This window comes from Desulfofustis glycolicus DSM 9705 (assembly GCF_900130015.1).
GTDB classification, from domain to species: domain Bacteria; phylum Desulfobacterota; class Desulfobulbia; order Desulfobulbales; family Desulfocapsaceae; genus Desulfofustis; species Desulfofustis glycolicus.
The window spans coordinates 1-115,343 of the sequence record NZ_FQXS01000013.1; the positions used below are offsets into that span (position 1 = coordinate 1).

General features: G+C 53.9%; 101 protein-coding genes and 4 tRNA genes (1 of these 105 running past the window's edge). 45 read left to right on the forward strand and 60 right to left on the reverse strand.

Going from position 1 to position 115,343, the window contains the following annotated elements; genetic code table 11:
* Together BUC26_RS11430 and BUC26_RS11435 are read left to right on the forward strand one after the other, a co-directional pair.
* Positions 1–328 (forward strand): transposase (locus BUC26_RS11430; RefSeq protein WP_143165987.1); only part of this gene is annotated, 328 nt, incomplete at its 5' end.
* Positions 329–353: 25 nt separating this feature from the next.
* Positions 354–1,241, forward strand: a complete 888-nt coding sequence (locus BUC26_RS11435) for a sulfotransferase domain-containing protein (RefSeq protein WP_084540610.1) — start codon at positions 354–356, stop codon at positions 1,239–1,241.
* Between the two features lie 294 nt (positions 1,242–1,535).
* On the opposite strand, the gene BUC26_RS11440 is transcribed toward BUC26_RS11435, so the two are convergent.
* The 19 genes from BUC26_RS11440 to BUC26_RS11535 form a co-directional block, all read right to left on the reverse strand.
* Positions 1,536–2,414, reverse strand: a complete 879-nt coding sequence (locus tag BUC26_RS11440; RefSeq protein WP_073376142.1) for a glycosyltransferase — start codon at positions 2,412–2,414, stop codon at positions 1,536–1,538.
* Positions 2,405–3,268 (reverse strand): sulfotransferase domain-containing protein, encoded by an 864-nt coding sequence (locus BUC26_RS11445; RefSeq protein WP_073376143.1) that lies wholly within the window; start codon positions 3,266–3,268, stop codon positions 2,405–2,407. Before BUC26_RS11445 ends, BUC26_RS11440 begins: the two co-directional genes overlap by 10 nt.
* A 258-nt stretch (positions 3,269–3,526) precedes the next feature.
* The gene (locus BUC26_RS24410) at positions 3,527–4,198 is read right to left on the reverse strand and encodes a DapH/DapD/GlmU-related protein (protein WP_084540611.1); all 672 of its coding nucleotides are present in this window, start codon (positions 4,196–4,198) and stop codon (positions 3,527–3,529) included.
* 48 nt (positions 4,199–4,246) lie between these two features.
* Positions 4,247–5,623, reverse strand: coding sequence for a phenylacetate--CoA ligase family protein (locus BUC26_RS11455; protein ID WP_143165988.1), 1,377 nt, complete (start codon positions 5,621–5,623; stop codon positions 4,247–4,249).
* 398 nt (positions 5,624–6,021) lie between these two features.
* Positions 6,022–6,864: a methyltransferase gene (locus tag BUC26_RS11465; protein ID WP_073376149.1), complete on the reverse strand. Its 843-nt coding sequence runs from the start codon at positions 6,862–6,864 to the stop codon at positions 6,022–6,024.
* A 198-nt stretch (positions 6,865–7,062) separates the two neighbouring features.
* Positions 7,063–8,880 (reverse strand): ABC transporter ATP-binding protein, encoded by a 1,818-nt coding sequence (locus BUC26_RS11470; protein WP_073376150.1) that lies wholly within the window; start codon positions 8,878–8,880, stop codon positions 7,063–7,065.
* A gap of 28 nt (positions 8,881–8,908) precedes the next feature.
* On the reverse strand, positions 8,909–10,051 hold the full coding sequence (locus tag BUC26_RS11475) for a glycosyltransferase family 4 protein (protein WP_084540612.1): 1,143 nt from the start codon (positions 10,049–10,051) through the stop codon (positions 8,909–8,911).
* A 903-nt stretch (positions 10,052–10,954) separates the two neighbouring features.
* Positions 10,955–12,091, reverse strand: a complete 1,137-nt coding sequence (locus tag BUC26_RS11480) for a glycosyltransferase (protein ID WP_143165989.1) — start codon at positions 12,089–12,091, stop codon at positions 10,955–10,957.
* A 37-nt stretch (positions 12,092–12,128) separates the two neighbouring features.
* A complete protein-coding gene (locus BUC26_RS11485; protein ID WP_073376156.1) occupies positions 12,129–13,073 on the reverse strand; it encodes a glycosyltransferase family 2 protein in 945 nt (314 codons plus the stop codon).
* Complete coding sequence (locus BUC26_RS11490) at positions 13,070–15,079, reverse strand: hypothetical protein (RefSeq protein WP_143165990.1); 2,010 nt, start codon at positions 15,077–15,079, stop codon at positions 13,070–13,072. The genes BUC26_RS11485 and BUC26_RS11490 overlap by 4 nt, the downstream gene beginning before the upstream one ends.
* Before the next feature lie 104 nt (positions 15,080–15,183).
* On the reverse strand, positions 15,184–17,712 hold the full coding sequence (locus tag BUC26_RS11495) for a glycosyltransferase (protein ID WP_073376160.1): 2,529 nt from the start codon (positions 17,710–17,712) through the stop codon (positions 15,184–15,186).
* A 4-nt stretch (positions 17,713–17,716) separates the two neighbouring features.
* Positions 17,717–19,234, reverse strand: coding sequence for a glycosyltransferase family 4 protein (locus tag BUC26_RS11500; protein ID WP_073376162.1), 1,518 nt, complete (start codon positions 19,232–19,234; stop codon positions 17,717–17,719).
* Positions 19,231–20,598, reverse strand: coding sequence for an ABC transporter ATP-binding protein (locus BUC26_RS11505; protein WP_073376164.1), 1,368 nt, complete (start codon positions 20,596–20,598; stop codon positions 19,231–19,233). Before BUC26_RS11505 ends, BUC26_RS11500 begins: the two co-directional genes overlap by 4 nt.
* A gap of 8 nt (positions 20,599–20,606) precedes the next feature.
* A complete protein-coding gene (locus tag BUC26_RS11510) occupies positions 20,607–21,347 on the reverse strand; it encodes an ABC transporter permease (RefSeq protein WP_244155840.1) in 741 nt (246 codons plus the stop codon).
* A 237-nt stretch (positions 21,348–21,584) separates the two neighbouring features.
* Positions 21,585–22,532, reverse strand: a complete 948-nt coding sequence (locus BUC26_RS11515; protein ID WP_073376168.1) for a UDP-glucuronic acid decarboxylase family protein — start codon at positions 22,530–22,532, stop codon at positions 21,585–21,587.
* A 236-nt stretch (positions 22,533–22,768) separates the two neighbouring features.
* Positions 22,769–24,871 (reverse strand): lysylphosphatidylglycerol synthase domain-containing protein, encoded by a 2,103-nt coding sequence (locus BUC26_RS11520; RefSeq protein WP_073376170.1) that lies wholly within the window; start codon positions 24,869–24,871, stop codon positions 22,769–22,771.
* 24 nt (positions 24,872–24,895) lie between these two features.
* Positions 24,896–25,501, reverse strand: coding sequence for an OmpA family protein (locus BUC26_RS11525; protein ID WP_084540613.1), 606 nt, complete (start codon positions 25,499–25,501; stop codon positions 24,896–24,898).
* 13 nt (positions 25,502–25,514) lie between these two features.
* Positions 25,515–25,880: a hypothetical protein gene (locus tag BUC26_RS11530; protein WP_143165991.1), complete on the reverse strand. Its 366-nt coding sequence runs from the start codon at positions 25,878–25,880 to the stop codon at positions 25,515–25,517.
* An 8-nt stretch (positions 25,881–25,888) separates the two neighbouring features.
* Positions 25,889–26,245 carry a hypothetical protein gene (locus BUC26_RS11535; protein ID WP_073376174.1) on the reverse strand — a complete coding sequence of 119 codons (357 nt, stop codon included), beginning with the start codon at positions 26,243–26,245 and terminating at the stop codon, positions 25,889–25,891.
* Between the two features lie 310 nt (positions 26,246–26,555).
* Between BUC26_RS11535 and BUC26_RS11540 the strand changes: the two genes are divergently transcribed.
* From BUC26_RS11540 to BUC26_RS11555, 4 genes are all read left to right on the forward strand, one after another.
* Positions 26,556–27,425: a TRAP transporter TatT component family protein gene (locus tag BUC26_RS11540; RefSeq protein WP_073376175.1), complete on the forward strand. Its 870-nt coding sequence runs from the start codon at positions 26,556–26,558 to the stop codon at positions 27,423–27,425.
* Positions 27,426–27,685: 260 nt separating this feature from the next.
* The gene (locus tag BUC26_RS11545) at positions 27,686–28,711 is read left to right on the forward strand and encodes a TRAP transporter substrate-binding protein (protein ID WP_073376176.1); all 1,026 of its coding nucleotides are present in this window, start codon (positions 27,686–27,688) and stop codon (positions 28,709–28,711) included.
* Positions 28,698–29,228: a TRAP transporter small permease gene (locus BUC26_RS11550; protein WP_073376178.1), complete on the forward strand. Its 531-nt coding sequence runs from the start codon at positions 28,698–28,700 to the stop codon at positions 29,226–29,228. The genes BUC26_RS11545 and BUC26_RS11550 overlap by 14 nt, the downstream gene beginning before the upstream one ends.
* Positions 29,221–30,480 carry a TRAP transporter large permease gene (locus BUC26_RS11555; RefSeq protein WP_073376179.1) on the forward strand — a complete coding sequence of 420 codons (1,260 nt, stop codon included), beginning with the start codon at positions 29,221–29,223 and terminating at the stop codon, positions 30,478–30,480. Before BUC26_RS11550 ends, BUC26_RS11555 begins: the two co-directional genes overlap by 8 nt.
* Here the strand turns inward: BUC26_RS11555 and BUC26_RS11560 are convergent.
* Positions 30,449–31,000: a gamma carbonic anhydrase family protein gene (locus BUC26_RS11560; RefSeq protein WP_073376181.1), complete on the reverse strand. Its 552-nt coding sequence runs from the start codon at positions 30,998–31,000 to the stop codon at positions 30,449–30,451. The two genes, BUC26_RS11555 and BUC26_RS11560, sit on opposite strands and share 32 nt — an antisense overlap.
* A 123-nt stretch (positions 31,001–31,123) precedes the next feature.
* Here BUC26_RS11560 and BUC26_RS11565 point away from each other — a divergent pair, with 123 nt between their 5' ends.
* A complete protein-coding gene (locus tag BUC26_RS11565; RefSeq protein WP_073376182.1) occupies positions 31,124–31,492 on the forward strand; it encodes a DUF423 domain-containing protein in 369 nt (122 codons plus the stop codon).
* 26 nt (positions 31,493–31,518) lie between these two features.
* Here the strand turns inward: BUC26_RS11565 and hpt are convergent, their stop codons facing one another.
* Positions 31,519–32,070: a hypoxanthine phosphoribosyltransferase gene (hpt, locus tag BUC26_RS11570; RefSeq protein ID WP_073376321.1), complete on the reverse strand. Its 552-nt coding sequence runs from the start codon at positions 32,068–32,070 to the stop codon at positions 31,519–31,521.
* 407 nt (positions 32,071–32,477) lie between these two features.
* Here hpt and BUC26_RS11575 point away from each other — a divergent pair, with 407 nt between their 5' ends.
* The 7 genes from BUC26_RS11575 to BUC26_RS11605 are packed head-to-tail and all read left to right on the forward strand — an operon-like array spanning position 32,478 to position 40,695.
* Positions 32,478–33,521: an AAA family ATPase gene (locus BUC26_RS11575; protein ID WP_084540614.1), complete on the forward strand. Its 1,044-nt coding sequence runs from the start codon at positions 32,478–32,480 to the stop codon at positions 33,519–33,521.
* A gap of 1 nt (position 33,522) precedes the next feature.
* Complete coding sequence (locus BUC26_RS11580) at positions 33,523–34,455, forward strand: DUF58 domain-containing protein (RefSeq protein WP_073376184.1); 933 nt, start codon at positions 33,523–33,525, stop codon at positions 34,453–34,455.
* Positions 34,452–35,144: a DUF4381 family protein gene (locus tag BUC26_RS11585; RefSeq protein WP_073376186.1), complete on the forward strand. Its 693-nt coding sequence runs from the start codon at positions 34,452–34,454 to the stop codon at positions 35,142–35,144. The genes BUC26_RS11580 and BUC26_RS11585 overlap by 4 nt, the downstream gene beginning before the upstream one ends.
* Before the next feature lie 4 nt (positions 35,145–35,148).
* Positions 35,149–36,135 (forward strand): VWA domain-containing protein, encoded by a 987-nt coding sequence (locus BUC26_RS11590; RefSeq protein WP_073376187.1) that lies wholly within the window; start codon positions 35,149–35,151, stop codon positions 36,133–36,135.
* Positions 36,136–36,146: 11 nt separating this feature from the next.
* A complete protein-coding gene (locus BUC26_RS11595) occupies positions 36,147–38,105 on the forward strand; it encodes a VWA domain-containing protein (RefSeq protein WP_161949844.1) in 1,959 nt (652 codons plus the stop codon).
* Positions 38,105–39,964, forward strand: a complete 1,860-nt coding sequence (locus BUC26_RS11600) for a BatD family protein (RefSeq protein ID WP_073376190.1) — start codon at positions 38,105–38,107, stop codon at positions 39,962–39,964. The genes BUC26_RS11595 and BUC26_RS11600 overlap by 1 nt, the downstream gene beginning before the upstream one ends.
* Positions 39,961–40,695, forward strand: a complete 735-nt coding sequence (locus tag BUC26_RS11605) for a tetratricopeptide repeat protein (RefSeq protein WP_073376192.1) — start codon at positions 39,961–39,963, stop codon at positions 40,693–40,695. Before BUC26_RS11600 ends, BUC26_RS11605 begins: the two co-directional genes overlap by 4 nt.
* A gap of 72 nt (positions 40,696–40,767) precedes the next feature.
* Here the strand turns inward: BUC26_RS11605 and BUC26_RS11610 are convergent, their stop codons facing one another.
* Positions 40,768–41,508, reverse strand: a complete 741-nt coding sequence (locus BUC26_RS11610; RefSeq protein ID WP_161949845.1) for a 16S rRNA (uracil(1498)-N(3))-methyltransferase — start codon at positions 41,506–41,508, stop codon at positions 40,768–40,770.
* Positions 41,509–41,727: 219 nt separating this feature from the next.
* Between BUC26_RS11610 and BUC26_RS11615 the strand changes: the two genes are divergently transcribed.
* On the forward strand, positions 41,728–42,120 hold the full coding sequence (locus BUC26_RS11615; RefSeq protein ID WP_073376196.1) for a PilZ domain-containing protein: 393 nt from the start codon (positions 41,728–41,730) through the stop codon (positions 42,118–42,120).
* Positions 42,121–42,124: 4 nt separating this feature from the next.
* Here BUC26_RS11615 and BUC26_RS11620 read toward each other — a convergent pair whose 3' ends face one another.
* Positions 42,125–43,018 (reverse strand): 50S ribosomal protein L11 methyltransferase, encoded by an 894-nt coding sequence (locus tag BUC26_RS11620; protein ID WP_073376198.1) that lies wholly within the window; start codon positions 43,016–43,018, stop codon positions 42,125–42,127.
* 551 nt (positions 43,019–43,569) lie between these two features.
* Here BUC26_RS11620 and BUC26_RS11625 point away from each other — a divergent pair.
* From BUC26_RS11625 to BUC26_RS11635, 3 genes are all read left to right on the forward strand, one after another.
* Positions 43,570–44,118: a type I restriction enzyme HsdR N-terminal domain-containing protein gene (locus tag BUC26_RS11625; protein WP_073376200.1), complete on the forward strand. Its 549-nt coding sequence runs from the start codon at positions 43,570–43,572 to the stop codon at positions 44,116–44,118.
* Between the two features lie 37 nt (positions 44,119–44,155).
* Positions 44,156–45,502 (forward strand): class II 3-deoxy-7-phosphoheptulonate synthase, encoded by a 1,347-nt coding sequence (locus tag BUC26_RS11630; RefSeq protein WP_073376202.1) that lies wholly within the window; start codon positions 44,156–44,158, stop codon positions 45,500–45,502.
* Positions 45,503–45,688: 186 nt separating this feature from the next.
* The gene (locus BUC26_RS11635; protein ID WP_073376204.1) at positions 45,689–47,137 is read left to right on the forward strand and encodes a DegQ family serine endoprotease; all 1,449 of its coding nucleotides are present in this window, start codon (positions 45,689–45,691) and stop codon (positions 47,135–47,137) included.
* 30 nt (positions 47,138–47,167) lie between these two features.
* Here the strand turns inward: BUC26_RS11635 and BUC26_RS11640 are convergent, their stop codons facing one another.
* From BUC26_RS11640 to radA, 5 genes are all read right to left on the reverse strand, one after another.
* Positions 47,168–48,436, reverse strand: coding sequence for a cyclic nucleotide-binding domain-containing protein (locus tag BUC26_RS11640; protein ID WP_073376206.1), 1,269 nt, complete (start codon positions 48,434–48,436; stop codon positions 47,168–47,170).
* 282 nt (positions 48,437–48,718) lie between these two features.
* Positions 48,719–51,175 carry an endopeptidase La gene (lon, locus tag BUC26_RS11645; RefSeq protein WP_073376208.1) on the reverse strand — a complete coding sequence of 819 codons (2,457 nt, stop codon included), beginning with the start codon at positions 51,173–51,175 and terminating at the stop codon, positions 48,719–48,721.
* A 116-nt stretch (positions 51,176–51,291) separates the two neighbouring features.
* Positions 51,292–51,414 carry a hypothetical protein gene (locus BUC26_RS24415; protein WP_279626289.1) on the reverse strand — a complete coding sequence of 41 codons (123 nt, stop codon included), beginning with the start codon at positions 51,412–51,414 and terminating at the stop codon, positions 51,292–51,294.
* Positions 51,401–52,075: a hypothetical protein gene (locus tag BUC26_RS11650; protein WP_073376210.1), complete on the reverse strand. Its 675-nt coding sequence runs from the start codon at positions 52,073–52,075 to the stop codon at positions 51,401–51,403. The genes BUC26_RS24415 and BUC26_RS11650 overlap by 14 nt, the downstream gene beginning before the upstream one ends.
* A gap of 24 nt (positions 52,076–52,099) precedes the next feature.
* Entirely contained in the window at positions 52,100–53,476 is a 1,377-nt protein-coding gene (gene radA / locus BUC26_RS11655) for a DNA repair protein RadA (RefSeq protein WP_073376211.1), read from the reverse strand.
* A 288-nt stretch (positions 53,477–53,764) separates the two neighbouring features.
* Here radA and BUC26_RS11660 point away from each other — a divergent pair, with 288 nt between their 5' ends.
* Positions 53,765–54,574, forward strand: coding sequence for an EI24 domain-containing protein (locus BUC26_RS11660; protein WP_073376213.1), 810 nt, complete (start codon positions 53,765–53,767; stop codon positions 54,572–54,574).
* Here BUC26_RS11660 and hemW read toward each other — a convergent pair.
* The 5 genes from hemW to rdgC all read right to left on the reverse strand — a co-directional run bounded on the left by hemW (position 54,555) and on the right by rdgC (position 59,366).
* Positions 54,555–55,679 (reverse strand): radical SAM family heme chaperone HemW, encoded by a 1,125-nt coding sequence (hemW, locus tag BUC26_RS11665; RefSeq protein ID WP_073376215.1) that lies wholly within the window; start codon positions 55,677–55,679, stop codon positions 54,555–54,557. The genes BUC26_RS11660 and hemW overlap by 20 nt on opposite strands.
* On the reverse strand, positions 55,676–56,422 hold the full coding sequence (radC, locus tag BUC26_RS11670; protein WP_073376217.1) for a RadC family protein: 747 nt from the start codon (positions 56,420–56,422) through the stop codon (positions 55,676–55,678). Before radC ends, hemW begins: the two co-directional genes overlap by 4 nt.
* Positions 56,423–56,426: 4 nt before the next feature.
* Positions 56,427–57,851: an Asp-tRNA(Asn)/Glu-tRNA(Gln) amidotransferase subunit GatB gene (gatB, locus tag BUC26_RS11675; protein ID WP_073376219.1), complete on the reverse strand. Its 1,425-nt coding sequence runs from the start codon at positions 57,849–57,851 to the stop codon at positions 56,427–56,429.
* A 246-nt stretch (positions 57,852–58,097) separates the two neighbouring features.
* Positions 58,098–58,646, reverse strand: coding sequence for a hypothetical protein (locus BUC26_RS11680; RefSeq protein ID WP_073376221.1), 549 nt, complete (start codon positions 58,644–58,646; stop codon positions 58,098–58,100).
* Between the two features lie 114 nt (positions 58,647–58,760).
* Entirely contained in the window at positions 58,761–59,366 is a 606-nt protein-coding gene (gene rdgC, locus BUC26_RS11685) for a recombination-associated protein RdgC (protein WP_073376223.1), read from the reverse strand.
* 254 nt (positions 59,367–59,620) lie between these two features.
* Here rdgC and BUC26_RS11690 point away from each other — a divergent pair.
* Both BUC26_RS11690 and BUC26_RS11695 read left to right on the forward strand, forming a co-directional pair.
* Positions 59,621–59,696, forward strand: a tRNA-Lys gene (locus BUC26_RS11690).
* Positions 59,697–59,706: 10 nt separating this feature from the next.
* Positions 59,707–59,784: transfer RNA gene (locus BUC26_RS11695), tRNA-Glu, on the forward strand.
* Positions 59,785–59,840: 56 nt separating this feature from the next.
* On the opposite strand, the gene nadB is transcribed toward BUC26_RS11695, so the two are convergent.
* The gene (nadB, locus tag BUC26_RS11700) at positions 59,841–61,490 is read right to left on the reverse strand and encodes an L-aspartate oxidase (RefSeq protein WP_073376225.1); all 1,650 of its coding nucleotides are present in this window, start codon (positions 61,488–61,490) and stop codon (positions 59,841–59,843) included.
* 1,307 nt (positions 61,491–62,797) lie between these two features.
* On the opposite strand from nadB, the gene BUC26_RS11705 reads away from it, so the two are divergent.
* Genes BUC26_RS11705 through BUC26_RS11715 form a run of 3 tightly spaced genes read left to right on the forward strand, consistent with a single transcriptional unit; the run spans position 62,798 to position 64,970 of the window.
* A complete protein-coding gene (locus tag BUC26_RS11705) occupies positions 62,798–63,571 on the forward strand; it encodes a ParA family protein (RefSeq protein ID WP_143165995.1) in 774 nt (257 codons plus the stop codon).
* An 8-nt stretch (positions 63,572–63,579) separates the two neighbouring features.
* The gene (locus BUC26_RS11710; RefSeq protein WP_073376227.1) at positions 63,580–64,455 is read left to right on the forward strand and encodes a ParB/RepB/Spo0J family partition protein; all 876 of its coding nucleotides are present in this window, start codon (positions 63,580–63,582) and stop codon (positions 64,453–64,455) included.
* Positions 64,455–64,970 (forward strand): SH3 domain-containing protein, encoded by a 516-nt coding sequence (locus tag BUC26_RS11715; RefSeq protein ID WP_244155841.1) that lies wholly within the window; start codon positions 64,455–64,457, stop codon positions 64,968–64,970. Before BUC26_RS11710 ends, BUC26_RS11715 begins: the two co-directional genes overlap by 1 nt.
* A 78-nt stretch (positions 64,971–65,048) precedes the next feature.
* On the opposite strand, the gene BUC26_RS11720 is transcribed toward BUC26_RS11715, so the two are convergent.
* Positions 65,049–65,141: transfer RNA gene (locus tag BUC26_RS11720), tRNA-Ser, on the reverse strand.
* Positions 65,142–65,150: 9 nt separating this feature from the next.
* A tRNA-Ser gene (locus BUC26_RS11725) sits at positions 65,151–65,236 on the reverse strand.
* 142 nt (positions 65,237–65,378) lie between these two features.
* Here BUC26_RS11725 and BUC26_RS11730 point away from each other — a divergent pair.
* The 3 genes from BUC26_RS11730 (at position 65,379) to BUC26_RS11740 (ending at position 68,428) form a co-directional block, all read left to right on the forward strand.
* Complete coding sequence (locus tag BUC26_RS11730; RefSeq protein WP_073376229.1) at positions 65,379–66,932, forward strand: sigma-54 interaction domain-containing protein; 1,554 nt, start codon at positions 65,379–65,381, stop codon at positions 66,930–66,932.
* 262 nt (positions 66,933–67,194) lie between these two features.
* Complete coding sequence (locus BUC26_RS11735) at positions 67,195–67,824, forward strand: epoxyqueuosine reductase QueH (RefSeq protein ID WP_073376231.1); 630 nt, start codon at positions 67,195–67,197, stop codon at positions 67,822–67,824.
* On the forward strand, positions 67,757–68,428 hold the full coding sequence (locus tag BUC26_RS11740) for an XTP/dITP diphosphatase (protein WP_073376233.1): 672 nt from the start codon (positions 67,757–67,759) through the stop codon (positions 68,426–68,428). Before BUC26_RS11735 ends, BUC26_RS11740 begins: the two co-directional genes overlap by 68 nt.
* Positions 68,429–68,815: 387 nt before the next feature.
* Here BUC26_RS11740 and BUC26_RS11745 read toward each other — a convergent pair whose 3' ends face one another.
* The 4 genes from BUC26_RS11745 to dnaN all read right to left on the reverse strand — a co-directional run bounded on the left by BUC26_RS11745 (position 68,816) and on the right by dnaN (position 76,212).
* Complete coding sequence (locus BUC26_RS11745) at positions 68,816–69,850, reverse strand: NAD(P)H-dependent glycerol-3-phosphate dehydrogenase (protein ID WP_073376329.1); 1,035 nt, start codon at positions 69,848–69,850, stop codon at positions 68,816–68,818.
* Positions 69,834–72,317: a DNA gyrase subunit A gene (gene gyrA, locus BUC26_RS11750; RefSeq protein ID WP_073376235.1), complete on the reverse strand. Its 2,484-nt coding sequence runs from the start codon at positions 72,315–72,317 to the stop codon at positions 69,834–69,836. The genes BUC26_RS11745 and gyrA overlap by 17 nt, the downstream gene beginning before the upstream one ends.
* A gap of 68 nt (positions 72,318–72,385) precedes the next feature.
* Positions 72,386–74,806 carry a DNA topoisomerase (ATP-hydrolyzing) subunit B gene (gyrB, locus tag BUC26_RS11755; RefSeq protein WP_425267079.1) on the reverse strand — a complete coding sequence of 807 codons (2,421 nt, stop codon included), beginning with the start codon at positions 74,804–74,806 and terminating at the stop codon, positions 72,386–72,388.
* Between the two features lie 275 nt (positions 74,807–75,081).
* Positions 75,082–76,212: a DNA polymerase III subunit beta gene (dnaN, locus tag BUC26_RS11760; RefSeq protein ID WP_073376237.1), complete on the reverse strand. Its 1,131-nt coding sequence runs from the start codon at positions 76,210–76,212 to the stop codon at positions 75,082–75,084.
* Between the two features lie 315 nt (positions 76,213–76,527).
* Here dnaN and BUC26_RS11765 point away from each other — a divergent pair, with 315 nt between their 5' ends.
* Positions 76,528–77,685, forward strand: coding sequence for a serine hydrolase domain-containing protein (locus BUC26_RS11765; RefSeq protein ID WP_143165992.1), 1,158 nt, complete (start codon positions 76,528–76,530; stop codon positions 77,683–77,685).
* Positions 77,686–77,718: 33 nt separating this feature from the next.
* Here the strand turns inward: BUC26_RS11765 and BUC26_RS23750 are convergent, their stop codons facing one another.
* From BUC26_RS23750 to BUC26_RS11780, 4 genes are all read right to left on the reverse strand, one after another.
* Entirely contained in the window at positions 77,719–77,892 is a 174-nt protein-coding gene (locus BUC26_RS23750; RefSeq protein WP_167369261.1) for a hypothetical protein, read from the reverse strand.
* Between the two features lie 12 nt (positions 77,893–77,904).
* Complete coding sequence (locus tag BUC26_RS11770) at positions 77,905–78,207, reverse strand: hypothetical protein (RefSeq protein ID WP_073376241.1); 303 nt, start codon at positions 78,205–78,207, stop codon at positions 77,905–77,907.
* Positions 78,208–78,215: 8 nt separating this feature from the next.
* Positions 78,216–78,530 carry a peroxiredoxin gene (locus BUC26_RS11775; protein WP_073376243.1) on the reverse strand — a complete coding sequence of 105 codons (315 nt, stop codon included), beginning with the start codon at positions 78,528–78,530 and terminating at the stop codon, positions 78,216–78,218.
* A gap of 115 nt (positions 78,531–78,645) precedes the next feature.
* Positions 78,646–78,903 carry a sulfurtransferase TusA family protein gene (locus BUC26_RS11780; RefSeq protein WP_073376245.1) on the reverse strand — a complete coding sequence of 86 codons (258 nt, stop codon included), beginning with the start codon at positions 78,901–78,903 and terminating at the stop codon, positions 78,646–78,648.
* Between the two features lie 279 nt (positions 78,904–79,182).
* Here BUC26_RS11780 and BUC26_RS11785 point away from each other — a divergent pair, with 279 nt between their 5' ends.
* From BUC26_RS11785 to cmk, 6 genes are all read left to right on the forward strand, one after another.
* Complete coding sequence (locus BUC26_RS11785) at positions 79,183–80,427, forward strand: YeeE/YedE thiosulfate transporter family protein (RefSeq protein WP_073376247.1); 1,245 nt, start codon at positions 79,183–79,185, stop codon at positions 80,425–80,427.
* A 268-nt stretch (positions 80,428–80,695) separates the two neighbouring features.
* Positions 80,696–81,802, forward strand: coding sequence for an HD domain-containing phosphohydrolase (locus BUC26_RS11790; protein ID WP_073376249.1), 1,107 nt, complete (start codon positions 80,696–80,698; stop codon positions 81,800–81,802).
* 10 nt (positions 81,803–81,812) lie between these two features.
* On the forward strand, positions 81,813–82,097 hold the full coding sequence (gene gatC / locus BUC26_RS11795; protein ID WP_073376251.1) for an Asp-tRNA(Asn)/Glu-tRNA(Gln) amidotransferase subunit GatC: 285 nt from the start codon (positions 81,813–81,815) through the stop codon (positions 82,095–82,097).
* A gap of 67 nt (positions 82,098–82,164) precedes the next feature.
* Entirely contained in the window at positions 82,165–83,631 is a 1,467-nt protein-coding gene (gene gatA, locus BUC26_RS11800; RefSeq protein WP_073376253.1) for an Asp-tRNA(Asn)/Glu-tRNA(Gln) amidotransferase subunit GatA, read from the forward strand.
* A 49-nt stretch (positions 83,632–83,680) separates the two neighbouring features.
* A complete protein-coding gene (hisC, locus tag BUC26_RS11805) occupies positions 83,681–84,793 on the forward strand; it encodes a histidinol-phosphate transaminase (RefSeq protein WP_073376255.1) in 1,113 nt (370 codons plus the stop codon).
* On the forward strand, positions 84,786–85,472 hold the full coding sequence (cmk, locus tag BUC26_RS11810) for a (d)CMP kinase (RefSeq protein WP_073376257.1): 687 nt from the start codon (positions 84,786–84,788) through the stop codon (positions 85,470–85,472). Before hisC ends, cmk begins: the two co-directional genes overlap by 8 nt.
* A gap of 47 nt (positions 85,473–85,519) precedes the next feature.
* On the opposite strand, the gene BUC26_RS23890 is transcribed toward cmk, so the two are convergent.
* Complete coding sequence (locus BUC26_RS23890; RefSeq protein ID WP_073376259.1) at positions 85,520–86,143, reverse strand: OmpA family protein; 624 nt, start codon at positions 86,141–86,143, stop codon at positions 85,520–85,522.
* A 235-nt stretch (positions 86,144–86,378) separates the two neighbouring features.
* On the opposite strand from BUC26_RS23890, the gene rlmKL reads away from it, so the two are divergent.
* The 6 genes from rlmKL (at position 86,379) to BUC26_RS11845 (ending at position 93,530) form a co-directional block, all read left to right on the forward strand.
* A complete protein-coding gene (gene rlmKL / locus BUC26_RS11820; protein ID WP_073376261.1) occupies positions 86,379–88,529 on the forward strand; it encodes a bifunctional 23S rRNA (guanine(2069)-N(7))-methyltransferase RlmK/23S rRNA (guanine(2445)-N(2))-methyltransferase RlmL in 2,151 nt (716 codons plus the stop codon).
* 283 nt (positions 88,530–88,812) lie between these two features.
* Positions 88,813–90,447, forward strand: a complete 1,635-nt coding sequence (locus BUC26_RS11825; protein ID WP_073376263.1) for a response regulator — start codon at positions 88,813–88,815, stop codon at positions 90,445–90,447.
* Between the two features lie 259 nt (positions 90,448–90,706).
* Positions 90,707–91,750: a 3-oxoacyl-ACP synthase III gene (locus BUC26_RS11830; RefSeq protein ID WP_073376333.1), complete on the forward strand. Its 1,044-nt coding sequence runs from the start codon at positions 90,707–90,709 to the stop codon at positions 91,748–91,750.
* A 15-nt stretch (positions 91,751–91,765) separates the two neighbouring features.
* Positions 91,766–92,338 (forward strand): AmmeMemoRadiSam system protein A, encoded by a 573-nt coding sequence (gene amrA, locus BUC26_RS11835; RefSeq protein WP_073376264.1) that lies wholly within the window; start codon positions 91,766–91,768, stop codon positions 92,336–92,338.
* Positions 92,335–92,937 (forward strand): hypothetical protein, encoded by a 603-nt coding sequence (locus BUC26_RS11840; RefSeq protein ID WP_073376266.1) that lies wholly within the window; start codon positions 92,335–92,337, stop codon positions 92,935–92,937. The genes amrA and BUC26_RS11840 overlap by 4 nt, the downstream gene beginning before the upstream one ends.
* A 71-nt stretch (positions 92,938–93,008) precedes the next feature.
* Positions 93,009–93,530 carry a PaaI family thioesterase gene (locus BUC26_RS11845; protein WP_073376268.1) on the forward strand — a complete coding sequence of 174 codons (522 nt, stop codon included), beginning with the start codon at positions 93,009–93,011 and terminating at the stop codon, positions 93,528–93,530.
* On the opposite strand, the gene BUC26_RS11850 is transcribed toward BUC26_RS11845, so the two are convergent.
* The 3 genes from BUC26_RS11850 to nikR all read right to left on the reverse strand — a co-directional run bounded on the left by BUC26_RS11850 (position 93,454) and on the right by nikR (position 100,344).
* Positions 93,454–98,709, reverse strand: a complete 5,256-nt coding sequence (locus tag BUC26_RS11850) for a trifunctional serine/threonine-protein kinase/ATP-binding protein/sensor histidine kinase (RefSeq protein ID WP_073376270.1) — start codon at positions 98,707–98,709, stop codon at positions 93,454–93,456. The genes BUC26_RS11845 and BUC26_RS11850 overlap by 77 nt on opposite strands.
* Positions 98,710–98,778: 69 nt before the next feature.
* The gene (locus BUC26_RS11855) at positions 98,779–99,849 is read right to left on the reverse strand and encodes a hypothetical protein (protein ID WP_073376272.1); all 1,071 of its coding nucleotides are present in this window, start codon (positions 99,847–99,849) and stop codon (positions 98,779–98,781) included.
* A gap of 84 nt (positions 99,850–99,933) precedes the next feature.
* A complete protein-coding gene (gene nikR / locus BUC26_RS11860) occupies positions 99,934–100,344 on the reverse strand; it encodes a nickel-responsive transcriptional regulator NikR (RefSeq protein WP_073376274.1) in 411 nt (136 codons plus the stop codon).
* A gap of 86 nt (positions 100,345–100,430) precedes the next feature.
* Between nikR and tsaA the strand changes: the two genes are divergently transcribed.
* Positions 100,431–101,183 carry a tRNA (N6-threonylcarbamoyladenosine(37)-N6)-methyltransferase TrmO gene (gene tsaA / locus BUC26_RS11865; RefSeq protein WP_208609776.1) on the forward strand — a complete coding sequence of 251 codons (753 nt, stop codon included), beginning with the start codon at positions 100,431–100,433 and terminating at the stop codon, positions 101,181–101,183.
* Here tsaA and lptC read toward each other — a convergent pair.
* The 4 genes from lptC to BUC26_RS11885 are packed head-to-tail and all read right to left on the reverse strand — an operon-like array spanning position 101,175 to position 104,899.
* A complete protein-coding gene (gene lptC, locus BUC26_RS11870) occupies positions 101,175–101,756 on the reverse strand; it encodes an LPS export ABC transporter periplasmic protein LptC (RefSeq protein WP_073376276.1) in 582 nt (193 codons plus the stop codon). The two genes, tsaA and lptC, sit on opposite strands and share 9 nt — an antisense overlap.
* Entirely contained in the window at positions 101,753–102,394 is a 642-nt protein-coding gene (locus tag BUC26_RS11875) for a KdsC family phosphatase (RefSeq protein WP_084540618.1), read from the reverse strand. The genes lptC and BUC26_RS11875 overlap by 4 nt, the downstream gene beginning before the upstream one ends.
* A 7-nt stretch (positions 102,395–102,401) precedes the next feature.
* Positions 102,402–103,241: a 3-deoxy-8-phosphooctulonate synthase gene (gene kdsA / locus BUC26_RS11880; protein ID WP_073376278.1), complete on the reverse strand. Its 840-nt coding sequence runs from the start codon at positions 103,239–103,241 to the stop codon at positions 102,402–102,404.
* Positions 103,238–104,899, reverse strand: a complete 1,662-nt coding sequence (locus tag BUC26_RS11885) for a CTP synthase (protein ID WP_073376279.1) — start codon at positions 104,897–104,899, stop codon at positions 103,238–103,240. The genes kdsA and BUC26_RS11885 overlap by 4 nt, the downstream gene beginning before the upstream one ends.
* A gap of 177 nt (positions 104,900–105,076) precedes the next feature.
* On the opposite strand from BUC26_RS11885, the gene msrB reads away from it, so the two are divergent.
* Positions 105,077–106,132 (forward strand): peptide-methionine (R)-S-oxide reductase MsrB, encoded by a 1,056-nt coding sequence (gene msrB / locus BUC26_RS11890; protein WP_143165993.1) that lies wholly within the window; start codon positions 105,077–105,079, stop codon positions 106,130–106,132.
* A 163-nt stretch (positions 106,133–106,295) separates the two neighbouring features.
* The gene (locus BUC26_RS11895; RefSeq protein ID WP_073376281.1) at positions 106,296–106,706 is read left to right on the forward strand and encodes a DUF3617 domain-containing protein; all 411 of its coding nucleotides are present in this window, start codon (positions 106,296–106,298) and stop codon (positions 106,704–106,706) included.
* Positions 106,707–106,721: 15 nt separating this feature from the next.
* Here the strand turns inward: BUC26_RS11895 and BUC26_RS11900 are convergent, their stop codons facing one another.
* Complete coding sequence (locus BUC26_RS11900; protein WP_073376283.1) at positions 106,722–107,474, reverse strand: YkgJ family cysteine cluster protein; 753 nt, start codon at positions 107,472–107,474, stop codon at positions 106,722–106,724.
* Positions 107,471–107,896, reverse strand: a complete 426-nt coding sequence (locus tag BUC26_RS11905) for a hypothetical protein (RefSeq protein WP_073376292.1) — start codon at positions 107,894–107,896, stop codon at positions 107,471–107,473. The genes BUC26_RS11900 and BUC26_RS11905 overlap by 4 nt, the downstream gene beginning before the upstream one ends.
* A 465-nt stretch (positions 107,897–108,361) precedes the next feature.
* Between BUC26_RS11905 and BUC26_RS11910 the strand changes: the two genes are divergently transcribed.
* Positions 108,362–109,159 (forward strand): enoyl-ACP reductase FabI, encoded by a 798-nt coding sequence (locus tag BUC26_RS11910; protein ID WP_425267080.1) that lies wholly within the window; start codon positions 108,362–108,364, stop codon positions 109,157–109,159.
* A gap of 211 nt (positions 109,160–109,370) precedes the next feature.
* Here BUC26_RS11910 and BUC26_RS11915 read toward each other — a convergent pair whose 3' ends face one another.
* The 5 genes from BUC26_RS11915 to BUC26_RS11935 form a co-directional block, all read right to left on the reverse strand.
* Positions 109,371–109,682 carry a hypothetical protein gene (locus tag BUC26_RS11915; RefSeq protein ID WP_073376295.1) on the reverse strand — a complete coding sequence of 104 codons (312 nt, stop codon included), beginning with the start codon at positions 109,680–109,682 and terminating at the stop codon, positions 109,371–109,373.
* A 140-nt stretch (positions 109,683–109,822) separates the two neighbouring features.
* Positions 109,823–110,941, reverse strand: coding sequence for a sodium ion-translocating decarboxylase subunit beta (locus BUC26_RS11920; protein WP_425267081.1), 1,119 nt, complete (start codon positions 110,939–110,941; stop codon positions 109,823–109,825).
* 476 nt (positions 110,942–111,417) lie between these two features.
* Positions 111,418–113,220: a biotin/lipoyl-containing protein gene (locus tag BUC26_RS11925; protein WP_073376296.1), complete on the reverse strand. Its 1,803-nt coding sequence runs from the start codon at positions 113,218–113,220 to the stop codon at positions 111,418–111,420.
* A 71-nt stretch (positions 113,221–113,291) separates the two neighbouring features.
* Positions 113,292–113,564 carry an OadG family protein gene (locus BUC26_RS11930; protein ID WP_073376298.1) on the reverse strand — a complete coding sequence of 91 codons (273 nt, stop codon included), beginning with the start codon at positions 113,562–113,564 and terminating at the stop codon, positions 113,292–113,294.
* Between the two features lie 47 nt (positions 113,565–113,611).
* Positions 113,612–113,896, reverse strand: a complete 285-nt coding sequence (locus BUC26_RS11935) for an antibiotic biosynthesis monooxygenase family protein (protein WP_073376300.1) — start codon at positions 113,894–113,896, stop codon at positions 113,612–113,614.
* A gap of 710 nt (positions 113,897–114,606) precedes the next feature.
* On the opposite strand from BUC26_RS11935, the gene BUC26_RS11940 reads away from it, so the two are divergent.
* Positions 114,607–115,074, forward strand: a complete 468-nt coding sequence (locus BUC26_RS11940; protein ID WP_073376302.1) for a GtrA family protein — start codon at positions 114,607–114,609, stop codon at positions 115,072–115,074.
* A 7-nt stretch (positions 115,075–115,081) separates the two neighbouring features.
* Here BUC26_RS11940 and BUC26_RS11945 read toward each other — a convergent pair whose 3' ends face one another.
* Positions 115,082–115,343, reverse strand: the final stretch of a protein-coding gene (locus tag BUC26_RS11945) for a serine hydrolase domain-containing protein (protein ID WP_073376304.1). The gene runs 935 nt beyond the window's last position; the window shows 262 of its 1,197 coding nt (coding positions 936–1,197); the start codon falls outside the window, past its right edge; its stop codon occupies positions 115,082–115,084.

Genomic DNA, 115,343 nt, shown 5'->3' on the forward strand with positions numbered 1-115,343 from the left:
AGAGCGGTTGCGTTGGGTCCGAAAAGCAGCAACCCCGCAGGCAGCCAAGTGGCGCTTGAGCAATTTTCTACTGTGCATGGCAGAGACCGATTTGACCAGATCACCGGTGTTAAAGCCGATCATCTCCGCAATCGAAACAGTGATCAGGCACCGCCAGGCGATTGAATCACGGTGGCAGTCGGGCCACAGCAATGCTCGCCTGGAAGGCTTGAATAGCATTTTCCAGGCAGCCAAAGCACGGGCCAGAGGGTATCGGAACCCACAGACATTTATCAGCATGATTTACCTGATCGCCTCACCGGTTGGTAATCTGCTCAAATCCACTTGAAACGACGAAGAGCCGATTATTTATCATGAATTTACTAAAAAGGATCAATTGGCGTCAAAAGTGGATGAGAAAACTCACTGAACCGCCGATGGGAAGAGCTTTCAGGTTAGAAGACTTGACCCCTCTACCGGAAGGTTGGAAGGTAGTTCCCCCTTCCTTTATCGGGGTGGGCGTTCCCAAGGCTGGAACCACGTGGTGGTACGACCTGATGATCAGCCACCCGGATATCGTGGACAACCGGTTACGAGTGAAACAAGTCGCTTTCGGCGGGTTCAGTAAAGAACTGATGTATTTTCTACACATGCCCATGCGGGGAATGGCGCAGCAAGAAATCGATACCTATCTGCAGGCATTCGCCGCCCCAGAAGGATCGATTTGCGGGGAATTTTCAACCATGTACTTGAGCTACCCGACGTGTCTTTCTCATATCGCACGAACAACATCGGCGGCCAAGATTATCGTCATATTGCGTAATCCAATTGACCGCACCTTGTCACACATGAATCACCTTGTCAGGAACAGGGGCAAGCTGTTAAGAGTTGCTAAAAATGCAGAAAAACTGTTTTTGACATTCCAGGTAATGACTGAAGCCGCCTTGCACAGTCGTTACGCTCCTGGACTGAAACAACTGCTCAAATACTATCGAAGAGACCAGATACTGGTCCTCCTATATGAAAAAAACAAGACAAGTTATAGGGACGAGATACGAAAGACCTTTGCTTTTCTCGGCGTGGACCCCGATTTTGTGCCGGAGGGCGGAGCCTCTCTAGTGGTTAACAAGAAAGACTATGTTCTGCCGAAATTTGAAAAAGAAGAGCGTCTCCGTCTGGTGGAATATTTCCGAGATGACGTCACAGAAACAATGGATCTTTTTCCTGAATTAGAAATTGCTTATTGGCCTGATTTTCATTAGTTGCTTTACTACGAAACTGGAAAAAGTCCTATGTAATTGGGAAATAAGAGGTGATGAAACCGCTCTTGCACGAGGATAGCAGCAAAGATCGTCACCTGATATCCTGATGCTGATTTGTTGCCATAACATCAAAATAAATGAATACCCACCCAGCGGCCAAGAATGCTCGCGACAAGGTAAGCATGGGAAATCTTAATCGCCTCTTGGTTGACACCTGTTAAAATTCCCCCCAGTCACTAGCAGACGACAGAACTACCTATGTTTCGGTGAAATAGCAAACGGGAGGGCACCCCATCATAAATACCGTGATTTCAACGCTTCAATCAGCGAAGGAGCTGCAAATGTCGCATTCTTGTCGATGCCGGATCCGTTACAGATCATTTCGTTCCACAAGTGGATAGCATAACTTTCAGGGAAAAATTTCTCCACATCACGATACGTGGAATCAAAAATAGCGTCCCAGCACTTGGGATGAATGGGGTAAAATGCTGTATACGGCAAGGCAAGCTGTTGTAATCCGAGAAAATTAATTGCTTTTGTAATACCTCTCGGACCATTCTCGCCTCTTTTGATATTGTTTCTCCTGTTCCTCTGCAAGTACTTCCTTATCCATTTTATTCGCCGTTCCTTTATATCGTCATAGGGGAGCCGGGTATTCGGGGATTCCGCTTGCCGGGCCATAATCCTGAAAAGCTCTTCTCCCGGTTGCCCGCCCAGGACAGCGTTGTTGATCATATAAGTATCCTGCCTGCCGAACACGAGCCGCTGCTGAAAATCGAACGGCTTGAGGCAAATCACATCGGTATCAACCCACATGCCTCCCTCCTGCAAAAGAAGCACATAGCGGAACCAGTTGGCAAATCCGGATACCCCCCCCCCTCTTTTGTGCCGGAAGACCAGTGATTCATCCAGGATCTCCCCGGCATCGCGCAGGCGTACTCCCGAAGGGACATTTTTGACATTCTGGTAGACGAAAAGTTCCACAGTATGGCCACAGGAGAGAAAGGATCGCAGAGACAACTGTTCGAGGACAGACAACTCCTGCCCTATCCAGAGTGTCTTTATGACACAGCGACGAGACCCGCACATACCTTTCCCTTCAGCACTTTCTCCGGCCTTTGGAGATATCGGTTTGTTTGCCACCGTATCGACCAGATTCTCAATCAAGACCATGTTGACAGATCGATTCCGAATTCAGCAGCGAGTTTTTCATTGCTTTCCTTGTAGTCCTCCTTGAGTTCCAGCAAAACCCGATCATCATCTTTAGAATGACGTGCCAGCTGCTCATCATGCGCGAAAAACCGATCGAACATCCCTAAAATAATTGATTTTTTTCTCGGTTTTGTCACATTAAGAATGTTGAATTGAAAGTTTCGATAAAATTCCGGATCTATATTTAAGTATGTCGCCAATTCTCGCATGTGGAGTGCAGGATTGGCGGTAAAGTTTTCCAGGACCAGCACCTTGAAATTTTCACCGAAGCTAGAGGCCCAGGGGCGAAGATACTTTACGTAATGGCTTCGATCTAGCTGCCGGGCGAAGATATAAGCAGCCGTACCTTTTATTCTGCCGCGAAACGCCGTCTCGTCTCTGAGCCTGGCATACTGCACATACTCGGAAAACGAGAGATTTGGATCAATCGTTTCACGTGTATATTTGGCAAATCGAAACGCCGAGTAAACCCTGTCCTCAGGTTTGCGCAGAACAACAATGACGTACGGAAGAGGGGTCTGCTGGGAAAGCGCCCTGAGGGCTGTGTTTTGAAAAATATAGTGGGTACTGGCATCCAGTAGCAGTCGAATAGGTGCGGCTATTCTCTCAGTATCCCAGCACTGGCGATATCCCGGCATCCCCTGGCGCACATAGTTACGCAATCCATCCCTGAAAGGATAGTCCTTGTCCATCAGGTAAGACGGTTCTTTGACCTTGGCGCCGAGAATTTCAGGATGAGCGACTAGCCAGCCGTGCAAACTCGTGGTACCGCACTTCGGGAACCCGGGTATTACCAAATACCGCACTGTGTTCATCGACAGAGCACTTTTGAATAGGTTTGGTATTTGTCAGGCGATGTATCAAGGGCGACTCAAGGGTAAGTCGTCAGGTGTCGGTAGCCCTTGCGTTCTTATAAACGACAGTATCTATTCGCTCTCCGGCAAAGAATCAAGATGTTTCCAATTATATTCTCGTGCCACGACCGTGAATCTTTCCATGAAAAAACTCTTTTGAACGCTTTCACACTGGCTACCAGAGACCGTAGATGTGTAACAGTTGACGGGACACCGCAATCAATGCCGCTGTTTCGCCCCGACACTGTAGCCGTGTGTACCATCCAGCTCATCTGCCATCTTCATGGCATTTTGTGGGGATATCCACTTGCCATGGTATTCAGGATAGGGGTAGTGGGGGTGCGCCTGATCCGCATCCCGGTGCCGTTCCAGGAATTCGTCGATTCGGGAGACTACGTGTACCGGATTCCCGACGGCAACACTGTTGGCCGGCACGTCTCTAGAAACGACAGAGCCGGCTCCGACGATCGAGTTGGGGCCGATACTGACGCCGGGAAGAATAATGGTACCGGCGCCAATAAAGCAATTGTCAAAAATTTTCACTTTCCCGATACGCGTCTTTTTCAGGAAAAGCTCCATTGACGCATCGTGGGTAAGAATATGACACCGCGGCGCAAAGGTTACGTTGTTTCCGATCTCAATGAGAAAAGGCCTGGACGAATCGAGAATAGTTCCGTGAAGTATCTGGACATTATTCCCGATTTTCATTCCATTTCGTTTTAGATTTTCCACGTTCGAATAGTAATGCCCGGGATCATTTAGAAATTTAGCAATTCTGAGTATCTTTCTGAACGGGCCCAGCAGCTGTTTTATCATGGCGCTTTTCTGCTCTCGATGGCTTTTATCAGGAACCAAAACGAATTTGAACCCGGTGATCAGGAACACTGCCATTGCCTGTCAATCAGAGATATCTCCAGACAATGCCAGGACCAAAGGTCCTCAGGCTGAAGCTCTGGTAATCAGTGACTGCGTATAAAAATATTTTCCCGACACACTCTCGGGTATCTCTTCGACAAAAGCGAAATCAACCGAACAATCCGACTCCATGACCAACTTGATCTTGTCCCTGAGCTCAGACAGCCTGTTGGCATACTCTCCGGCGGGATTCGATACCGTATCATCGCACACCAGCTTTACGGTAATCAGGTCGTGACTGTTTTGAATTACCTGAAATTTCTCAATCCATCCGTCATTCAGCACCACTCCCACCAGATGAATAAAATATTCAGGTGGCACCACGCCGCCATCTTTACGGTAAAAGCACTCTGTCACTCGCCCGGAAACCTCTGCCAAGAGAGGCCATGATCGACCGCAGGAGCAGGGTTTACCTGTCCATATGCCCATGTCACCAATGCGATATCTGACGAGCGGCATCGCGTAGTTGAAAAATGGTGTCAAGACGATTTCTCCGAGCTCACCGGGTTGAGCCGTTGTTCCATCCGGCCGGAGAATTTCACAATAGACCAATGGAGCAGTGACATGTAATCCCTGATGCGCTTCGCATTCAAACGCCATCGCCTGGATTTCCCTGCTGCCATAACTGTCAAACACCTTTGTCTGAAACACGGTTTCGATTTCTTTCCGCATCAATGGCGTGAGCGTACCGGCCGCGCTGATGATCGACGTGGGCGAATGCACATTAAGACCCATATCGCTGACATATCGGCAAAATTCGAACAGGCAATGGGCATACCCCTTGATATGGCGTGGTCTGCCACTATTTATGATGTCAACGTATTCCCGCATGCGTTCAGGGGTCATGCGAAATGCGTTCAACCATGTGGTGTTGGTCAGATATCGATTCAAGCGAACCAGAGCCGGCTCCCGTCCGAAAAACAAATCCCGCTCGGATCCCCATAACCGCAACTTTGAATCGCCGAATACAATCGAGCACCACTCATTGTGAATATCCCGCACGGCTTCTATCCACCTGGCTCGTTCCGCATCGTGAATCACTTTCAACGGCTGCCCGGTGGAGCCGCCCGTCGTTTTGAAAAACCATCGCCTGCTGGCAAGGTCGGTGCTTTTCAGCCGGTCGAAATGTTCCCGAATCAACGGCTTATCCAGCAGCGGCAGGTCGCTGAAGCGCTCCAGGCAGACACTGCCGTCACGCACCAGCCCCACCTGGAAAAAAAGATCTTGGTAATACGGACAATAGTCTGCTGCGTAAGCGAGAAGATGCGTCAAGCGCTGCTCCTGAATCTCTTGAATCGATTCAGGAGGAAGCCACTGTTGTCTCCGCAGTTCTGCCGTAAGTAATGAGAGCCCCTTACTTTTCTTATAAAATGCGTGCAATACACGACGGAAAGCAATCATCTTTTTTCCAGATTACATGAGCGCATCCTGGCAGATGCCGTTTATGCCAGAAACAACCCGGAAACAGAACTCTTGTGAGCAAACCGGGCCGTTATGCCTAGCAAGTGCGAAGTGCTCCACGGCCTTTTTCCCCGATCCGTTTTTGCGAAGCCAGTGAGCGAAGCGTAGGGCCGGCAGTTCAACCAGAGGGCTGGCCTTGACCGGCTCCAGTTGAGGAAAGCTCAGCCAGCAAGGCCGGATACCCATTATGAGGAATGACCGTTGAGCAATCAGTTCGATTGGTACGCTGCCTCCTAACGGCAAGCGCCAACGCGTTGTACCATATATTTCCATGTCATATCCTGTTTGTATCGAGAATCCGCCGTGATTTTTTCCGTTACTCTTCAAAGAATTATTGATTACCGATTGAACTGGCTTTGCAGAAAGAGCCAGCCGGTGCAATTCGTTCGATGCTCTGCCAGGAGAATCTTTCTTTCATCAAAGGAAAAAGAAGACAGCTCGGGATATTGGTAGATAATCGCCTTTTTATGATCGGAAATGGGTTCTATGGAGTGGATCTGATGGGTGGATCGGAACAGATCTTTCAAATAGTCTGAGACATTTGGCGCATGTCCGTCATGGACTTCAACGAGCAGATCGTGTTCTTTTAGCGTTGATCTGTTTTTATCGGTGAATAGCTCTTTTTCATAGCCTTCGCAATCGGACATGATTAGAGCTTTTCCTGTAAAGGGGAATTCCGCCAATGTCTCCGCCGTACACATTGCTCCCAAGCGCAACCGGTCTGACACGCGATTGATTTCAGCCATTTTCCGACACATTTCCAAGGCTCTCGGCTCGGTGTCAAAAGCATGCACGATAGTATTTGGATGCCGTGTCAACAGCCCCACTGCGTAATACCCTTCAGCGCACCCCACGTCTATGACTTCTGAATAGTCTGTCTTCAACACCGTTCCGCAGATAATCGGATGCAGTTCGGTCTCGTAGCTTCCCAATAGTTTGGGAAACAAGGCACTCCCGACTGCTTGGGAACTGGGGTACTGTACTCCGGCGAAGGGACCATGCCTGACTGTCAGATCAGGTATGGTCGTCTCAAGAGCACTATTGAGCAGATTTTTCCTGAACTGTTTCCAATGATAATAGTCGACGAAGAGCGAAAATTTTATTACCGAATGATTGAGTACAGCCCAACTGGCCGGGTTCCGGGCTGTTATCTCCGCCAGTTTTTTTACCAGTTTCTTCATAAGCTGCTCTTGAACATGATAGTGTTCCGACGACCGAACATCATTTAAAGAGGTGAGGGAGCACCTTTGCGGGTCTATCCGCAATCCAATGCATTGTCGTGGCGTGACTCCCTAACAGAAGACACCACGGCTTCTCCCCTCTTCTGCCGAACCGGTCTCGCTGGCCACCGCCAGATATCCAGGAAATAATTTTTCACTTCAAGATGTTACACCCTGCGTTTGGTGCATGTTCCTGACGATATCACAGTTTTCCAGCAAATCTGTATAGGTGCCGGAAGATACGATCCTGCCGCGGTCCAGTACGTAGATCACATCACACTCCCTGAGTGTCGAAAGACGGTGGGCGATCATCAAAATGGTCTTTTTCCCCGCCAATTCCTGAATAGCCTCCATAACCTGTTTCTCCGTCAGGTTGTCGAGGGCACTTGTTGCTTCGTCAAATACCAGGACCTGCGGTTCATGATACAGTGAGCGGGCCAGGCCGAGACGCTGTCGCTGGCCTCCGCTGAGTCGAACTCCCCTCTCGCCTACCGTGGAATCGTACCCATCGGGAAGATGGGCGACTATAAAATCGTGGATTTTTGCCGTCTTGGCAGCCTGGATGACCCTGTTGTGGTCAATGGCTGAATCATCAATACCAAGTGCAATATTTTTTTTGACAGAATCGTCAACGAGGAAAATATCTTGTGGCACATAGCCGATGTTTCTCTGCCACTTTCTCATATCATTTCGCTCAACTCGGTGTCCGTCAATTTTCAACCACCCGTCTTCAAGACTCAGTAAACCGAGAATGATATCAATCAACGTCGTTTTCCCAGCACCGGTTGAGCCGATAAATCCGACGGTAGTGTTGACACCGATTGTAAGGCTCACGTCCGAGAAAAGTTTCTCTGTCTGTCCCGTATAACGAAAAGAACCAATGTGCACATTGATCGATTCCTTCAATCTGAGCTTTTCGCAATTGTCTTCATGGGCGATCACCCGAAAGCCGCCCTTCTCTTTCAAGTCACTCATGTCATTGAAAACATTGTCGAGCGCCATTGTCGAAAAACGTATATCGGATATGCCGGCAAAAAGACGTTGCATGGCCGGCATTAATCGATACGCCGCAAACGCATACAGAGACATGGTCGGCAACAGGTAGTCAATTTCCTTTTCGGCAACGAGAAAATAAAGAATAATCAGCATAATGGTCCCTAAGATCAGAACTTCGAAAAGATATTTCGGAATCTGGGACACGATGTTTTTATATGCCTGGCTCTTCGACAATTTCAACGAGTGTCTATCAAAAGCGTCTACAAAAAACTGTTCTCTCCCCAATATTTTCAATGATTTTATACTATTGAATGCCTCTTCAGCAACTTTGAATCTCATTCGGTTTGACTTTGATCGCACCTTTCCGGATTTTTTAAGTTTACGGTAGATGATACCAAACAGAACCCCGTAGGCTCCGCCTAAAACCAGGGTAATCGTTAACGCCAAAAGGGGATCGACATAAAAGATCATCAGAACAACGACGACAGAGAAAACGATGTTTTTCGCTACCGTTAACAACTGAAGAAGAACACCGTTAACAACCATCCTGACTTCTTCTATAATATTTTTCCGTAAATCAGACGTATTCCTCATTAAAAAAAATTCATACGGCAAGTATATGTACTTTTCTAGCATTCTTTTGGAAATAGAATAATTTCTCATCCACGAATAGTGATAAATAAGCCATGTTATCAAAGCATTACTTGCATTAGTCACGATAAGAAGGAGGAACACCCCGCACCCGACGAAAATGATAAAATGATTATGACTGGTGAAATTGAAAAATCGGTAGACTGCCTCGAGGTAACTGTTTTCAGCAATGATTTCGGAATTGGTCACGATCGCGATAAAAGGCATTATGGATCCGATTCCCGCGACCTCGATCAACGACGAGAAGGACAGGAGAAGGAAAAGGACCAGTAATTGTTTTTTTTCTTTCCTGTCAAGGAGTAGCAACACTTTTCTGACAATATCGAACATGATTCTCCCGCTTGAGCCTTAAACCAGGCTAGGCATTGAGTCGCCGGTATAAATCCAGATACTGCTGCGTGATGATCTTGAAAGCGTATTTTTGTCTCACTGCGGCCTGACCGTTTTTCCCCAGACGACCGCGCAGTTCTGCATCATCAATAAGCACGTTGACTTGATCAATGAGATGCCGGGCGTCATCGCGATTGAATAATAAACCGTTCCGGCCATCCTCAATCAGATCGACGGTACCACCGATCGCCGACGCGGCAACCGGCACACCGGAGGCCATCGCCTCCAGCAGAACATTGGGAAAGCCTTCCAGCCGCGAAGGGAAAATGAAGACATCGGCACTGGGCACATAGTTCTCCGGGTTGGTGACCTCGCCGAGAAAATGAATATTCCGCAACGAATCCCGTTTGATGACTTCTTTCATTTCCTGCTCGATCGAGTCTTCCTGATTTTCTCCACTGCCGACAATAAGCAAATGCAGATTGTCTCTTCGTGAAAGTCTTGGCCAGCACCGGAGCAACAGATCCAGTCCTTTGCGCCGGACCAGACGACCGACGAACAGCACCAGCACGTCTGTTTGAGCGAACCCCATTCTACTACGAAAATCAATCCGTTGCTGCGTCTCCATTGCGGTGAAACGGGAACAGTCGACTCCATTGGGTATACGGACGATTTTGGCATGGTCGATCGCCATCTGACGCATTTCCTCTTCGATTTCAGTGCTTATGGCGATAATTGCGTGGATCCGGCGAAAGAAGAACAGGACAACAGGGCGGTACCACGCCCCATCAAGTCGGGCACCATGGCCTGCCGTCGCAATTTTGGCAATACCTTTCTTACGCAGGGCAAGAGCAATAAACGATACAACAGCCCCCATTTTCAAAGCACCATGGGAGTGAATGATATCGAACGAGCCCGCCTTTCTGAAAGAGAACATGGCGAGTCCGGCAATGAAGAGTAGTTCAGAAATCCAGCCTCTCCCCGGGACACCGACCCGTCTGACCGACAGGCCGGCAAGAGACTCCTCTTTGCTAAGGTCTGCGGAAAACCTCCTGGTGACAATACTGATTTCGCATCCAGCTGTACTCAACCTGGTGGCCAATTGCTGGAGCTGATTTTCCGCGCCACCCCAAATCGGCAGATAACGCTCTATAACCATTAATATCTTCATGTTGCTCAGGGCTCTAACATTTTGGGGAACCTTGAAAAACTGCCATCTCGCCCAATATTATCGTTAAAAAATCACTTTGTATTCTCGAAATACCATGTATATACCTTCGGCTCAGAGTTCTCGCACGCCTTGATCCTGAACAAAATTTCTGATCTTCCAAACTCCCCGTTATTCTCACGGATCGTTTTATCAGCTCAGGTTGGCGTCAGCAATGCCGCATCGTAACTACCGTTAAAATCGACCCGGGCAAAGGTACAACCAGGTATCTCTCTGGCCGATACGTGTGGAGGCATCAGATCTTCTTGAACGAAGACCGAAACAGTATCAGTTACCTCCCACCCACGTCACAAAATTGTTGACCTCGGGCATGGTATTCCAATTTTGAAAAAAGCTGCTCCGGGGTGCGTTTGGTCTCGCAGCACAATAGGAACAAAAGGGACCTCGGTGGTTATAAGCATAAATGACGATTCTACCGTTCCCGTCGTACCAGCACCGCATTCTTTCGAGAACCGCCTGAACATCGACTATAGCACCGAGCAGGTAGGATACGGCACTATAGTTGAGAACCTCACTCTCGAGGCCCAACACGCTCCAACACGCGGTCGTCGCACAAATAGAACGTTAGGCAGGTCCTCTGACTCTATCAGCACGTCACCTGTTCAAGAATTCTCACCGCCTGTGACACGACACATCAATATCCCTCCTGCAGCCACCCATGATCTACTCGAGAAAGCCCGTAATGCTCACAATCCGTGACACGTGTGTCCAATGCTCGTCTCAAGGATCGGCAAGAATCAGATAGTATTCGTCTTGCAGCACGTGCTGTCACGATATCTTATCTGTGCCTGAAGCTACCATTTTTCTCCCGGATGAAGCACAATTCCTCGACGCCGCACTATTTTATCAACCGGTACCTGTTGCTCGATGGAGATACTTCATCAACTGTCCGCCAACGGCATATGGCGTAATCATCGTTTTAATGCCCTCGAGGCCTGCAGGATCAAAATCGACGCCTCCGGATCGAACTATCGATCTGATCACTTCCGCCAGGCTCTCCGGCGATCCCGGTTTTATGAGATACACGCCGTGTACACGATTTTCGATCAATTCCCTCATTGCCATTGAATCTCTTGTTATCAATGGTTTTCCGCACGACAGGATCTGAAAAACCTTATTTGGTATGACTCTTCCGGCCTTGCCGGATTGGCCAAAAATACCAAGGCACACATCCACGCGATGGATCCATCGGTGCAGTTCATCGTAAGCAACCCATGGCACCCACTCAATCTTTTCCAGGCGATGGCGAACAATGAGTTCCCGTATCTTTTTTTCCTCCTGTCCGTGTCCGATGAGTATCCAGGAAACTGGTTCCGACCGCAATAACGCTGCTGCCTCCACGATGAATTCTATGCCGTGCAACGGAATGAACTGTCCGTAGAAAAGGACGGAAACGGTGCCTGACGTTCGGCCACCCCACTCGGAACGGTCATCTCCGGGAAACACAGCAGGCTCGGCCCCGACAAAAACGACGCCGGTCTTTTCTTCACGTAGGGAATAGAGCTTTACAAAGTGTCGCGCATGTTCCCGGGTATCGAGAAGAACGATGTCAGCAGCACGGCATGCCAGCCACTCCCACAGGTACAACAATCCGGCAAGAGGGTGAAACTTATGTACCAGTTTCCGATCACAGACGACCGTATCATAAAGGGAAAGAAAAGCGTCCCAAACAATCGGCGTCCTTCTCAGTTTGGCAAATAGCCAAATGACGATGACATCCAGATGGCCCAAATACCCCACCAGAATGACGTCGGGACGAGGCATCCTGCAAAAGGCAACAATCAATTTCGGATAACAAAGCAGCCAGCGAAGCAGAAATGAAAGTTTGCTGCTCAACCGTGAAATCTGACTCTTATCCTCGATACCATCCCAGAGAGGATAATGACATTGTTGTATCTCAACACCGTTTTCACGCAATCCTTTGAGCAAAATTCTCGTTCGCGGTTTTCCGGTATCGTATGTGCCCCAAAAAAGAATTTTCACGATATAGTGCTGAAAGATTGAGTGCCGGCAAAATCGTTTAACGACGTCTTTGCTCCAGTTTTTTCAGACGATATTGAATATCTTCCAATAAACGTCGATTGACCGACAACAGATCGGAGATAAAAGCGACAAGGATCACCTGGAATCCTGCTCCCAGAAGAACCGATGCCAGGATGAGCGATTGAATGTGACCATCGCCATTTCCGGATAATAGGTGGAAGAGAAATCTCAAACCGATCAAGACTCCGAGCATGAACACCACCACCCCGATGCTCATAAAAAAACGAAACGATTTGTAGACAACGAATATCCTGACAATGGTGGCAACCGATTTTCGCAGATAAGAAGGAATACTGCTCATGAGGCGGGACGGGCGCAAATAATCGTTCGTTCCGATCGGAATCGAAATAATCGCCAGATTCTTCTGGCCCGCCTGAATTACCGTCTCAAGTGTATAGGTGTATTCATTGAACACATTCATTCTCATGGCAGCATCGCGGCTCATGGCCCGAAAACCGCTGGTTGTGTCCTTCACTTTCGTATTGCTGACGATGCGGACAATTCTACTGCCAACCTTCTGCAAAACCTTCTTTACCAGGGAGAAATGCTCTATTTCATCTATCGGTCTGCTCCCGACAACGATATCGGCGTGTCCTTCGAGAATCGGCTTGACGAGTTTCGGGATATCCTCCGACTTGTATTGGTTGTCTGCGTCAGTGTTGACAATGACATCCGCCCCCAGTTTAAGACACTGATCCAAACCGGCGATGAACCCCTTTGCCAGCCCTCTGTTTTTTCGGAAGTGAACGAAGTGATCGACCCCATGCTCCCGGGCCACCCGTACCGTATTATCCGTGCAACCATCGTCAATCAAAAGCCATTCTACTGAAGTGAAACCTTCCACATGCCGCGGAAGTCCTTGCAAAACAATAGGCAATGTTTTTTCTTCATTGTAACACGGGATTTGTATAATCAGTTTCATCTGAGCCTCTCCTTTGGATGAGACAAGGTGGACAAGAGAAGCGGCAACGTGAGAACGACAGCAGTGAGGAGAATCGAATAATGATATCGGAAAATTGAACTTCTGCTGGCAAAAAACAACACGGGAGCTGAGTTGAAAACGACGGGTACGATGACGAACCAAATCTTGTACGGGTGTCTCGCGCTAAAGATAAACAACGAAAACATAAGGAAATACAGATAAACAGCCGGACGCCACATCCAAAACAGGTACGGGTCGTCTTTCGATCGTTCGAACAGCGAATATATCCACTCAGTCAGAACGGGCACCTTCGGTGATTCGTGGAGATCGTATTTGTTCCCGGTAATATAACGTATCTTGAACTCGTCCTGACGTGCCACTCCCCAGAGGTTCACGTAATCCACCCGGCGGTAATGCCCGTCAAGGGGCTTGATCCTCCAGAGCAATGAGCTTGAATCAAGCCTGAAAAGGACTACTTCCGTGAGCGTGAACTTCGGTCTGTGCTGCTTTGGTTTTTTCGAAGTGACGGTCGGACCTTTCTTATCCGGCTGAACGTCAGATTGAGAGAAAAAACTGTCCACTTTTTTCAGAACACGTTTTTCCAATTTTTCGACGATATAGTCCAGCGGGTTATCACGCTCTACGTCCAGCCAACCATACACCGGTCCTCGGACAAAAAAATGGCTCCCCAGGGCGATCAGGAGGATGACTGTTAGGTTTTTCCATCGTGTTGGAAAGGCGAATAGTAACGCAACGGGCGTAGCAAATGCTGGAAAAATCCCGTTATGCCGGTAGAGAGAAATGAAAAGAATCACCAGAATCATCAAAGCCGCATTTTTCCGCGACTCCAGCCACTTTCCGGAACTGATCGCAATCTCCAACAACAAAATCGACAGGATCATCATTGCCGCGCTGTAAGGGATATCTTTCCAAATCGTTACGGCCATCAATCCATTTACCGGCAAGAGGGCAAAGAAAATACTCGTCACCCACAAGACCGGACGCGTTACCCCGGCCCTCGCCAGTCTTGAGAGCGCCCAGCCGAACGAACATGCCAGTACGATGACCTGAAACACTGCTCCTGCTGCCGGTGACAGCCAAAACCGCGTGACCGCCCAGATATTCAAGGTGTGGAATACCGGATGCCAGTCCTTGAATTTAAGCCTGAGCAGCTGGCCCCATTGGTCGAGCGAGTCGGGGCTCATCGATGCCGGCCAGAACGCAAGTAGATAGACGGTGAAGACGAGCAAGCCTGGCACAGAATAGATGAGCCAGGAAAATCGCCGCCCACCACTCATGGGTTGTTTCACCGGGACGGGTCTGGCAATCAGGTAAGCGGATAGGCCATAAAGCCAGGCAGTCAGGAGAACTACATAGCCAAGCCAGACAAACAGGCGATGCTCCTCCGGCAACGCAACAGGTATCACAACAGTGAGAAAACATGAGGCGAGAAGAGCCCCCACCTGCAAACGACGTTTTATCGTTCCGTTTTTAAAATACTCATAGCGATGACTTCTCAGCACTGATAACAGGAGAAATGCGGTTATCAGGGCGACGCCAAGCACACATAAAAGAACCCCCGCATACCCTTTCCGGAAGAGCGGGATCGTCTTTACCGACAAGATCAGTTGCGGATCATTGCCAGTACTGCCGATCAGCAGGCCCTCTCCAGACGGTTTTTTTTCCAGGTATGCACCAGATTTCTCCTCGAGATGCCGTTGCAAGGCATCGCCGGTATCAAGAAGGAGCACCGGCTTTCCAGCAATGCGATATTCGAGTGATCGGAGCGAGTAGTGCGACGATCGGTCAAAGGGATCGATTCGCAACGAATCATAGCGTGCGTATGAGGGCAGCGTGAACCGGTAGACATTCTTGTTCGGAAAAATCCCTGCCCGAACACTCCGCTCAAGCGAGTAGGACTGATCGCTGTTTTTCCAAAATATCTGTATTACTTCAATATGTTCCGACTCTACTACGAGGAGAAGATCTGTCTTTTGCTGCAGCATATAGCCATGCCCGATCGCGAGACACGCAAGGGTAATCAGTGCGACGAGAAGTCCGCGAGAACCCGTTCGGGATGTGCAGATATCTTTTATTCTTTCCATCACAATTAACGAGTCACACGGCAAAGGGCTCGCCATATCCGCCTCAACGGCTTTTGGGTTGACCGCCAGGCCTGGTAACTGCTGCTTATTTTTTCCATGTCGAGATCCGATGCCTCGTCGTGATACATAGTGACCGAGAGGACCAGGGGCACCTCTCGAGGCAGTTCCGGCAACAGTATCTGCGGATCAGGGCCGTTCGCTTTGATCACGAAGAAATGAGGGTGATCCTGCAACTCAGCGGTACCGGAAACGAGACATTCGGCATAGTTGTTTTTGGCGTCAGCACAAAAAAGCGTTTTCCCGGTTCGCTTGTCTGTCAATCTGATTTCGCGACACAGGACGATTCCGGCCTTGTTGCAGGGATCAATTCGATACATGCCTTCCTGGCCAGCAAACGGGAGGTTGATCCTCAGCCTCAGCCATCTTCGGGTATCGTAATCAACATACACTGAATTGTGTTCCCAGTATCCTCCTCCGATACGTGAATAAACCTGACACCTGGCCCGGGATACCCTCTGTACCTCACCAAACCGATCCGGCCCGTTCACCAGACTGACAATCTGCTGACCAGCATGCTCTGCTTGTATTTCCGCTTCTTTCCAAAGCCTGGCCAGCAGTATTGCCATGTGTGCGGCATACGGTCCGATAGCCTTCTCGTGCTTGATCATCATGTATTGGATCAAGTCGGCACGCTGCCGATTGGCGGTACTGTAGACCATCGAATCAAAATGCCGGCGGTAAAAAAACAATTCCTCCGGCAACACATCGCCTTCCACGCCAAACTCGTCGAGTGTTAGAAGAAAATCCCAGTCTTCATACGAGGTCATTACCTCGTCGTACCACACATCACCGGAAAACAATTCTTTGCGGTACAGATTGCAGCATTTCCCGTGGGTATTGATATACGGCATCAATTCCGGCACGAAGCCAAGTGGGATATAGGTGTTCTGTAACTCCTCAAAGTTTTTCGCATGACAGCTGACATACCCGAGTTCCGGGTTATTCAGCAATGTTTCAACACCTTTCCTGATATAGGTGGCTTCTATCAAATCATCGGCATCAAGAGGCACGATGAAATCTCCCGATGCAGCCCTGATCCCGGCATTCCGCGCCGAGCTCAGCCCGCCATTCGGCTTATCGACTTTCACAACAGCTTTATCGAGGCTATGGAATACATGCCGTGCTGGGTCGCTTGTCGATCCGTCATTGACTACCACGATTTCTATATTGGGATAGTCAGATGCCCGTACCGAGTGGATCGCTTCCTGAAGATAGTGTGGTTGATTGAAATAGGGGATGACAACCGATACCCGCGGTGCTTCTTCGTCGATATTTTTCCAGACTCGATGATTCGGTGAATACGTATAGTTCGACTCAATCTGCGTTGCCGTTTTTTCCGGATCGCAGATCTGCAGACTCCTTTGCCGTGCCTGCCGTGAGAGCTCAGCCAAGAGTTCAGGTTGCTGATAAACGGCCAGAATCTTTTCCGCGATGTCATGGGGGTCGAGCGGGTCAATGATGTACCCGCTTCTCCCGTGCTCAACCATCTCGCTCATGCCGCCTTCCCTGGAAACCAGGACGACACAGCCATACGACATTGCCTCCAGACAAACGTTGGCCCAGTTCTCCCAACGGGACGGGTACACACAGATACAAGAGTCGAGAAACAAAGCAGGAATCTCCCGATAAGGAACCGATCCGGCAAAGACGATGCGATCACGGAGGTCATCGGGAATCAAACGTTGACAGATATCCGTATAACTCGAACCGAACAGAGCTGGGCTGCGATCAGCCCCCCAGATTTCAAAGCGAAATCGCGGCTCACGTCGAATTACCGTGGTGGCAGCACGGATAAATGTGTCGATCCCTTTTCTCACCTGCACCGAACCGATCAGACGGACGGTGAAAATCTGCTTGTCGGTAAACGTTCGATCTCGTCCCGTATCGGGCAGTTCCATCGGGTAGGGGCACTTCCTGATATCTTTTCTGCCGACCCGACGCGCAAAATACTCTCCGAGAGACAAGGATGGGGATGTCACTACGTCGGCGTTTCTGACGCAATAATCCTCCATGTAGTAATCGCAGAGACTGTCCACATGAAGGCGGCGATCCTCATTGATCCGGTAAAGAAGTGAGCTGGGCGTGTGCAGCTTGACAAAAAGCTTGGTGTCCGGAAATTTTCCCAAAAGTCGTTTGGCTCGAATCGTGGCAAAACCCTCGGCACCGAATTCAGCGAACTCGGCGACATCAACCCGTTCACCTGCCGTCAGCTCCTGAAGTGTATCGTAGACCCGGTAGGTGTACTCATGGTGAGGGGAGATGAAATCACCGGTACGGGAATTTCTCGTTTTACACGGTGGGACAAGGATGATGCCAGAAGGCAGCACATCTTTGTTTTTATTTTCAAAGCAGTCAGATATCAAATAAACCCGGTGCCCTCGACCGGACATTGCCAAACAAACGTTATAAATGTACGTGCCGATACCCCCTCCGGTAATCGGGCCGAACTCACGGCATATATAGGCTATATTCATAATATCAAGATGGGCGATTAGACGGCCAACCCTTCAATAATCCGGCTAGTTTGCTCTTGATCACGGCCGGCTTCCAGGGCTTGGAAGCGGGTTGCACACACTTTTTGGCAAGTACCCTGTTCAGTTCTTCTTCAGAGAGATTGCTGCATCTGCTTAACGTGTGAAAATCTTCCGCTACTATCGAGGCAATGTCAGCCATGGCATCAAGGCACGTTTGAAGATCCTTCAGGATCAAAGAATTCAGAGGTGACATATCTCTGCGGGAAACAGGATGTTCAAATAATCGAGTCAGCAAACCATTGCCATTTTTAACAATGGCTGCAGCCCGTTTTGACATCGCGGCACAGAGCTTGTCATAACGATCGGGAGGCATATGCACAAGAGACGAAAACAGATCGAACACGTTATCGCTGTCAACGGAAAAATCGACGACCAGGTTAGGGAATTCATCACCGACAACTTCAGCCAAACCTGTCGATTTTGCTACAGCCACCGGACAACCACCGGCCATCGCCTCCAAACAGACGATGCCGAAAACCTCCCAACGGGAGGGAAAAACGCTCAAGGTCGCCTCCGCTATATAGCGCCGTACTTGGTGCGGTTCTACCTGACCGGTAAAATCCACGAAACCACGCAGATGCTGCGGAATGTGCGGAAGCCAGTATTCAAGAAAACTCGTTTGGTAACTCTTGCAAAAAGAATCTCTTCCGACAAAACGAAGAAATGGAGTGCCCTCGGCGGGAGCATGTCTGTAGCGCTGCAAGAATGCCTGCAACAGGCGGTCGGCCCCTTTATGGAAATCAAGCCGCCCGATAAAGAGGATGGTTTTTGATTTCTGCCGATAACCACTGGTCGCCTCAATGTTGGAAAAATCCGGACCGACTATGTTGGGAATAACCGTCTCTGCCAGTTCGAGATCAAGCCTCTCCCGAGTCGCCTCCCAGACCAGGCGAGTCGGGAAAACCGTTCGATCGGCAAACCTGACGCAGGCGTCTTCCATTGCACAGGTCAGCCTGTTCTGTGGATCGTCAAGTTCACTTGCAAACCGGCCTGTCAGCCCGGACTCATAGGCTTTCAAAGCATCATGGGTCGAGCCCTCGACAAAAATAGTGAACACGGTACCAGTGTAGGATCCCGTCTGTTTTTTCAAGAGGCAATGAAACAATTCCGCTCCGAAATCAGCCCCGATCACATGATCGGGACTGCCCGTCTGATTCACTGCGTCAAAAGCGTTTTGAACTGCTGCCGAATAACAGAATTTTTCGTGAGAGACAAGCCCTCCTGAAGGAGAAAAGTTGACGATCGCGTTCTCCTGCAATTCATCAACAAACAAAATGCAGCATCGTGGATAGTTTTTTGAAAAAACATCGAAATTGAAAAACTGATGTTTTTGCGTAAGAAAGGTGATGTCGTTCCCCTGGTTGCTCAGTAAGCGAGCCATAGCTTGAAACTGGGTGCCGATTCCTCCGTAATGGAAAGGCACAATCTCCCGTGTTACGAAAAGAATGGAACGCTTGTTCATTCCACTATCCGATGTGAAAACGAAAACGGGTGCCAGATAAGATAGTAAATAGGGTGCTGGGGGTCGGGCTTTACCTTAAACACGGCTGCCAGTTCTATCAAATCGAGAATTTCCTGGTTTTCAAGGCTGTAGGTATTGTTGACGGTATAGTGAATCGAGTAGGCGTCGGCTGGTTTAAGAATGTTTTCAAACGATATATCAACGACAAGTCGCGTGCCGCTTTTTATCGTATCAAAGGTGTAACCGTACTCCCGAGTTGTGCAGTGCATGATTTCAACGCCCTGCTTGTTTCTGACGATAACACAACAATTAAGCGCATCGAGTTCTTTTTTTGTTTCGATAAATGCTCGAACGGTTATCTTTTCTTTGAAACCGAACGTATCCAAAGGTTCCCCGTTCATGCCGATCATCTCAAGATAGATGACACGGGCATTGCCGGTGCCGTACCGATAGTCCCTGACCCGTTCGGCAAAACTCTTTTCTTTCCCTTTTGCTTCCTGATATCCAATAAGAGACGATGGTTTCTTGTCGGTGCTCTTCTTTTCCGCTGTTACGTCAACAACGCTTGCATTCTTATCGGCTCCATGGATCGGCTGTCCTGGATCTGCTTCGCCTCTCTGGTACTGGTCGTTGCGTAGGTCGCGAAGGTATCTGTCGACAACTTCTATGGCCGGACCAATCGTTTTTATCCTACCGCATTCCAAGTACAGAGCCCTCTCGCACAACAAGGGGACCGACGTTATGTCATGGGTGACATATAGTATCGTTACTCCCTTATCTATCAAACTGCGCATCAGCTTGGTGCATTTCGCCTGGAAATATGAATCACCGACAGATAAGGCCTCGTCAACGATCAGGATATCAGGCTCCACATTTGCCTGGACGGCAAAGGCCAACCTGACAACCATCCCGCTACTGTACATCTTGATCGGTCGATCAATGAAATCGCCAATATCGGCAAAAGATGCGATTGCATCGAACTTTCGATCTATTTCTTCTTTTTTGAAACCGAGAATGGTTGCGTTGAGATAAACATTCTGTCGACCGGTAAATTCAGGATTGAAGCCGGCTCCGAGTTCCAACAGAGCAGAAACCTTACCGTTGACCGAGATGGTTCCTTTGGTTGGCGGGATAATACCGCATATGAGTTGGAGAAGAGTTGACTTGCCGCTGCCATTTTTCCCTATAATTCCAAGAAACTCCCCCCTTTTCACAGAGAAGGAAATATTGTCGAGAGCCTTGAATGGAGTATGTAATTGCTTTTTGCCCGGGCAAAACACTTCAAAAACTCTATAGGAAGGCTTCCGATACAACCGGTACGTCTTCTCGATGTTGTTAACCGATATTGCTGTCTGTCTCGCCATCTTCTACCCTATAGCACATCGGCAAACTGCGGCTTGAGCTTTCTGAATACATACGCTCCGACGAGAAGAGCCAACAGGGTTACCGTCCAAAAGTACACGGTGTACAAGCCGTGGTGCCAAAAAGGCACAAAATTAAGAAAAGATTCTCGATATCCCTGAACAACGTAGTAAAACGGATTGAATTTCAACCAGAATTGGACATCTGATGGCATCATCTTGATATCCCAAAATATGGGCGTTCCCCAGAAACCGACTTGCAAAATGACAACGACGATCTGGCCAGTGTCTCTGACAAAAACGTTCAAAGATGCCACCATCCACGAAATACCTAGGGCCAGCAGTGAAAAGCAGCATAAATAATAGATAAATTGCAAAGAATACAAAGAAAGAGATATCCCTTGGAAAATCAATAGTCCAAGCAGGATCGAAAGGAACACCGCATGAGTTATCAGCCCGGAAAGTAGCTTGATCACCGGCAGAATCTGCGACGGAAAGAGCGTTTTCTTGACCAGATGGGAATTACCAACGACAACAAACGTCGATGATGTGACAATATCCGCGAAACAAAACCATGGGGCAAGGCCAGCGGCAAGCCAAACAACAAAAGGGACATCCCCCATGGGCATTGATTTAAAACCGACACTGAACACGAACCAGAAAACGCAAATCATCACCAGCGGTTTGATAAATGTCCAGACAAACCCGAGGAACGAACCGACATACTGTGCGGCTATTTCTCTTTTCGCCATCGTCCAGATCAAGTACCGATGATGAATGAGTAATCTAGAAAACTTAATGAATCCTTTGAATACCATTGGTGCCGAGTGAAACCTAATAAGGCGGAGTGATCAGTTCTCTATCAGAACAGGGGAACCGATATAGTGTTTGTCTCGAGCCACGATCATTTGACATTTTACACCGGATCAGCAATATGTGCTGTCGATTGCCCAACTGCTCAGCACAATAGCAGCAACACGAAGAACCTGCTAACGGTCCAGCAAATGCTTGAAATAGGCTATCGTCGGCCTAAGTCCCGTCGCCAGGGATATCTTTGGTTCCCAGCCGAGATTCTCCCGTGCCAAGGATATATCCGGGCGTCGTTGATGCGGGTCATCGGCCGGTAACTCTTTGAATATAACTTTCGATTTTGAACCGGTCTGGCGGACGACCATTTCAGCCAACTCCAAAATAGTAAACTCGTTGGGATTGCCGACATTGACCGGCCCGGTGAAACCGTCCTCGCTCTCCATCAACTGGATGAACGCTTCGATCAAATCGTCTACATAACAGAACGATCGGCTCTGGCTGCCATCCCCATAAACGGTGATCGGCTCTCCTTGCAGGGCCTGAACGATGAAATTCGATACCACCCGGCCGTCGTCGAGGTTCATGCGCGGTCCGTAGGTGTTGAAAATCCGGGCAATCTTGATTTTCAACCGGTGCTGGCGATGATAGTCGAAGAACAGAGTCTCGGCGCAACGTTTCCCCTCGTCGTAACAGGCCCGGATGCCATTCGGGTTGACATGGCCCCAATAGGATTCCGGTTGCGGATGAACCTGCGGGTCACCATAGACCTCGGAGGTGGAGGCCTGGAAGATCTTGGCCTTGATCCGTTTGGCCAACCCGAGCATGTTGATAGCGCCGTGCACCGAGGTCTTGGTGGTCTGCACCGGATCGAACTGGTAATGGATCGGTGAAGCCGGGCAGGCAAGATTGTAAATCTCGTCGACCTCGATGTAGAGAGGAAAAGTTACATCGTGGCGAATCAGCTCAAACAGCGGGTTATTCAGCAAATGCAATATGTTCTGTTTGCTGCCGGTGAAGAAGTTATCGATGCACAATACCTCGTGGCCCTGCTCGAGCAACTTTTCACACAGGTGAGAACCGAGAAACCCGGCCCCGCCGGTCACGGCGATACGTTTTTTTGCTATCATGGACGACGGTTCTCCCGCAACATAATTAATTCAGCATGTTCATCAAAACTGGCAGCACATAAACTGCAAAGCATATACTATTGCTCGGGAAAAGGCAAACTCGCAAAAGTGAGGCATGGGGGGCTCCCCTGGTTCTGCCGTCAACAGGATTCTGTCTGCCTCGAACTAGCGTGTCGCCCCCCTCCTGTCCGGGCGGCGTTAATTCCCGCAACCTCCTCGCCAGCACGGGACTCCTTTCACGGGGCAGGCAGGGTCGCTTGCCGGCGGATAAAGATATCCGGCCAGCAGTCGTTGCCGGTGTGGTAGGATAAACGGATCGTCTCTTCGGTCGGACGGTCGATAAACCAGAGAAAGATTTCATAATCGGCCGTATCATGCTCGTGCCCACCGGCGCTGGCGCCGTAGACCATGACGTCGCCGGTGGCCGCCACCCGCGGAAAATATTCATGGCTGAAGTCGCCGTGCGCGTCGAACCATTGCGAGGCTGTCATGGTCTCGGCATCTATTTTGTGTACGGAGGTACCCATTCGGCCGCTGTCGTCGATTTTGTAAAGGTAACGGTCTCCCGGCCCCCAGCTCAACTGGCACCCCTGGCCGACCCGCTGCACGGAACCGTCCGGCTCAACCACAGCGGTCGCCCGGGTCGCCACGCGAAACGTTGCCGCCAGACGATCGCCGGCACTGCTGATATCCGGCGTCTGCAGTTCGGTCTTCGGCGGCACCTCCACCGTTACCCCCGACTGGTAGAGCAGCTGCTCCTCTCCGGTAGCAAGCGTTACCCCCACCACCTGCGTCGCGCCCCGCTGGAAGAAGACCCGCGTGCCGTCCGCCGACCAGGTCGGCACGTTGCCATGTTGGGCGATACGCCGCTCTCTGCCGGTCTTCAGATCGAGCAGCCAGACATCCCAGGCGTAAACGTTTCGCTGGGATACCCATGGTTCGTGGGAGCGGGCAAAGACGATACGCGTTCCATCAGGCGAAATGCGGGGATAATAGTCGGTGTGCGGATGGCTGGTCAGTCTGCGTATCCCCCCGTCCGGCAGCGAAAAGAGATAGAGGTCGTGGCTGCCCGAACGATTTGAACTCCAGACCACGAAGCCGTCCAGAATCTGCAGCGAGGAGAGGTTCGGCAGCACCTCCAGGGCCACCGAATGCCCCTGCTCCGGTGCCCGTATGGCACCGCGTTTTTCGATCCGGCGATACTCATAGGCTAGAAACAACACGGCGCCGGTGAGCAACACCGCCAGGGCCGCAACGATCATCGACCAGCGAGGCCTGCTTGGACCTTCGGCCTCGCCCACGACGGCGGGCAGCACATTTGATTTGAACATGAACAACAACAGGCCGATCGTGCCAAGCAGGTAATCGATGATCTGGCTGATCAAATGCATGGCCAGCATGACCAGCAGAGAGGTGGCTGTGGTCGCACCAAGCGCCACCAGGGCCAGCATGCCAGCCGCCTCATAGGTACCGAACCCCATAAAGGCCGGTACCGGCAGACTTGCCCCGGCCTCGGCCCCGATCAAGGCCGGCAGCACCATCAGGATTCTGGTGGTCAGGTCCGGAAACTGGGTCTGCACCACGCCGACGAAGAGGCAGTACATACCGAGATATTTGACCAACCGGATACCAAGGGACAGCCCGAGCACCCGGCCAATAATGCCGGCCCGCCGGGTATCGCCGAGCGCCTTCTGAATCCTGGCCAGCAGCCCGCTCAGTTTGTCGATGATCCCGCCGGTCGACAACCGCTGCAAGAACCGGATAACAATCGCCAGCGCTGGATAGAGCAGCACGAGCAACACCATGATCAGCAGCGCGAGCAGCACGAGCGCTCCGAGCAGCCAGAGTTGCAATTCGCCGCCAAGCAGCTGCCCGCCGATCAGCAGAAGAATGAGAAGGCCGAGCGCAATCAGGTCAAAAACGAAACAGATCGCCAAAGACGAGATGCAGGCCTGGCCGCTGACCCGGTAGCCGCGATTGAGCATGGCGATATAGGTCAGCTCGCCAAGCCGGGCCGGCAGCATGTCGATGAACATGTTGCGGCTCAGGGTCACGAGCATCAGGTGGAAAAGCGACGGTACCGAGACCTCAGTGGTAGCCAGCAGCACCTGGTAGCGCTGGGCCTGCAGCACGGTCCTGATCAGCGACAGCAGGACATAGAGAAGGGCAAACCACAACGAAAACGACGACAAGACGCCGAGCAGGCGTGCCCAGACGTCGGGTTCGGCGGATGACAAGCTGAAATGGATAAGAACGCCAAGCAACAGCACGGAAACGGCACACGACAGGACGAGCCGCGGCAGAAATCGCCGAACCCCTCCGGATACGAAAAACGTCATAACAGATACTGACTCGTCAATGCGCTACGGAAGCACCAGGTCTGCCCGCCGGTTCATTGCCCAGGACTGCTCGTCGTTGCCGGGAAACAACGGCCGCTGGGAACCGTAGCTGATGGTCTTGATCCGCGCCTCGGCAACACCGAGGTTGACCAGGTAGCGTTTAACACTCAAGGCCCGTAGTTCGCCCAAGGCCAGGTTATAGTCGGTGGTGCCTCGGACATCGCAATTACCCTCGACGACCAGGCGAAGCTGGTCGTTGACCAGCAGATGGGCGCCGCTGCTGGTGAGCTTGTCGATCTGGTCAGCACCGATGGCGCTGCTGTCGAATTCAAAGAAAACCGGATAGAGTGGCGCCGTCGAACGGCCATAAACGGACCGGTATTCATCCGACGTGGTGTCGGGCAGCAGCGGGTTGACCCCGGTCTGTGCCAGCGGTTCGAGATCGCCGGCCGTCACCGAGCCGGTCGTGTCCTGACTGCTCCCCGGCTCCGCTGAGCCGAGCAGATTGCCCTCGGGCTTCATCGATTCCGACACATGACTGGAATCGACGTCCTTTTTCCCGCAACCGGTCAGCGCGAACAGGCACAGGCCAACGGCCAGTGCCGTTTGCAGCATACGTTTCACATTCATGACATCACCCGGATCACTCCGTATTTTTTATCAGCCGGGGGGTCCAAAAGACCTGCCCCTTCTCGCTCACTTCCCGTTCCAAATCGGCACCGGTCCACTCTTTTTCCTGGTCGAGATAACCGCAGCGCATGACCCGCAGACTTAAGGTGTGTTCATCCTCCAGTCGCTCCTCCGGAATCACTTCGATCGTATCCAGCGGTGTCAAGCCGAGATAGATCCAGGAAAGATTGTCCTGGCGATAGATGACATGGGCCCCTTCCGGCTCGGTGTGTACCCTGAAATTAATCGGCTGCTGTGAGGAGCAACCGGCGAGTACTGCAACCAGAACACCGGTGAGCGACAACAACAGCGGCCTGAGATATCTCCCTCTTTTCATCATATTCCTCGCTAGTTCTGGGATTTTTTCTCGAGTTCGACCTGGATATCGACGGCATTGGCCTCGGCATCCGCCGGCGTCTTGTGCTTCCGGTTGATCCAGAACGACGTGATGCGATCGATATAGCCGGGTTTGCGCAACTGAATAGTGACGAATTCCGCTGTATCGGCCTGGCCGGGAAACGATACCTTGACCGGCGTCATGCCCAAATGGCTTTGATCCTTGAGGTTCACGACCTCGGCACCTTCCGGGATACTGCCGATTTTGGCGGCTCCATATTTGTTTGGCGATGCGCAGCCGGACAGCAGGAGCACTGCCGAAACGGCCAGGATGGCACTGAGGGTCACAACAGGATGTCTTCCGAGCATGCGATCTCTCCTTTCCATGGTGGCTCTGCATAATTTCCCTGATAACCTAGCCTGTTTAGCCGTTTTCGTCCATCTCTATTTACCGGTGAGGCAACCGTCGGAGCCGGACTGCGGCCCGGCGGCACGCCCGGTGAGCGAGTAGTGCTGCCGCGGGCTTTCGCTGTCGCGCGCCTCTGTCGAATAACGTTATTCAGGGTAATTGCCGGTAGCGGTCGACGAGTCTTGACGATATCTTTGGAATCGCACATAGTATCGGCAGATCTCCGGCTCCGGATAGCATAGCCGATCCCCTCCATCGAGGAAACAAACCATGACCCATCGCTGCCCGCTGCGTACCACCCTGTTCTGCCTGCTGATCGTCTACGGCCTGCTGTGCGGCGGCTGCGCCTCCATCCTCACCTCGACGGTTATCAAACCGGCAGTCGGCAACCTCCAGCGGCAACAGGATGTCGGCCTGGTCTGCGAGGGGGCCGCCGCCTATCTGCTGATGATCGATTCACTGATCGAAGCAAATCAAAGCAACCGGGATATGCTGCTGCTCGGCGTGCAATCCTATGGCGGCAGCATCGCCGCGCTCGAATCCTGTGGTGCCCCATCCGAACGGTTACACGCCCTGGCCGACAAGGCCAGAACCTACGGTCACCGGCTGCTGGCTTCGCTGCTGTCGTCAGAGAGTGCTCTCACCTCCGGCAGCGAACTAGACCGTGCCCTGGCCGCCCTGAGTCCGAGGGCTGCCCGCGATCTGTTCTGGGGCGCCTACGGCTGGCTGGCCTGGATCGGTCAACAACAGGGATCACCGGCCGCAATGGCCGACCTGGTCGTTGTCGAACAACTGATGAGACGGGTTCTCGAATTGGACGAAACCGTGGAAGCCGGCAGCGCCCACCTCTTCTTCGGCATCCTCTACGGCGCCAAGCCGGCTCTGGCCGGCGGCAATCCCGAGCGGAGCCGCACCCATTTCCAGCGCGCCCTGGAACTCTCCGGCCGTTCCCTGCTGCCGATCCAGACCGCCTACGCGCAAACCTACGCCCGGATGACGTTCGACCGTGCGCTGCACGACGATCTACTCGAGGAGGTACTCGCCTTTCCGCTCGAATCCGCATCGGAAAACACCCTGGTCAACCAGATCGCCAAGCGCAGGGCCCGCCAGCTGCTGGCCGACGATTATTTCGCCGACTGACAGCTTCCAGGATCACAACAAACCGATCACCAACGTGCTGGTGACAGCAGGGCAAATGTTGTATACGTTTGTCAGTGAGCCATTTGCAAAACAATCTTTTCGCCCAAACTCTGCGTTATGCTCAAAATTTTATCCTCGGAATATCATGTATATGCCTGCGGTAAAATTTTTCGCATGCCTTGATTTTGAACGAAAATCTAAGTTTTGCAAAAGGCTCCAGTGACTTGATTATCCCCATCAGCCGACAGGAGCACCCAGTCATGGCACGCTTTGTCTCGCTCGTTCTGACAGTCGTTTTCCTGCTTACCGTTTTCTCGCCCATCCCAGCGACGGCTCAGCAGCTTTTCAAGATCGCCAGCCTGGCCCCGGAGGGATCGGTCTGGGTCGAGTCCTTCAAGGATTTTGCCGCCGAGGTCACCGAGAATACCGGCGGCGAGGTCGATTTCCGCATCTACCCGGGCGGGGTGATGGGTGATGATCGGGCGATGTATCGCAAGATGCGCGTCGGTCAATTGCACGGCGGCGGCTTTACAATGACCGGTATCGCCGATATCGTTGCCGATTTTCGGGTCATGGCGATCCCCTTTCTGTTCCGCTCCTACGAGGAGGTGGACCAGGTCAGTGCTGATCTGCAGCCGCTCTTCACGGAACGTTTTACCGACAAAGGCCTCCGCTTTGTCGCGATGACCGAGGTCGGTTTCATCTACACCTTCTCCACCCGGCCGCGGACCACCATCGATGACCTGCGCCAGGCCAAGACCTGGGCACCGTCCAATGATCCGCTCAGCTCAGCCTTTTTTGAAAGCCTCGGCATCAGCCCGATTTCGCTGAACATCCCCGATGTCTTGTCATCGCTGCAGACCGGCCTGATCGACACCGCGTTCAATTCACTCTACGGCTCGATCGTGCTGCAATGGTTCACCAAGGCCCCGTTTGTCACCGACCAGCCCTATGGCTATGCCTACGGTGCCTTTATCATGGACGGCAAAGCCTTTGCCCGGCTCTCGCCGGAGCAACAGACCATTATCGATAACGCCGCCGCCAATCATTTCCCGGCGCTGATCAGCAAGACCCGGCAATCCAACGAAGAGTCGCGGGCGGTGCTGATGGAGCGGGGCGTCACCTTTGTGCCCACCTCGGAGCAGACCGTGGCCACCTTGGAAAAGCATCGTGACCTGACCATCGACAACCTCGTAAGCCAAGCGTTTTCCGAAGAAATCTTCGCGGCCGTCACCGCCTCGCTGGGCCGGCTGCGCACCGGTGCCGACAGCAATGACGTCCCCTGAACCGCAGGCAGCCACCACCGCTAACCTGCGCGGGGTGCAGCTGCTGATTCGCCTGGAAGAGGCGGTCCTCGCCGCGCTGCTGACCGTCATCATCGTGCTGGCCTGCTACCAGATCTCGCTGCGCTGGCTGACCCAGGGGGGGTTGCCCTGGATCGATCCGTTGCTGCGCTATCTCGTGTTGTGGGGTGGTCTGATCGGCGCTGCCCTGGCCACCGCCCGGGACAATCATATCTCGATGGACCTGGTCGGCTACCTGCTCGGCGACAAAGCCAAGAACTGGCTCGGTCTGCTGATCAATATCTTCAGCACCGTGGTTGCCGCCTTTCTCGTTCGGGCGACGCTGCTCTTTATCCGGAGCGAATTTGAGTACGGCGGCTCCGGCCTGCTGGGCCTGCCCACCTGGGTCTGGAACCTGATCTTTCCGTTGGCCTTTACCGTCATCTGCCTGCATTTTCTGCTCAACGCGCTGCAATCCGTGCGCATCCTGCTGACCGGACCATCAAGCACCGATGAGTAAACTGCTGATTATCTGCTTTGCCCTGATCGGCACGCCGCTGTTCATCGTCATCGCGGCGCTGGCACTTGTTTCCTTTGCGGCGGTGGACATCGACCCGTCGGTGGTAATTATCGAAATGACCCGGCTCGGCGATACGCCGCTGCTCGTCTCGCTGCCACTCTTTATCTTCGCCGGCACGTTGCTCTCGGAAAGTGGCGCGCCGGGACGGATCCTGACCGTGTCGCGGTTGTTGCTCGGTTGGCTGCCGGGCGGACTGGCGGTGGTATCATTGATCGTCTGTGCAGTGTTCACCGCCTTTACCGGCGCCTCCGGAGTAACCATATTCGCGCTCGGCGGCCTGCTGCTGCCGGCGTTGATCGCTGATGGCTATCGCGAGCGTTTTTCGCTCGGCCTGATCACCTCTTCCGGTAGCCTCGGGTTGCTTTTCCCGCCGAGCCTGCCGCTGATCCTCTATGGCGTCGTCAGCGAGACGAGGATCGACCACCTTTTTCTCGCCGGCCTGCTGCCCGGTCTACTCATGCTGCTGCTGCTCTGCGGTTATGCCATCGCCTCGGGCGCCGCAATCACGGGCGGCAGCACTGCGATTCCATGGCGAGAGGCGGGGCGGGTCCTGCGCGAGACGATCTGGGAGTTGCCGCTGCCGGTGATCATCCTGGGCGGTATCTACGGCGGTTTCCTGGTGGTCGGCGAAGCCGCCGCGGTAACGGCACTCTATGTCCTGATCGTCGAAGTCTTCATCTACCGGGACATTGCACTGTCGCGGGTGCCGGCTATCATGGGCCGGTCGATGATGCTCTTTGGCGGCATCATGGTAATCCTGGCCGCGTCGATGGCCTCGACCAATTTTTTGATCGATCAGCAGGTACCGTCCCGCCTGTTCGCCTTCATTAATGCCTATATCGACAACAAGTACACCTTCCTGCTGCTGCTCAATATCTTCCTGCTGATCGTCGGTTCGATCCTCGATATCTTCTCGGCGCTGGTCCTGGTCGTACCGCTCATCCTGCCGATCGCCGCCGGCTACGACGTCAGCCCGCTCCACCTGGGCATCATCTTCCTGACCAACCTGCAGATCGGCTACTGCACGCCACCCGTCGGCCTCAATCTCTTTCTCGCCTCCTACCGTTTCAAGCGGCCGGTTGTCGAGTTGTACCGGGCCACACTGCCGTTTCTCGGCCTGTTGCTGCTGACCCTGCTGTTGATCACCTATTTCCCCTGGCTCAGCCTGATCCTCGTCGATCGCCTCGGTTGAGATCCGCACCGGAAAACAGTTCGGCCAGGTGATTTTCCTTGGTCGTCAGATAGTGCGTGGCCGCCGAACGGTTCTGCTCTTTTTCCTCTTCACGGACCGCACGCACCGCCGTCGCCGGACTGCCCATGATCAGCGACCCGGCCGGATAGTGTTTGCCGGGCGGCACCAGACTGCCGGCAGCGACGATCGAATCGTCTTCGATGACCACGCCGTCGAGCACTACGGCGCCCATGCCGACCAGCACATTGTTGCCGACGGTGCAGCCGTGCAGCACGACATTGTGGCCGACGGTGACCCCGTCGCCGACCGTCAGGCGATGACTGCTCGTGACATGGAGGGTACAGTTGTCCTGGATATTGGTCCGGCGGCCGATGGTGATCTCGTTGACATCGCCCCTGACCACCGAATTATAGAACACCGAACTGTCCCGGCCGATTCGAACCGCGCCGATGACCCGGGCGCCGGGAGCGACAAAGACCCCTTCTCCGAGACGCGGAATTTTCCCCTGATAACGCATCATTGTTGTTTTCCCTGGTTTCTTTTCCCGTTTATCGCACCGGGCCACTCTGTATCCCGTTTTCAGGCCTATTGACTTTGCCCGTTGCCCTGCCCATTGTAGCAGAAAACCACCGAGGAGCGGATCATGACGCAGCTTTTTTTTCGAACCGGGGCCCTGCTGGCCGCGCTGTCCGTCGCGATGGGGGCCTATGCCGCTCATGGCGGCTCGTTTGATGAAATCCGGTCGCTGTGGCTGGAGAAAGCGGTACGCTACCAGATGTATCACGCGCTGGCCCTGATCCTGACAGCCCTTGTCTGTGGCCGGACGGAACCTGCATCCGGCGCTACGGTCCTGGCCGGCTGGTGTTTTATCGGCGGCATCGCATTGTTCTCGGGCAGTCTTTACGTGATGGCGTTTTCCTCTGTCAGTGCCGGACTAATTACCCCGCTTGGCGGCCTGCTCTTTCTTGCCGGCTGGCTGCTGCTGGGCTGGAATGGGCTCGGCAGCCGGTAAACGGTAAACGGTCGGCGGCATACTGCTCATTGTCCCTTGATCAGCGCCGGTTCAAGGACGCCGACATAGGGGAGATTCCGATATTTCTGGGCGTGATCGAGTCCATAGCCGCAGGCGAACTCGTCGGGTATGGTCAGACCGCAAAAATCGATCGGCACCTCGACCAACCGCCGCGACGGCTTGCTCAAAAAGGTGCAGATCTTCAGGGACCGGGGCCGGCGATGGCGGATCAGGCCGATTATCTTGTTGAAGGTGTGACCAGTATCGATGATATCCTCAACCATCAATATATCCTTGCCCTCGATGGACTGGTCGAGATCCATCACCACCTTGACATTGCCGCTGCTGACCGTTCCTGCGCCGTAGCTGGAGACCGTCAGGAAATCGACGACCATCGGCAGCTTGATCTGCCGGACCAGGTCGGCCATGAACATGAACGATCCCCGCAGCAGACCGACAACGACCAGGTCGAGTTGTTCGACGGATTGATAGGCCGCGGTAATTTCCCGGCCAAGACGTGCCACCACTGCCTCAATTTCCTGCTCGGAAATCAAGACACGCTCTATCCCGTGCTCCATGCCCAACTCCTCGCCAACGTCCTGGGGACCGGGCCGTTTGCCGACGCCACTGCCGGTCTGCCGCCATCCCGCTGTATTCATTTCCCGGCAAGATTACAACATTGTAATGTTTCGGCAAGGTTTTCGTAATAGAGCTGGTTTATGGTAACTGTATCGTGGCCGTTAGGGCTGGTCGGATCTCCCTCCGGCTGCTGCGCTGCGGCCTATTCGGCTGGACTCCGAGGCCGGCAGACAGGCCATCCATGGCCTGGCCGCCGGCGGCGGACGTCCTGTCCGCCGCCCTTCGGGCCTGATTCTCCGTCCTGCCGGGCCTCCGCGATGCAGCCTCCGGGAGAACCAACCAGCCCGGGGAACCCATAACGAGCGGGGACAGGTTTTAACCTGTCCCCCATGAATCGAAATTGAAAATGTTTACAGAACCTGAACAGACCCAGCCGCAGACCGGCAACACCCGAGAAGCCGTCTACCGGACGGTCCAGGAGACCACTGCCCGCATTGCCGCAGCATCATCCTGGCTGGCACCACTGCAGGCGGAATTGCGCAAAGCGGTGATCGGCCAGGACCACCTGATCCAACGCTTGCTCGTCGGCCTGTTGACCGGCGGCCATATCCTGCTCGAAGGGGTGCCGGGACTGGCCAAGACGCTGGCCGTCAAGTCCCTGGCCCGGGCGATCCACACCGACTTCAAACGAATTCAGTTCACGCCGGACCTGCTGCCGGCCGATATCATCGGTACCGAGATCTACAACCCGCGCGATACCGCCTTCGAGGTCAAGCAGGGACCGATCTTTTCATCGCTGATCCTGGCCGACGAAATCAATCGGGCCCCGGCCAAAGTGCAGTCGGCATTGCTCGAAGCGATGCAGGAAAAAGAGGTGACCATCGGCGACACCACCTATCGGCTGCCCGACCTGTTCCTGGTTCTGGCCACCCAGAACCCGATCGAACAGGAAGGCACCTACCCGTTGCCAGAGGCCCAGGTCGACCGCTTCATGCTCAAGGTGACCATCTCCTATCCGACTCCTGCCGAGGAGCGGCGCATTATCGATCTGCGCGATCATGCCGACTCCCGGGTCGAGGTTCGTCCGGTGACGACCTCGGCCGATATCCTGGCGGCCCGGACCGTGGTCGATGCCGTCTACCTGGACGACAAGGTCAAGGACTATATTGTCTCACTGGTCTGCGCCAGCCGTGATCCGGCCGCCTACGGTCTCGAACTGGCACACTATATCGAGTCGGGCGCCTCCCCACGGGCCACCCTGAATCTCAAGGAAGTGTCCCGTAGCCTGGCCTTTCTCGCCGGCCGCGGCTTCGTCACGCCGGACGACGTCAAAGAGGCGGCGTCCGACGTGATGCGCCACCGGATCCGACCCAGCTATGAAGCCGAAGCCGAGTCGATCACCAGTGACGACCTGATCCGCACCATTCTCGACACCGTGCCGGTTCCCTGAGATGTCCGCCGCCCCGACCATCGATCCTCGCAAGACATCGGAAATTCTGAGCAAGGTCAGGCAGATCGAAGTCCGTACCCGCCGCCTGGTGACCGACAGCCTGGCCGGCACCTACCAGTCCGTATTCCGCGGTAGTGGCATGAATTTCGACGAGGTCAGGGCCTACGTGAGCGGCGACGAGATTCGTTCCATCGACTGGAACGTCACCGCCCGGACCGGGACACCGCACGTCAAGAAATTCGTCGAGGAGCGGGAGCTGACCATCATGCTGCTGATCGACATCAGCGGCAGCGGCGACTTCGGTTCGACGAGCTGGTCCAAACGGGAAATGATGGCCGAACTCGGCTCGGTGCTGGCCTTTTCGGCGGTGCGTAACAACGACAAGGTCGGCCTGGTGCTGTTCAGCGACTTCGTCGAACTCTATATCCCGCCGGCCAAAGGCCGCTCCCACATCCTGCGGGTGATCAGAGAGATCCTCTATCACCGGCCCCGCAGTCGGCAGACCAAGTTAACGGCGCCGCTCGATTTCATGGTCGAGGTGCGCAAACGCAAAGCCGTCACCTTTCTGATCTCCGACTTCTGTCTGGACGGCGATTATGAAGAGCGGCTGGCCGAGCTGCGCGCCAAATTGCAGCTGTGCAACCGCCGTCACGACCTGATTGCCGTGGTAGTCAGTGACCCACGCGAGCACGAGCTGACGGATTGCGGCTGTCTGACCATCGAGGATGCGGAAACCGGCCGCCAGGTGGAAATCGATACCGCCGATCCCGCCGTTCGCCGCGGCTGGCGGGAACTGGCCGCCGATCGCGCCGGCAAGCTGTCGCGGATGCTCGGCGGTGCCGGCATCGATACCCTGTCACTGAGTACCGACGGCTCTTACATCGGACCGTTGTTATCATTTTTCGGAGCCCGGAAACGGAGGCTGGCCAGATGATGAACCAATCCGGAACTCATCTCTCTCTCCTTCTCATTTCTGCCGTATCATTCCTCCCTCCGGATCATCATCGGGCCGGCCTTCCCCGGGCTCCGAAAAAGACCGTGTCGGCAATCGGCCTGGCCCTGGCCGCGCCGGCCGAAACGACCGGCTTGGTCGATATCTACCCGCCGCTTCCCCTGGCCGACCAGCCGCCCTATCTGCTGCTCGCCATCCTGCTGCTGGCCGTTATCGTTCTTGCCGCCGTACTGGTTCTGTTCCTGCGCCGCCGGCGATCCTCCCCGCCGCCCAACCCGGACCCGGCCGCCGAAGCACTGGCCGAACTCAGCGACGCCCAGCGACTGCTGACGGGCAGTGAACCCGGCCGTCATGCGACGTATGCGGAGACGGTGTCTTCAATCCTGCGCCGCTATGTCGAGCTCCGCTTCAACCTCAGCGCCACCCGCCGTACCACGGAAGAGTTTCTCGGCAGTCTGGAGGCAGTCCTCGAGCATGGTGATAGCGAGAGAAGACAGGATAGGTTGCCACCAAACAACTATCGTGACGACCTGCACCACTGCCTGCAACTATGCGATCTGGTGAAATTTGCCGGACTTTCGCCGGAGCCGGCCGGCGTCGATCAACTCACCCGGACCGTTCGCTCATTCATCGAAACGACGGGGGACCGGACAACACCAGCGGAGGTCTGAGGCGATGCGCTTTCTCCACCCGGAACTGCTCTGGCTGTTGACCCTGTTGCCCGTGCTGGCGCTGCTGCGCGGCCGCCGAGGAGCGGCTCCGGCGCTGCTCTTCTCCACCACCGCCATCGCCGCGACCCTGGCCAGCGCCCGAAAATACCAGCCGGGCAAACTGCTCGCCAGCCTGAAACTACTGGTGATCGCCTGCCTGATTCTCGCCCTGGCCCGACCGCAACTGGGCAACACCACAACGGAAATCGAGGCCAGCGGCATCGATATCATGCTCGCGGTCGACGTTTCCGGCTCCATGGAGGCCATGGATTTCACGCTCCAGGGAAAAACGGCCAACCGTCTGCAGGTGGTCAAAGCAGTGGTAGCAGACTTCATCGCCGACCGGCCCAACGACCGGATCGGTCTGCTCGCCTTCAGTGTCCGTCCCTACCTTATCAGCCCGCTGACCCTGGATCATCACTGGCTGCAAAAACGACTCGAGGCGCTGACGGTCGGCATGATCGAAGACGGGACGGCCATCGGTTCAGCCATCGGCGTCGGGGTTTCCCGCCTCCATGAACAGGAATCGAAATCGCGCATCCTAATCCTGCTCACCGACGGCATGAACAATGCCGGCAAGGTGCCGCCGGCGGCCGCGGCCGAAGCCGCCCGCACCCTTGAAATCAAGGTCTACACTATCGGCGCCGGTACCCGCGGCGTGGCTCGGACGCCGGTGGTCGACCCGTACGGTCGCAAAGTCCTGGCCAATGTCCGTGTCGATATCGACGAGAGGAGTCTGCAGCAGATCGCCGCGTTGACCGGAGCACGCTATTACCGGGCCACCGATACCGCTTCGCTGGAACGGATCTACCAGGAAATCAATGCGATGGAGACGACGACCCGGACCAGCAAACACTTCGAGCACTACCGGGAACTCTATCCGCTGCTGATCGTCGTCGCCCTGCTGCTGCTCGCTGGCGAACTCCTGCTGCGCCGACGATTTTTGCCCTAGGATCGATGACCATGATATCCTTTGCTTACCCTTGGTGCCTCCCTGTCACCATTCTCGTCTGCCTGCTGCTGTGGCTCTGGTGGCAGCAGACGGAACGGAGGCGGCAACGAATGCTCGCCCGTTTTGCCGCACCATCGCTGCTCAACACGCTCACCGCGTCGATCTGCCCGCTGCGCCGCACGGCGAAAAAGCTGCTGGTAGCCGGCGCCGTCTTCTGCTGCTTCGTGGCGCTGGCCGAACCGCGTTACGGCTCCCGGTGGATCGACGTCAAACACAAGGGTATCGATATCTTGTTTGCGCTGGACAGCTCCCGGAGCATGCTCGCCCCGGACGTTCGCCCCAGCCGTCTGGAACGCAGCAAACTAGCGGTCATTGACTTTGTCGACCACCTCAAGGGCGATCGTATCGGCCTGCTGCCGTTTGCCGGCACCTCCCATCTGCTTTGTCCGCTCACCGCCGATTACCAGGCCTTCAATCAATCGCTGCAGGCGGTCGATAGTACTCTTCTGCCGCTCGGCGGCACCGATATCGGCGGAGCTATCAAGGCCGCCGAAGCGGTGCTGGCCAACGACGCCAACCACAAACTGCTGGTCATCATCACCGACGGCGAAGACCTCGGCACGAATGGGATCGCCGCCGCACAGGCAGCACATTCCCGCGGCATGACCATCTTTACCATCGGTGTCGGCACCGCTGCCGGGGAGTTGATCCCGGACCGAACCAGCGGCGGCTTCGTCAAGGACAACAGCGGCGCCTATGTCAGGAGTCGGCTGGACCGCCAGGCGCTGAAGGCGATCGCAGAGCAGGGCGGCGGCATCTATGCCGACCTCGGCACCCGCGGTGAAGGCCTGGAGACCGTGTACCGGGAACGACTGGCCTTGGTCCCGGCCCGGGAGTTTGCCGAAAAGCGCACAAAAGTACCAATTTCACGCAGCGAATGGCCGCTGGCCCTGGCAATCGCGCTGCTCTGTGGCGATTTCCTGTTATCCGGCAGAAAACGGCAGCGCTCCTTCCACCGAGCCATCGCCCGCCTGGCGCGGTTGCGAAAAGCATCTATCTTGGCGCTGATCCTGGCCGCCGGACCCGGCCTGCTCGGCCCACCATCGGCAGGCGCTTCAGATGGGGAGCGTGCGTTTGCTGCCGGGGATTTCCAACGTGCCGAGACCTTCTATCGCGAGCTGTTGCGCGACGACCCGGGCAACCCGGTCCTGCTCTTTAACACCGGGAGCGCCGCCTACAAGAACGAACGTTTCTCCGAGGCCGTCGACGCTTTTGGCCGCGCCATCCCCGCCGCCGACCCGACCCTCCAGGAAAAGGCCTATTTCAACCAGGGAAACGCCTGGTATCGCATCGGCGAAAAGACCCGCCAGTCCGCGGTGAAACAGACTATCGAGGCCTGGCAGAGCGCTTTGGATGCTTTTACTGCGGTCCTGGCTCTGAATCCGGAGAATCGGAACGCCGCGGTTAACCGCGATTTCGTCAAAGAACAACTTGAGCGACTGCGGCAGGAAACAGAGAATGCCCCGAAATCCCCTGAAAAGGAGGCCCGGGAACCTGCAGACGAGCAAGCGAAGGAACCGCAACAGCCACCGCGGGACCGGCAGGCAACGCCGGATGAATCGGCGGTTCCCGACCAGCCAGGCGACAAGACCGGCGATGCTGGTGATGCCGATGATGTAAACAACGGCGGCCAAAATTCCAAGTCGGAACGGTCAGCCTCCGGTCAAGCCACTGCCCCGGCAGAGCAATCAGATGGGATCACGGATCAGGATCGCCACGACGACGAACACACAACCGGACAGACTACTGAGCAAGGAGACAACCGGCACGATCCCGGAAACACCGACCGGGCAATGACCAAAGAGGAAGCCAAGCGGCTGCTCCAGGCCATCGAAGGAGAGGAAGGACGCCTTGACCTGGTGATGCCGCAGCACCCGACCACAAGCAGCGAAACGATGAACGACTGGTAATGACAGATATCCGTTTTTCGCACACGACCACTGCCCACCATGACCGGACAGCGCACCACCGGCTGCTGCCGGCTGTGCTGCTCGTCGCCGCCCTACTATTGACCGCGCTGCCAGCCAATGCGGCAGTCCAGGTTTCCGCCCGGCTGACGCCGCAGAACTTTTCTACCGACGATGCGGCGACACTGCAAATCCGAATCGAGGGGCAACAATCCGCCGAGATTACACTACCGGAAATTGACGGGTTGAGCTTCCATCACCGTGGTCAGAGCCGGCAATTCCAGATGGTCAACGGCGCCATTACCTCTTCGCTGACCGAAACCTATCTCGTTACCGGCAGTCGCCCCGGAACCTATACCATTGGCCCGGTCACGGTAACCGTTGACGGCGTTGTCCACCGCACCGAACCGCTGACCTGTACCGTCACCGGCGCGTCAACCTCGCCACCCGGATCCTCCGATCCGGGAACCGATGACGCTGTTGATCAACCGCGGGCGGCGTTTATCAAGCTGATCCCGAAAAAACAGCAGGCCTACCTCAATGAGGTGGTACCGGTAACCATCACCGCCTATTTCCGCCAGGGTGTCAAAGTCAACCTCAGCGGACCGCCGGCCGTGCGCGCCGACGGCATCCTGCTCGACATCCCGGATCGCGAACCACAGCAGCACCGAGAGCTGGTGGACGGAACCCAGTATACCGCAGTTACCTGGAACGGCACGCTGACCGGGATCAAAGAAGGGCGCCAGGAGATCTCCGCCGAGGCCGACGCGACATTGCTCGTACCGGTAAAACGCCGGCAGCGCCTGCCCGGTTTCGGCACCGACCTTTTTGACGATTCACTGCTGGACGACCTGCTTGGCGGTTACAAAAATCGCCCGCTAACCCTTACCGCCCCGGCCCTCTCCTTTACCGTCGTGCCGCTGCCGGCCGAAAACCGGCCGCAGGGATTTGCCGGCGCGGTCGGCTCATTCACTCTGGACCTGCAGGCGTCTCCGGATCATATCGAGATCGGCGATCCATTGACGCTGACGATGACCGTTGCCGGCACCGGAAATTTCGACACGGTCACCGCACCCCGCCTCAGCAGCAGCGAAGGGCTGAAAGAGTATCCCCCGACAGCTACGCTGCAATCCGGACAAACCCCGTACCTGGGCAAAAAAATTTTCGAGCAGGCGGTGGTCGTCACCGACCCGGCAGTCCGTCGCCTGCCCCCACTGGCCTTCAGTTTTTTCGACCCGCAGCGCCGTAGCTACCAGACCCTGCTGACCGACCCGGTCGACCTGGTCGTCACCAACCCGGCCGGAGCGGGGACCTCCCCAACAACCGGAACCCGGCCAGGGGCACAACTGCCGGCTCCGGTCGCTCAGGAGAAGAAATCGACCCTGGACGACCTGGCCCCGGCGAAATTGACCCGGTCTCCACCCGGATCGTTTGTCCCGCTCTTCCGCCAACCATGGTTCGTCAACGCTCTCGTCGCCGTCCTGGCTGCGATTGCTGGCGTCAGTGCGCTTCGTCTGCACCGAACGCTGCAGGAACGCCGGCCGGAACGGCAATACGCCCGGGCTAAAGAGCGGTTGCGCCGGGAAACACTGGCGCTGATCGACCAGACCGGCACGGTTCCAGGCGGTGATTATCTGCCGCGTGCCCGTCAGGCGGTCCGCTCCTTTCTCGCCCTGTGCTGGCAAACCAGGGCCGACGCGCTGACCACCGCCGATATTCGCAGCCGACTCGGGGACGAATCGCCGGTCAGCACCTTGTTCCTGATGGCCGACCGGCATGCTTACGGAGCGGCGCAGTTGACAGAGGAGCAGCGCCGAGACCTGCACGAAGCCCTCCGCACCTTGATCAGGGAGTGGTCATGAAGCGTTTACTGCTGCTTATCTCCTGTCTGCTTGTAATCGCCATGCCTTCCGCAGCGCGGGACCTGGCTGCCGCCGATCTCGACAGCTGCAACAAACTCTACTACCAGGCTGAATATGGCCGGGCGATCGAGTGCTACCACCGGCTCGGCGGTGAACGTCCGTCGGCCTCACTACTCTACAATATCGGCAACGCCCATGCCCGTCTCGGCGATGCCGGAGCGGCAACACTCTCCTACCTGCGCAGCCTCTACCTGACACCCGGAGATGCAGACGCCGCCGGGAACCTCGCCCTGCTGAGGAAACACTACGGGGTTTTTCCGCCCGAGCCGACCCTGGGCGAGCTGGTCACCGCCCTGCTGACCATCTCCCAGTGGTCGCTCGTCAGCCTGGCCGGACTCCTTATCTACTGTGGTTTTGCCCTGCTGTCGTTGCAGAAGAAGCCGCGACGGGCCGTCGAAGTTTTGACCCTGCTGTTCTGCCTGCTGCTCTTTGTCGGCGGACTGACTGCGGCGGGTGTTCGGCAGCACCACTGGCAGCGTTCGGTGGTGATGGCCGACGGGCAACTCGTCGTTTCACCGTTTGCCGGCGCCCCCTCGGTCGGCGCCATCCGGCAAGGCCGGCTGGTCTCAACGCACGCCGAGCACCGGGACTTCACCTCGGTCACCGACGAGACGGGGCGTACCGGTTGGCTGCCTACGGCCAGCCTGGAGGTCATTATTCCGCCGCGCTGAGTGTCCCGGGCAGTCGGGGCGGCCGCCCGATCGCTGTCGGCACAGGGCCGTAGGTAGGGGTCCCCCTGACGATCATATCGCTCCCAGGCGGTGTTGAACAATGGCAACCGCTGCGATCGTTGCCGTTTCCGCCCGGAGAATACCGCTGCCGAGGCTGACACTCGTCCAGCCGTGATGCCGAGCCTGCTCGACTTCCCCTTCGGCAAAACCTCCTTCCGGCCCCATCATCACCGCGACCGCTGCCAAGCGATCGGCGGCCGGCCAATCGACAGCCGTCAGTCGACGTGTTTTTTCCTCCTCCCAGAAGAGCAGTTTCAGTGTTGCCGCCGGCAGCTCCTCGGCAAGACAATCACCAATCGGCCGCTGCTGCGCTGTGTCCATCAGGCGTAACCGGCCGCTCTGTTTGCAGGCCGCCCGCACCAGATCGCGCCAGCGCTGCTGTTTGCGTGCCCACCGCTCACCGGCGATCCTCCCCTGGCTGCGACGGCTGGTAAACGGCAGGAACCGCGTTACACCGAGTTCGGTGCAGCGCTGTACCAACTCGTCCATTTTTTTGCCCTTCAGGTCACCCTGAAAGAGCCAGACGGGATGCGCGGGTTCCGGTTCCTGGGCAATTTTTTCCTGCAGCCGGATCGCCACCTGCCGGCCAAGCAGTTCAATGGAGCCGCGGTACAGGCCGCCGATCCCATCGAGCAACTCCACCTCGGCTCCGTGCTGCAACCGCAACACCCGCAAGCAATGATGGGCCTCTTCCCGGTCGAGAACCACCGGGTAGTGGAGATCCGCCACCGGTTCAATAAAAAAACGTCTCATATTTGACTTTCCGAAAACATTCATCTATTGTCAAACATAACAGGGCTCTTCTTCGTACAATCAAACATTTGGGAACCTTGAAAAATTGTCATTCCGCCCAATCTCATCGTTGCACAATCAAATTTTATCCTCGGAATATCATGTATATGCCTGCGGTAAAATTTTCTTGCGCGCCTCGATCTTGAACGAAATTCCTAATTTTTCAAGCTCCCCGTTTTCATGACGACCGGTTCCAAGAATCAGACACTACCGCTCGAGCAACGCCTGCACGAACGGTTTACGATGCACCTGCCCGTTCGCGTGGCCCTGATCAGCGGTGCCAACGTCGAGTCCTTCGGCGAACTGATCACTGCCAATATCAGTTCCGGAGGCGCCTTTATCAGTACCGATCAGCCCCTGCCGATCGCCAGCCGGATCGCCATGGAATTTCTCATCTCATTTGTCGACCTGAAAAAACTGCGCTTTATCCTGTCGCTCGACAGTCTCCGCCGTTGCGCCGGGAAGCCGGCCTGGGTCAAGGCCACCGGAGTCGTCATCCGTCACGAAGGCGACGGGATGGCCGTTATCTTCGACGACGATTATCAGCTCTCACCGATGCAGATCTCCGACTGATCCGTCAACGCTCCATTTTTACCAGGTGCAACGCGCACCACTCACCATCTTGCAGCTGACCGACACACCGAAACGATAGCGTCGCAAAACGATCCAGCAGCGAGGCCACCTGCGCGCCGCAGATCAGACCGGACAGCAGCAGGCTGCCACCGTCGTCGACGACCCGGGCGAGATCGCCGGCGAGGTCGAGCAAGGTATCGTGAACGATATTGGCCACCACGAGCTGATAGCGATCGGCACAATCGATCAGCGAACGTGACGACACCTCAATCTGGTCCTGGAGCGCGTTGCTGCGTACATTCTCGGTGGCCACTCGCACCGCTTCGGGGTCGTTGTCGAGGGCAACCGCGTCGGCCGCACCGAACAGCACCGCCGCCATCGCCAGAATCCCGGTACCGGTACCGACATCGAGCACCCGGGGTTCCGCCAATGTCCCGATCACCTGGCGCAACAGTTCCAGGCACAGTCTGGTTGTTGCATGATGGCCGGTGCCAAACGCCATTCCAGGATCCATGATGATCACCTGTTCGTCATCGCCGGGCCGGTATTCTTCCCAGGTCGGCGCGATCACCAGACCGGGAACGATAGCAAAGGGCCGAAAATGCTCCTGCCAGCTGGTCGCCCAGTCCTGATCGGCAACGATGTCCCGGGTGATTAAGGGCGGCGCCACGCCAAAGATAGCCGCCAGTTCCTCACCGTAGAGGGTCAACCGCCGCTCCGCTTCGCCGCCGTCCACCCCGGTGGCGGAAGATGGCTGCAGGAAGGCGTGCACCTCCGTAACCGGTGCCTCCTCATCCACACCGCACTCCACCGCCGCGCCAAGCACCCCGACCAGGTAATCGCTCAGGGCGTCGACCAACCGGTAGTCGGTCTCAATCGACAATCTGATGATCTCCATATATCCCTCCTTACCTCCATGACTGAGATCTTAACAATGACAAAATCCAACCTCAAAAATTACCACCACGGTCGGCAGGGCTGATCGGATCTCCCGGAGGCTGCATCGTGGAGGCCCGACTGGACGAAGAATCAGGCCCTCCGGCTGCGGACAGGACGGCCGCAGCCGGAGGAAGAGCCGATCAGTCCGTTAGTACAGATTACCACATCCTCCCTATTCGAAGGTCTCAATAGGCACTTGATATCATCGCTGCGTTGATAAGATCAATCAGTCAGCGAAGGGCCGCAGTTAATGGCAGTAGTTTGCGGAGGACAGGTTAAAACCTGTCTCGCCGCAGGTTGAGATTTGTCCCACTGTTGGTTGCAGGCTGTCTTGCCGTTGGTTGAGACAAGGTACTGTATTCCAACAAGGATCGCCACGGTTGTCGGTGGTGAAGGAGACGGAGGATTCCGCTCAGAGCGGCGGCGCAACAGAACTTTTTGCCGTGTGTCCGGTAATTTTTGTTGACAGAGTCGTTGATTCCCAACAGTATTAATCTTTTACAGGAGACCATGGCGGAACATCATTCCCATCACCTGGTTTACGGGACCCTCAACGACTATCTGACCGGCGAGGAACTGGTCGACACGGATGACGAACGCATCCGCCAGGGCCTCAGTAAACTGATGGTCGAGGAGCGCGGCTACCGCAAAGAAGAACTTCAGCCGCGGCTCTCTATCGAAACGCTGTTCACCAGGCATTTTGTCACGTCCGTTATCGACCTGACGGTCCGGCTCGAAGACCGACAGTTCATGATCATCCGCTACGGACCCGGGTCGCTGGTCAGCCGGGAACGCTCCGCGATCGCCGCCGCCCGGGTTCTCAACCCGACGTACCAGATCCCGTTGGCCGTCGTTACCAACGGCCAAGACGCCCTGCTCCTGGATACGGCATCCGGAAAAACCATCGGCGAAGGGCTGGCGGCCATTCCAGATCGTCAAGCGGCCCTGGACATGCTGCCGAGCCTGCTCTTTCTTCCGTTCGTGGATGAAGAGAAACGACAGCGGGAAAAGCGCATTCTCAATGCGTTTGATCTCGAGCGCTGCTGTCTCGGTATTTGACGACAAGCAACAACCGAACTTGAAAGAGAGGACGTTCATGACCACCACAGAACAGTGGACAAAGTCAAGCTGGAAAGCGTTCCCCGCGCTACAGCAACCCAACTGGCCGGACCAGGTCGCCGTCGACAAGGTATTGGCCGAATTATCAACTCTGCCGCCGCTCGTTTTCGCCGGTGAAATCAGATCGCTCAAGGCCCTGCTGGCCAAAGCAGTAAAAGGTGAGGCGTTCCTGCTTCAAGGCGGCGATTGTTCGGAAAATTTTTCGCAGGTCACCGCGCCGAAGATTCGTGAGACCCTGAAAGTACTGCTGCAGATGGCCGTTACCCTGACCTATGCCGGCGGCGTACCGGTCATCAAGGTCGGCCGTATCGCCGGCCAGTTCGCCAAGCCCCGCTCCGCCGATACCGAAACGATCGACGGTTTGACCCTACCGTCCTATCGCGGTGATATGGTCAACAGTCCCGAACCGACGGCGGCGGCACGGCTGCCCAATCCGAAACGGATGCTCAAAGGCTACAATATGGCCGCCGCCACGCTGAATCTGCTGCGCGCCTTTACCCGCGGCGGTTTCGCCGCACTGCACCGGGTCCAGGCCTGGAACCAGGAGTTTGTCGCCCAATCGCCGATGGGCCGGTCTTACGAACGAATGGCGAGTCAGATCGACCGGGCCATCCAGTTTATGGAGACGATCGGTATCTCGATGGATACCCCGCAGATAACCCAGGCCCAACTGTTCACGTCCCACGAGGCCTTGCTGCTCGGCTACGAGGAGGCACTGACTCGGGTCGATTCAACCAGCGGCGGCTGGTACGACTGTTCCGCCCACCTGCTCTGGATCGGTGAACGCACTCGGCAGCTGGACGGCGCCCATGTCGAATTTTTGAGCGGCGTTCTCAACCCGATCGGCGTCAAAGTCGGACCAACGTACGAGTTGGATGACATCAAACGGTTGATCGACAAGCTCAACCCGGACAACGAGCCCGGCCGGTTGACCCTGATCACCCGTTTCGGTCTGAAAAACATCGAACGAGTGCTCCCGCCCCTATTGCGCGAGATGAAACGGGAAGGCCACAACATCGTTTGGAGTTGCGATCCGATGCACGCCAATACCTATACGTCGACTAGTGGCCACAAGACGCGAAACTTCAACGATATCCTGGCCGAGGTTACCTGTTTTTTCGAGACCCACTGGGCGGAAGGTACCATCCCCGGCGGCGTCCACTTCGAACTGACCGGAGATAACGTGACCGAGTGTATCGGCGGTGCACGCGATATTCTCGACGACGATCTCGACCGGAATTACCTGACCACCTGCGATCCTCGGCTCAATGCAGAGCAGAGCCTTGAAGTCGCCTTTCAAATCGCCGAGATGATCCGCAGTTGAATCGACAAAGCGAGCGGGAATGATGACCATGCCCGCTCGCTTAACACTCCTGATTTCATCAAGATTACAATCGTGTAATCTTTCTTGACCACCACTCCGATCCGTTTACTGTTATCTGCAGAAGCTGCCAAGACCGCCCTTTCTGGTCTGGTGCAACATCTTTTCGGTACACGGAGAAAAAACACCATGGAAAACACACGTATCCTTCGCCTGTCAACGACCCCGTTTATTGCCCTGATCTTTCTTCTCGTCGCCTCGCTCATCACTGTTCGCGCGGCCCCTACAGAAGAAGATATCGAAGTGCTCGACCGTTCCGCCAAGGCCTTTGCCCAAGTCGTCAAAGACGTCAAACCGGCGGTCGTCCATATCAAGGTTGAGAGTACCGCCAAACCACCGGCGGAAATGGAAGAGTTTTTCAATCATCCGTTTTTTGAGCGGTTTTTCGGACCGCAATTCCGGTTTCAGGATCCCAATCGACCAAAACGTCGGCAATACGGCGCCGGTTCCGGGTTCATCATCAGCGATGACGGGCACATCCTCACCAACAACCATGTTGTAGAAAACGCTGAAAAAATGACTGTTACTCTGGCCGATAATCGCGAGGTTGAGGCCAAACTGATCGGCACCGACCCTCAATCCGATGTGGCGCTCATCAAAATTGATGTTGACGAAGAGCTGCCGACTCTATCGCTCGGCGATTCCGAAGCCCTCGATGTCGGTGAGTGGGTGATCGCCATCGGTAACCCGTTCGGCCTGAACCAGACCGTCACCGTCGGGGTGGTCAGCGCCAAGGGTCGGAGCAGGGTCGGTATCAATGAATACGAGAACTTCATCCAGACCGATGCCGCAATTAACCCGGGCAATTCCGGTGGCCCGCTGATCAACATTTACGGCGAAGTGGTCGGTATCAATTCTGCACTGTACAGCCGCACCGGCGGCTACATGGGTATCGGTTTCGCGATCCCGATCAACATGGTGAAATCCATCGAAGATCAGCTGCAGAAACACGGTAAGGTGACCAGAGGCTGGCTTGGTGTGGTCATTCAGGACGTCAATGAAGAACTGGCCAAATCATTCGATCTGAAAAAAGCAAAGGGTATCCTCGTCAGCGAGACCCAGCAGGATTCACCTGCCGACAAGGCCGGCATCCAGCAGGGCGATATCCTTACCGGCCTCGACGGTGTTGAACTCAAGGATGTGGCCGATCTGCGCAACCGCATCGCCTTGACCATTCCCGGGACCACCGTAACCCTGCAGGTCGTCAGGGACGGAGAACCACTTGAAATCAAGGTCGAGATCACCGAGCAGCCGGCCGACTTCGGAGTGGCCCGGAGCGGCAGCGACAGTGCGCTTGGCTCGTTCGGTCTGGCCGTGCAGGAACTCACCCCCGAACTGGCAGAACAGCTGGGCTATCAAGACCGTCAGGGAGTCGTCATCAGTGAGGTCGAACCGGGCAGCGTCGCCGAGCAAAGTGGCTTGAAAGCAGGCCAGTTGATCGAAGAAGTAAACAAGGTCAAAATATCAAACATCAGGGAGATGCAGCAGGTGCTGAGTAAATCGTCGCACAGTGATCGCGTGCTGTTGCGCGTCCGCTTCGGTAATTTCAGTCAGTACGTGGTTCTGACCGCTCCGTAACGAACCACTAAAAAGACGGTGCCGCCTCTCTCAGGCGGCACCGTCTCCTTCCGTCTGCCGCTGAGCGGCGATGCGTTTAAAAATTTTCTGGATAACCGGCAGTTTTTCGAAATCGCCGGTCGAAATTTTACGCAGAACCAGGTCACTGGCCGCGACAACCGTGGCGTTTCGCTTTCGTTCCCTGGAAAAATAAGCCATCTCTCCAAAAATATTGCCGGCCCCCAGCGTTACGATAACCCGGTCATTTTCATCGAGAGTCACCACCGAGCCGCTGTTGATATAATAAATACCGTCCGCCTCGTCGTTCATCCTGAAGATCACGTCACCATGCTTGCGCCACTCCAGAGCGAAATAATTCTCCCAGTCGGTGTCGATCACCAGTGCGTTGTAGAATTCTTCATCGATCGCCTTGAGCAGTTCACTGGACAGGTGAAACAACCGTACCCCGAGCTTATCCTGCTTTGAACCAAGCACCTTCATACCCAGTTGCCGGAAATCCTGGGCCGGATACGGGGTATCCCTGATGTATTCCAGGATCCGTTCCGTGGCCATATCCACCGAACCGCAAAGACGGTAGAAGATCTCCTTGGCCCGCTCCAGTCTGCGTTTTACTTCCGGAAAGTCCGGGTCGATGCCGAGCAGCTTGTTGCCGCAAAACAATTCGATCGCCTCGTTTTTCTGAGCAATGAAGTGGTTCAACGCACCAACCTCAACGTCGGCCGGTATATGGTGGAGGCCGGGGCGGTATACGGTCAGAAGGTGGAGTGGGTGGTTGAGGTTCAGCGGGGTAACCCGGCCTATGCAGACCAGCGATGGGTCGTCATCCTGCATCATCGCAATATCCCGATCCATCAGCAAAGGGATATCGAAATAGTCGCAAAGTTCCTCAAGCCGACTGGCGACGGCGAACCCGGCTCCGAATTTCGCCTTTTTCCCGTTTATTTGGGCTTCAACAATATCTCCTTTGAACAAACCGATCCGAGTCTTTGCCACCTCTCCTCTGGTAACGGCATAACCGAGATCGACGGCAGCCGCCAGGGCCCGGCGACCGATAGAAGATACATCGTCATCACCACGCTTGCCAAACAGGATCAGGGCCCCGTCGCCGGCTGACGGCTCGATTTCAACCGGTTCATAGGCATCCCTCCTGATGACCCGCGCTAAGCTCCGGTGGTAGTCAACAACAAAATCACGAACACCATCGGGTGTCATATCGCTGGTCAATCGTGAATAGCCAACCATATCGGTCAGCATGATCACCACTTCCCGCGTTCCCTCGGTCTCCCGGTCGGGCTTCATGGTTTCTCCTGGTCAGGCACAACAGAACTCTTTCAGCGAACCGGTTGGTCGTTCCCCCGCCCCCGTCCATCGCCGTCTGTGGAGCCGAACCGTGTGCACGATCCGGTTCCCTCGTTATTGTATACTTACCGCCATTTCAATGTCAAACGAGATACGCCGTGCCTGTTGCAGAGGCACGGGTCAATCGGGAGGCACGACACCAGATGATAGGAACGACAACACACCGACACCGCTTTTGCAAGCGAGGAGGTGTCGGCGTGTTGTGCAGACCGGTCGGTCGTCTTAATTCTCGGCGGGAAAACAGATGTTCAGTACGTCCTGAAAAGACTGGACAAAGCGGGCAGTCACCCCTTCCCGGATATGGTCCGGCAGCAATTCAAAATCCTCTTTGTTTTCCTCCGGAAGAATCACCTGCTTGAGCTTTGCCCTGGTCGCCGCGATCACCTTTTCCTTGACCCCGCCGATCGGCATGACCATGCCGCTGAGAGTCAACTCGCCGGTCATCGCCGTGTCGGCGACAATCGGTTTGCCGACGGCAAGTGAGTAAAGCGCGCAGGCCATGGTGATACCGGCCGAAGGTCCGTCTTTCGGCGTGGCACCGGCCGGTACATGCAGGTGGATATAGTTCTTCCGGAAAAACTCCATCCGCTCTTCGTTATCGACGAACAGGGACCGGACATAACTATATGCAATTTCAGACGATTCAATCATCACTTGGCCCAATTGCCCGGTCTGCTTAAAACCCGCTGTGCCGGTGGCGACCGAGGCTGCTTCGATATGTAGGGTCGCACCGCCGTTGCTGGTATACGCCAGCCCGGTTACCACGCCGACCCGCGGCTTGCTGAAGATCTTCTCGTCGGAGAAAACCTTGCGGCCGAGCAGGGCCGGAAGATCGGCTATCTTGACCTTTACTGTCTTGTCCGGCTCGGTGACCAAGTCCTTGGCGACCTTGCGGAGGATCTTCTTGATCCGGTTTTCAAGGTTCCGGACCCCGGCTTCACGGGCGTAGCCATCAACGATGGCACTGATTACCGGACGGGAAATGGCCACCTGTTTCTTGTCCAGGCCGTGTAATTTCAATTGTTTCGGCAATAGGTGCCGCCGGGCGATTTCCACTTTTTCCGCCTGGATGTAGCCCGGTAGCCGAATCATCTCCATCCGGTCGATGAGTGGACCGGGGATGGTCTCCATCTGGTTAGCGGTGCAGATGAACAAAACCTTGGAGAGGTCGAAACGGACATCGAGATAATGATCGAGAAAATCCCGGTTCTGTTCCGGATCGAGCACCTCGAGCAAGGCTGAAGCCGGATCCCCGCGGAAGCTTGCACCGATTTTATCGATCTCGTCGAGCATGATCAGCGGATTGGCGGTCTTGCAGGTCTTGATCGCCTGAATAAATTTACCCGGCATGGCGCCGATATAGGTGCGCCGATGACCCTTGATCTCCGCTTCGTCACGCATACCACCCAGGGAGAAGCGATAAAACTGGCGGCCGATGGCCCGGGCGATGGACTGTCCGACCGAGGTCTTGCCGACTCCGGGAGGGCCGACGAGCAAAATGATAGAGCCGGACAGATCACCCTTGACGATGCCCACTGAAATCAATTCGAGAATACGTTCCTTGACCTCCTCCAGACCGTAGTGATCCTGGTTGAGGACCTTTTCCGCCTTGGTGATATCGTAATTATCTTTGGTGTATACCCCCCATGGCAGGATGGTCAGCCAATCCAGATAGGCCCTGGTAACGTTAAATTCGGCGGAAGACGGCTCCAGCAACTTGAGCTTTTCCATCTCCTCGTCGATCCGTTCCTTTGCCTCAGGTGGCGGCTTGAGCTGCTTGAGCCGTTTTTCGAATTTCTCCAGTTCGCTTTCCGTATCATCTTTGGCGATACCCAGCTCTTTTTTGATTTCCCGCAATTGCTGCTTGAGAAAGAACTCCCGTTGCTGCTTCGACAAACGCTCTTCGATCCGCTTGGAAATATCCGCCTTCAGTTTGGAAATCTCGATTTCCTTTTTGAGCAGGATCAAGACTCGTTCCAGTCGCTGGCGAACCGGTGCCGTTTCCAGGATGGTCTGCAATTCCGGACCGGAAGAGGTGGTCATTGAGGCGGCAAAATCGGCCAAGGCACTCGGGTCGCTGACATTGATTCGTTCAAGCAGCAAGCCGAGCCCCTCTTTGAACAGCGGGTTAAGTGTCACCAATTCCTTGATGCAATCGATGATCGCCACTGAATACGCCTTCAACTCCTCGCTTGACTCCTGTCGATCTTCATGCAAGTATTGGACACGCGCCTTGAAAACCGGCTTTTCCCTGATCAGTTCCTTGACCAGGAATCGCTCCTGGGCTTGGGCCACCAGTTGTAACGGCTGGTCCGGTGTCTTCGCGGAAATCTGCACGACTTTTGCCACCACACCAACCGAATGGAAATCCTCGATTGATTGCGGAGATTGGACCATACCACCGGTTTCCGTCGGTTGAACGAGCAACAGACCGAGATAGATCGGCACGCCTTTTTCGTGTGCCTCGTGGATCGATTCTTGAAGTCGTTGATCTTCAACGACGATGGGTCCCATCATCTTGGGAAACATTGGTCGATCGAAGAGCGGAATGATCAATAGCATTTCCGGCAGCACATCGCGCGCCGGAACCAGAGATGTATTATTGGCCTTTTGATCCTCGGAATCCTGATCGATATCAATGTCTTCGTCCGGTTTCAAAATAGTCGGTTTTTCTGCCATCTTGTCGCTTTCTCCTGATAAAGTTCAACACCGAGTATGACCCCGGTCGGTATCGGTATTCTCTTTCCCGTCGCGCCGCTGCCGTCGCCTGCCTGAGGGCAGCTCTTCTTGCTTGCTCAATTGGCGATAGAAAGCAGAACAATCACGGCCAGCACGGCCAGGAAAAACAGCCCCACCCGGTAGTAAACGGTATGATCCTCCGCATTGTGCTCGGTGTGGTGATCATTATGGTTTATCATTTGTCCCCTCTCCCGCGTCGGCCTCAGCTTGTTTAGGTTCGCCCTCTGTAGAATGAGGCGGTGGTGGCGGTGGTGGCTTGGAAACGGATTGTTCCGAGGGGCCATCGATCATGACCACCCGCTCCTGGTAGGCACCGACCAGGATAAACGTGGCCAGCGGCTGGGTGATCAAAAAGGCAAAGGGCAACGAACCACCGAGCGAAACAATAGCCACGTAGATAATGGTCACGACGATGTGATCGTTGACCGGCGCGGTCGTGGCGATATCCCAGGATCGTTTCAGAGCGTCGATCATGCCATAGCCCTTGTCGGTCATCAGCGGCAGCATGTAGAAGGCTGCAAAGGCGATAAAGGCCGCAACAACAAAACCGGGCAACACCAGTAGCGAAAAGCCGATAAAGATCAGAATCGCGGCGCAGGCAAAGAAAAACAGCAGCGGTAAAAAGAGCCGCATCTGGGAAAAGAGATCGCCGATCTCCGGCGGTCGCCCCTCCCGAACGGCGCGCAGCAGTGACTGAACGTAGCCGGCGGTGGTTACCGGCGCCAAGATACCGAGACTGATGATGATCAATACCATCTGAACAAAGGTGACCAACAGAACCGGCCCGATGAAGCTAACCGTCTGCTGCCAGGCCGAAACAACCAGTTTCTTGAAATCCATGCTCCCCGTCTCCTCTTCTAAAATTCACTTCCCATCAAACAATACGGTAAGAAATTCTTGGATCGTTGCAACCCCGATCGGCTCGAGGGTGGAACGATTCCTGATGCGCTCGACATTGGTCCGCGGCATCAGGAACCGCGAAAAACCGATTCTCTCGGCCTCCCGGACCCGCTGCTCCATGTTGCCGACAGCCCTGATCTCCCCGGCCAAGCCGACTTCTCCGCAGACCACTGTATCGGCGGCAACCGGCTTATCGAGGAGACTCGAGGCAAGCGCCCCGATGACACCCAGGTCAAGAGCCGGCTCATCGATACGGATTCCGCCGGCGATATTGAGAAATATATCGTGCCCATAGAAATCCATCCCGGCCTTCTTTTCCAGTACCGCGCAGAGCAGCGCCAGACGCTGGGGATCTGCACCGGCGGCGGTTCTCCTGGCCGTTCCCAGGTTGGTCGGACTCACCAGGGCCTGCACTTCGACAAGAATCGGGCGGGTTCCCTCCAAGCTGGCCAGCACCACCGAACCGGCAACATCGAGGGGCCGTTCGGCAAGAAACAGCTCGGACGGGTTGGCCACCGGCACCAACCCTTCTTCCTTCATTTCAAAGACACCGATTTCGTTGGTCGAGCCAAATCGGTTTTTCACTGTCCGTAAAATTCTGAAGGCATGGCTCCGTTCACCCTCGAAATAGAGTACCGTATCCACCATGTGCTCCAGGATACGTGGCCCCGCCAAGACCCCCTCCTTGGTCACGTGGCCGACCAGGATAACCGGAATATTCTCGGTTTTCGCCAGTTCGAGAAGTACTGCAGCCGATTCACGGACCTGCGTGACCGAACCGGGGGCCGACGGATAATCGGCACAACTCAGGGTCTGAATAGAATCAACGGCCAACAACGACGGTCTGACCTCTCTCGTCATCGCACTGATCTGTTCAACCGAATTTTCGGTGGCAAGCAAGTGGTTGTCATGCAGGGCCGATAGTCGCCGCGCCCGCAATTTGATTTGATGAGCCGACTCTTCGCCGGAGACGTAGAGTACCGTATGTCCCTGAACCGCCAGCGCCGAGAGGATCTGCAGCAGCAGCGTCGACTTGCCGATCCCCGGGTCACCGCCGATCAGTACCACGGAGCCGGGAACAATGCCGCCACCGAGCACCCGATCCATCTCGTTGATGCCGATTATTACCCGCTCACTGTCCTGATCCGGCGCCGCCGTCAAAGGCAGCGGCGCAGCCGGCGAGGAGGTTCGGCGAAGTTTCGCTGCGGCAGCCGGTCGGCGGTGTTCGATGAGACTTTCCCACTGCCCGCATGCCGGGCAGCGGCCAAACCAGCGACCACTTTCATGGCCGCACTCACGACAGGTGAACACTGTTTTTTCCTGTTTTTTTCGAGTCGCCATCACGTTGTCCTGTAGCGAGAGCCATTTGCAAAACAATCTTTTCGCCCAAACTCTGCGTTATGCTCAAAATTTTATCCTCGGAATATCATGTATATGCCTGCGGTAAAATTTTTCGCATGCCTTGATTTTGAACGAAAATCTAAGTTTTGCAAAAGGCTCGCGAGATTTCTTTTTTTGGAGCTTTACTGGAAGGAGTCAGTGCCTATCGTTTGCAACTGTACCAAGAGCAGGATTGCTTGTTAAGGATTATTTCTCGTAAAAACGCACCTTTTCGACTGGTTAACAGATATGTCGCAAGCCCAGTTCAAGACGTCGAAGTGGATTTCCCTGGGGAGCTCACTCTCCTTTCTGCTACGCAGCACTAGCCTGATCGGCTGGTCGCTTGGTCTGACATTGGCTACCGTACTGCTGACCTGGCTCGGCTTTCTCATGACCACCGACCTGATCGATTCTCTGACCGGTTCGTTTCTTACCGCCGAACCGGTCCGCGAAGGCTGGCTTGGCTGGCTGAAGTACAGCGGCTGGTGGCTCGCCACTGCATTATTTCTCTTCGTTTCCCGGGTTATCTCGTTTTTCGTGGCGTTCCTGCTCGCCTATACCCTTACCTCTCCGTTTTACTCTTTTCTCAGCGCTGCTGCGGAAAAACGCTATCTCGGCGACGCCTTTGAAGACGACGGCGGGTTGAGTATCGCCGGCATCTGCCGCGATCTACTAGAAGGGATGAAGATTGCCGGGTTCGGCATTGTCCTGACCATTGTCGCGCTACTGATCAGCTTTATCCCGCTGTTTGGTCAGTTGGCCGTGGTCTTTCTCTATACTTGTTACGCTACCCTGATGTTCATCGATTATCCCTCTTCACGGAAGCGATGGCATCTGAGCCGCAAGCTTTCCTGGCTGCGCAACAACCTTGCCGCCAGCCTCCGGCTCGGGATCCTGCCGGCACTGATCGGCATGATCCCGGTTGCCAACGTGTTGCTCATGGCCCTGCTCTTTCCCTTGCTGACCGTGCATGCCACACTCAACTTCTGTCGAATCGAACGGAGCGGTGTTACGCCCGGACACGATGGGCCGGCTGCCGCTAAACCAACTCCCGCATAACGACGTTGGCCAGTTTACGGCCACGGGTGGTCAGCCGCCAGCGCACCCCGTCACGATACAGCAGTCCGTCGGCGGAGAGGGTGTCGAGCTCAGCTCCGTAGATATCTTGCAGTCGACAACCGAAGCGTTGATCAAGACGATCGTCCGAAATTCCTTCATTAAGCCGTAATCCCATTATTACCGTTTCCCGAAAGGAGGCCTGCCGATCCAAGCGTTCCCGTGAGAAAACAGGCGACGTGCCGGCCTCGATGAGTTCGCAATAACTGCGCGGGTCAGCTATTCGGCCGCATCGCTCGCCGTTCAGGTAACTCACCGCCGCCGCTCCGCAGCCGAGGTACTCCTCGTTGCGCCAATACACCAGATTGTGACGACAACCACAGCCCGGCTGCCGAAAGTTTGATACTTCATACTGTTCGAACCCGGCCAGCGTACAAAGTTCCATGGTGATGTCATCCATGGCCAGGATCTGATCCTCATCCGGCAGATGCAGTTCACCTCGACGATGCAGGCGGAAGAAGGGCGTTTTGTCATCGATGCTCAACTGATAAATCGACAGATGCTCCGGCGAGCACTCGATGGCCCGAGACAGCGAATCGCGCCAGCTTGCCGTTGTTTGCCCCGGCAAGCCATACATCATATCCAGGCTAATCGTGTCGATACCCGATCGACGAGCGACCTGAACGGCACGCTCAGCCTGGTGAGCATCATGGACACGTCCGAGCAGCGCCAATTCCTCTGTGTTGAACGACTGGACACCAATGGAAAGCCGGTTGACGCCGTATCGGCGCAATTCATCGAGGTCACGCTCGACAAGCGATTCCGGATTGCTCTCAAGGGTTATTTCGGCATCATCAGCAAAGCCGAACACATCAGCACAGGCAGTGAGAATCTGGTGGAGCAGTAAATCATCCAGGACAGTCGGAGTTCCGCCGCCGATAAAGAGCGTGCTGAGGGTGCGCCGCAATGCCGCCGGCGTCATTTCGATCTCCCGCATCAAGGCGCGACAATATCGTGCATGCAAATGATCATAGCCGGCTATCGAAGCAAACGAGCAATAGTGACACTTGCTGGAGCAAAAAGGGATGTGCAGGTAGAGGCTCGTCACAGAAACTTACTGCTCTCGTGAGACTGACAGACCGAAGTACACCAGCCACCGATCTCGGCCATAATCCCTTCATCGGCAAAACTGAAGCAACCATCGCCGATAATGAGGTGGTCGAGTAGCCTGATGTGCATCAACGAGCAGAGCAAACAGAGCGTCCTGGTAAGCGTTCGATCCTGGGCGGAAGGGGAAACGGAGCCGGATGGATGATTATGAGCGACCACCAACGCAGCGGCATTGTGTGCCAGGGCCCGTCGCACGATTTCACGGGGATAAACGGTGTTGACGTTTACCGTCCCTTCGGCAACCACCTCGGAATCGATGATCGCCAGCGAAGAATCGAGATAGAGGACGGTGAAGACTTCCCGCTGCAACCCGCGCATCGAGTGCAGGAGGTAATTGGTTACGTCTTGTGATGAGGTAATATATGACTTGTTGCGTAACCGGGACTGCAGATAACGATCAGCGGCGGCCTTTATAAACGACAGGGCAAAACTGTTCTTCGGCCCGACTCCCTCAACGTCCCGCAACTCTCCGATTTCGGCGTCAAGAACCGCCGCAAAGCTACCGAACCGTTTCAACAGGGCCCGCGACTGCACTTTGCAATCTTTCCGCGGCGTACCAAAAGAAAGCAGCAACTCCAACACTTCCGCATCGGCCAACGCAGGCAAGCCATGCTCAAGGAAGCGATCACGGAGTCTGGCGCGATGTCCCGCCCCTCTGGTTTGCCAGTGCTCGTGATCCATTGTTCTAGCCGGCCAACTCCTTGGTAAGCAGATCGTTAACGAGTTTCGGGTTGGCCTTTCCTTTGGTTTGTTGCATAACCTGACCGACAAAATATCCCAGTAATTTTTGTTTGCCGCCACGAAACTCGGCCACCTGTTGCGGGTTATCCTGGATAATCGAACGAATCACGAGCCGTAATTCGTCTTCGTCGGAAACCTGGAGTAGATTCTTTTCCTTGACGATCGTTGCGGCATCGGTGCCGTTGACAAGCATCTCGCTCAGTATCGTTTTGGCGATTTTGCCGCTGATTGCCCCGCTCTCGATCAGATCAAGCAGCTCCGCAAGCATTTCAGGGGTGACCTGGCAGTCCGCAATATCGCCTCCCTTGACCTCCTTGAGCAGCTCGGTCAAGACCCAATTGGCTACCTTTTTAGCATCCCGGAACCGCTGGACTACCGCCTCGAAATAGTCCGCCCGTTCACGGGACTCGGTGAGCAGGAGGGCATCATAATCGGATAGGCCGTAAACCTCGATAAAGCGCCGTCGGCGATCGTCGGGAAGCTCCGGCAGGGTCACCCTTATCTGCTCAATCCACTGCTCGGTAAGGGTAACCGGAACAAGATCCGGACACGGGAAATAGCGATAGTCGTGTGCGTCTTCCTTGCCGCGCATGGATTCCGTTTTTCCGGTATCAGGATTCCACAGCAGGGTTTGCTGAACTACCGGCTCACTTTCCAGCAGGAGGTCTCGTTGCCGACGCTGCTCATATTCCAGGGCCGCCTGAACGTTGCGAAATGAATTCATGTTCTTCAGCTCCGTCCGCGTGCCCAATTCCTGTTGACCGACCGGTCTGAGCGAGATATTTGCATCGCAACGAAAACTCCCTTCCTGCATATTTCCGTCGCAGACATCCAGGTAGCGCAGGATTGCATGGATCTTTTTCAAGTACGCAGCTGCTTCCTGGGGGGAGCGGATATCCGGTTCAGAGACGATTTCCAGTAAGGGGGTGCCGGTACGATTCAAATCGACGAAGGAATGAGGATCCCGTTCATCATGTATCAGCTTGCCGGCATCCTCCTCCATATGAATTCGGGTAATTCCGATGCGTCGACTGATACCCTGCGTTTCTATATCGATAAAACCGTGCTCAATGATCGGCTTGTCAAATTGCGAAGTCTGGTATCCTTTCGGCAGGTCCGGATAAAAATAGTTCTTCCGGGCAAACTGGCTGGTGGCACGAATCTGGGCATTGGTTGCCAGGCCAACTTTGATCGCGCAATCCACAACCTTTTTGTTCAACACCGGCAGTACCCCCGGTAAACCGAGGCATACGGGACACGTATGCGTGTTCGGCGGTGAACCGAACGCGGTTGAACAACCACAGAATATTTTCGACTCGGTTTTTACTTGAGCATGAATCTCAAGACCGATAACCGTTTCAAAATCCATACGATCCTTCCTACTGTGTTAAGGGAGCTAGAAAAATTCGGAATTTCGTTCAAGATTGAGGCGCGCAAGAAAATTTTACCGCAGGTATATGCTTGATATTCAGAAGATAAAATTTGATTGCGCAACGATGAGCTTGGATGAAATGATAATTTTTCAAGGTTCCCGTAAATATGTGACCGGCCCACGCCACTCGTCTAGTCAGGGGAAACAAACCGTGTCGGGTGAGCCGTTAACACGCACCGACTCTTACATTTTTGCGTCTGCTTTCTCAACCCAGTGCCTGATCTGGCTGAGTTCGGTTGGCCATTCGCTCCCGGCTCGGACCTCAAGATAGAGGCGAAACAAGTCATCGATGATGCGGACCAACTCCTCAAAGAGAAAGATCTTCTCCAGGATCATTCCCTCCGTCTCCTCGGGAGGTGCTGTCTGATCAGCCGAAGAGGCGGCAGTTTTCGGTGGTCGAACGCTTCGATACTCGAAAAGAGACGCGCCAAGTGTTACATTCCACTCGTATTCTCCCTTAACGATATGAATTCGCGCCTGTTCGAGCTTTTTGCCGGTTCTGAGCCCGGTTCGCGCTTCTCTCAGCTCTGTCTGGAGTCCGCTGCAGACCAAGCGTTCACTATATTCGGCTTCCCCGATTTCAAGAAGCATGTGTTTTTCAAAGACGACGGCGATATCGCCAACTCCCGGTATTTCAACAGATCCGCCCCGCTCTTCGCTCTTCCACCAGAGCCAGGTCAGAAATTCTTGCCCGAAAAATCTTTTTTCTGTTATTAAATCGACAAGATCCATGGATGAATCACCTCTCTCCCGGCAAACGCTTAGCCCTTCAGTAGCACGGCCGTGGGCGGCATACGCCTCTGGAATGGTATGTTTGGCAAACCAACGATTGATCGTGACGGCTGATCAGATAAAAAGTTGCGGACTCATCGACTCCAAAGGAACAGGTGACTCCGAAACGAGTAACTTTTCAGCAGTATTATAGGGTATTTGCTGAACGAGCAGCAAGCCGAAACAATCCTTGAAATAATCTTCAAGTACCGTGTGGGCCTTTTTGTTAGTTGTAAAAAAAAGCAGGCTGTTATCGGAAAGGTTCCAGCAAAGATCATAAACCGTCGGTACCGGTATTGCCTTAGCCGTCAACTCCGCTCTGACCCGCTCTTTAATTTCAATCCGTGCCGCCCTACCCAGTTTAGGGATCTGCCGCTGTCTCCGAACACGCTCTTCTTCCTTGGCGATAAACTTTTTTAGCACGGCCGGTGAGACCTTTCTTTCATCTGTGCGCAGCGAAAGGACAATGTAATCCCCGTTACGAAACGAAGCATACTCAAAGGCCGCATCGAACATATTGAGTACCGAAACCCAGCCGACTGAATACTCATCGGTCGTCTCGTCGATATCGCGAAAAGCATAGGCCGAAATTCGCCTGGCTATGAATTCCAAAGGGTTTTCGGGCAAATCACCCGTAACGGCAAACCGTACAAAACTTGCCGAACCACTCATTAAGCCCATGAAGGCACCTTCCCAAAAAAAGAATCGGACGGATCAGCGAACAACCGCTGCCAGCAATTGCGAAACAGAAGGATTGATTTATATCATTGTCTGGCCATTGTCACAAGTCGTGAACAAAACTCGATCGCGCTGAATTATCTTTTTTCACTCAAGATTGGCCGGGTGAACCTGCGCCGGAATGCCCGTGCGAACGAGCTTGCGGACATTTTTCCTTGACACGGGTACGTCTCTTTAGTAAATAACAGTGCCTCACAGGGTCGTTAACTCAGTCGGTAGAGTATCTGCCTTTTAAGCAGAGAGTCGTTGGTTCGAGTCCAACACGACCCACCAGAAAATGACGGTCCCCATCGTCTAGTCAGGTCCAGGACACCGGCCTTTCACGCCGGCAACACCGGTTCAAATCCGGTTGGGGACGCCACTGATACGCCGCATCAGGACAAATTCTGATGCGGCTTTTTTTCGCCCCCCTATTCATTACCGTACTTCGCTATCAGTTGGCGCTAAAATGAACGGCAATTTTTTTACCGAAAATTCCCACGGCTTTCCATCATGACGACGTTTCAACACCGTCCAATGCAGGAAATCGTTCGATTTATCCGGGTAATCGAGACAGAAGTGCAACCCGCGCGACTCCTTGCGCAGTCGCGCTGATTCGACGATCAACAGGGAGACATGACCAATATTTCTCAATTCAATCATGTTTTTCGAAACATGGTGGGAGCGATAATGATCTTCAATCTCTGCAACTACCTCGACTAACCGTTGCTTTGCCAAAGCTAACCGCTTTTCGCTCCTGACGATTCCCACATAATTCCACATGATTCGGCGAATAATATCCCAGTTGTGGCTAATTATGACCTCCTCATCGAGTTCCTCACTTCCCCCCGAGTGCCATTGAGGCACTGAAGTTTCCCAGACTCGGTTGTCGCTCTCCCTCTTCTCTAAACAAAAGGAGGCGGCCCTCTCGGCATATGCTACGGCCTCCAGAAGTGAATTGGAGGCAAGCCGATTCGCGCCATGCAACCCGGTGCATGAAACCTCGCCAAGAGCCAACAAAGAACCTATCGAAGAAAGACCTTTATGGTTTACCAACACTCCGCCGCAGAGGTAGTGGGCAGCCGGCACTACCGGCAAAAGATCGTTCGTTATATCGATGCCATAACTTAAGCACCGTTCATAGATTGTCGGAAATCTTTGTTTTATGAAACTGGGCTCCATGTGCCGCAGGTCGAGAAAGACACAATCAGCACCGCTCTCCTTCATTTCTCGATCTATCGATCGTGCGACAATATCACGAGTGGCAAGCTCACCTCTTTTATCATATTTATCCATAAACGTACGCCCTTGACTGTCCAGGAGACGAGCCCCCTCACCGCGGACCGCCTCGGAAATCAGGAAATTCTTTGCTTTCGGATGAAACAGACAGGTCGGATGGAATTGTACAAATTCCATATTAGCAATATCGGCTCCAGCCCGATAAGCCAGGGCAACTCCATCTCCGGTGGCAATGTCAGGGTTGCTCGTATATAAATACACTTTGCCTGCACCACCGGTACACAAAATGGTATACCGCGACGTATAAGGTGCAACCCTGTCGTCGGGCCCAATCACATAGGCACCAAAACAACGTCGATTTTCCCCTTCGCCACTGACCAAAAGGTCAACAGCCGTGTGATTCTCTTGTAATATTATGTTGTTATGCTGTTTTGCCTGGTATAGCAAGGCTGTTTCTATTTCTTTTCCTGTGAGATCATATGCATGAGCCACCCGCCTATGACTATGACCTCCTTCCTTTCCCAAGCTCAACCGGTCACTTCCCTGTTCAGTGACGAACCGGACACCATATCCAATTAAATCAGCTATCCGTTCACGCCCGACAGAGACAACCTGGCTCACAACATCGTAATCACACAAACCATCTCCAGATAGAAGAGTATCTGCTATGTGATTCTCGCAACTGTCACTGTCGTCGAGAACCGCAGCGATTCCCCCTTGAGCGAGATTTGTCGCCGTATCACTTTCCGCCTTTTTCGTTATAACGATAACCTTCCCGTGATCCGCAACACGTAAAGCGTAGGACAACCCGGCAATCCCGCTACCCACGACCAAAAAATCACAATCCACCTCAACACCTCACTTAATAATGTTTCACGTGAAACATCCTTCCTTAATACAGGGCGTCCACGTAGGCCAACAACAGTAGCACCATGAATCTGCTGAAACAACCCATACCGTATTTGCGGAGAAAACGCCATCACCATGCAAAAGAATATTCGAGATTGCCCCGCTGTGGGGGATTATATACCCGTGACCATTACAGAGAACAATAATGAAATATGAAAAAAGACATCGTACTTGAGGGGACTGGTCTTGCTTACTTGGATACCATGTTGCACCGTGCTCGAGTTGACAGCGAGGCCGGGAGACAGCTTGTAATAAGTTCGCGTTGATTGAGATTCTGCCGACCAGACAAGAGCACGATGCTCAACCGCCGAACGTAAGGATGGTCTTTCCTTGAGGGTAGTATAACGTTGTCGTTGTCTGCTTTACCTTTCAATTGGATAGCTTTTGTATGAAAAGCGATCTGTCGGCCTGGTTGCTGTCAGGCAGACTATGCCTCGCGAAGGTCCGTAGACAGGCCTGATATTAATCAGTCCCTTAGATCCGCGGACAGGACGGCTTCAGAGGTAGGCGGCCAGTCAATCAGTCTGTAGCGTAAGCGGTTACGGCAAGACGGGACAGTTCTTTTCCTAAGACACCGATTTCCATCTTCGCTGTGCCGATCCCGTAATGGGCCTAAAAGTAACTCTATCCGGCCGATTTCCTAACTGGAAGTATCGTGCCGCGAAAATTGGTAGATACTGTGGTCATTACCCAAACAGGGGAAATCTCTGTCAAGTGCCTGGCGTTTTTGGTTTGACGAAGTTTCAATTCTCTATGGTCGAGAAAATTGATACATTCCATTTTCTTAACATTCATGCCACAACAAATAGCATCTTGCTCGGCACAACCGTGTCATTCTTACCATCGAGACAGAGCAAATACCGACTCCTTGATAATGTCGCGGTATTTTCTTGGTAAATGTGACCGATATCATAAACATAGTTATGGATGCTTTGGGATGGATGGATTACAAATCACTTCTTCCAGACCGGCTGGTTCTGCCTGAGGCTAATCTCTAGATGTCTGAAATACGTTGAAGGTTCGCCCGCAGATTCGACCGAGACATTGATTTTCATCGTTCGTTGAGCCCCTCTTTCATGTTTTTATCAAAAAACGGTTTGATAAATGGTTCTCGTATTGAAAAAACGCCGCTACTAGAAAAATCTCGGCACAATTCAACGGAATTCAAAAAATCGGCCAAAAAGGTCTTGAGTGGTAGGCCAATCCCGTTTATAACGAAACGACCTAAAGGGAGGTGATCCGTGCCGATCCAAAACGTTCCGACAATTATCGCTGTGGCTAACCAGAAGGGCGGCGTTGGAAAAACAACGACAGCAGTCAACCTTTCCTGCGCACTTGCCTTACTCGGGAAAGCCGTCCTAATAATTGACTCCGACCCTCAGGGCAACGCGTCCAGCGGTGTCGGTATCAGACCGGGCAAAACGGAGCGTCATCTTTACCAGACCCTCTGTGGTGAAACACCTGCAGACGAGGTCATTAGGGATACAGAGGTAACCAATCTTTCTATTATCCCGGCAACTATTGACCTTGTGGCCGCTGAGCTCGAGCTTATCAATGAGAACCTCCGGGAGCGATTTCTTAAGAACACCATTCAGTCACTAACGGGTTCCTTCGATTTTATCTTTATTGATTGCCCTCCTTCACTTGGTTTGCTCACCGTCAATGCCTTGACGGCCGCGCATGCCGTGTTGATTCCTATGCAATGTGAATATTTTGCAATGGAAGGACTGGCTCAATTGATAAACACGATCAGGTCGGTAAAAAAATCATATAATCCCGATCTGTTCATTGCCGGTTTGTTGCTCACCATGTTTGATACACGCAACAAGCTCTCTCACCAGGTTTCCTCTGAAATATCGCATCATTTCGGTGATCAGGTTTTCAATACGATCATTCCGAGGAATGTCAGGCTCAGTGAATGTCCGAGCCACGGCCAAACGATCATGCAGTACGATCAAAAATCCACGGGAGCAGCAGCTTATACCGCCCTTGCCAATGAATTTCTACACAGACAGAGGTAATTTTCGTCGTGGCTAAAACAACCGGACTTGGACAAGGGGTAAGTGCACTCTTTGGAGACAGCCCCGACGATGAACGATTTTTTGAATGTGATATCGAACTAATTGTTCCGAATAAGCATCAGCCTCGTTTCGTCTTTGACGAAGCAGGACTTGAGGAGCTTGCCGACTCGATCATAGAAAAGGGGATTATACAACCTCTCATTGTTTCAAAGGTCTCTGCTAACAGGTATACGTTGATCGCCGGTGAGCGAAGACTCCGTGCTTCGAAAATCGCCGGTCTTAAGACCGTACCCGTTGTTGTTCAAAATATTGGGGATGAAGATGCCTTTCTTGAATTAGCTCTCATCGAAAATATTCAGAGAACAGACTTGAACCCCCTTGAAGAGGCAGAAGCATACAAGAAGCTTATCGACCGCTTTGGTTACACCCAGGAACAAACCGCTCAAAAGGTCGGAAAAAAACGCTCGACAATCACTAATTCGCTTCGCCTCCTGTTACTTCCCGATTACATCCGCGACGATGTCGTTTCCGGTTTTTTAAGCGAGGGACATGCTCGCTCGCTGTTGCGAATCGTCGACAATCCAGCAGCCCTCAAAGAAATTCGAGACCAGATTGTCGCAAAACATTTATCTGTCCGACAGGTCGAAAGCCTCATACGAAAGTATAAGAAGCCGAAACAAACCGAGAATGTTGCAGCTCAACAGGACATTGTTGAACAGGAAATTTCTGATAGTTATTGTAAGGCGTTGGCTACACAAATAACTAATAAACTGAACTCTCGGGTCGTTATTAACCGTAACGGAAACCGAGGAAAGATTGAAATCGAATATTACTCTCTGGATGACCTGGAACGTCTGGTGAGTGTTCTCACCTCGGACTCCTGATGAATTTTCTACCCTCTGTCGTACCTCATTATCTCTTTCACTATTTTGCTATGCTGAATCGCTCTTTCTCTCTCTCTTTTTTTATTGTCTTCCTTTTCATACTTCTCCCGGTACGTGCCAGTGCTGAAATGGTCAGCGTTTCCGGGGATGATGTCAACCTGCGAGGTGGTCCCGGAACTACGTATTCCGTTAAATGGCGATACGGCTCCGGTTTTCCCTTGCGAGTAATCGATAAAAAAGGAGAGTGGCTCAAAGTAGAGGACTTTGAGAATGATACCGGCTGGTTACACAGGTCACTGATTAAAAATACAGGTTTTATGATTGTTAAGGCCAACAAGGATTCAGACAAGCGAATCAACATTAGGAGTGGCCCGGGGACACAGTATAAAATTGTTGGCATGGCCCATTACGGCGTTGTTTTCAAAACGATCAAACAACAACAGGGATGGGCTCACGTACGCCATGAAAGCGGCCTGGAAGGGTGGATCAAACGCACCCTACTCTGGGGCTTCTAACTGCCGGTATTCATATTTTGGGGGATGGTGCGCTGCTAACCGTCTTTATTAGCGGCCAACATGCCTTTCAGGAAGATTTGGCGGAGAGAGAGGGATTCGAACCCTCGGTGGAGTTTAACCCCCACACTCGCTTAGCAGGCGAGCACCATCGGCCAGCTCGGTCATCTCTCCGTTCATCTATGGCGGAGGGAGTAGGATTCGAACCCACGGTACTTTCGTACAACGGTTTTCAAGACCGCCGCCTTAAACCACTCGGCCATCCCTCCGAAGGATTTTCCTTGTACCATCTCGAAATATTTCTGTCAATATTATGTCATTGCCAGACGGAGCGAAAAGCGATATGGTACATTTTTGTAACACCAACCGTGTTGTTTCAAACAATCTTGCTGTTATTTCCCTGTTATTATCATGGATGAAGTCCGATTTTCCGACAGTCATTTACAAGACTTGACCTGTCTGTGTGAGATAACCAAAGAACTTGCGTCTTCTTTTGTACTCAACGAATGCCTTGCAAAGGCCATGTCGTATCTCACAGACATGAAGTCGATGGAGAACGGCACGGTAACCATCGTCAACCCGATAACAGGAAAACTTGAAATCGAAGTTGCTCACGGCATCACGGACGAAGCAAAAAAACGAGGAAAGTACCGGATAGGTGAAGGTATCACAGGTCGAGTCGTCGCCTCCGGAGAGCCGATCATCGTGCCCCACATCTCTGAGGAACCCCTCTTTTTGAACCGAACACGCTCGCGGGGAGAGAAGGTAGACCCGAACCGCTCATTTTTGTGTGTCCCTATCAAAGACGGTAAACAGGTCATCGGTGCACTGAGTGTAGATCGCATCTACGAGAATGGTTTTGGCGATCAAGCAACCAAAGATCTTCAATTCCTTACCGTTTTATCCAGCATTATCGCTCAAACCGTTCGCCGGATTCAGATCGTCAATGAGGAAAAAGAGAGGCTGCGAACTGAAAATCTTAAACTAAAACGAGAACTGTCAGAAAAAAATAGGATAAATGACATCATCGGTAATTCGAGTCGAATGCAGGATGTATTCGAAATGGTACATCGAGTTGTCGATTCAAACGCCACAGTCCTGCTTCGCGGTGAGTCGGGCACCGGCAAAACCCTCGTTGCAAAAGCTTTGCACTACAACGGGAAAAGAAAGGATCGTCCGTTTGTCTCTGTTAATTGTTCCGCGCTACCGGAAACGTTGCTGGAAAGCGAGTTGTTCGGTCATGAAAAAGGTGCGTTTACCGGGGCTCACGAACGAAAAATTGGTCGCTTCGAACATGCGGAGGGCGGAACACTCTTTCTCGATGAGATCGGTGAAATCAGCCATTCTGTGCAAATAAAATTACTTGGTGTCGTACAGGAACGATGTTTTCAACGTCTTGGTTCAACAAAGTCTGTCACCTGCGACGTTCGTCTTGTTGCGGCGACGAATCGAGACCTTGAAAAGGCGGTATCCAGCGGCGCTTTTCGCGAAGATCTCTATTATCGTCTCAACGTGTTTCCGATCTATTTGCCGCCATTGCGCAAGCGAAGAACCGATATTCTTCTCCTTGCAGAATTTTTTCTTGAAAAATTTGCCCGGGAAAACGACAAATCTATTAAACGGATTTCTACCTCCGCCATAGACCTTTTGATCCAGTACCATTGGCCAGGCAATGTCAGGGAGTTGCAAAACTGCATAGAACGAGCGGTGCTCATCTGCGACGAAGATGCCATCAAAGGTATACACCTTCCGCCAACCCTGCAGGTATCAGAACCGAATAAAAACGGTAAGCCTCTGTCATTTGCCACCGCTGTGGAAAACTTCGAGAAAGAATTGATAATTGACGCCCTCAAGAAAAATAATGGTAATCAAACGAAAACGGCTAAATACCTCGATACGAGTCTTCGCATAATAAACTATAAGATTCATCAATATGATATCGATGCCAAGAAGTATAAGTTATAATGTGATGTTATTCTCAAAATATCGTGCAAATTCTTGGGTAAAACTATTCTGTTGCTGCTCGATCTTTTATGAAATTTGTAGTTTTTCTAGTACGCTAAAAATCACGATGAGTTATATCATCCCTTTGCTTTCATGTTTATGGCAAGTATCGATTTCATTGCAGAGGTTTCCTCGGTTCTTTTGGCATCGAATATTCTGCCATTTCTGCCATCGATTTGTAGGGCAGACCGCTCCGTGTATCGCTCCATCTCGGTGATCGGCAATGACCCTCTTTCTCCATGTCTGTTGTGCTCCTTGCCTTCTCTATCCCGCCAGAGTACTCGCCGATAGGCAGATACCGTTTACTTGCTATTTTTTTAACCCGAATATTCACCCGTTCAAAGAGTTTAAAAAGAGGCTCGATACCTTTGTTTCTCTTGCTGAAAGTCGTTGTTACCCGTATGTGCTTGAACGTGATTACGGTCTGAGATCGTTTCTACGGGCAGTCGTCTTTCAAGAACAGAGACGCTGCACCATCTGCTACCACACCCGCCTTGAAAAGACCTTTCAGCGCGCCACTGCGCTGGAGTTCACTGCGGTATCAACAACACTTCTTTATAGCAGATATCAACGCCACCAGGAGCTTGTAAACCAAGCTGAGAGACTCGCAAAACAGTATCACCTCACCTTTGACTACCACGACTTCAGGTCTGGTTGGCAACAGGGAATAGACGAATCACTTTCCCTCGGTTTATACCGTCAACCCTATTGCGGCTGCATCTACAGTGAGCAGGAACGCTACGACAACAGGCTGAAGAAACAGATCAGAAAAAAAGAGGTTTCTAATGTTTTACATTATCGTTTTGGCCACGTCGAACAAGAACAAAGTTCTCGAAATTCAACACGTTCTTAAAGATTTTCCGGTAGAAATAAAAAGCTTATCCGATTTCGGCCCCCTTCCAGGAGTGGTCGAGGACGGCGAGACATTCGATGATAATGCCTACAAAAAGGCCCTCCATTATGCCAAAGTACTCGGTTTGCCGGCTATGGCCGACGATTCCGGATTGATAGTCGCCGCCCTTGGTGGCAAACCTGGAGTTTTTTCGGCTCGCTACGCTGGTGAAAACGCGACAGACGAAGAAAATTGCAGAAAACTCCTGCTTGAACTCGGTACCGAACAGGACAGAAAGGCTGCTTTTGTCTGTGTACTATCTATCGCAGTCCCCTCCGGCCCGGCCTTGACCTACGAAGCATCCTGCGAGGGTGTCATCCTCGATCAACCAAGGGGAACCGGCGGTTTTGGCTATGATCCGTTGTTTTTCTTCGAACCACTGGGCAAAACGTTTGCAGAGTTAACCCTCGAAGAAAAAAACATGGTCAGCCACCGAGGAAAAGTACTGGCTGAACTCGCTATGGAGTTTCCTAAAGTAATGAAGTGGATTGAAACGAGAATGAGGGAATTGTTGCCGCCGCAACCGGATCATAGTGAATTTGAGGGCAATGACTGGTCTGATTGAAGTTACGGCCCGTTTGCGCAGTTTTATTTTCGCGATCCTCTTGCTTTAAGGCTTTATCGACCATCTCTGCAAACACGTAAAGAGAACCTTGAAAAATTGTCATTCCGCCCAAGCTGCTCGTTGCGCAACAACGACATTTTATCCACGGAATATCATGGTATAAGCCAGTGAGCCATTTGCAAAACAATCTTTTCGCCCAAACTCTGCGTTATGCTCAAAATTTTATCCTGGGAATATCAACTATATGCCTGTGGTAAAATTTTTCGCATGCCTTGATTATGAACGAAAATCTAAGTTTTGCAAAAGGCTACAGTGGTAAAATTTTCTTGGGCGCCTCTATCTTGAACGAAATTCCGAATTTTTCAAGCTCCCTTTATGCCGTAATTTTTATTCTTGCTTGAGGTCGCGATCGAGCAGGTCTTTAACGGCAGTGGCACAATCCTTTCCTTCATAGATGATCTGGTAAACCTGTTCCAATATAGGCATTTCTATCCGCAGACGCCGCACCAATCGATAAACCGACTTGGTAGTCTTTACACCCTCTGCTACCATCGACATATTTTTTAAAATTTGATCGATACTCTTGCCTTTTCCCAACTCCAGTCCGACGTGTCGATTACGACTCAAAGCACCGGTACAGGTCAGTACCAAATCACCGAGTCCGCTAAGTCCGTAGAACGTCTTTTCTTCAGCACCAAGTGCTTTTCCGAGACGAGTCATCTCGGCGAGCCCACGGGTTATCAAGGCAGCTCGAGCGTTGCTTCCGAACGCAAGTCCGTCACAGATCCCTGCGGCAATGGCTATGATATTTTTTAATGCGGCACTGATTTCCAGACCGATTACATCATGGCTGGTGTAAACGCGAAAATAATCGGTACTGAAGAGCTCCTGAAGCTCTTTGGCGACCCGTTCGTCCGTGCTTCCTATGGTAATTGCCGTAGGTACTTTTGCGGCAACCTCCCGTGCAAAAGAAGGTCCCGAGAGAATCGCTGTATATGCTCTTATTTGACGGCTTTCCAGACATTCCTGCATGACTTGGTTCATCGTCTGCAGGGATTCGTTTTCTATTCCCTTGGTGGCGGAAACAAATATCGGTAATCTGACGTTACCGGGTATCAGTTGGTCAAGGATCTTATGAAATGTTTCCCGATAAACATGAGAAGGAACAACGATACAAATGACGGTTGCCGTTGCGATCGCTTCCTTTATCGTGGCGCAGACTCTCAGGTTTTTCGGAAGTAAAAACCCCGGCAAGTATTGTTTATTTTCATGGTGTGCCAGTATTCTTTGTAAGTGGTCGTGACGGTGCCCCCATAGTCTCGTTTCAATACCCTTTTCAGACAGAAGACGTGCGAGCGCTGTGCCCCATGAACCGGCCCCGATTACAGCTACGATAGGTTTTCCGTCAGAAATTTTCGTCATTTTTCTCGTCATCTTCAGCTTCACGCTCAACTACATCCATGCCAACAACCCGTTCTCCTTCTTCCAGGTTGATTAAGCGGACACCCTGCGTTGTTCTTCCGATAACCCGCATATCGGTCGCCGGCATACGGATCATTTTTCCCGAGTCGGCAATCAAGATTATCTCCTGGTTATCGTCCACTATTTGACTGCCAATAATATCGCCATTACGATCACTTGGCCGAATTGCCAGAATACCTTTTCCACCACGGCGTTGCAGGCGATAATCGCCAATAAAACTGCGCTTTCCGTATCCGTTGGCAGTGACGGTGAGTATGGTTTTTTCACTGCCTTCTTCAAGTACATTGGCTCCAACCAAGTAATCTCCGGACATAAGAGTCATCCCTTTGACTCCGGCAGCTGTTCGTCCCATTTCACGAATATCGGTTTCTTTGAAGTGAATGGATATTCCGCGGCGCGATATCATAAAAATGGTGTCATTTCCATTCAACACGTGGGCACTGATAATCTCGTCTCCATCATTGATAGTCAGCGCCCGCTTCCCTTTTCTCAACGGTCTGCTAAATTCCAGTAAACTGGTTTTTTTCACCCGTCCAAGCCTGGTAACCATCAAAATACTTTTTGTTCCGTTATCGTTATCAAAAGAAGAAATAGGCAGAATTGCTGCCACTTTTTCCCCTTCAGTCAATTCAAGAAGGTTGACGATAGCCTTCCCCCTGGCAGACCGTCCAACCAAAGGTAATTGATAGACTTTTCGCCAAAAAACTTTTCCGTAGTTGGTGAAAAAAAGAAATGTGTCGAGCGTTGAAGCAACATAAATGTGCGAAACAAAGTCTTCGTCAATATTTGTTACTCCGCGAACCCCCTTGCCTCCACGGCTCTGTGATCGATAAAGGCTGACCGGGTTACGTTTTATATAGCCGGAATGAGTGACGGTCACCGCCATAAATTCTGGGGAAATAAGATCCTCCGGAAGGATTTCATCAACCGCATCGACTATTTCAGTTCTTCTCTCGTCTCCGTAGGTTTCTTTTATTTCTACAAATTCAGATTTGATCAAGGCCATGATCAGCGACTCGTCAGCAAGAAGCTCTTTGAGCCTTGATATTTCCTTTAAAATCGCAGCATACTCTTCTACTATTTTCTCACGTTCGAGACCCGTTAAGCGCTGCAACCGCATGTCGAGGATGGTCTGGGCCTGGATCTCTGTTAATTGGTAGCTGGCAATCAGTTGTTCTTTCGCTTCGCTCGGGTTACGTGCTGCTTTTATAAGATTTACAACATCGTCAAGGTTGCTGATTGCAACATTAAGCCCTTCCAGAATGTGGGCCCGTTCTTCAGCTTTCTTTAATTCAAAAGCGGTACGTCTATAGACAACTGCTCTTCGATGTTGGATAAAGTATTCCAGCATCTGCTTAAGATTGAGTACTTCCGGTCGATTATTGACAATAGCAAGAAAAATGATGCCGAAAGATCTCTGCATCGGCGTCATTTTGTAAAGTTGATTGATAACAACTTCCGCCATTTCATCCTTTTTCAACTCCATAACGATGCGCAGACCCTGTCTGTCCGATTCGTCACGTATCTCTGAAATAGCGGTCAATTTCTTCTCTTTGATCAACTCCGCTATTTTCTCGACAAGCACCGCCTTGTTTTGTTGATAGGGAATCTCTTCAACGATAATATTTTCTCTGCGGCCATTATCAAGCTTTTCAATTGAGGTTTTAGCCCTCATCACGATAACGCCTTTCCCGGTTTCATACGCTTCTCTAATACCGGCTCGTCCACAAATCAGTCCACCGGTTGGAAAATCAGGCCCGGGGATAATGCTGAATAACTGATGAACCGTCATGTTGGGGTCGTCAATCAACGCGATAAGTGCATCAATGACCTCAGTTAAATTGTGCGGCGGGATATTGGTTGCCATCCCGACAGCAATGCCGGAGGACCCGTTGACCAGCAGATTTGGGATTTTGCTGGGCATAACCGATGGTTCCAGTAACGAATTGTCATAATTTTGAATGTAGTCGATCGTATCTTTCTCGAGGTCAGCCACGATTTCCCGGTCGATCCGGGTCATCCTTGCCTCCGTATACCGCATCGCGGCGGCTGAATCGCCATCGAGTGAACCGAAGTTGCCCTGCCCATCAACAAGCGGGTATCTCATGGAAAACGGCTGTGCCATGCGAACCAGGGTGTCGTAGGCGGCTGTGTCTCCATGCGGGTGATACTTACCAATCACATCACCGACAATTCTTGCCGATTTGACATAGGGTCTATTAAAGAAAACTCCGAGTTCACGCATGGCAAAAAGAACGCGTCGGTGAACTGGCTTCAAGCCGTCACGAACATCGGGCAAAGCCCTTCCGACGATGACGCTCATGGCATAGTCAAGGTATGATTTCTTTAATTCTTTTTCGATTGAGATCGTCGGCTGTTCGCCTGTGCTCAGCAGTGTGTCATTCATTCTTTTCAATAGGATGTTTTAGGATAATAAAGAAGGGCACCAGGTCCCGCCATTGGCGGTGGCTGAATTTAGATATCGAGTTCCGTTACTTCCAGGGCGTGATTCTGGATAAATTCTCTCCGGGGCTCAACCTTGTCCCCCATCAGGGTGGTAAACATTTCATCCGCCTCTTCAGCATCCTGGATCTGTACCTGAAGCAACCTTCTGTTGCTGGGATTCATTGTTGTTTCCCATAACTGGTTCGGGTTCATCTCACCGAGACCCTTATATCGCTGCAAATGACTTCCTTTAAATGATTCATTTCGAACGATTTCTAGCATTTCTTTCCAATTTCGAGCCTGTTTCTCAGTTCCGCCATCTTCTCTTCCCTTTTCCCTGATGGAAAAGGTTTTATCGAGTAACGCACTGATGGACTCAAAGAGATGTAATGCCGAACGATACTCGTTTATCAGGGGAATTTGCGGACCAATCGTCGTTGTAACCTGGGCTTTATCCTTAAGCGCAACGTCGAGTTCATAACAATCGGCTCTCCAGCGACAAGCCCTTATTGCTCCCACTATCATGGTCTTGTCAGCTGACAAATTGTCTGAAATTCCTTCAACGAATTCTTTCTCGGTAAATTGGTCGGCTTTCCGAATTCCTTTCTCCAGCATATAAACAAGAAGCGCTTCAGTGATATTCATTCGTTCGAGGAAAGCGACAATTCTCTCAAAAACAGACAATTTCCTGAGAGTTTCAACCAATTGATCGTCTGTAAAAATCGATTTATCCTGGTTGCTTACTATAACACTCATCTTCTGGCTTGCCTGAGTAAACAGATAATTATTGAGTTGGTCTTCATCGAGGAAGTATTGTTCGCTCTTGCCTTTACCGATTCTGAATAATGGCGGCTGACCTATATAGACATGCCCTCCCTGGATCAACGGCAGCATTTGCCTATAAAAAAATGTGAGCAACAAGGTTCGTATATGTGCACCGTCTACATCGGCGTCGGTCATGATGATGATCTTGTGATAACGGAGCCTTTCAGGATCAAAATCATCTTTTCCGATGCCACATCCAAGAGCTGCTATCAATTGCTTTATTTCTTCACTATTGAGAATTTTATCGAACCGGGCCTTTTCGACATTCATAATCTTGCCGCGGAGGGGTAAAATTGCTTGAATAGCACGATCTCTCCCCTGTTTTGCGGAACCGCCGGCAGAATCACCCTCAACTATAAAAATTTCTCGCTTTTTTGGATCTTTCTCCTGACACTCTGCGAGTTTTCCGGCCATAAGCAGACTCGTAGAACCCTTTTTTCGAGACAGATCCCGCGCCTTTTTTGCCGCCTCTCTAGCCCGAGCGGCGTCTACTACCTTTGATAGAATTCTTTTAGCAATATTTGGGTTTTGTTCGAGAAAAATAGTCAACTTATCGTTGCAGATTGATTCAACTATCCACTTGACTTCTGAATTGCCCAATTTGGTTTTGGTCTGACCTTCGAACTGCGGATTGGGCACCCGAACTGAAATGACACAAGTAAGCCCTTCACGGACGTCGTCGCCGCCCATCTTTTCCTTAAGGTTTTTAGGAACTATATCGTCACTGGCATATCGATTGATACACTTGGTCAGGGCAGCGCGAAAGCCAGCCACGTGTGTTCCTCCTTCCCGGGTGTTGATATTGTTGACGAAGGAGAAAAGCCGTTCTGAATAGCCGTCGAAATATTGAAAGGATATTTCAACCTCAACCATATCTTTTTCGCCGGTCAGAAAAATGGGGTCGCTGAAAACCGGGGTTCTATTGCGGTTGAGCCACTGCACATAAGATATGACGCCGCCGGATGCATGAAATTTATCTTCTTCACCGCTCCGTTCGTCTTTGAGATATAAACGTACGTCTTTATTAAGAAAAGCAAGTTCGCGAAGTCTGCTTTTCACCGTTTCATAATCATAGACCCTGGTTTCAGTGAAAATATGCGGATCTGATTTGAAAAGGATGGTTGTTCCGGTCTTTTCACTTGTTCCGACGACCTCAAGTTCACTGACTTTTTGTCCATATCGATAAGACTGTCGATAAATTTTCCCATCACGGCGAACTTCAGCAACAGCTTCTTCGGACAGGGCGTTAACCACCGATACACCAACACCGTGTAAGCCTCCTGAAACCTTGTAAGAGGAATGATCGAATTTCCCACCTGCATGCAATGTCGTCATTACCAGTTCCAGAGCTGGTACCTTTTCGGTCGGATGAATATCAACCGGGATACCGCGCCCATCATCTTCGACTCTAACTGAATTATCCTCGAGAATGGTAACGCGAATTCTCTGACAATAGCCGGCAAGTGCCTCGTCGATACTGTTATCGACAACTTCCCAGATTAGGTGGTGTAGCCCCTCGACGGCGGTATTGCCTATATACATGGAAGGTCTCTTACGAACCGCTTCCAATCCGTCCAGAACCTTGATTTGTCCGGCATCGTAACTACTGGTTTTTTCTTCTATCACGCTTTTTTTCCTTTTCTTAACGAGCTGTTATCTTTTTTACTGAAAGATTTAATACGCTTGATTCCACGGGACTGGCTGAACAATGAGCGCTTTTTTAACAGCGAGGTCGGCTGGTAGTTCCGTTTGCATGGCCACGTTGAAAAACGTGTATACCAAACAACCGTTTTTTTTAGATGAGAAGGGTTTGTCTAATAAATCCGCCGAATCGCATTGTCGTTCATCATGCTTTGAACGGACATTCCGCTTAGTTATATCCGACCTTCTTTTATGGTCCTCTATAATTGCATCGGCATGATGATGCTGGTGAAACCTTTATCCAGTGCCGATCTCATCAAACAAGGGCTGTTCTCTGAATTGATGTACGCCTCCACCTCTTCACATTCCATTACCTGCAGGGTCTCGATGAAGTAACGGCAATTAAAACCCAGGGTAAGGGGCTCACCGTCGTAAGTCACTTTCAATTCATCTTTAGCGTTGCCAATATCTGCATTTTGAGAAGAAAGCACCATCGTTTCTCCTTCTATCCGCAACTGAATGGTATGAAAGACGTCTTCGGTGAAAAGATTTATTCGTTTCAGGGATTCGAGGAACAGCAGTCTGTTTATTTTTATACAGTTATCCATAGGAACTGCTTGGACGATAGCCCGGTAGTGGGGGAACTCTCCATGTTTCAAACGAACCACCATAACCGCCCGCTTGTCCTTGACAACGAGTTGTTTTCGGCTGAAGGAAACATCAATGGTATCTCTGTTTTCGCAGAACTTTCGCAATTCCTGAATCCCTTTCTTCGGGATCAGAGTAATATCCTCTATCCCGAGATGATCGACGTCGACAGCAACATCCTTCTCCATTATGGAGAGGCGATGTCCGTCCGAAGAAATCATGCGCAGGTACGATACGGAATCAATTTTTTCTTTTTCGATAAGGACTGAAGTCAGCGAATAAATATTCTCCTGCTCACCGGCTATTGAGAATATTACCTTGTCGATTAGATCGAGGAAAACAGGTGCTTCCAATGGAACAAGGCCTTCTTCATCGTACTCGGGAAAGGCGGGATACTCCTCGCTCTGAATACCTGCGAGATTGTAAACGCTTTTTCCGGCGGAGATAGTAACCCAACTGTTCTCCGTTTCTTCTATTACCAGGGAAGCTGAACCTGACTCTCTGACGATCTCATATATTTTTTTCGATGGCAGCGTCAAAGACCCGATGGCATCCACTTCCGCCGGCACAAATATCTGCAAACCGACCTCCAGATCTGTCCCTGTCAAAACCAGGCCATTTGTTGTAGCCTCTATCAGGATATTCGATAAAATTGCCAGCGTACCCCTTTTGTTTGTCACGTTTTGCAAAACGGACAATCCTTCAATGAAGTCATCCTTCTGGACGGTGCATTTCAGGCTCATGTCTGTTCCCTTATCTTTTATAATTTTTTTTTTGTTATTACAAAGGACGTTGATCTGTTAAATATTTATATATATTATTGTAATAATTGTCTTTTCTGTTGATAATTAAGGGTGTAAAAAAAAGTGGTTTTTGTTCAAAGCGCCTTGTAAACAAGACTTTCAGCCAAGTTTTCACACGATATCGACATGACGTGTTGATCGCTTGTTGAAAAGCGGGAAAGATAAATTTTTTCTTACATCAGAATGCCTTGCCAACCTCGCCCTTAATCTAGTGGAAAAATAGAAAAATATCAATAAAATAATCAATTATTGAAGATGACTACAGTAGATAAAGACGCTTTCCGGGAAATACTCCGTGAAAAGATTTTAACTTACTATAATAAAGGTGTTTTTTCGGCTGCCAGCGTTTCTCTTTGTTTCCGAAACAGTGGAAATAATCAAAAAAACAGAATAACTGTTGAATATAATGGAGATAATAAAAATTTCTCAGACGGAACGCGAACGATATTTGATCTTGCTTCACTGACGAAACCACTGGTAACGCTTCTCTGTCTGCTTCATCTTATCGATAAGGGGACAGTGAAGTGGAGTGATAGGGTGAAAAACGTTTTTCAGAGAGGGTGCAGTGAATCTCTTTCGCGAGTCAGTATCGAAATGCTGGTCAGTCATTCATCGGGGCTGCCGGCTCATCGTGACTACTGGAAAGGGTTATCCGAGGTTACGCCGAAACGAAGAAAAGAGTGGCTTCTTGGTGAAATTTTAAGGGAAACGGTCGAGCATCATTCTTGTGGTTCCGTTGAATATAGTGATTTGGGATATTTGTTGTTAGGGTTTATTGTCGAAACCGTAACGGGGCAATCGCTTGATACCTATTGGTCGACTACGATAGCAAGAACGATGGGCCTTGAGGACGAACTTTTTTTCACCGGTACGGACAGGCACACAGATAAAATCTATGCACCAACCGGTCCTTGTGGAACGACCAGACAACAACTGGCGGGCAGGGTTCACGACGACAATTGCCGCTTGCTGGGTGGCGTTTGCGGCCATGCAGGCTTGTTCGGTACATCGGCAGCTGTACTGCGGCTGACAGAAGAACTGTTGGCGCTGTATAGCGGAAAAGAAACCGTCTTACCGATCAGTAGAAAAATATTCCGCCGGGCCTGTGAGCGGGTTGGCCCAGCAGACTGGTCGAGAGGTTTTCAATTGCCGACGCCGGGAAAATCGAGCAGCGGCAGGTATTTTTCGCCAGAAAGCTTTGGTCACCTTGGTTTTACCGGAACGTCTTTTTGGATAGACCCGGTAAGACAACTCATCGTGGTCCTCTTGACAAATCGGGTTATCAAAGGCGAAGACCGTTCTGCTATCCAACGGATGCGCCCGGATTTGTACGACTGTGTTGTCAAATATCTGAACGGAATGAAGGGTAAAAGGGGAGCAATAGGGGAAGGAGGAGGCGACTCGGATAGATAAGGCTACCGACTCGCCCCCCAGAAAAAAAGGTTATTACCACCAGCAAATGGTTTGGTCGGCGGCAAAAATTTTATCGACCAGGGCGTCGTAATCCGGGTTATCGACAGTCAGGTCGAACGATTCGCTGTCACGATCACGGCTTACTATTTCAACCAGTTTTTTAACGGTTTCATCCGGCTGAGATTTGTAAATATTGAGTATTTTCATGATGTCTCCTTGCTATTTCAGGCCGTAAGGAATGATAATGTCCATTTCTCGCAGTTTTTCTCCCACCTCCTCAAGTGTGAGCAATTCAAAACCGTTTTTTTCCTGATTAGCCGGAACTGTGGTATAAACTTCACCCTCCATATCACGAAGCATCTCTATGCTTTCCATGTTGTGTTCGTCAAGTTTTTCAATCTCACAATCCATGACGACTCCATAGCTGTACATGTTCTCAACGGCCAGACCGAGGGCCGAACGGATACCGTCAACAGCATAGTCTTTGTTACGATACATAAACAAGGCTTTCTTGTATTCCATGACCCCTCCTAGAAACTGAGATAGCAGTCGTAATCTTCAATAATAATGCCATGTTGCGCCTGTGTAGCCATTTTTTTCTCGGTGAGTCCTTGCGGAACGTCACTGATGTCGTAGCCTTGTTTCTTGTAACTATCGACACAAATGGAAACATCGTCGGCCAACGCACACAGTTCCGGAAAGGCCTTGTCCTTGGAGTTGTGCGTGGCGGTCCAGGTGAAAAATATCTTAACCTTGGAACCTTTTGCTTTGGCGGCCTTGGTCACGCCTATCACGTGTTGAAGGCAGTTGGGATCACTTACGAAAATACCTAGACTTTTAGCCATCGGTAGCCTCCTGTTGGCTGGTTACCCAGTTTGTGGATGTACAACAAAAACGGACCCCTGCTTTACGGAACAGGGGTCCGGGCGACCGGTAAGCCCAACAAACGTATCTGTCGAACTACCCTTTCTTGACAAAAAAACTAAAAAAACCGGCACCTTCTTTTTCACCTAGATATTCATGCCCGGCTCGGTCGCACCAACCGGGAATATCGTTTCGCGAACCCGGGTCGGTGCCATCGACCTGCAGAACCTGACCGCTTTTCAATTTACCTATCTCTTTTTTTGTGCGAAGAAGCGGCATAGGACAACTCAAGCCTTTCGCATCAAGAACGGAATCGGCGGTTACGTCGGCAGCAACCTGTTTAACATCACTCATGGCAAACCTCCTGATAATGATTCATCTTCTGATGGTCCTCTTTATCCTGTCCTGCGAATGACCGGGACTGGAAAACAAGCCTCAACTCCTTGCTGAGCCGGGTGTTCCTGGTATCGGACAAATACCAATAAATAGTTTTATCAAAGCAAAAGAGAGACGAAAAATCAACGGAAAAACAGAGTACTGCCAAGCTTTCGAGTTATTGACAAAACGCGACAGCAAAGGTAAACATTTCAGCGTTGATTGCCTTTACATTAACTGTGTTTTCAGGAGGTGGGTATGAGTGAACAGAGCGTTGTCGTGACGAAGCTGAAAGGCCTGTACAAGGCATTCTGTCAGTCAGAATGGAATCCTACGATTACCGGTATTTTAGTCGGTTTCTTTTCTGTTTTGATTATGGCCTGGTGGCGTCCTTGGGGGGCTGTTGGGGCCCTGAGGAACTGGGGGGACTGGATGATGTATGGACTTGCCTCCCTGTTTAACACGGAAGCAGGTGTTTTCTGGTACTACTACGAAGCGCCTCGGTCGATCCTGGTCGATTCAGGCTCCGTGATCGGTATTGGTTTTGTCCTCGGCGCTTTTGTTTCCGCTTGTCTCGGTAAAGAATTCGCCCTGCGTATCCCTCCATATAGGGAAATGGTCAAGGCGGTAATAGCCGGTATTCTGATGGGTATCGGTGCTTCGCTCGCCGGGGGATGTAATGTAGGCGGCTTCTATAACGCCATCGGCAATCTCGCCGCCAATGGGTTTGCGATGATGGTGGGCCTCGTTTTCGGCGTTGTTCTTGGATTGAAGCTCATTTATCTGGAAATGGAACATATCAGTTGGGGAGACGGCGGCGCCCGCACCATCGAATTCCCCAAGGCAATAATTTCTCTGTTGGGTCTTGGCGCCATCGTCTACCTGGTCTACAAGGCATATGGCTATTCGGCCAACGAAGATAGTGATTATGTTGCCATGCTCGGCGGGGTTATCTTGATAGCGGCGGCACTCGGATACACTATGCAGCGTGGGCGCTGGTGTATGGTGCAAGGTTTTCGTGAACCGCATATGACCGGAGACTGCACCATGGCAAAATCGGTGATGCTGTCGATTATGGTCGTCGCTATTGGCGCCGCCGTTCTCAAGTATGCCCTCCCTCTCAGGGCGGATGGTTACGCAGTGCTCAATCCCATGCATTATGTTCGCGGAACGTTCGGTTGGGGCGCCGTTGTCGGTGGTTTTATCTTTGGTGTCGGCGCGATGTTTGCCGGCGGCTGTGGTTCCGGTACTCTGTGGCGCGTTGGGGAAGGGCAGGTCAAGTTGATGATCGTTGTACCCTTTTTCGCGCTGTCGACATCAGTCTTGACCGCCTGGCTGCGAGATCATGATTGGGAGGGCGAAGGTATGCTCGGTAAATATGTGTATCTTCCCGATGTCATGGGGCACGGCCCGACACTGCTGCTGATTGCCGCCTTCCTGTTGATCTGGTATTTGGTCGTAACCTGGAACGAGGAGACGAATAAGCTGATCGTCCCGATGTGAACCTGGCTTAATCTCTCCTGCCTGCCGAGAAGGCTGTATTTTCCTTTTGGGGAATACAGCCTTTTTTTATGAAAAACAGTTTTCCAGGGTTGGTCGGTTCTGCCGGCGGCACGACGCCCCTCTTCAGTGCTTGTTGTGACTTTCAGTCATGTGGGTTTTATGATAGCATGATGTGGGCGTGGCCATGGTTTATTTCACTGCCTGAAAAGGTACGTATCGTCGGCACAGTGTTCGTGGTTGGCCGATTGAAAAAAGGAGGCGGGCTGGTGTGACCGAACGGCAGACGAAAATACTGATCGCTGACGACGACGCCATGGTGCGTAGCACCGTGTCGAAGATCCTGGAAATGTTCGGGCACCAGGTTGTTGCTGCAGACGGGGGAACGGCCGCCGTTCAACTTGTCGACGATTCCTTCGATGTCGTCATCCTTGATATCAATATGCCTGACATGGACGGTTTTCAGACGATTACCGCGCTCAACGGGAAGGGCCATGATATACCGGTGCTCTTCCTGACCGGGGCCGGTTCGATGGATTACGCGATTAAGGCGATCAATCTCGGAGCCTATGATTTCCTGACAAAACCGATAGAGGATCTCGATATTTTCAACGTCAAGATCAGACGGGCGATCGAAAAGAGAATGTTCGTGCTGCGGGAGCGTCACTATAAAGCGGCTCTTGAAGAAGACGTGCAGCAAAAAGCACGGCAACTCGAAGCACAGAACAAGCTGCTTCGGTCGTATAGCAACAGCCTGGAAAATGCTACGGTTCAGCTGATGACCAGCCTTCAGAACGCGATGGAGGAAAAGGATTACTATACCGTCGGCCACACCATGCGGGTTACCGAGTATGCCATGATGCTCGGTGTCGCCATGGGGCTTGACGGGCATGAACTGGTAGTTCTGCGCCGAGCAGCCCAGTTTCATGATATCGGCAAACTGGTGATTGATCTTTCCTGTATCCAGAAGCCGGGAAAGCTGAACGAGGACGAATGGGCGCTGATAAAAAAACATCCGGCGGTCGGAGCAAATATCATCAAACCGCTCGGCTTCATGGAGCGTGAGCAGTTCATCATCAGACACCACCATGAACGAATGGATGGAACGGGCTATCCCGACGGACTGGTCGGGGAACAGCTAGATGATTTGACCAAAATCATCATTGTCGTAGACAGTTACGACGCCATGACATCCCGCCGCAATTATCGACGAAACCTGACAATGCAAGTTGCTATTGACGAGTTGCAGCGCTGTTCCGGCTCCCAATTCGACGGAACAGTCGTTGATTTTTTCACCAGAAATATTGTTGATTATACGCCGAAACACAGTATGTTCTCGGATCAGTTTCTGGATGTGTTCAACCAAAAAAACCAGTGACAGTAAACCGATGAAAATTTCACAACAAGAGGTGGAGCATGTCGCCCACCTGGCACGGTTGCACCTGAGCCGGGAAGAGTTGCAGACAATGACCGGTCAACTCGATACGATTCTGTCCTATGTTGCCAAGCTCGACGAGCTCGATACCCGCGATGTTGAACCGACCACGCATGCACTGTCCGTCACAAACGCCTTTCGGGAAGATGCGGTCAAGCCCTCCCTGACACAGCGTGAAGCGTTGGCCAATGCGCCGCAACACAACGAAGAATCCTTTATGGTGCCCCGCGTCTTGTAACCCGGTACGGCCCTGTGTGCAAGCGGTGAAGGAACAGTCACAGCGACAGCTTTGCTCGAGAAAAACCATGGAACCATACGAATTGACAATCACCCAGGCCCTCTCCCGCCTTGCCTCTCGGGATCTTTCCTCCCGTGAATTGACGCAAAGCTGCCTGGAGCGGATAAATGCAGTTGAACCGACGGTGTCGGCATTTATTACCCACGATGCCGATATCGCCTTGAGCCAGGCCGATGAGGCCGATCGCCAGCGAGCCGCCGGAAGTGTCGGCCCATTGTGCGGTATTCCGCTTTCGGTCAAGGATCTGCTGTGCACCAAAACGTTCCCGACGACCTGCGGTTCGAAAATGCTGGCCGGCTTTGTCCCGCCGTACGACGCCACGGTTGTTGAAATGATCCTTCGTGCCGGAGGGGTTATTGTCGGCAAAACTACGATGGACGAATTCGCCATGGGGTCGACTTCGGAAACCTGTTATTACAAGGTTCCCGCCAATCCCTGGAACCTTGAGTATGTGGCCGGCGGTTCATCAGGCGGCTCGGCGGTGTCCGTCGCCGCCGGCGAAGTGCTTGCCTCGCTTGGTTCGGATACCGGTGGGTCCATCCGTCAACCTGCATCACTCTGCGGGATCGTCGGGATGAAACCGACCTATGGCCGGGTATCCCGTTATGGTCTCGTCGCCTATGCATCCTCGTTGGATCAAGTCGGTCCGTTGACCCGCGATGTACAGGATTGTGCCGTGATGATGCAGGCCATCAGCGGCCATGATCGACGCGATTCGACGTCCGTGGATCGGCCCGTGGAAGACTATTCGGCCGCTTGCGCTGCAGGAATGCGCGGCGTGCGTATTGGCCTGCCACAGGAATTCTTTCCCGAGGAGCTCGACCCGGAAGTACGGCAGGTCGTCATGAACGGTGTTGCCGCCCTTCGTTCGGCCGGAGCTGAGATCGTCGATGTCTCCCTGCCGCATATCGATTACGGTGTCGCTGCCTATTATATCATCGCACCGGCGGAGGCAAGCTCCAACCTGGCCCGTTATGACGGGGTTGCCTATGGCTACCGCGACGAACAGGCAAATTCTCTGATCGAGTTGTACAAGAACAGTCGTTCGGCCGGTTTCGGTGCCGAAGTGAAGCGACGCATCCTGATCGGCACCTATGCGTTGTCATCTGGCTATTATGATGCCTATTACAAGAAGGCATCCCAGGTCAGAACTCTGATTCTGGACGATTTTAAAAATGCCTGGCAATCGTGCGACCTGCTGATCTCACCGGTTACGCCGACGCCGGCCTGGCGGCGGGGGAGTAAGCTCGACGATCCACTGGCTATGTATTTGTCAGACATTTTCACCCTCTCCACCAATCTCGCCGGTCTGCCGGGTATTTCCGTCCCGGGCGGATTGAGCGAAGAAGGTTTGCCGATCGGTATCCAGTTGCAGGGGCCTCATTTTGGAGAAAGCCTGCTTCTCCGGGCGGCGTACAATCTGGAGGAGAACCTGGCTCTTGACCGCGCCATCATGCCGCGACCGACGACCTGATCGAGATCGAAGAATTCCCCACTTTTCCTTTTACCTGCAAGGCTGACCCTTGAAACTATCAATTCCCGACACAATTGCTGCCATTACCCCGTATCCGCCCGGAAAACCGATCGAAGAGTTGGAGCGGGAATATGGAATCAGCAACTCGATCAAGCTTGCTTCCAACGAAAATCCGCTTGGCCCGTCACCTTTGGCCATCGGGGCGATCAGCAAGGCGCTGAAAAACCTGCACCGATATCCGGATGGGTCTGGTCATTACCTGGTCAGGGCGATTGCCGAACACTATGGTGTTGAGCCGGAACAGGTCGTCCTAGGCAACGGATCGAACGAGATCATCGAGTTCCTGGTGAAGGCTTTTGTCGAGCCCGGGGACGACGTCATCACCAGCCATCCGTCCTTTTTGATGTATCAAAAGTTTGTCCAGATACGGGGAGGAGTCAATCATGTCGTTGCGCTGTCGAACATGTCCCACGACCTTGCGGCAATCTCCGACCGTGCCGGCGAGCGAACAAAACTGATTTTCCTGGACAACCCAAACAATCCGACCGGCAGCTATCTGCCGCGCCACCGGTTGCTCGATTTTCTTGACCGGCTACCGGAGCATATCCTGGTCGTGCTTGATGAGGCCTATGTCGATTTCATGGACGAAACGCTGAGGATTGATACGACCAGCCTGCTCCCCCCTCGCAGCGGCCGATGCGGGGTGGTCAGCCTGCGAACCTTTTCCAAGGCGTACGGCCTGGCTGGGCTTCGCGTCGGTTTCGGCTTAATGGCGCCGGAAGTTGCCGCTTGCCTGCACAAGGTACGACAGCCGTTCAACGTCAATCAACTGGCCCTGGTCGGGGCCAGCGCCGCACTGCAGGATCAGTTCTTTTATCAAGAAACCTTGCGGATTACCGAAGAAGGAAAAAAAACACTGATGGCCGGGGTGGAGCGGCTCGGTTGTCGCAGTTTTCCGTCACAGACCAATTTTTTCCTGATCGATGTGGGTGGGGATGCAACAACGCTCTACGAGGCGATGCTGCGTCAGGGGGTGATCGTTCGCTCCATGAAGGCGTATGGCTATCCCAACTATATTCGGATCAATGTCGGAACAGCGGCTGAGAACGGTCGGTTTCTTGAGACACTGCAGAGCTGCCTGGCGGAGTGCGGCTATGCCTGAGCCACCGGTCGAGGTGATTACCATCGATGGCCCAGCGGGCGTCGGTAAATCGACGATCAGCAGGAAACTGGCTGCTCGTCTCGGTTACACCTATTTGGACACCGGCGCCATGTACCGGGCTGCTGCCCTGTCTCTAGCCAACAGGGGGATCGACTGTTCCGATGAGCACGCAGTCGTGGGGGCTCTGAGCGGGGTTACCATCGAGTTGCTGCCCGCAGCTGACGAGAACGATGACACGGATGTGCTGCTCAACGGTGAGCGAGTCGGCGCCCTGATCCGAACACCGGAGATGTCGATGCGGGCATCAACCGTTTCGGCGGTACCGGCGGTACGGTGCATACTGACCGAGATGCAACGGGAAATAGGCCGGCGTGGCAAGATTGTTGCCGAGGGGCGGGACACCGGAACCGTTGTCTTTCCCGGCGCACGTCACAAATTCTTTCTCGATGCCGATTCCGTTGTCCGGGCTCGGCGGCGAGCACTGCAGATGCGGGAGCGCGGCGAAACGGTTGATGAAAAAACGCTGTTGGAGATGACGGTCAGGAGAGATCGCCAGGATAGCGAACGGGCCGTTGCTCCATTGAAGAAAGCAGACGACGCCTGGGTCATCGATACGTCGACTCGATCGATCGACCAGGTACTGGAGGCGATTCTGGCGGTCGTCCGCTCCGATGAATAAGAATGTTTGTCCCGTCTTCTAGCGGTGAAGACGGGACAAACCTCTCTCTACTTGATGGCAAAGTCGACGCGACGATTTTGACTCCAGGCAAACTCGTTCTGCTCGACGAAGAGTGGTCGCTCTTCTCCGTAGCTCACGGTCCGGATGCGAGCCGGATCGATGCCGAGATTGACCAGGTAGTCACGGGCGTTGATCGCCCGTTTTTCACCCAAAGCGAGGTTGTATTCTTTGGTTCCCCGGTCGTCGCAATTCCCTTCGATGATGACGGGATTGCCGACCTGTTTGAGCAGGTCGGCGTTTTGAATCATTCGGTCGGCCATATCGGCCCGGATGGAGGCCTGATCGAAATCGAAATAAACCGGGCTCAGGCCGTTTGACGACCGTCCGTGTTGGCGCTTGTATGCGTCCGACGCTTCACTGTTTTCTCCGGCGGCGAGAGCCATTCCCCCCAGGTGGGAAATATTGGTGTCGTCGAGATTGCCTTCGGCGGCCAGGTTGGCTTCCGAATAGCCTTCAGCTTCCGGGTAATTGATGTCTTTTCCGGAAGACATCTGTCCGCCCGAGGTGGCGGTCGGCGGAATGACTGCTTTTTTCGAGCATCCGCCGGTAAAAACGGCAAACAGGGCAATGGCGGCAGCGACGACGAGAATCCTGGCAATGGGCTGTTTCATACCTTTCCTCTGGGTGTTTTTTCGCGGACGACGGACCGGTAGTCGATTGTCTGTTGTAACCGGATTGGTACCCTGTTAAGGGTGGTGCAGAGTGCACCCTCATGAAGACTCTATTCTAGCCGTATTCATCAAGAGGTCAAGTACTTTTCAGCGTCTCAAGGATCCTTCAAGAAAGGGATGAGACAGCGGCTTTGTCCGTCAAAACGAAGGGTGTGAAGGAGAAGTAAAACAGGCGATGATCGATAATCAGGCAGTGTATTTCATAGCGACCTGCGCCGGTGGTCTCGAGTCGCTGGTGGCGGAAGAGGTGGTCCGGTGGGGCGGCCGGGGGCCGGCAACGAGTGTCGGTGCAGTTCAGTGGTCAGGCATGTTGGAGAGCGGTTATCGAGCCTGCCTCTGGTCGCGCTTTGCGTCGCGGGTGTTGCTCGTCGTCGATCGGTTCGAAATCGGTTCGGCGGACGACCTCTACGAAAAGGCCCGGCTTGTTCGTTGGGAGGAACACTTGTCGGTGGAGAGCCGGTTTGCCGTAGACTGCTCGCTTTCCGCCGGGGCACCGATCGGGCACAGCAAGTTTGCCGCGCTTCGGGTCAAAGACGCCGTGGTGGATCGGTTTCGAGAACAAAGCGGTCTGCGACCGGATGTCCAGCCGAGACGCCCGGACGTCAGGCTGGCCGTGCATCTTCGTGGGTCCTCTGCCACTCTGGCCGTGGATCTGTCGGGAGAGAGCCTGCACCGGCGTGGCTACCGTGCGAGCGGCGGCATCGCCCCGCTCAAGGAAAGCCTTGCGGCGGCCATTATCGCGCTGAGTGGTTGGTCCGGCGACACACCTCTGCTCGATCCGCTGTGCGGGTCCGGTACCTTGTTGATCGAGGCGGCGTTGCAGCTGGCCGATTCCGCACCGGGGCTGGATCGGGCCTACTTCGGATTGACCAACTGGCTCGGACACGACGAGCGCCTCTGGCAACACCTCATCGAGGAAGCAGTTGAACGCGAGCAGGCCGCTCAGGAGCGACCCTGGCCACCAATTATTGGATACGATGCGGACGAGAAGATAATCTCAGCGGCCCGGGAAAACATCGCGCGGGCGGGCCTGGAAGACAGAATCGTCCTCCAGGTGCAAGAGCTCAGCCGTTTACAGCCAACGGAATCGGTCGGGTTGCTGGTCTGCAACCCACCTTATGGTGAACGCGTATCGGATAAACAACACGTACGGTATCTTTACCGTTTTCTTGGCAATCGTTTGCGTGCGAGATTCGCAGGGTGGCAGGTGGCACTGTTCACCGGAGTACCGGAATATGCGGACCTGGTACAGATTGCCTGGCACGAAACCCGACGTCTGTACAACGGACCGCTGGCCTGCGGTCTTTTCGTCGGCCGGGTTTCCGGATCGGGACCGAGGTTCTCCTGGCAGATCGGATCGACGGACGATCTTGTGGTCGGCAGAGATCTAGCGGATCGATTGAAGAAAAACCTGGGCAGGCGGCTGGGCTGGGCGAAAGAGCAGAATCTGGAATGTTTTCGGGTCTATGATCGTGATCTTCCGGACTACAATGTGGTTATCGAGTTGTACCGAAAGTGGGTTTATATCAGAGAGTTCTCGCGCTCCGGGGCTATTGATCAGGATACAGCGGAAAAACGATGGGTTACGGTAAGAACGGTTGTCCGGGAACTGCTGTCGGTTGGCCGCGATCGTCTCTTTCTCCACCGAACGGGGCGGCGGAGCGAGCAGGGAGATCGTCAGGGCAAGCGGAAGAAAGCGGCGAAACGATTCGAGGTCGCAGAGGACGGGGCGTCTTTCCTTCTCGACTTCTCGGCCACCGGCGGGCCCGGACTTTCTCTCGATCAACGCTCGGTTCGTCTGCGGCTGCGGGCCACCGCTAGCGGCAAGTCCTTTCTCAATTGTGCCGATCAGTCCGGAGCGGCGACGGTGCAGGCTATCCTTGGTGGCGCCTGTCGGAGCACCACTGTTGTCAGCGACGGAGAGCAACAGGAGCTGGTTGGTGGGAATTTTGCGCTCAACGGTATCTATCCGCAGCACCACCGGGTCGTTATCGCCGACCCACGCTCCTGGCTCGAGCGGGATGAAAGCAGCCATGACCTGATTTACCTCAATATTCGGTCGGGCATCTCGATTTCGGGGAAACGGAGTGAAACAAGGGACCTCGGCCACCAGTCAAGCGAGCTGATTCGTCTGGCCATGTGCCGGCTCCAACCCGATGGCCAGCTATTGTTCACCATGAGTTTTCGCACCGCAACTCTTGATGAATCGATCAACCAGGCCTTTGACTGCCGGGTGCTGGATAAGGTGTTGTTACCCCGGGATTGTGAACGTAGCGCAGGCATGCACCGCTATTGGGAAATCCGGCACCTCAAGAGATCCCCCTGAGCCGTCGCCGGATACGGTTGCCCGAATCGATCCGGCTTCGGTAGTGCTCTGATATCATGTTTTAAATTATATCTTGGCGTGTTAGGATATCACCTCATGACGGGTACGTCACAACGAACAATGAAAGTCAGCACCGTGATCGGAAGATCTGATCAGTGAAAGTGAGCGGGGGACAGGTTAAAACCTGTCCCGCCGATTTTAGTATAACAAACAGTCGCTATTCGACGATTACCGGCGGGTCTGGAGAAACGCAGGCGAACACGGAACACGAGTGAGGACGGAGATGCCACGAGAGCGGGCAGAAAAAAGTGATACGGCGACGGGGGCTGCGATCAACGCTCAAGAAAAACTCGTCGAGCAGCAGCGGCGGATCAGGGAACTCGAAGAGGCACTTGAACAGGCCGAGCGGTCCGAACGGAACAAGAGCGACTTCCTGGTAAGTCTCGGACACGCGTTACGCACACCACTCCACGGCATTATGGGGATGACCGATCTGGTTTTGGAGTCAATTCTCGGGGAGGAACAGAGACGTCGCCTGGAGATGGCTTCCACCTCGGCCGAGCGGCTCCTCGAAGTTGTCAACGATCTGCTCGACTACTGCCGTATCGAGGCCGGTTCTCTATGTCTGTCCGCGGAAGATTTCAATCTTGCCGAGAGCCTTGAGTACGAACTCTACCTGTTACAGCTTGCCGCCCGACAAAAACAACTCGATTTCGCCTCCCGAATCGACCCTCTGGTTCCCGTCTGGGTCAACAGCGACCCGGACCGGCTGGTCCAGGTCCTTGTCAACCTGGTCGATAATGCGATAAAAAATACCGAGCAGGGCGGGGTCGGCGTCAGGGTCGAATATCTCGGCGAGACCGGTGCAGAACAGATCCTGCTCAAATTCACAGTAACCGACTCCGGCAGCGGCATCGCCCCGGAAAAACAAGCCGGTATCGAAGCCTATCTCAGTGACGGCGACGCTACGGTTGACCGTCCTTCCTGTGACAGCGGTCTCGGTTTGACCATCGCAGCCCGGTTGGTTCACCTGGCCGGCGGCGAAATCGGTTTTCAGTCGACACCGGAGAAGGGGGCGACGTTTTGGTTTACCTGGGCCTGCCGCCTCGCCGCCATGCCATTGGAGCGGCCCGAGCAGCCGCTTCAAAACCGGCAGCCGGCAGACCTTCCGACAGCGTTTCAATTTGACGGGGCGACCGTCCTGCTCGTAGAGGACGAGCCGATCAGCAGGGTGTTGATAGAAACCCTGCTCAACCAGGTCGGTCTGCAGGTCGGCATTGCCGAAAACGGACGTCAGGCGGTGACGGCCGCGTTGAGTGGCCGGTATCGGGCCGTTCTGATGGATGTGCAGATGCCGGGGATGGACGGCCTGGAAGCGACCAGGGCGATCAGGACACACGAAAAGACCCAGGGCGGTCACTTGCCGATTATCGCCCTGACCGCGCACGCGATGCAGGGCGACCGGGAGCGTTGTCTGCAGGCGGGCATGGACGATTATCTGGCAAAACCGTTGAACAAGGACGATCTCTATCAGGTGTTGCGCAGGCGTCTGACCAGGGCGGCCCTGATTGTTCTCGAAGAGATGACACAGCAGCAGGCGACCGTTGAGTATCTTGTCGAAAAAGGATGGCGGGTGACCATAGCCGAAACCGTTCGCTCCGCCGGCTACGAGGCATCACTGCATCATTTTGATCTGGTTGTCCTCGACATCGACCACGATGGCGGCGAGGGTGCGGAAACGGTTCGGACGATTCGCCGTTTGGAGGCCTATTCCGGTCGCCATTCCCTGATTCTGGCGATCAGAGGAGAACAAACGACGGCGGCGATGACCGATATCTATCGACAGAGCGGCGTCGACCGATTTCTCGAGCCGCCCTTTTCCGCCGAGCTTCTCGAGAGACATCTCCTGGACGTTTAACACTTGTGCGAATCTTGAAAAATTGTCATGTCGGCCAATTTCATCGTTGCGCAATCAAATTTTATCCTCTGAATATCATCTATGCCTGCGGTAAAATTTTCTTGTGCGCCTCGATCTTGAACGAAATTCCAAATTTTTCAAGCTCCCCTTGTCACTCCCCGGGACGCCCGTTATAATGCGGCGGTCCGGCCCAGGTGATCGCAGCGAGACACGCACGGCGGTTACACCAAAATACGACAGTTGCCCAATTCGGTTTCCGATGCCTTTTTTTTCACAGGTTTGTCTCCATAGCTTCGGCTACGAAATTCCCGCTCGCATTCTCACTTCGGACGATATCGAACAGCGGCTTGCGCCGCTCTATCGTCGGCTCAAACTGCCCGAAGGCAGGCTGGCGATGATGAGCGGTATCTCCGAGCGTCGTCTCTGGCCGGAAGGAACCAGGCCAAGCGAGGCGGCGGTACAGGCCGGCAGAAAAGCTCTGACCCGGTCAGGTATTGCTGCCGACCATGTCCAGTGTCTCTTCAACACCTCGGTTTCCCGGGATATGATGGAGCCGGCAACGGCGGCTTTTGTCCACCATGCTCTGGGACTGCCGCCCGATTGTCTGATTTTCGATATCTCCAATGCTTGTCTCGGTTTTCTCGACGGGATGGTGATGCTGGCCTCGATGATCGAACTCGGCCAGGTTGACAACGGCCTGATCGTCAGTGGAGAAACCGCGGAAGAACTGATTGAGTCGACCATCACCACACTGCTGCAGGATGAGTCGCTGACGAGAAAAAGTATCAAGTCCGCTTTTGCCTCGTTGACCATCGGTTCCGGCGCCGTCGCCCTGTTTATGTGCCGGTGCGGAGAAGGAGCCACGCTCGCTGGACCGCGCTTGTCCGCCGCAACCTGGCGGGCCAACACGGCACATGTGGACCTCTGTCAGGGCGGCCGGATCGATGCGGCGACGACTCTGATGGAGACCGATTCCGAGGAATTGATGATCCAGGGCATTGAAACGGCCGAGCAGACCTGGCGCGCCTTTTCCGCTGTGCCGGGCTGGGGTGTGGATGATATCGATCGGTTTTTCTGCCACCAGGTCGGCTCCGCCCACACGCGTCTGCTTTTTGGCACACTTGGACTCGATGTTAACAAAAATTTCGAAACGTTGTCGTTTCTCGGCAATGTCGGTTCCGTTTCCGCACCGATTACCCTGGCCCTTGCTCTCGAGCAGGAGGTCTTTCGACTCGGACAAAAAGGGGCCTTGCTTGGAATCGGCAGCGGTATCAATTGCCTGATGCTCGGTATCGACTGGTAGAAGGGGAGGCTGCTGATGAGAGAGCTTACACCGCAGCAGGGCGAGAGGTTGCTCCGCCTGGCTCGAGAGACGATTGCCCGCCGCCTCGGTGTCGGCCGTGGACCGGACAGGGAGATGTTGGATGACGAAGCCCTTCAGCAGCGGTGCGGCTGTTTTGTTACCCTGAAGCTGGCGGGGCAGCTGCGCGGTTGTATCGGTAACCTGGAGCCTGTCGGTCCCCTTGGCGAGTCGGTGATGCGCAACGCCGAGAGCGCGGCCTTCCACGATCATCGGTTCGCACCGCTGACCCCGGAAGAGTTTGTGCGGATCAACCTCGATATCTCAATTCTGACACCAGCCGTCCGTCTGGATTACCGGGACGGCGCCGATCTTTGCCGGCGGTTGCGACCGGATATCGATGGCGTTATTCTTCGGGCCGATGGTGCCCAGGCCACCTTTTTGCCGCAGGTCTGGGAGCAATTGCCCAATCCGGCCGATTTCCTCGATCACCTCTGCCTCAAGGCGGGTCTTCCTAAATCAGCGTGGCGCGGCGGTCGGCTGGAGATTTCGATTTACCAGGTGCGCAGTTTTTCGGAGCGGCAGCAATGAGTCTCACCCTCTCGGCCGACCTGGCAGCGGACCTGGCCGCACTCTATCGGGACATGGAGTCGGCTTACGACCGGGTGGCCAAGCAGCTGCATCACAGCTGCGATGGTTGCCCGGATAATTGCTGTGATTCCTATTTCACCCACCACACGTATATCGAATGGGCCTACCTCTGGCTTGGTCTGGCCGAGCTTAGCGAAGAGCGGCGGCAGCAGTTGTCCGTTCGCGCCGCTCGATGCATCGACTCCTACACGCATGCCCGCGAGCACGGCAAACGACCGCAGATCATGTGTCCGCTCAACGACAACGGGCGATGCAGTCTGTACCGCTATCGACTGATGGTCTGCCGGACGCACGGGGTACCGGCTGTGATGACCAGGCCCGATGGCCGGGTGATTCGTTTTCCCGGCTGCTTTAGGTGTCAGGAACAAATCGAGACACGGCCCGGTCAACAACACCTGCCGGTCATGGAGCGAACACCGCTCTTGCGGCGGTTGGTCGATTTGGAGCAACGGTTTGTGAGCGGCAGAAGAACGGGTTCGCCGCGGCTTGCCATGACTATTGCCGACATGGTGGTCGATGGCCCTCCGACTCACGTCTGATTCGCTGCCGAGAACTGCCTGGTGTACTGCCGGGTGGACAAGCCCGGGCGCATGGCATGGAGAAATACACGATGAAACATAAGGTTATCAACAGACAGCCCAATTCGAGACGCTGTTTTGTCTGTGGCCTGGAAAACCGCTATGGCTTAAAAAGTCGCTTTTATGAACTTGATAACCGGGAGATTGTCGCCCTTTTCACACCGGCTGACGAGCACCAGAGTTATCCCGGTCGACTGCACGGAGGCATAGCGGCGGCAATCCTGGATGAAACGATTGGCCGGGCGGTTCTGAACCATCAGGACACCGAGCTCTGGGGTGTTACTATTGAATTTTCGATGAAATTTCGTCAACCGGTACCGCTTGACCGGGAAATTAAAGTACTCGCCCGTATTACCGGGGAAAACAAACGTAGTTTCACCGGTTCCGGAGAAATCGTCCTGGCCGATGGCAGTGTCGCCGTTGAAGGGAGCGGCCGCTATCTGAAGATGGCCTTGTCCAGCGTTACCGATTTTGATTTCAAGGAAGAAGAGTGGCGGGTAGTTGAGCAGGACGATGATGATCCGCTTGAGGTGGATTGTCCGGAGCATCACTGAGCGGGAAACTCAGCGTGAATGTGCAGCCACCGTCCGGTGGCGACGAAAAGCTGATATCGCCACGATGGTTTTTCATGATGCTATAGGCGATGGCCAGGCCGAGACCGGTACCGTCGGTGTAAGGCTTGGTCGAAAAAAACGGCTCGAAGATATGTTCCCGATGTTCGTCGGTGATACCGCTGCCGCTGTCGGTCAGCGCCAGAACGACCTGTTGATGGCGCACAGCGGTCTCCACCCGTAGCCGTTTTTCCTCGCTGTGTTTCATCGCATCAATGGCATTGGTGGTCAGATTGACCACTACCTGGCTGATTTGATCTTCGACCGCTCTGATGTCTGGAAGGTCTTCGGCCAGTCGGGTGGCCACCGTTATGCCGGCGTCTTTCAGGTTTTTCCGTTGCAGGTGTAAAACGTTTTCCACCGTGTTGTTGAGGTTGAACAGGATTTTTTTTCCGGATGACGGTCGGTGCAGTTCATGCAGATCGTTGATCAGCTGTTTCAGTCGATCGCACTCCTGTAAACCGACGTCGATCAGGTCGCGATCCTGTCGGCCGAGTTCCGTTCTCTGGGACAGGTCGTCAAGCAGGTATTTGATACCGATCAGTGGGTTGCCGAATTCGTGGGCAATGGATGCCGAGAGCCGGCTGAGGGCGGCCAGTTTGCCGGCATGCAGCAATTGCATCTGAGTTTCCTTGCGCTTGGCCACTTCCAGGTGCAGGTTGCCGAGTGTCGTTTGCAACTCTTCGTACAATTGGGCATTTTTGATGGAAATGGCAGCCTGTCCGGCGATGAGTTCGATGATATCGAGACGTTCCGGTGAAAATGCGGCGGTGGTCAGGTTGTTTTCCAGATAGAGAATGGCCAGCAGATCACCGTGGTGCTTGATCGGCACGCAGAGTAGAGATTTCGTGTTATTGCTGCGGATGTACAGGTCACCGGTGAACGGTCCGCTGAGGCAGGCGTGGTCAAGCACGATGGTCTCACCGGAAGTGGTTACGTGTTTGATCACGGCCAGGGACAGGCGCTGCCGGTGGGCGAGGAGCGGGGTGTCGACCACGGCCCCCTGGCGTTCGCCACTCGTTGCCGTTACTTTAACCAGCGGTGCGTCGGTAGGGTTCATTATCAGCAAGCCGACTTCAGCCCCGGCATTTTCCACAACGATCATGATCAGCTTCCTGACAACCTCGTCTAGCACGAATTCACTGCTGAACGCCCGTGAAGCTTTAACGAAACTGCCAAGATCGAGAGGCGAGGCGTCGAGGCCGGTTGTCAGGGAAACCGGCACGCCTGCCTGTTCACGGGTGCCGGTGCGGCGTTCAACGAGCAGGTCGGCGGAGTGCTTCCTCAGATGATCGACCAGCGCCTCCGCTTCCCATTGACGATAGTGGTGTAACGCTTCACCTAGATAGGAACGGGCGACCAGAGGGCGGCCGCTGGCCAGATAGAAGGCGGCGGCCAGTTCATACCCCAGGGCGGCATCCTGTTGGTAGCCGTTCTGTCTGGCCAGGGAGATGGCCTGCTCGTAGTGGTGCGCTGCAGCTTCCCGTTGATCGGTGATGCGGTGTCGTTCGGCGCAGAGTAAATGATAGCGGTGTCGATAATTTTTTGGAGACGTTTCTCCCCAGCGGCGCATTTTTTGGATACCGGTGTTAATCGCGGTCCATCTGCTCCGTCGACCTGTGTGGTGCGGGTCCCGGCAGATGGCCAACAGGGTCAGGGTATGGATGAAAAGAAAAATCGGCAGCAAAAACGATGATCGGACCCCGTCGATCAACGCCAGCGCTTTGCTGCCGTGTTGTTCGGCTCGTTCATAATTGCCGAACAGATAGGCAAGCAGTTGTCCGAGCTGATGGAAAAAAAACAATGTCGTCCGGTCGTCACCATGCTGAAGCAGCGACGACATCCGGATGCCGTCGTAGTGCAAACCGCTGAATATGGACGGATCGCTGGTGCGGCCGCGCAGGTTGGCGATGGTCTGCTCGAGCATCATCTGACGATAGCGGACACCGGAGGAAGCGGTATCGATGTGCCGGCGGTACGGTGCCGTTTCCTCGAGAACACCGGTGAGACTTCGTCCGAGAAAGAACATCGTTGCGAAACATCCGACAGCGCAGAGTGCGGCGGATTCCGATTCGCTGTGGTAGTACTGCTGTCGGCAGGCTTGCTGGAGAGAATCCTGAGAGTGTCTCAGGTGTCGATGCCAGTGGGTGATATCGGTGCTAACCAGATGGACGGAGAAAGGGTGAGCGGGTATGCCTGACCGTTTCTGCAGATCCAGTGCCAGTTGTCCGTAACGAGAGCCGAGGCGGTATTGTCTGGTGCCTGCCGAACAAAGGAGAGCGCCAAAGATCGGGTACCCGATGATCGACGCAACCCGGTGATGGCCATGGGCAAGAGATAACCGGATGGATGTCAGGCTGATGATCGGCAGAAGCGCCGGGCGGATCTGGTAGGCGGCCAGGGCTGTTTCGAGCAGCACTTCCATAATTGAAGCCTGGATCGGATCGGTCATCTGTGGCATGGTCAGCAGCGCCTGTTCCGATCTGCCGAACAAGGATATTCGAGCTGACAGAAAGGCTGCGGCGGCAGCATGTTTGCCAGGTGACTCGGCAAGAGAAATTCCCAGTGCGGCAAGAATGGTGCGACCGGTCCGCAGGGCTTCACGACAACGATCGCTGCGCCGGTAGAGTTGCATCGCGGTCCGATAGACCCGTGTCGAGTCAACCGCGGTTCGGGCCCGGCTGCAGACGATGGCGAAGAGACGCTCGCTCTCTTCGGTCAGATCCGATCGTGCTGCCGCTTCTGCGGCTTCCGAGTAGACATCGAGCGTCAGGCCATACTGGGTGGTCCAGGCGGAAGCAGGCAGTAGTTCCAGCGCCGTGGCGCTCAATCGTCGGTAGAGAGATGTGGTTCCCGAGGTCTTTGCCTGGATGGCGGCCTCGAGGTTCAGTGTGGCGAGTTCGAAGCGCTGTTTGTCCGTTTCCAGCGCGCTGATTCCCTGGTTGAGGTGGCCGACGATGTCACTAAGCGGGTAGTGGTGGTTGGCCGATTCAGAAAGGTATTGCATCATCGAGCCGATGCGAACCCCAAGTGCATTGCGTGTCGCAAGCGGCAGCAGTGCGATGGCCGCATGGCGAATCTGTTCGTGGGCGAAGCGAAAATAGTCCGTTTTCTGCGTGTTTCCTTCGTTTGTGCCGGAAGGCCCGAGAGCCTGGGGCGCGGCCGGGAGAATCAGGCCGTCGTTGAGAGCTTTGGCCAGGTCGGCCAAGGTCTGCTGGGGTGTATTCCCGTAGACAAGACTGAGCAGGCGGAGATCAAACCGGGGACCGATACAGGCGGCGTATTGCAGGACGGTTCGTTGACCGGCGGGAAAAGCCGCAATGCGTCTGGTCAGTAGTTCGCCGACATTGGGAGTTACGTCGGTCGCCATGACGGCCGGCAGGTCATAGTCCCAACGGCCGCTTTTGCTATTGAAAGCAAGCGCCCCCGATTCATGCAACTGGGCGAGGAATTGTTTCAGAAAAAAGGGATTGCCTCCGGTTTTCTCACGACAGCAGTGTGCCAGGCCGAGCATGTCGGTTAGTGGCTGATAGAGAGTTTCACTGAGCAACCCGGCGATTTCGTCGTCCGTCAGGGGAAGCAGTTCCAGGTGCACCGGAAATGAGACGCTTCCCGCTGGTTCGTCGATGGTGTCGGCGAAGATGGCTGTGGCGTCGGGGTCTGCCGAACTGCAAATGAGAAGGCCCTGCCGTTGGCGATCAGCGAGAAACGAGGTGATGACGGAAAGTGTTTCCGGGTCGACCAGATGCAGATCATCCTGAATGACGACCAGTGTTTTGAAATGACGGTCGATCGCGGCGAGCAGCGTTTTGGCGATCGACAGGTTAGAACTGATTGCAAGTGCAGTATCTGGTGATGCTGCCGGTGTCGTGCCGAACAACTCTCTCAGCTCGGGAAGCTGTGCAACGGCTTGTTCTTGCTGCCCGTCAAATGCGGGCAGCAAGAGATCCAACCAACTTGCTCGCTGCTCGGGGTCGAGTGAGAGGAGGTGACGGAGCAGCCGCCTGCAGGCGAAGATGATCGGAGCGCCGGGCGTATCCCCCCGTCCGTGCTCGGCTGTTGCCCGTAACACGATGGCGCCGCGGTACTCCAAGACCTTTTGGATTTCCAGGAGAAGAGACGTTTTGCCGCTTCCGGACGCGCCGGTGATCAGATAGGCGCGAGGCACCTCTGAACCGATCCTGTCGTAGCCGCAAATCACGGTCGATAATTCGTGATTTCTGCCGAAGTGTCGGTCGGGAATGGAAAATACCGGTGAAATGTCGGTGCCGCCGACGCCGAAGTCGATGATCGAACGATTCTCGCGCAACTCGATCAGGCAGCGCATCAGGTCCGGGATCAAGCCGCTGCAACTCTGGTACCGATCGTCGGCCGATTTCTCAATCAACTTGAGAACGATGTTCGCCAGCGCGTCGGGGATGTCCGGATTGAAGTCTTGCGGCGGCGCTGGCGTTTTGGCCAAATGGCCATGCACCAGTGCAATCAGATCGGTGCCGATGAACGGGCGGCTACCGGTCAGCAGTTCGTAGAGTACGACGCCGAGTGAATAGAAATCGGATCGATAATCGAGTTCCTTGTTGATCCGGCCGGTTTGTTCCGGAGAAATATATGCAAGGGTTCCCCGAAACGTCGAGTCGGTCGAATAGAACGGATATTCTTTGTTTCTGGTGGAGGCGATACTGAAATCGACGAGTTTAATGCGGCCGGTGATCGAGCGAAAGAGAATATGGGCCGGACAAAGATTTTTATAGATGATGTTGTGCCGGTGGATATCGCGCAGCGCGTCTGCAAGCTGGATGGCAATATCGAGAAAGCGGATAAAGTCCACCGGACCTTCCCGGTTAGAGACGGATAACGGCAGGCCGTTGAAGTCCTCCTCGATGAGAACCGGGAGGGGCCCGTGTTGGCCGAGGCCGATGGCGGAAATGATTTTGTTGTGTCGAAACCGACTTAGAATGGTGAATTCATGCTTGATGGTGTTTGCCGATGTGGCAGCAGAATTCTTCCCGGCGGGAACTTTGAGGATGACACGCTGGCCGGTATCGTCAGCAATCCCTCGATAGATCGAGGAACGTGCCGATTCGCTGATGCACTCGCTGATGGTGTAACCACAAATGTTCAAGGTATCTGTCCCGTTTTTTTCAACGCCGACCGGCCTTCTCTTCGATGACCGATGGTGACAAGCAGGTCTTCATGAAAGCAGCGGCAGAATCCATTCAGCCAACCGGCGGTTGCCGGTTTCCCGGGGGCTGTTTCTTGGTTTTGCGAATAGATCAGGCAGATCCGTTAGCCAACTGCCGCTCAAAAACTGATGCTCATCGAGAATCGCTCCGCCGAGCCGTGCAACGACGTAATCGGCCAGAACCGCAGATTCGGCAAAATCGGTGCGGGTAACACAGCAGAGTGGCGTGGCCGTTTGGGAGCACTCGGCAATGGTCGAGTAGCCGCATTTGCAGATCAGCAGGTCGGCACCGTTAATCAGATCAGGGTGGTGCAACGGGGCATGCGGCGACAGAAAACGAACGTTGTCGCCATATGAGACCCCATCGGGACTCTGGCCGGCAATGACAAAGAAGGTGTCAGGGTGGGTATGCAGCCGTGACAAGAAGGGAGGGGTGCAGGGAATTCCTCCCATACTGATCAGCACGGTCTGCCGGTCGTTGCCGCCGAGCAATGCTGCGCCCTCCTGCCGGGTGAGATGGCAGGGACGGGCCAGCGGCGCACAGGTCAGGTCGACAGCGAGGGGGCGACAGACCGGTTCGGTTTGCACATGCCAGTCGGCGAGCCCATAATATTCGGTCAATTGATCGATGATCGGTCTGAATGCTGCAATACGGTCAGCCAGTGGTCGGTAGATCCAGTCCCAGGTGAAATTTTCCAGCAACAGCGTCGGGATGCCGGCTCGATTACCGACAGCGATGCCAAGCGGACTGATGTCGCAGATGATCAGAGAGCTATCGCGACACCTGTCTGCGCAATAACTGATGCTCTCGTTCGCTAGGGGGAGAAAATCTGCCAGCCGGTTCATCGTCTGATCGACGTCGATGGAAAAGGCGGAGTCTTGAACGAGGCCGATATCGGAAACGATACGGTGGTAGAAGAAGGGGAATGTGCTGGATTGAAAGAGGGTTTCCGGGACTGTTGAGAAGATCCGCACCTGCAGGTCGGGGAGTATCTCACCGAGCGCTTCCAGGACGCTGATGGTCCGGGTTGCGTGGCCGAAACCGTGCGGAGAGATAAAGCAGGATAGTTCCCTGGTCATGATCGGTTGCGTCCTGGGAGAATAATCGTGTTCGGCCGGCTTTTCGGCAGGAGGAGCCGGCGCCGCTCGGTGCGGTCGAACGTGTCAGTGCAGATCTTTGCCGGTGGTGCTCATCGCCAGGTTGCAGTTGCGCACGCCGCGCAGGGAGCGGATACGATCGGCAAGTTCGTTGACCGCTCCGGCCTTGCCCTTGATGATAATAACTTCCAGGCAATTATGGTGATCCATGTGCACATGGGTGGCCGAAACGATCTGATGGTGATAATCGTGCTGGATCTCGGTAACCTTTTCCTGCAGTTGATGCTGGTGGTGATCGTAGACCATGGTGATCACGCCGACGACATCCTTGTCCGCCTGCCACTCCTTGGCCACAAACGATGAGCGGATCAGGTCCCGGATCGCTTCGGAACGGTTGACGTATTTCTGTTGCCGGATATAGTCGTCGAAATCGTCGAGCAGTTTTTCGTCGAGGGAGATGGTAAAGCGTTTCAACATGGCACCACCTGGAGTTTTTCGCTACGTTAGCGCGCCGTTGCCGGCGCGTCAACTCTTTTGCTGACAGACGGGAGAAGGAGGATGCAGTGGACAATGATGCAGGGCACGAAGGACCGCACCACCTGTTACGGACGATTGGGATTATCAGGTCCTGTTATCGGGAGAAATTCGGAATTCCGCGGCAGGCGGGACTGACCCCGTCCGCCCGGGCCGAACTCGAGTTGGCCGGGCCGTATGCTCGGGCGGAAATGGTGCGGGGGCTGGAGCAGTTCAGTCACCTCTGGCTGGTGTTTCTTTTTCACGATGCAACGAGCGAGGGGTGGCAGCGAACAGTTCGTCCGCCGCGGCTGGGAGGTCGCAGGCGGCTTGGGGTGTTTGCCACTAGAAGTCCGCATCGACCGAACCATATCGGTTTGTCCGCCGTCAGCCTGCTCGGGGTTGAATGCAGTGGCGGCGGCGTGAGGCTCAAGCTCGGGGGTGTCGATCTGCTGGACGGGACACCGGTTCTCGATATCAAGCCGTATCTGCCCTACAGCGATCTGATTGAAGCGGCAACGAGCGGTTGGACGGATACTGACAGCCGAGCGGTTCCGGTAATCTTTACCCCGGCCGCGGCGTCTTTTGGCGCGGCCTATCGAGAGCGGACCGGGCGAGCACTGCTGCCGTTGGTCGAGGAGGTGTTGCGTCAGGATCCGCGACCGGCCAGTCAGCGAGGGCGCAGGACCGGGTTCGCGATGACGTTGTGGGATGTCAACATTCGCTGGCAGGTGACCGAAACCTGTTTTCTGGTGGATTACTGCGAATGGCTCGAGGGGCGGGAAGGGCTGTCTTCAGGGTGATTCCAGCCCGGCGATGGTACAGTAGACGCGCCCGCCGATCAGGTAGTGGCGGGTACGTATATCGTAATCGAGACTGGCGCCGATGATCTCCACCTGTTCACCGACCAGCCGTGTCCGGCCAGGTGACTTGATGGTCCGGTCGTGGTCAAAGTAGAATAGTTCTTCCGAATAGAGCTGCTGGTTTTCGGCAACCTGGTCGATGCGAACATCGTCGCGCAAGGTGAGCTGTCGACTCACATCGTTGTAGACGCCGGTCCTGGCGATAACATTGATGCGGTTGCCTTGCTCGTCAAACAGGTCGGCATCGACATCCGCGAGGATGAATTCGTGTGGTACATCACTAGTCTGGGCTTCCGCGGCCCGGATCTCGGCAGTCTTGATCCCGTTCTGATTCTGCAGGATGACTACCTGCTCCATGGTGAAGTTGTGGACTCTCTCTTCCCGTTTGGCGAAATCGAGGTCAAAGCCGCCCCGTGGTTCGAGAAAGGATGCCAGCGGCAAGCGCCAGAGCGGAAAGGTAAGGATCAGGCCGAGTGGAATCAACCAGATCAGGTTGCGACGGGTGAGCTTCATGTCAGGTAGCTCTGCAACAGGGACTGGTGGAGTCCTTTGGCGGTGACCAGCAGATCGCATACTTCCCGAACGGCGCCGTGACCGCCGCTGCGCGACGCGACGTAATGACAGGCGCTTTGCACCTCGGGTACGGCATTGGCCGGGCAGGCGGCGAGACCGACCCGGATCAGCACAGCCAGATCGATCCAATCGTCACCCATGTAGCAGACCTCGGCCGGCCTTTTCCCGGACCGCCGCAGGATTTCCCTGAAGGCCGCGGATTTGTGGTCGACTCCTTGATAGATGTGGTCCAGGGCCAACTCTTCGGCCCGCCGCTGGACGATAGTCGATCGCCGGGCGGTGATCAGTCCGGTTTGAACACCGGCCTGCCGCAACAACTTCAGGCCGAGACCGTCCTGGGTGTTGAACGCCTTGGCCTCGGCTCCGGATTCGCTATAAATCAGGGAGCCGTCCGTGAGCACCCCGTCGACATCAAGCAGGAGCAGGGTAACACCGGCCGCCCGGCTGTGCAGGACGTCGTCAAGAAGACCATGCTGCCGGCTGGCTCGTTGCTGGGACCGCTGCCGATAACCGGCCAAAACCTCACAATCGGTCGGGTGAGAAGTATCTCCGGACGGTTGACGGGGATCGCTGGTCATCGGGTGATTATTCCAGACAGGAACGGATGCGAACGATTTGCTGAAGAATTGCCTCCACCCGGTCAAGAGCGATGGAGTTCGGCCCGTCGCAGAGGGCCCGATCCGGATCGGGATGGACCTCCATGAACAGCCCGTCGATACCGGCTGCGACTGCCGCCCGGGCCAACGGTGCGATAAACTCCCGCTGACCGCCAGATGAGCCACCGGCCCCGCCGGGCAATTGTACCGAGTGGGTTGCATCATAAATAACCGGACAGCCGAGCTCGCGCATCACCGGAAAGGAGCGCATGTCGACGACCAGGTTGTTGTAGCCGAAACAGGAGCCGCGCTCTACGAGCAATACCCGGCTGCCGTTGACGCTCTTGATTTTGTCGACTGCGTGGGCCATGTCCCAGGGAGAGAGAAACTGGCCTTTTTTCAGGTTGATCGGCTTGCCGGTCGTGGCTGCGGCTTGGAGCAGGTCGGTCTGGCGGCAGAGAAAGGCGGGAATCTGAATGACATCAAGGACCGCAGCGGCGCTTGGCACCTGCGACGATTCGTGCACATCGGAGACGACGGGGACGTTCATCGCGTCGCGAATCCCGGCCATGACGGCCAGACCCTCGGCCAGCCCTGGCCCGCGAAACGAGCCGAGCGACGTGCGGTTGGCCTTATCGAAAGATGCCTTGAACACGTAGGACAGGCCAAGTCGTCCGCAGATTTCCTGCATGGTTCCGGCCACTCGCCTGGCTAGTTCGGGTGACTCAAGCACACACGGACCGGCGATAAGCAGGAGCGGTCGGCCCGGTCCGACCAACAGATCCGGCCCCTCGGGTCGGCCAATGGCAACGGTGGTGACATCCATCATTCTTGTGCGTCCCGAAAGTTTAACGCGGCTTTGATGAAGTCGCGGAACAGCGGATGCGGCTTCATCGGTTTGGATTTGAATTCGGGATGAAACTGGCAACCGAGAAACCAGGGGTGTTCGGGGATTTCGACTATTTCGACGAGGTGATTGTCGGGTGAGACACCGGAGATGACCAGGCCGGCCTTATTGAGCACCTCGCGGTAATCGTTGTTGAACTCGTAGCGGTGCCGGTGCCTCTCGCTGATCTCTTCCGTCTGGTAGGCGGCCATGGCGAAGGTGTCTTTCTTCAATACGCAGGGGTAGGCGCCGAGCCGCAGGGTGCCGCCGAAGTCGGACTGTTCGTCACGAACCTGTTTTTTCTGGGAGCGATAGTCAAACCATTCCTTGCACAGATAAATCACCGGCTCCGGTGTGAGCGGGTCGAGTTCCGATGAGTGTGCCTTGGCAATCTGCGCCACCTGGCGGCTGAACTCGACAACGGCCAGCTGCATGCCGAGACAAATCCCGAAAAAGGGAATCTTGTTGACCCGGGCATGGGTGATTGCTCGAATTTTGCCCTCGGCACCGCGCTTGCCGAAACCGCCCGGGACCAGGATGCCGTCGCAACCGGCCAGCAATTGCTCGGGGTTGCCGGTTTCCAGCTCCTCGGCGCTCAGGTAGAGCAATTCCACCTTGGCGCGGTTGGCCAGGCCGCCATGGATCAATGCCTCGTGCAGACTCTTGTAGGATTCGGTCAGATCCACATACTTTCCGGTGACGGCAATGGTGACCGTGTGCAAGGGATTTTTGAGATTGTCGACCAGGTTCTGCCACGGCCTGATGTTCGGTGAACCGGTCCAGACATTGAGCAGCTCGAGAATCTTTCCGTCCAGGCCTTCTTTGTGGAACAGCAACGGGACTTCGTAGATGTTGTCGACATCGATGGCGGTGATGACCGCATCCTTGGGGACATTACAGAACAGTGCGATTTTCGCTTTCAGCTCGGCGGAGAGCGGAACTTCGGTGCGGCAGAGCAGTATATCGGGTTGAATGCCGTCGGCCCGCAGCTCTTTGACCGAGTGCTGGGTCGGTTTGGTTTTGACCTCTCCGGCTGCTTTGATGTAGGGGACCAGGGTCAGGTGAACGAATAAAGAGTATTCCCGGCCCAGATCACTGCGCAGCTGGCGGATCGCTTCGATGAAGGGCAGCCCTTCGATATCTCCGACGGTGCCGCCGATTTCGATGATGGCGATATCGGCGCTGCCGTCCAGCTGCAGCACGGCGGTCTTTATTTCATCGGTGATGTGCGGAATGACTTGGACGGTGCCACCGAGATATTCACCGCGACGTTCCTTGGTGATCACCGAATAGTAAATCCTGCCAGAGGTGTAATTGTTTTTCTGGGCCATCAGCGCATTGGTGTAGCGCTCGTAATGACCCATGTCGAGATCGGTTTCGGCACCGTCGTCGGTAACGAAGACCTCACCGTGCTGAAACGGGTTCATCGTTCCGGGGTCGACGTTGATATAAGGATCGAGTTTCTGGAAGGTCACGGTCAGTCCCCGGCATTCGAGCAGGGCGCCGATCGATGCGGCCGCCAGCCCTTTACCGAGAGAGGACAGGACGCCACCGGTGATGAAAATGAATTTGGTTCGTTTGGTCGTACCCGGTTTTTTCATACTGCTCTCCCGGCTGAAGGTTGGCATGGAAGATTCGGTCTTTTTATACACCTAATCGCCGGTGGAGGCAACAACGGTCACCGGGAAAAGATTAACGGAGCGGCGGAGCTCTTGTCTGCGGCCGTGGTCGTGCCTATCTTTTCAAATGTAGGAATAATTCTCAAAAAGGAGCGGGCGATGAACAGCCTTATGATGGCAATCTTGTTGTTGGGCATTGGTACGACGGTATACGCCGCCGATCGGACGGCAACCAAAGCGGAAGAGGAGACCGCGCTCTTTGGCGGCGGTTGCTTCTGGTGTATGGAGCCGCCCTTTGAACAGCTCGACGGTGTTATCGATGTCGTTGCCGGCTATACCGGCGGGGCTGCCGAAGATGCCGAGTACGCCAAAGTGTCCACCGGTGCTACCGGTCACTATGAAGCGGTCAGGGTCCGCTACGATCCCGGCCGGATCTCTTATCGGGAACTGGTCGAGACGTTCTGGCGACAGATCGATCCGACCGATGACGGAGGCCAGTTTGCCGACCGGGGAACCCACTACCGGACGGCCATCTTTTATACCACCGAAGATCAGCGGGCTGTTGCCGAGCAGTCAAAGGCGGATCTTGATGCCTCTGGTCTATTCAAGCGGCCGGTGGTGACGGAGATCTTGCCGGCACAACCGTTCTACGAAGCTGAGGTGTATCATCAGGATTATTATCGGAAAAATGTTGTGCACTATTCGATGTATAAGGCTGGCTCAGGGCGGCAGGCGTTTCAGGAAAAGGTGTGGAAGAGCGGTGGCGAGGGGACGGCACCGTTCCGTAAACCAAGTGATAAAGAGCTGCGAGAGTTGTTGACGCCGATGCAATACCAGGTGACTCAGAAAAAAGGCACCGAACCGCCCTTCGACAATGAGTTCTGGAATAACAAGGAGGAGGGACTCTATGTCGATATCGTTTCCGGAGAGCCGCTGTTCAGCTCACGCGACAAGTTTGATTCCGGTACCGGCTGGCCCAGTTTCACCCGGCCGGTAGAGCCAGACAATATTGTCGAGCGGCGTGATATCTCACACTTCATGCTGCGCACCGAAGTGCGTTCTCGCCAGGCCGACTCGCATCTCGGCCATGTCTTTTCCGACGGCCCGCCACCCACCAACAAGCGCTACTGCATCAACTCGGCCGCCCTGCGCTTTGTTCCGGTAGACCGCCTTGAGGAGGAAGGCTATGGTGATTATCGGAGCAGTTTTTTTTAGCAAGCGGTTGCCACCGGCGAACTAACGTTACCCCGATAGCCATTGCCGCGGCGAACGAAAATGGGTAGTCTTGAGACATCTTTTTTGCCGCGCCGGCGCATGGATTCATGGAGCGCATGTATTGCGAGCTGGTAGGTCTCTTACTATCCGGGAGGTGTTGATTATGGGAAAATTACTGATGGCGATCGGTGTTGTCTGGTGCCTGTTGCCGGCCGTCGGGGCGAAGGCCCTCGACTTTCAGCCGGGACAGTATCAAATTACGTCGACTGCTGAAATACCGGGGATGCCGGCCATGCCGGCCCAGCAAACCGTGCAGTGCCTGACCGAGCAGGATCCGGTTTCAGCGGACATGGTTGGCAGCGGCTGCTCGATCAGTGACTTGAAGACCAGCGGCAATACCGTTTCCTGGGCCATGACCTGTGATCAACAGGGCACAAAGGCCACCGGTACCGGCCGGATAACCTACCAGAACGACAGCTTTTCCGGAGTATTTACGACGACCATGGACACACCGGGCGGGCCGGTGACGATAACTACCAAGAGTAACGGCACGCGGATAGGCCCTTGTCCTTGAACATTTAGGATTCGTTCAGAAACATGAGCTGTTGTTGAGCAGATCCTCGATGGTGCCCTCGCCCAGAGGCGTGTGTAAAATGGTTTCCAGCAGCGGGGCGACATGGGGGTAATCTTCTTCTGCAAGCAGAAATCCGGGAAGCGATCGGGCGGTGAGCAGTCCCGGCGCTCCGTCTTCCTGTCGTTTCCGGATCACTCCGCTCCCTGTTGGCCCGGGTGGTTGCATCGTCAAGTGCTGGAGCAGGGCGATCATCGTGCCCCACAGGCGCCCCTGGTCGAGGTGTTCGATCAACTGTCCGACTGCGGTACTCGCCGTCAGGTAAGCCGACGGGAGCACCGCTTCCCGGCCCGGTTGGCAGGTGACGGTGGAGACGAAGCAGCGACAGGCGAAGGGCCGGAACGAATAAACAGAGCAGCGGTCGTCCTGCAGCAGTGGACACGTGCCGGAGAAGATGCCGTGGCCGGGATCGATGTCATTCTGCTCCAGGCAAGCCCGGGCAAATTCGTTGGTCGTGCAGGACGGCGCTGCCGGAAGCGGCAGTCCGCCAAGCCGGTCAATCAACCATAACTCGCGGCCGGTTTGCCTCAGAAAGGAAAGGATTCTCTCGCCCTCCGATTCGCTGAGGGTTACCCCGTGCGTACAGCAGACGGCGCATCCCGGCCGGCAGGCAAACGCCCACTGCGCCGCCCACTCGTCGAATATCTCGTAGATCAACTCCAGGGCCTGGTGGCGGGCTGATGCTGCGATGGGTGGGGAATGGCCGGTCATGGGTGGGAGGAGAGTAACCCGGTAGCGGCCAGTGCCGAATCACGGGAGGTGAGGAGATGAAGGAAAAGTCGATCATCCTCACCCTGAAGCTCAGAGAAGGAACGTTCCAACGCCGGATAGCACTCTTCTCCGGTGACCACCACCAGGCGGAGCCGGTTGTAGCCGCACCGTTCCCGTTCCTCTCGGCCGCAGGCCGTCAGCGCAGCGAGCAGGTCTTTCATTGGCGGCCCTGCGTTGCCAGGGTGGACGAGATAGACGAGCAACCGCTGGCCGATCAGCAACCTTGTGACGACAACCGACACCAGTTCGGCCGGCGTAAAGGTATCGGTGAGCATGGACTGAAACACCGGTTCGGGACAACCGCAACCCAGGGTTTGCTGGACGAAGTTCTTGACCTGATCGGGGCGATCGACTGGTTTCATGGTTATCTTCCTCATGGCGTACCGGGTATTATATATCCCCCATGATGGGGAATCACAACGAAGTACTAAAATCAACGTCGTGGTTGGAAAGGCTGGCCGGCTCTGCCGGTCGAGGCGCGGCTTTACGCTGTTCTTGGGGGCAGCCAAGAAACCAGACTACCGCAGCAGGTGCACTATTGCTACCGTGAAATGACGACCACCTCCATGTCGTGGAGATGAAAGGGAACCGTGCAAAATTGCCATTTCGCCTAATCTCATCGTTGAGCAATCAAATTTTATCCTCAGCATAATATGCCTGCGGTGAAATTTTCTTGCATGCCTCGATCTTGAACGAAATTTCAAATTTTCCAAGCTCCCCGAAAGATTCCTCAGCAGAGGGCTGGACGCTTGTTTCCCGGCAACCGGTATTGTATGATGGTAAGCCCCGTAGAACAAAGGAGAGAGCATGTGAAGGACTTTCTGGAGATGGCCGGAAAACGCTATGTTGTGTTCGGACTGGCCAACAAGAAATCAATTGCTGCCGTCATCGCTGCAAACCTGCTGGAGCAGGGCGCCGAGGTTATGCTGGTGGTCCACTCGGAGAAGCGAAAAAAAGCGGCAAATGCACTTTTCCCGGGCAGTCCGGTTTTTTTCTGCGATGTTGAAGAGGAAGAACAGATTGCCCGGGTCCGGGATGAGATAGCCGAGTGGATCGAAGCTGCATCGGGGGGCCGCGTCGATGGGCTGGTTCATTCGATTGCCTACGCCAACTACTCGGACGGTATCAAACCGTTTCACGAGACGAAGCGCCGAGATTTCCTGCAGGCCGCGACGATATCCTGCTTTTCGTTGATTTCCATTGCCAATCACTTCAAAAACCTGCTCGACATCGATGGCTCGGTGGTGACCGTGTCAATTTCTACAACGCGGATGGCCGCAGTCAATTACGGCTACATGGCCCCGATCAAGGCGGCCCTTGATTCTTCACTTTGTTTTCTGGCTAAGAGTTTCGCCGATTTTTCCCGCATCCGCTTCAATGCAGTGGCTCCGTCTTTGCTGAAGACATCGTCATCTGCCGGGATCCCCGGCTATATCGACAGCTATCTGTTTGCCGAGAAGGCCATGCTGCGCAAGCGTGCCCTGACCACTCAGGAAGTGGCTGATACCGCTGTTTTTCTGCTGTCCCGACGCTCTTCGGGCATCACCTGCCAGACCGTCGTCGTCGACGGGGGCATGTCTGTCAATTACTTCGACCGAGATATCGTCAACAAAGCGATTAGCTGAGCGGCTGTGTCCTCCGTTCCGGAGTATCGCCTGGTGATCGGCCGGGCATATCCGATTCGGACGCCTAAAGGGGAGCTTGAAAAATTCGGAATTCCGTTTTAGATCGAGGCGCGCAAGAAAATTTTACCGCAGGCATATACATGATATTCCGAGGATAAAATTTGATTGCGCAACGATGAGATTGGACGGAATGACATTTTTTCAAGGTTCCCTAAAGATTGATCGGCTGGTCCGGTATGATCAGGAAGCCGGCCCCGCTTTTACCGGCACACCCCTCCGGTTGACCCTCCCTGAAATCGATGAGGATGTTTTGGCAAAAGGCATACAGCTGTCGATCGATGATTATGGCGAGGTCCTCGAGAAGGACCGTCTCGTCGGTTTCACCCGCTGAATCGACGACGAGTCCGAGGCCCGGGCCGGCGATACCGCCAATAACGGCAATTCTGATTGCCGATCCGGCGCCGCCTTCGGCGACCACGAGTTGGGCGAGGTGAGGCAACGCTTCATCACTGACAGTGATCATCTGTTTTCTTCTCCCCCTGGTTATGTTCGGTTCATACTGGCATGTTGCTGATTTTTACCAGATGTGCCGGGATCAGACAAGAACAGCCCGGAGCGAAAATCGCTCCGGGCTGTTCAGGCGTGCTGTTAAAAAAGACGCTGTTACAACAGTGCGAGCAATACTCCGGCAGCCACCGCGGAGCCGATAACGCCTGAAACGTTGGCGCCCATGGCGTGCATGATCAGGTGGTTCTGCGGATTTGCTTCCAGGCCCACCTTGTTGACCACACGGGCGGCCATCGGCACGGCGGAAACGCCGGCGGCGCCGATCAAAGGATTTACCTGGGTCTTGGACAGCTTGTTCATCAGTTTGGCCATCAGGACACCACCGGCGGTACCGATGGAAAAAGCAACGATGCCAAGGACCAGGATGCCGAGAGTTTCCAGGTTGAGAAACTTGTCGGCAGAGAGCTTGCTGCCGACACCGAGGCCGAGGAAGATGGTCACGGTATACATCAGCGGACCCTTGATCGTATCGGACAAACGGTCGATAACCCCGCACTCCTTGGCCAGGTTGCCGACCATGAACATGCCAATCAGCGGTGCCGCGGTGGGTAGCAGCAGTGCGCAGATGCCGAGGACCAGCAGCGGCAGGATGATTTTCTCCAGCTTCGAGACATGGCGCATCTGCACCATTTTGATCTGTCGTTCTTCCTTGGACGTCAGCCATTTCATGATTGGGGGCTGGATAATCGGCACCAGGGCCATGTAGGAATACGCGGCAATGGCTATCGAACCGAGCAGTCGCGGTGACAGCTGGCTGGATAGAAATATCGCCGTCGGTCCGTCAGCACCGCCGATAATACCGATTGAAGCGGCGTCCCGAAGGGAAAAGGCGATCCCTGGAACGAATTCGGACAGTGACAGTGCGCCGAGAAGGGTGGCGAAAATACCGATCTGCGCAGCGCCGCCGAGCAAAATGGTCTTTGGGTTGGCGATCATCGGCCCGAAATCGGTCAGGGCCCCGACACCCATGAAGATCAGCAACGGAAAAATGCCGGTGACGATGCCGACTTCGTAGATGTAGTGAAGGATTCCCCCCGGCTCGGCAATGCCGGCCAGCGGAATATTGGCCAGGATCGCGCCATAGCCGATGGGGATCAGCAGCAGCGGTTCAAATTGCTTGAAGATTCCGAGATAGAGCAGTATCAGACCGACACAGATCATCAGGATTCTGCCGATGCCGACGGTCCAGTCGCGCTCCAATTGTCCGTCGATGATACCGTAAACACCGGTGGTCCGGAACAGGTTGCCGACCAGCTTGCCGATGTCGGGCAACTCATGACTGGCCAGGGCCAGCGGCCGTTCGGCAACGACGACAGACGGGGTGATGATGCCGATCTGCTCGCCCTGTTTAACCTTCTGGTAGGGTTCGACAGAGAGAGACTCGATGATGCCGGCGGTCCCCGCTTTGAGTTCGGTGATGGTTCCGTCGGCGTCTTTTAAAACAACGAGGATATCCCCGCTATAAACGGATCGTCCGGGGGCAATGTCTATGCGAATCACCTTGGCGTCGGAAGGCGACGCGATGACCACACCATCTTCGGTCGCCTGGACGGGGGCTCCCGCAAAGGTGCAGAAGCCAAGCAGTATGAGCAGAATTGTTTTGATTTTCATAATGATTCCATCATTCAAACAATGCCAGTCGTGGCGGGCTAAGGCCCGCCACGACAACGGGAAGAGCAGTATCTGCCTGGTCAGCCAATGGTGAAAAGGTGATCCGATGCCTGCACCGTGTCTCCCGCCGATACCTCGATGGCGACAATTTTTCCATCACAGGGAGATTTGACCTCAGACTCCATTTTCATCGCTTCCAGGACCAGCAGGGGCTGATCCTTGGTGACCGAATCGCCGACCTTAACGAGAATCTTGACGACATTGCCCGGAGTCGGTGCTTCGACTTCAGTGCCGCCACCGGCCGGTTCAGCGGCGGGAGCGGCTGATGCAGCCGGTTGTGCCGGGGTGGCCTGAACGGCGCCGCTACCCTCGGCAACGACGACGTCGTAGCTACGATTGTTGACAGTGATGGAGTAGGAGCGCGGTCCGGACGGGGCCGGGGCAGCTGCCGCTTTTGCTTTGGCGGCAGGTTTGGCCGGCGCTTCTTCGTCACTCTTCTTGCGAACGTTGACTTTGGCATTGCCGAGCAGGTAATCCAGTCCTTTCTGCTCACAACTGGCAATGATAAAGAGGTTCTCGTCGGTAACCGGCAGGTTGTTTTCTTCGAGGATTTTCGTCGCTTTCGGAATACCCGGTTCTAGGATATCGAGTGGATCGTCGGTGAAGACCGGTTTGCCGAGTTGTTCGGAAGCGAGCTTGACGATTTCCGGATCCGGCGGTGTCGGTGTCTTGCCGAAGTAGCCGAGGACCATGTTGCCGTAGTTCTGGTTGATCACCTTCCACGGGCCCTGGGTAACGTTCATATAGGCCTGCTGGAAATAGAACTGGGAAACGGGGGTGACCGATGAGCCAAAACCACCGAGCCGGATGACGTTGGCCATCTCTTTGATGACTGCCGGATAAAGATGCAGTGTATTGGTGTCGCGCATCATCATCGTGTTGGCCGTCAAGGCGCCGCCGGGCATCGGCGACAGGGTGATCGTCGGCGAGACCATTTTCGCTTCCGGCGGAAAGAAATAGTCTTTCATCGCGTCCTCGAACGCCTCTTCGGCCAAGAGAATTTTTTCATAGTCGAGATCGAGCGTGAAATCGGTGCCTTTCAGAACGTGCATCATCGACAGGATATCGGGCTGGCAGGTGCCGCCGCTGACCGGGCTCTTGGCCAGATCGATACCGTCTGCGCCGCCTTCGACGGCTGCCAGGTTCTGGGAGATACCGATACCGGCGGTATCATGGGTGTGGAACCAGAGGATGGTATCGTCGGAAACCATTTTCCGGGCGCCTTTGAACGTGTCGTAGACTTTTCTCGGATTGGCCGTCCCGGTTGCGTCTTTGAAGCAGATGGAATGAAACGGGATATCCGAGTCAAGGATCACTTTCAGACGCTCGAGGTAGAACTCCGGTGTATGGGCGCCGGTGCAGCCGGGCGGCAGATCCATGATGGTCACGACGATCTGGTGTTGCAACCCGTGGTGGGCGATCCGCTCGCCGGAATATTCGAGGTTGTGCATGTCGTTGAGCGCATCGAAGTTGCGGATCGTGGTCATGCCATGTTTCTTGAACATCTTGGCATGCAGATCGATCATGTCCCGGGGCTGCTGGCTGAGGGCCACGACATTGATGCCGCGGGCCAGGGTCTGCAGATTGGTGGCGGGGCCGACTTTTTCGCGGAAACGATCCATCATGTCGAAGGCCGATTCGCCGCAATAGAAGAAAAGGCTTTGAAAACGTGCACCACCGCCGGCTTCGAGATGGGTGATACCGGCATCGACACTGGCCTGCAGAGCGGGCAGAAAATCATCGGTCAACACCCGTGCGCCGAAAACTGACTGAAATCCGTCCCGAAAAGACGTATCCATGAATTTGATTACTTTTTTACCCACCGTACTTCTCCTTGCGTTAGGTTATGTCAACCATGCCGGCTGACGGATGATAGTCGCTTTCGCTTCTCTGTTCAGCGCAGCGCCGTCGCTCGTTCCGCCTCAAAGGCGGCAATGGCGGCGGTGATGACGACGATATCCTCGTCCTGATCTGCTGCCGCTGCCGATTTTTGCCGCTCTTTTTCCTGTCTCAAGCGCTCTCTCTCATCCTGGATCGCTTGCAGTTCGCGTGCCGTGACTCCTTTGGTGAGCATGGCGACGATTTGGATAAGCACAACCATCAGAATGAGAAACAGCAACACGGTTGTCATGCCGACAACCATCAACTTCAGTCCTTCAATGATCATCTGGTTTCCCTGCCTCTTGTTTCGGTGCCGTGATGAGGTTCGCCGGATTACTCTTCGTAAACGGCATATTCGGTAGTATCTCCCAGCAACAGATCGATCTCGCTCTGGACGCTCTGACGCTGAGGACTGTTGAGCCAATTCTCCCAATCTTCACGGGAGCGCCAGGTGGATATGACGACACATTCGTCGGGCTGGTCGATTCTACGTAAGGTTTCACCATAGATATAGCCCGGCTGATTGAGCGTCAGACTGCGCATTTTTTTCAACAGAACCGTCAACTCGATGATGTTCTTGTCGATACCCTTCCTGGTGATAAAAATCTTGACTGCCATGCCGTTCCCCCTTGGTTGTGTTTGAACGACCGATCGGAGCGGTTTCTCGCGGAACTGGTCTGGACCGGCTGCATCGGCGATCGCCGGTTGAGAATGGATGCGGCTGAACTAAAGAAGAAACACCGTCTTAGCACAACCGTCCATGGGGAGTGTTGTGCCGAACGGAAACCGGAAAAACGACCGCATCATGGTCCCTTGTCCTGGCACAAGAGTATAGGGTAGCTTTTTGTTTGTAAAGATAAATTGAAATCAGTTCCGCCAATCTCAATTATAAAAAATGATTAATGTTTTCGCTTCCTTCCCGGGTTCTGCCGGTAAGGATAGAGATTTACAGCAAAAAGAAGCTAGTCAAACTGGTATGACCAAGTCTGTTTTTCCACTGATTAAGCCAAAATTATACTTGTGTTGCAAATTATTTATGGTTAGCCGGTGCTGGTTGAGCCTCTATGGAAGTACTTCGCATGTTTAACTGCTCAAAAAAATGTTCAAAACGGAAAGTTCCAGAGTATTGATTTGCGGGAGCCGCCTTGATTCTATGGGACAATAGCAAGAGATCAAAGGAAAATTCGACGTTGGTCGGACCAGAAAAAAGAACAAGATGACAGAGGGCCGCCTAACTCGCCTGGTGCAAAGATTATGTTGCGTTTCGGAAGGTAGTCTGGTTTTTTGTCCCGACACTTCGTTATCTGCTGTTTCATTGCGAGTCAGTAATGCCTGAAAATGACACAATTATTCAATTTATCAAGTACGCCCTGGCCGGCGGTCTGGCAACCGCCGTTCACATCGCCGTCTTTCACGTGATAGCCTGGAAGATCTTCCCGGCCCTCCAGCCCCATGACCATGCGGTGCGTCTATTGAGGTTGCGGATCAGAGAGATCAATGATTACCAGCGGGCGCGCAACTCGATGATCAGCAATGCGATGGCTTTTCTGGTTGCCAATATGGTTGCATATCTGACCAACATCATGTGGGTCTTTGAACGCGGGCGGCATGGTTTTCTTGTCGAGATAAGTCTGTTTTACCTCGTCTCCGGCATCAGTGTGGCCCTCGGCACATCGCTGATGGGCGTCCTTATCAGACGATTCGGAATGTTAACGACCTATGCCTTCGCAACCAATATCGTGACAGCGGTGATGATCAATTACGCAGTGCGGAAATTCTTCATTTTCCAGGGGTGATCGGATTTTACCGGGCTCGATCAACGGCATAACCGGGGATCATCAGGAAGGTACGCCTGAGGAAATCGTGCATATGCCGTTCGAGAAACAGATTGTCAATCCTGCCTGTTTTCAAAACGATCAAATCGTGGCTCGGAACAATGAACGCGAAGTTGCCTCCCGATCCGAACAGTCGGAGCAGGTCAGGCGGGTAGTGTTGTCCTAAATAGCCGTCACTGTTTGATCGCAGGTTTTCATAAAACGGCGTCGAAGTCATTTCCTGGAGCCAT

What these genes read in the sequence shown, in the direction of transcription:
- gyrA (WP_073376235.1), bottom strand. Translation starts at nt 72,317, where the DNA reads ATGAATGACACACTGCTGAGCACAGGCGAACAGCCGACGATCTCAATC.
- BUC26_RS11780 (WP_073376245.1), bottom strand. Translation starts at nt 78,903, where the DNA reads ATGAGTGATGTTAAACAGGTTGCTGCCGACGTAACCGCCGATTCCGTT.
- BUC26_RS11745 (WP_073376329.1), bottom strand. Translation starts at nt 69,850, where the DNA reads ATGACGAAAATTTCTGACGGAAAACCTATCGTAGCTGTAATCGGGGCC.
- BUC26_RS11485 (WP_073376156.1), bottom strand. Translation starts at nt 13,073, where the DNA reads ATGAAACTGATTATACAAATCCCGTGTTACAATGAAGAAAAAACATTG.
- BUC26_RS11910 (WP_425267080.1), top strand. Translation starts at nt 108,362, where the DNA reads ATGGCCGGAAAACGCTATGTTGTGTTCGGACTGGCCAACAAGAAATCA.
- rlmKL (WP_073376261.1), top strand. Translation starts at nt 86,379, where the DNA reads ATGATCGATAATCAGGCAGTGTATTTCATAGCGACCTGCGCCGGTGGT.
- BUC26_RS11735 (WP_073376231.1), top strand. Translation starts at nt 67,195, where the DNA reads ATGACCCTCTTTCTCCATGTCTGTTGTGCTCCTTGCCTTCTCTATCCC.
- BUC26_RS23890 (WP_073376259.1), bottom strand. Translation starts at nt 86,143, where the DNA reads ATGAAACAGCCCATTGCCAGGATTCTCGTCGTCGCTGCCGCCATTGCC.
- BUC26_RS11715 (WP_244155841.1), top strand. Translation starts at nt 64,455, where the DNA reads ATGAATTTTCTACCCTCTGTCGTACCTCATTATCTCTTTCACTATTTT.
- BUC26_RS11740 (WP_073376233.1), top strand. Translation starts at nt 67,757, where the DNA reads ATGTTTTACATTATCGTTTTGGCCACGTCGAACAAGAACAAAGTTCTC.
- BUC26_RS11520 (WP_073376170.1), bottom strand. Translation starts at nt 24,871, where the DNA reads ATGACGTTTTTCGTATCCGGAGGGGTTCGGCGATTTCTGCCGCGGCTC.
- BUC26_RS11515 (WP_073376168.1), bottom strand. Translation starts at nt 22,532, where the DNA reads ATGATAGCAAAAAAACGTATCGCCGTGACCGGCGGGGCCGGGTTTCTC.
- BUC26_RS11535 (WP_073376174.1), bottom strand. Translation starts at nt 26,245, where the DNA reads ATGCTCGGAAGACATCCTGTTGTGACCCTCAGTGCCATCCTGGCCGTT.
- BUC26_RS11605 (WP_073376192.1), top strand. Translation starts at nt 39,961, where the DNA reads ATGAAGCGTTTACTGCTGCTTATCTCCTGTCTGCTTGTAATCGCCATG.
- BUC26_RS11555 (WP_073376179.1), top strand. Translation starts at nt 29,221, where the DNA reads ATGAGTAAACTGCTGATTATCTGCTTTGCCCTGATCGGCACGCCGCTG.
- BUC26_RS11940 (WP_073376302.1), top strand. Translation starts at nt 114,607, where the DNA reads ATGCCTGAAAATGACACAATTATTCAATTTATCAAGTACGCCCTGGCC.
- BUC26_RS11905 (WP_073376292.1), bottom strand. Translation starts at nt 107,896, where the DNA reads ATGAAACCAGTCGATCGCCCCGATCAGGTCAAGAACTTCGTCCAGCAA.
- lptC (WP_073376276.1), bottom strand. Translation starts at nt 101,756, where the DNA reads ATGAAGCTCACCCGTCGCAACCTGATCTGGTTGATTCCACTCGGCCTG.
- BUC26_RS11935 (WP_073376300.1), bottom strand. Translation starts at nt 113,896, where the DNA reads ATGGCAGTCAAGATTTTTATCACCAGGAAGGGTATCGACAAGAACATC.
- BUC26_RS11680 (WP_073376221.1), bottom strand. Translation starts at nt 58,646, where the DNA reads ATGGATCTTGTCGATTTAATAACAGAAAAAAGATTTTTCGGGCAAGAA.
- BUC26_RS11475 (WP_084540612.1), bottom strand. Translation starts at nt 10,051, where the DNA reads ATGAAGATATTAATGGTTATAGAGCGTTATCTGCCGATTTGGGGTGGC.
- BUC26_RS11580 (WP_073376184.1), top strand. Translation starts at nt 33,523, where the DNA reads ATGTCCGCCGCCCCGACCATCGATCCTCGCAAGACATCGGAAATTCTG.
- BUC26_RS11915 (WP_073376295.1), bottom strand. Translation starts at nt 109,682, where the DNA reads ATGATCACTGTCAGTGATGAAGCGTTGCCTCACCTCGCCCAACTCGTG.
- gatC (WP_073376251.1), top strand. Translation starts at nt 81,813, where the DNA reads ATGAAAATTTCACAACAAGAGGTGGAGCATGTCGCCCACCTGGCACGG.
- BUC26_RS11505 (WP_073376164.1), bottom strand. Translation starts at nt 20,598, where the DNA reads ATGGCGAGACAGACAGCAATATCGGTTAACAACATCGAGAAGACGTAC.
- lon (WP_073376208.1), bottom strand. Translation starts at nt 51,175, where the DNA reads ATGGCAGAAAAACCGACTATTTTGAAACCGGACGAAGACATTGATATC.
- BUC26_RS11930 (WP_073376298.1), bottom strand. Translation starts at nt 113,564, where the DNA reads ATGATCATTGAAGGACTGAAGTTGATGGTTGTCGGCATGACAACCGTG.
- BUC26_RS11590 (WP_073376187.1), top strand. Translation starts at nt 35,149, where the DNA reads ATGCGCTTTCTCCACCCGGAACTGCTCTGGCTGTTGACCCTGTTGCCC.
- BUC26_RS11540 (WP_073376175.1), top strand. Translation starts at nt 26,556, where the DNA reads ATGACCCATCGCTGCCCGCTGCGTACCACCCTGTTCTGCCTGCTGATC.
- BUC26_RS11440 (WP_073376142.1), bottom strand. Translation starts at nt 2,414, where the DNA reads ATGGTCTTGATTGAGAATCTGGTCGATACGGTGGCAAACAAACCGATA.
- BUC26_RS11500 (WP_073376162.1), bottom strand. Translation starts at nt 19,234, where the DNA reads ATGAACAAGCGTTCCATTCTTTTCGTAACACGGGAGATTGTGCCTTTC.
- cmk (WP_073376257.1), top strand. Translation starts at nt 84,786, where the DNA reads ATGCCTGAGCCACCGGTCGAGGTGATTACCATCGATGGCCCAGCGGGC.
- BUC26_RS11510 (WP_244155840.1), bottom strand. Translation starts at nt 21,347, where the DNA reads ATGGCGAAAAGAGAAATAGCCGCACAGTATGTCGGTTCGTTCCTCGGG.
- BUC26_RS11635 (WP_073376204.1), top strand. Translation starts at nt 45,689, where the DNA reads ATGGAAAACACACGTATCCTTCGCCTGTCAACGACCCCGTTTATTGCC.
- BUC26_RS11470 (WP_073376150.1), bottom strand. Translation starts at nt 8,880, where the DNA reads ATGTTCGATATTGTCAGAAAAGTGTTGCTACTCCTTGACAGGAAAGAA.
- BUC26_RS11895 (WP_073376281.1), top strand. Translation starts at nt 106,296, where the DNA reads ATGGGAAAATTACTGATGGCGATCGGTGTTGTCTGGTGCCTGTTGCCG.
- BUC26_RS11775 (WP_073376243.1), bottom strand. Translation starts at nt 78,530, where the DNA reads ATGGCTAAAAGTCTAGGTATTTTCGTAAGTGATCCCAACTGCCTTCAA.
- BUC26_RS11465 (WP_073376149.1), bottom strand. Translation starts at nt 6,864, where the DNA reads ATGAAGAAACTGGTAAAAAAACTGGCGGAGATAACAGCCCGGAACCCG.
- gatB (WP_073376219.1), bottom strand. Translation starts at nt 57,851, where the DNA reads ATGGATTTTGAAACGGTTATCGGTCTTGAGATTCATGCTCAAGTAAAA.
- BUC26_RS11875 (WP_084540618.1), bottom strand. Translation starts at nt 102,394, where the DNA reads ATGACCAGCGATCCCCGTCAACCGTCCGGAGATACTTCTCACCCGACC.
- BUC26_RS11565 (WP_073376182.1), top strand. Translation starts at nt 31,124, where the DNA reads ATGACGCAGCTTTTTTTTCGAACCGGGGCCCTGCTGGCCGCGCTGTCC.
- BUC26_RS11490 (WP_143165990.1), bottom strand. Translation starts at nt 15,079, where the DNA reads ATGCTGCAGCAAAAGACAGATCTTCTCCTCGTAGTAGAGTCGGAACAT.
- BUC26_RS11615 (WP_073376196.1), top strand. Translation starts at nt 41,728, where the DNA reads ATGACGACCGGTTCCAAGAATCAGACACTACCGCTCGAGCAACGCCTG.
- BUC26_RS11830 (WP_073376333.1), top strand. Translation starts at nt 90,707, where the DNA reads ATGCCTTTTTTTTCACAGGTTTGTCTCCATAGCTTCGGCTACGAAATT.
- BUC26_RS11770 (WP_073376241.1), bottom strand. Translation starts at nt 78,207, where the DNA reads ATGGAATACAAGAAAGCCTTGTTTATGTATCGTAACAAAGACTATGCT.
- BUC26_RS24415 (WP_279626289.1), bottom strand. Translation starts at nt 51,414, where the DNA reads ATGATAAACCATAATGATCACCACACCGAGCACAATGCGGAGGATCAT.
- BUC26_RS11650 (WP_073376210.1), bottom strand. Translation starts at nt 52,075, where the DNA reads ATGGATTTCAAGAAACTGGTTGTTTCGGCCTGGCAGCAGACGGTTAGC.
- BUC26_RS11530 (WP_143165991.1), bottom strand. Translation starts at nt 25,880, where the DNA reads ATGATGAAAAGAGGGAGATATCTCAGGCCGCTGTTGTTGTCGCTCACC.
- dnaN (WP_073376237.1), bottom strand. Translation starts at nt 76,212, where the DNA reads ATGAGCCTGAAATGCACCGTCCAGAAGGATGACTTCATTGAAGGATTG.
- nikR (WP_073376274.1), bottom strand. Translation starts at nt 100,344, where the DNA reads ATGTTGAAACGCTTTACCATCTCCCTCGACGAAAAACTGCTCGACGAT.
- BUC26_RS11625 (WP_073376200.1), top strand. Translation starts at nt 43,570, where the DNA reads ATGGCGGAACATCATTCCCATCACCTGGTTTACGGGACCCTCAACGAC.
- BUC26_RS11900 (WP_073376283.1), bottom strand. Translation starts at nt 107,474, where the DNA reads ATGACCGGCCATTCCCCACCCATCGCAGCATCAGCCCGCCACCAGGCC.
- BUC26_RS11560 (WP_073376181.1), bottom strand. Translation starts at nt 31,000, where the DNA reads ATGATGCGTTATCAGGGGAAAATTCCGCGTCTCGGAGAAGGGGTCTTT.
- BUC26_RS11845 (WP_073376268.1), top strand. Translation starts at nt 93,009, where the DNA reads ATGAAACATAAGGTTATCAACAGACAGCCCAATTCGAGACGCTGTTTT.
- BUC26_RS11435 (WP_084540610.1), top strand. Translation starts at nt 354, where the DNA reads ATGAATTTACTAAAAAGGATCAATTGGCGTCAAAAGTGGATGAGAAAA.
- BUC26_RS11550 (WP_073376178.1), top strand. Translation starts at nt 28,698, where the DNA reads ATGACGTCCCCTGAACCGCAGGCAGCCACCACCGCTAACCTGCGCGGG.
- kdsA (WP_073376278.1), bottom strand. Translation starts at nt 103,241, where the DNA reads ATGATGGATGTCACCACCGTTGCCATTGGCCGACCCGAGGGGCCGGAT.
- BUC26_RS11445 (WP_073376143.1), bottom strand. Translation starts at nt 3,268, where the DNA reads ATGAACACAGTGCGGTATTTGGTAATACCCGGGTTCCCGAAGTGCGGT.
- BUC26_RS11495 (WP_073376160.1), bottom strand. Translation starts at nt 17,712, where the DNA reads ATGAATATAGCCTATATATGCCGTGAGTTCGGCCCGATTACCGGAGGG.
- amrA (WP_073376264.1), top strand. Translation starts at nt 91,766, where the DNA reads ATGAGAGAGCTTACACCGCAGCAGGGCGAGAGGTTGCTCCGCCTGGCT.
- BUC26_RS11610 (WP_161949845.1), bottom strand. Translation starts at nt 41,508, where the DNA reads ATGAGACGTTTTTTTATTGAACCGGTGGCGGATCTCCACTACCCGGTG.
- BUC26_RS11525 (WP_084540613.1), bottom strand. Translation starts at nt 25,501, where the DNA reads ATGAATGTGAAACGTATGCTGCAAACGGCACTGGCCGTTGGCCTGTGC.
- BUC26_RS11600 (WP_073376190.1), top strand. Translation starts at nt 38,105, where the DNA reads ATGACAGATATCCGTTTTTCGCACACGACCACTGCCCACCATGACCGG.
- BUC26_RS11765 (WP_143165992.1), top strand. Translation starts at nt 76,528, where the DNA reads ATGACTACAGTAGATAAAGACGCTTTCCGGGAAATACTCCGTGAAAAG.
- BUC26_RS11885 (WP_073376279.1), bottom strand. Translation starts at nt 104,899, where the DNA reads ATGAAAAAACCGGGTACGACCAAACGAACCAAATTCATTTTCATCACC.
- BUC26_RS11840 (WP_073376266.1), top strand. Translation starts at nt 92,335, where the DNA reads ATGAGTCTCACCCTCTCGGCCGACCTGGCAGCGGACCTGGCCGCACTC.
- BUC26_RS23750 (WP_167369261.1), bottom strand. Translation starts at nt 77,892, where the DNA reads ATGAAAATACTCAATATTTACAAATCTCAGCCGGATGAAACCGTTAAA.
- BUC26_RS11595 (WP_161949844.1), top strand. Translation starts at nt 36,147, where the DNA reads ATGATATCCTTTGCTTACCCTTGGTGCCTCCCTGTCACCATTCTCGTC.
- BUC26_RS11660 (WP_073376213.1), top strand. Translation starts at nt 53,765, where the DNA reads ATGTCGCAAGCCCAGTTCAAGACGTCGAAGTGGATTTCCCTGGGGAGC.
- BUC26_RS11455 (WP_143165988.1), bottom strand. Translation starts at nt 5,623, where the DNA reads ATGATTGCTTTCCGTCGTGTATTGCACGCATTTTATAAGAAAAGTAAG.
- BUC26_RS11545 (WP_073376176.1), top strand. Translation starts at nt 27,686, where the DNA reads ATGGCACGCTTTGTCTCGCTCGTTCTGACAGTCGTTTTCCTGCTTACC.
- BUC26_RS11575 (WP_084540614.1), top strand. Translation starts at nt 32,478, where the DNA reads ATGTTTACAGAACCTGAACAGACCCAGCCGCAGACCGGCAACACCCGA.
- BUC26_RS11785 (WP_073376247.1), top strand. Translation starts at nt 79,183, where the DNA reads ATGAGTGAACAGAGCGTTGTCGTGACGAAGCTGAAAGGCCTGTACAAG.
- BUC26_RS11825 (WP_073376263.1), top strand. Translation starts at nt 88,813, where the DNA reads ATGCCACGAGAGCGGGCAGAAAAAAGTGATACGGCGACGGGGGCTGCG.
- hpt (WP_073376321.1), bottom strand. Translation starts at nt 32,070, where the DNA reads ATGGAGCACGGGATAGAGCGTGTCTTGATTTCCGAGCAGGAAATTGAG.
- radA (WP_073376211.1), bottom strand. Translation starts at nt 53,476, where the DNA reads ATGGCGACTCGAAAAAAACAGGAAAAAACAGTGTTCACCTGTCGTGAG.
- gatA (WP_073376253.1), top strand. Translation starts at nt 82,165, where the DNA reads ATGGAACCATACGAATTGACAATCACCCAGGCCCTCTCCCGCCTTGCC.
- BUC26_RS11620 (WP_073376198.1), bottom strand. Translation starts at nt 43,018, where the DNA reads ATGGAGATCATCAGATTGTCGATTGAGACCGACTACCGGTTGGTCGAC.
- BUC26_RS11640 (WP_073376206.1), bottom strand. Translation starts at nt 48,436, where the DNA reads ATGAAGCCCGACCGGGAGACCGAGGGAACGCGGGAAGTGGTGATCATG.
- msrB (WP_143165993.1), top strand. Translation starts at nt 105,077, where the DNA reads ATGAACAGCCTTATGATGGCAATCTTGTTGTTGGGCATTGGTACGACG.
- BUC26_RS24410 (WP_084540611.1), bottom strand. Translation starts at nt 4,198, where the DNA reads ATGGCAGTGTTCCTGATCACCGGGTTCAAATTCGTTTTGGTTCCTGAT.
- radC (WP_073376217.1), bottom strand. Translation starts at nt 56,422, where the DNA reads ATGGATCACGAGCACTGGCAAACCAGAGGGGCGGGACATCGCGCCAGA.
- rdgC (WP_073376223.1), bottom strand. Translation starts at nt 59,366, where the DNA reads ATGGGCTTAATGAGTGGTTCGGCAAGTTTTGTACGGTTTGCCGTTACG.
- BUC26_RS11630 (WP_073376202.1), top strand. Translation starts at nt 44,156, where the DNA reads ATGACCACCACAGAACAGTGGACAAAGTCAAGCTGGAAAGCGTTCCCC.
- BUC26_RS11855 (WP_073376272.1), bottom strand. Translation starts at nt 99,849, where the DNA reads ATGACCAGGGAACTATCCTGCTTTATCTCTCCGCACGGTTTCGGCCAC.
- BUC26_RS11585 (WP_073376186.1), top strand. Translation starts at nt 34,452, where the DNA reads ATGATGAACCAATCCGGAACTCATCTCTCTCTCCTTCTCATTTCTGCC.
- BUC26_RS11730 (WP_073376229.1), top strand. Translation starts at nt 65,379, where the DNA reads ATGGATGAAGTCCGATTTTCCGACAGTCATTTACAAGACTTGACCTGT.